98 protein-coding genes (2 of these 98 cut by a window edge) are annotated in these 114,965 nt (G+C 71.0%); 40 read left to right on the top strand and 58 right to left on the bottom strand.

Going from position 1 to position 114,965, the window contains the following annotated elements; genetic code table 11:
- Together WFJ01_RS12865 and WFJ01_RS12860 are read right to left on the bottom strand one after the other, a co-directional pair.
- Positions 1-191, bottom strand: the 5' portion of a protein-coding gene (locus tag WFJ01_RS12865) for a fluoride efflux transporter FluC (RefSeq protein ID WP_251447510.1). Its footprint begins 175 nt before the window's first position; only the first 191 of its 366 coding nucleotides appear in the window; it begins with the start codon at positions 189-191; the stop codon falls past the left edge of the window.
- A complete protein-coding gene (locus WFJ01_RS12860) occupies positions 188-595 on the bottom strand; it encodes a fluoride efflux transporter FluC (protein ID WP_292887829.1) in 408 nt (135 codons plus the stop codon). Before WFJ01_RS12860 ends, WFJ01_RS12865 begins: the two co-directional genes overlap by 4 nt.
- A 151-nt stretch (positions 596-746) precedes the next feature.
- On the opposite strand from WFJ01_RS12860, the gene WFJ01_RS12855 reads away from it, so the two are divergent.
- The gene (locus WFJ01_RS12855) at positions 747-1,427 is read left to right on the top strand and encodes a Pr6Pr family membrane protein (protein ID WP_292887832.1); all 681 of its coding nucleotides are present in this window, start codon (positions 747-749) and stop codon (positions 1,425-1,427) included.
- A gap of 2 nt (positions 1,428-1,429) precedes the next feature.
- Here the strand turns inward: WFJ01_RS12855 and WFJ01_RS12850 are convergent, their stop codons facing one another.
- Positions 1,430-2,824 carry a flavin monoamine oxidase family protein gene (locus tag WFJ01_RS12850; RefSeq protein WP_336629244.1) on the bottom strand — a complete coding sequence of 465 codons (1,395 nt, stop codon included), beginning with the start codon at positions 2,822-2,824 and terminating at the stop codon, positions 1,430-1,432.
- 180 nt (positions 2,825-3,004) lie between these two features.
- The gene (locus tag WFJ01_RS12845) at positions 3,005-3,859 is read right to left on the bottom strand and encodes a MerR family transcriptional regulator (protein WP_336629243.1); all 855 of its coding nucleotides are present in this window, start codon (positions 3,857-3,859) and stop codon (positions 3,005-3,007) included.
- Between the two features lie 104 nt (positions 3,860-3,963).
- Between WFJ01_RS12845 and WFJ01_RS12840 the strand changes: the two genes are divergently transcribed.
- The 3 genes from WFJ01_RS12840 (at position 3,964) to WFJ01_RS12830 (ending at position 8,142) form a co-directional block, all read left to right on the top strand.
- Entirely contained in the window at positions 3,964-6,423 is a 2,460-nt protein-coding gene (locus tag WFJ01_RS12840; protein ID WP_336629242.1) for a glycogen/starch/alpha-glucan phosphorylase, read from the top strand.
- Positions 6,424-6,643: 220 nt separating this feature from the next.
- On the top strand, positions 6,644-7,495 hold the full coding sequence (locus WFJ01_RS12835) for a DUF4097 family beta strand repeat-containing protein (RefSeq protein ID WP_251447526.1): 852 nt from the start codon (positions 6,644-6,646) through the stop codon (positions 7,493-7,495).
- Positions 7,492-8,142, top strand: coding sequence for a PadR family transcriptional regulator (locus WFJ01_RS12830; RefSeq protein WP_336629241.1), 651 nt, complete (start codon positions 7,492-7,494; stop codon positions 8,140-8,142). The genes WFJ01_RS12835 and WFJ01_RS12830 overlap by 4 nt, the downstream gene beginning before the upstream one ends.
- A 208-nt stretch (positions 8,143-8,350) precedes the next feature.
- Here the strand turns inward: WFJ01_RS12830 and WFJ01_RS12825 are convergent, their stop codons facing one another.
- Positions 8,351-8,893 carry a universal stress protein gene (locus WFJ01_RS12825; protein ID WP_251447532.1) on the bottom strand — a complete coding sequence of 181 codons (543 nt, stop codon included), beginning with the start codon at positions 8,891-8,893 and terminating at the stop codon, positions 8,351-8,353.
- 161 nt (positions 8,894-9,054) lie between these two features.
- On the opposite strand from WFJ01_RS12825, the gene WFJ01_RS12820 reads away from it, so the two are divergent.
- Both WFJ01_RS12820 and WFJ01_RS12815 read left to right on the top strand, forming a co-directional pair.
- Complete coding sequence (locus WFJ01_RS12820; protein ID WP_251447535.1) at positions 9,055-9,240, top strand: DUF3073 domain-containing protein; 186 nt, start codon at positions 9,055-9,057, stop codon at positions 9,238-9,240.
- A 141-nt stretch (positions 9,241-9,381) separates the two neighbouring features.
- On the top strand, positions 9,382-10,206 hold the full coding sequence (locus WFJ01_RS12815; RefSeq protein ID WP_336629240.1) for an MOSC domain-containing protein: 825 nt from the start codon (positions 9,382-9,384) through the stop codon (positions 10,204-10,206).
- Between the two features lie 216 nt (positions 10,207-10,422).
- Here the strand turns inward: WFJ01_RS12815 and WFJ01_RS12810 are convergent, their stop codons facing one another.
- From WFJ01_RS12810 to purM, 3 genes are read right to left on the bottom strand one after another with little or no spacing between them, the layout of a single operon-like run.
- Complete coding sequence (locus WFJ01_RS12810; RefSeq protein ID WP_336629239.1) at positions 10,423-11,754, bottom strand: MFS transporter; 1,332 nt, start codon at positions 11,752-11,754, stop codon at positions 10,423-10,425.
- Positions 11,751-13,208 (bottom strand): amidophosphoribosyltransferase, encoded by a 1,458-nt coding sequence (gene purF, locus WFJ01_RS12805; RefSeq protein WP_251447544.1) that lies wholly within the window; start codon positions 13,206-13,208, stop codon positions 11,751-11,753. Before purF ends, WFJ01_RS12810 begins: the two co-directional genes overlap by 4 nt.
- Before the next feature lie 5 nt (positions 13,209-13,213).
- Complete coding sequence (gene purM, locus WFJ01_RS12800; protein WP_336629238.1) at positions 13,214-14,329, bottom strand: phosphoribosylformylglycinamidine cyclo-ligase; 1,116 nt, start codon at positions 14,327-14,329, stop codon at positions 13,214-13,216.
- Between the two features lie 201 nt (positions 14,330-14,530).
- On the opposite strand from purM, the gene WFJ01_RS12795 reads away from it, so the two are divergent.
- The 3 genes from WFJ01_RS12795 to WFJ01_RS12785 all read left to right on the top strand — a co-directional run bounded on the left by WFJ01_RS12795 (position 14,531) and on the right by WFJ01_RS12785 (position 18,235).
- Positions 14,531-16,261, top strand: a complete 1,731-nt coding sequence (locus WFJ01_RS12795) for a biotin carboxylase (RefSeq protein WP_292887863.1) — start codon at positions 14,531-14,533, stop codon at positions 16,259-16,261.
- A gap of 8 nt (positions 16,262-16,269) precedes the next feature.
- The gene (locus WFJ01_RS12790) at positions 16,270-17,520 is read left to right on the top strand and encodes a serine hydrolase domain-containing protein (RefSeq protein ID WP_336629237.1); all 1,251 of its coding nucleotides are present in this window, start codon (positions 16,270-16,272) and stop codon (positions 17,518-17,520) included.
- Positions 17,521-17,635: 115 nt separating this feature from the next.
- Positions 17,636-18,235, top strand: a complete 600-nt coding sequence (locus WFJ01_RS12785) for a zinc-binding alcohol dehydrogenase (RefSeq protein ID WP_292887867.1) — start codon at positions 17,636-17,638, stop codon at positions 18,233-18,235.
- A gap of 49 nt (positions 18,236-18,284) precedes the next feature.
- Here the strand turns inward: WFJ01_RS12785 and WFJ01_RS12780 are convergent, their stop codons facing one another.
- A complete protein-coding gene (locus WFJ01_RS12780; RefSeq protein ID WP_292887870.1) occupies positions 18,285-18,602 on the bottom strand; it encodes a potassium transporter Trk in 318 nt (105 codons plus the stop codon).
- A gap of 44 nt (positions 18,603-18,646) precedes the next feature.
- Positions 18,647-19,015 (bottom strand): sterol carrier family protein, encoded by a 369-nt coding sequence (locus WFJ01_RS12775; RefSeq protein ID WP_251447559.1) that lies wholly within the window; start codon positions 19,013-19,015, stop codon positions 18,647-18,649.
- Positions 19,016-19,084: 69 nt separating this feature from the next.
- Between WFJ01_RS12775 and WFJ01_RS12770 the strand changes: the two genes are divergently transcribed.
- Together WFJ01_RS12770 and purD are read left to right on the top strand one after the other, a co-directional pair.
- Positions 19,085-19,789: an NUDIX hydrolase gene (locus tag WFJ01_RS12770; protein ID WP_251447562.1), complete on the top strand. Its 705-nt coding sequence runs from the start codon at positions 19,085-19,087 to the stop codon at positions 19,787-19,789.
- A gap of 215 nt (positions 19,790-20,004) precedes the next feature.
- Positions 20,005-21,282: a phosphoribosylamine--glycine ligase gene (gene purD / locus WFJ01_RS12765; RefSeq protein WP_336629236.1), complete on the top strand. Its 1,278-nt coding sequence runs from the start codon at positions 20,005-20,007 to the stop codon at positions 21,280-21,282.
- A gap of 158 nt (positions 21,283-21,440) precedes the next feature.
- Here the strand turns inward: purD and WFJ01_RS12760 are convergent, their stop codons facing one another.
- From WFJ01_RS12760 to WFJ01_RS12750, 3 genes are all read right to left on the bottom strand, one after another.
- On the bottom strand, positions 21,441-22,928 hold the full coding sequence (locus tag WFJ01_RS12760; protein ID WP_292887882.1) for a DHA2 family efflux MFS transporter permease subunit: 1,488 nt from the start codon (positions 22,926-22,928) through the stop codon (positions 21,441-21,443).
- Positions 22,921-23,535, bottom strand: a complete 615-nt coding sequence (locus WFJ01_RS12755; protein ID WP_336629235.1) for a PadR family transcriptional regulator — start codon at positions 23,533-23,535, stop codon at positions 22,921-22,923. The genes WFJ01_RS12760 and WFJ01_RS12755 overlap by 8 nt, the downstream gene beginning before the upstream one ends.
- An 81-nt stretch (positions 23,536-23,616) precedes the next feature.
- Positions 23,617-24,198: a GNAT family N-acetyltransferase gene (locus tag WFJ01_RS12750; RefSeq protein ID WP_336629234.1), complete on the bottom strand. Its 582-nt coding sequence runs from the start codon at positions 24,196-24,198 to the stop codon at positions 23,617-23,619.
- A gap of 54 nt (positions 24,199-24,252) precedes the next feature.
- On the opposite strand from WFJ01_RS12750, the gene WFJ01_RS12745 reads away from it, so the two are divergent.
- Together WFJ01_RS12745 and WFJ01_RS12740 are read left to right on the top strand one after the other, a co-directional pair.
- Positions 24,253-25,128: a phosphoribosylaminoimidazolesuccinocarboxamide synthase gene (locus tag WFJ01_RS12745; RefSeq protein ID WP_336629233.1), complete on the top strand. Its 876-nt coding sequence runs from the start codon at positions 24,253-24,255 to the stop codon at positions 25,126-25,128.
- 142 nt (positions 25,129-25,270) lie between these two features.
- Positions 25,271-26,617 carry a uracil-xanthine permease family protein gene (locus WFJ01_RS12740; protein WP_251447581.1) on the top strand — a complete coding sequence of 449 codons (1,347 nt, stop codon included), beginning with the start codon at positions 25,271-25,273 and terminating at the stop codon, positions 26,615-26,617.
- Here the strand turns inward: WFJ01_RS12740 and WFJ01_RS12735 are convergent, their stop codons facing one another.
- Entirely contained in the window at positions 26,618-27,307 is a 690-nt protein-coding gene (locus WFJ01_RS12735) for a TetR/AcrR family transcriptional regulator (RefSeq protein WP_336629232.1), read from the bottom strand. It lies immediately after the preceding gene.
- A gap of 103 nt (positions 27,308-27,410) precedes the next feature.
- Between WFJ01_RS12735 and WFJ01_RS12730 the strand changes: the two genes are divergently transcribed.
- Together WFJ01_RS12730 and WFJ01_RS12725 are read left to right on the top strand one after the other, a co-directional pair.
- Positions 27,411-28,286 carry a DUF1266 domain-containing protein gene (locus WFJ01_RS12730; RefSeq protein ID WP_336629231.1) on the top strand — a complete coding sequence of 292 codons (876 nt, stop codon included), beginning with the start codon at positions 27,411-27,413 and terminating at the stop codon, positions 28,284-28,286.
- Positions 28,283-29,359, top strand: coding sequence for a hypothetical protein (locus WFJ01_RS12725; protein WP_251447589.1), 1,077 nt, complete (start codon positions 28,283-28,285; stop codon positions 29,357-29,359). The genes WFJ01_RS12730 and WFJ01_RS12725 overlap by 4 nt, the downstream gene beginning before the upstream one ends.
- A 261-nt stretch (positions 29,360-29,620) precedes the next feature.
- Here the strand turns inward: WFJ01_RS12725 and WFJ01_RS12720 are convergent, their stop codons facing one another.
- From WFJ01_RS12720 to WFJ01_RS12705, 4 genes are all read right to left on the bottom strand, one after another.
- Positions 29,621-30,247: a response regulator gene (locus WFJ01_RS12720; RefSeq protein ID WP_292887905.1), complete on the bottom strand. Its 627-nt coding sequence runs from the start codon at positions 30,245-30,247 to the stop codon at positions 29,621-29,623.
- On the bottom strand, positions 30,244-31,512 hold the full coding sequence (locus WFJ01_RS12715) for a sensor histidine kinase (protein ID WP_336629230.1): 1,269 nt from the start codon (positions 31,510-31,512) through the stop codon (positions 30,244-30,246). Before WFJ01_RS12715 ends, WFJ01_RS12720 begins: the two co-directional genes overlap by 4 nt.
- A 202-nt stretch (positions 31,513-31,714) precedes the next feature.
- Positions 31,715-32,809, bottom strand: coding sequence for a LacI family DNA-binding transcriptional regulator (locus tag WFJ01_RS12710; protein ID WP_336629229.1), 1,095 nt, complete (start codon positions 32,807-32,809; stop codon positions 31,715-31,717).
- A 3-nt stretch (positions 32,810-32,812) separates the two neighbouring features.
- The gene (locus WFJ01_RS12705; protein ID WP_336629228.1) at positions 32,813-34,279 is read right to left on the bottom strand and encodes a GH1 family beta-glucosidase; all 1,467 of its coding nucleotides are present in this window, start codon (positions 34,277-34,279) and stop codon (positions 32,813-32,815) included.
- A gap of 317 nt (positions 34,280-34,596) precedes the next feature.
- Here WFJ01_RS12705 and WFJ01_RS12700 point away from each other — a divergent pair, with 317 nt between their 5' ends.
- The 3 genes from WFJ01_RS12700 to WFJ01_RS12690 all read left to right on the top strand — a co-directional run bounded on the left by WFJ01_RS12700 (position 34,597) and on the right by WFJ01_RS12690 (position 37,655).
- Positions 34,597-35,463 carry an amidohydrolase family protein gene (locus WFJ01_RS12700; protein ID WP_336629227.1) on the top strand — a complete coding sequence of 289 codons (867 nt, stop codon included), beginning with the start codon at positions 34,597-34,599 and terminating at the stop codon, positions 35,461-35,463.
- 147 nt (positions 35,464-35,610) lie between these two features.
- Positions 35,611-36,561: a hypothetical protein gene (locus tag WFJ01_RS12695; RefSeq protein WP_336629226.1), complete on the top strand. Its 951-nt coding sequence runs from the start codon at positions 35,611-35,613 to the stop codon at positions 36,559-36,561.
- A complete protein-coding gene (locus WFJ01_RS12690; protein WP_336629225.1) occupies positions 36,558-37,655 on the top strand; it encodes a phosphotriesterase family protein in 1,098 nt (365 codons plus the stop codon). Before WFJ01_RS12695 ends, WFJ01_RS12690 begins: the two co-directional genes overlap by 4 nt.
- A gap of 99 nt (positions 37,656-37,754) precedes the next feature.
- On the opposite strand, the gene WFJ01_RS12685 is transcribed toward WFJ01_RS12690, so the two are convergent.
- From WFJ01_RS12685 to WFJ01_RS12675, 3 genes are read right to left on the bottom strand one after another with little or no spacing between them, the layout of a single operon-like run.
- Positions 37,755-38,438, bottom strand: coding sequence for a hypothetical protein (locus WFJ01_RS12685; protein WP_336629224.1), 684 nt, complete (start codon positions 38,436-38,438; stop codon positions 37,755-37,757).
- 22 nt (positions 38,439-38,460) lie between these two features.
- Entirely contained in the window at positions 38,461-39,915 is a 1,455-nt protein-coding gene (locus tag WFJ01_RS12680; RefSeq protein WP_336629223.1) for an aldehyde dehydrogenase family protein, read from the bottom strand.
- The gene (locus WFJ01_RS12675; RefSeq protein WP_336629222.1) at positions 39,912-41,078 is read right to left on the bottom strand and encodes a PrpF domain-containing protein; all 1,167 of its coding nucleotides are present in this window, start codon (positions 41,076-41,078) and stop codon (positions 39,912-39,914) included. Before WFJ01_RS12675 ends, WFJ01_RS12680 begins: the two co-directional genes overlap by 4 nt.
- A gap of 180 nt (positions 41,079-41,258) precedes the next feature.
- Between WFJ01_RS12675 and WFJ01_RS12670 the strand changes: the two genes are divergently transcribed.
- The gene (locus tag WFJ01_RS12670; protein WP_336629221.1) at positions 41,259-42,011 is read left to right on the top strand and encodes an N-acyl homoserine lactonase family protein; all 753 of its coding nucleotides are present in this window, start codon (positions 41,259-41,261) and stop codon (positions 42,009-42,011) included.
- A 75-nt stretch (positions 42,012-42,086) separates the two neighbouring features.
- On the opposite strand, the gene WFJ01_RS12665 is transcribed toward WFJ01_RS12670, so the two are convergent.
- The 12 genes from WFJ01_RS12665 to WFJ01_RS12610 form a co-directional block, all read right to left on the bottom strand.
- Positions 42,087-43,010: a phosphotriesterase family protein gene (locus WFJ01_RS12665; protein WP_251447621.1), complete on the bottom strand. Its 924-nt coding sequence runs from the start codon at positions 43,008-43,010 to the stop codon at positions 42,087-42,089.
- Between the two features lie 95 nt (positions 43,011-43,105).
- Entirely contained in the window at positions 43,106-44,362 is a 1,257-nt protein-coding gene (locus tag WFJ01_RS12660; RefSeq protein ID WP_336629220.1) for an aspartate aminotransferase family protein, read from the bottom strand.
- A 45-nt stretch (positions 44,363-44,407) separates the two neighbouring features.
- On the bottom strand, positions 44,408-45,820 hold the full coding sequence (locus tag WFJ01_RS12655; protein ID WP_336629219.1) for a 3-oxoacid CoA-transferase: 1,413 nt from the start codon (positions 45,818-45,820) through the stop codon (positions 44,408-44,410).
- Positions 45,821-45,835: 15 nt separating this feature from the next.
- On the bottom strand, positions 45,836-46,264 hold the full coding sequence (locus WFJ01_RS12650) for a Zn-ribbon domain-containing OB-fold protein (protein WP_336629218.1): 429 nt from the start codon (positions 46,262-46,264) through the stop codon (positions 45,836-45,838).
- Positions 46,261-47,436 (bottom strand): thiolase domain-containing protein, encoded by a 1,176-nt coding sequence (locus WFJ01_RS12645; protein ID WP_295034175.1) that lies wholly within the window; start codon positions 47,434-47,436, stop codon positions 46,261-46,263. Before WFJ01_RS12645 ends, WFJ01_RS12650 begins: the two co-directional genes overlap by 4 nt.
- 37 nt (positions 47,437-47,473) lie before the next feature.
- Entirely contained in the window at positions 47,474-48,169 is a 696-nt protein-coding gene (locus WFJ01_RS12640; RefSeq protein ID WP_336629217.1) for a hypothetical protein, read from the bottom strand.
- 20 nt (positions 48,170-48,189) lie between these two features.
- Positions 48,190-49,740, bottom strand: a complete 1,551-nt coding sequence (locus WFJ01_RS12635) for an ABC transporter substrate-binding protein (RefSeq protein ID WP_336629216.1) — start codon at positions 49,738-49,740, stop codon at positions 48,190-48,192.
- Between the two features lie 49 nt (positions 49,741-49,789).
- On the bottom strand, positions 49,790-50,581 hold the full coding sequence (locus WFJ01_RS12630) for an alpha/beta hydrolase (protein ID WP_336629215.1): 792 nt from the start codon (positions 50,579-50,581) through the stop codon (positions 49,790-49,792).
- 10 nt (positions 50,582-50,591) lie between these two features.
- Positions 50,592-52,172: an ABC transporter substrate-binding protein gene (locus WFJ01_RS12625; RefSeq protein ID WP_336629214.1), complete on the bottom strand. Its 1,581-nt coding sequence runs from the start codon at positions 52,170-52,172 to the stop codon at positions 50,592-50,594.
- A 45-nt stretch (positions 52,173-52,217) separates the two neighbouring features.
- On the bottom strand, positions 52,218-53,054 hold the full coding sequence (locus tag WFJ01_RS12620) for an ABC transporter ATP-binding protein (protein WP_336629213.1): 837 nt from the start codon (positions 53,052-53,054) through the stop codon (positions 52,218-52,220).
- The gene (locus WFJ01_RS12615) at positions 53,047-55,095 is read right to left on the bottom strand and encodes a dipeptide/oligopeptide/nickel ABC transporter permease/ATP-binding protein (protein WP_336629212.1); all 2,049 of its coding nucleotides are present in this window, start codon (positions 55,093-55,095) and stop codon (positions 53,047-53,049) included. The genes WFJ01_RS12620 and WFJ01_RS12615 overlap by 8 nt, the downstream gene beginning before the upstream one ends.
- Positions 55,092-56,048 (bottom strand): ABC transporter permease, encoded by a 957-nt coding sequence (locus tag WFJ01_RS12610; RefSeq protein WP_251447653.1) that lies wholly within the window; start codon positions 56,046-56,048, stop codon positions 55,092-55,094. Before WFJ01_RS12610 ends, WFJ01_RS12615 begins: the two co-directional genes overlap by 4 nt.
- 481 nt (positions 56,049-56,529) lie before the next feature.
- Between WFJ01_RS12610 and WFJ01_RS12605 the strand changes: the two genes are divergently transcribed.
- The 6 genes from WFJ01_RS12605 to WFJ01_RS12580 all read left to right on the top strand — a co-directional run bounded on the left by WFJ01_RS12605 (position 56,530) and on the right by WFJ01_RS12580 (position 60,684).
- Positions 56,530-57,171 (top strand): GntR family transcriptional regulator, encoded by a 642-nt coding sequence (locus tag WFJ01_RS12605; protein WP_251447656.1) that lies wholly within the window; start codon positions 56,530-56,532, stop codon positions 57,169-57,171.
- 131 nt (positions 57,172-57,302) lie between these two features.
- Positions 57,303-58,331 carry an alpha/beta fold hydrolase gene (locus tag WFJ01_RS12600; RefSeq protein ID WP_336629211.1) on the top strand — a complete coding sequence of 343 codons (1,029 nt, stop codon included), beginning with the start codon at positions 57,303-57,305 and terminating at the stop codon, positions 58,329-58,331.
- A 45-nt stretch (positions 58,332-58,376) separates the two neighbouring features.
- Positions 58,377-58,898, top strand: a complete 522-nt coding sequence (locus tag WFJ01_RS12595) for an adenine phosphoribosyltransferase (RefSeq protein ID WP_251447662.1) — start codon at positions 58,377-58,379, stop codon at positions 58,896-58,898.
- A 95-nt stretch (positions 58,899-58,993) separates the two neighbouring features.
- On the top strand, positions 58,994-59,257 hold the full coding sequence (purS, locus tag WFJ01_RS12590) for a phosphoribosylformylglycinamidine synthase subunit PurS (protein WP_251447665.1): 264 nt from the start codon (positions 58,994-58,996) through the stop codon (positions 59,255-59,257).
- Positions 59,254-59,961: a phosphoribosylformylglycinamidine synthase subunit PurQ gene (gene purQ / locus WFJ01_RS12585; RefSeq protein WP_336629210.1), complete on the top strand. Its 708-nt coding sequence runs from the start codon at positions 59,254-59,256 to the stop codon at positions 59,959-59,961. The genes purS and purQ overlap by 4 nt, the downstream gene beginning before the upstream one ends.
- A 135-nt stretch (positions 59,962-60,096) precedes the next feature.
- Positions 60,097-60,684 carry a dihydrofolate reductase family protein gene (locus WFJ01_RS12580; RefSeq protein ID WP_251447671.1) on the top strand — a complete coding sequence of 196 codons (588 nt, stop codon included), beginning with the start codon at positions 60,097-60,099 and terminating at the stop codon, positions 60,682-60,684.
- Between the two features lie 5 nt (positions 60,685-60,689).
- Here WFJ01_RS12580 and WFJ01_RS12575 read toward each other — a convergent pair whose 3' ends face one another.
- The 7 genes from WFJ01_RS12575 to WFJ01_RS12545 all read right to left on the bottom strand — a co-directional run bounded on the left by WFJ01_RS12575 (position 60,690) and on the right by WFJ01_RS12545 (position 70,196).
- On the bottom strand, positions 60,690-61,118 hold the full coding sequence (locus tag WFJ01_RS12575; RefSeq protein ID WP_251447674.1) for a DUF1761 domain-containing protein: 429 nt from the start codon (positions 61,116-61,118) through the stop codon (positions 60,690-60,692).
- A gap of 309 nt (positions 61,119-61,427) precedes the next feature.
- Positions 61,428-62,957, bottom strand: a complete 1,530-nt coding sequence (locus WFJ01_RS12570) for an SDR family NAD(P)-dependent oxidoreductase (RefSeq protein ID WP_336629209.1) — start codon at positions 62,955-62,957, stop codon at positions 61,428-61,430.
- Between the two features lie 182 nt (positions 62,958-63,139).
- Positions 63,140-63,898, bottom strand: a complete 759-nt coding sequence (locus tag WFJ01_RS12565) for an SDR family NAD(P)-dependent oxidoreductase (protein ID WP_251447681.1) — start codon at positions 63,896-63,898, stop codon at positions 63,140-63,142.
- Between the two features lie 23 nt (positions 63,899-63,921).
- On the bottom strand, positions 63,922-65,058 hold the full coding sequence (locus WFJ01_RS12560) for an ATP-NAD kinase family protein (RefSeq protein ID WP_336629208.1): 1,137 nt from the start codon (positions 65,056-65,058) through the stop codon (positions 63,922-63,924).
- Between the two features lie 4 nt (positions 65,059-65,062).
- Complete coding sequence (gene gcvPB, locus WFJ01_RS12555; RefSeq protein ID WP_336629207.1) at positions 65,063-66,703, bottom strand: aminomethyl-transferring glycine dehydrogenase subunit GcvPB; 1,641 nt, start codon at positions 66,701-66,703, stop codon at positions 65,063-65,065.
- Positions 66,700-68,076: an aminomethyl-transferring glycine dehydrogenase subunit GcvPA gene (gene gcvPA, locus WFJ01_RS12550; RefSeq protein ID WP_336629206.1), complete on the bottom strand. Its 1,377-nt coding sequence runs from the start codon at positions 68,074-68,076 to the stop codon at positions 66,700-66,702. The genes gcvPB and gcvPA overlap by 4 nt, the downstream gene beginning before the upstream one ends.
- Complete coding sequence (locus WFJ01_RS12545) at positions 68,073-70,196, bottom strand: beta-galactosidase (protein WP_336629205.1); 2,124 nt, start codon at positions 70,194-70,196, stop codon at positions 68,073-68,075. The genes gcvPA and WFJ01_RS12545 overlap by 4 nt, the downstream gene beginning before the upstream one ends.
- A gap of 124 nt (positions 70,197-70,320) precedes the next feature.
- Between WFJ01_RS12545 and WFJ01_RS12540 the strand changes: the two genes are divergently transcribed.
- Positions 70,321-70,977: a GntR family transcriptional regulator gene (locus WFJ01_RS12540; RefSeq protein ID WP_251447694.1), complete on the top strand. Its 657-nt coding sequence runs from the start codon at positions 70,321-70,323 to the stop codon at positions 70,975-70,977.
- A gap of 178 nt (positions 70,978-71,155) precedes the next feature.
- Here the strand turns inward: WFJ01_RS12540 and WFJ01_RS12535 are convergent, their stop codons facing one another.
- The 7 genes from WFJ01_RS12535 to WFJ01_RS12505 all read right to left on the bottom strand — a co-directional run bounded on the left by WFJ01_RS12535 (position 71,156) and on the right by WFJ01_RS12505 (position 79,781).
- Complete coding sequence (locus tag WFJ01_RS12535) at positions 71,156-72,052, bottom strand: carbohydrate ABC transporter permease (RefSeq protein ID WP_336629204.1); 897 nt, start codon at positions 72,050-72,052, stop codon at positions 71,156-71,158.
- Entirely contained in the window at positions 72,049-72,990 is a 942-nt protein-coding gene (locus WFJ01_RS12530) for a carbohydrate ABC transporter permease (protein ID WP_292887945.1), read from the bottom strand. The genes WFJ01_RS12535 and WFJ01_RS12530 overlap by 4 nt, the downstream gene beginning before the upstream one ends.
- A 1-nt stretch (position 72,991) precedes the next feature.
- Positions 72,992-74,308, bottom strand: a complete 1,317-nt coding sequence (locus tag WFJ01_RS12525; RefSeq protein ID WP_336629203.1) for an ABC transporter substrate-binding protein — start codon at positions 74,306-74,308, stop codon at positions 72,992-72,994.
- A 428-nt stretch (positions 74,309-74,736) separates the two neighbouring features.
- Positions 74,737-76,545: an amylo-alpha-1,6-glucosidase gene (locus tag WFJ01_RS12520; RefSeq protein ID WP_336629202.1), complete on the bottom strand. Its 1,809-nt coding sequence runs from the start codon at positions 76,543-76,545 to the stop codon at positions 74,737-74,739.
- Positions 76,546-76,591: 46 nt separating this feature from the next.
- Entirely contained in the window at positions 76,592-77,533 is a 942-nt protein-coding gene (locus WFJ01_RS12515) for a carbohydrate ABC transporter permease (protein ID WP_251447717.1), read from the bottom strand.
- A complete protein-coding gene (locus WFJ01_RS12510; protein ID WP_292887956.1) occupies positions 77,530-78,480 on the bottom strand; it encodes a carbohydrate ABC transporter permease in 951 nt (316 codons plus the stop codon). The genes WFJ01_RS12515 and WFJ01_RS12510 overlap by 4 nt, the downstream gene beginning before the upstream one ends.
- 2 nt (positions 78,481-78,482) lie before the next feature.
- Positions 78,483-79,781: an ABC transporter substrate-binding protein gene (locus tag WFJ01_RS12505; RefSeq protein WP_336629201.1), complete on the bottom strand. Its 1,299-nt coding sequence runs from the start codon at positions 79,779-79,781 to the stop codon at positions 78,483-78,485.
- 212 nt (positions 79,782-79,993) lie between these two features.
- Between WFJ01_RS12505 and WFJ01_RS12500 the strand changes: the two genes are divergently transcribed.
- Positions 79,994-80,923, top strand: a complete 930-nt coding sequence (locus WFJ01_RS12500) for an NAD(P)-dependent oxidoreductase (RefSeq protein ID WP_295034614.1) — start codon at positions 79,994-79,996, stop codon at positions 80,921-80,923.
- A gap of 220 nt (positions 80,924-81,143) precedes the next feature.
- Positions 81,144-82,805, top strand: coding sequence for a glycoside hydrolase family 13 protein (locus WFJ01_RS12495; protein ID WP_336629200.1), 1,662 nt, complete (start codon positions 81,144-81,146; stop codon positions 82,803-82,805).
- 170 nt (positions 82,806-82,975) lie between these two features.
- On the opposite strand, the gene WFJ01_RS12490 is transcribed toward WFJ01_RS12495, so the two are convergent.
- The 7 genes from WFJ01_RS12490 to WFJ01_RS12460 all read right to left on the bottom strand — a co-directional run bounded on the left by WFJ01_RS12490 (position 82,976) and on the right by WFJ01_RS12460 (position 92,165).
- On the bottom strand, positions 82,976-84,238 hold the full coding sequence (locus WFJ01_RS12490; protein WP_336629199.1) for an MFS transporter: 1,263 nt from the start codon (positions 84,236-84,238) through the stop codon (positions 82,976-82,978).
- 76 nt (positions 84,239-84,314) lie between these two features.
- Positions 84,315-86,567 carry a glycoside hydrolase family 3 N-terminal domain-containing protein gene (locus WFJ01_RS12485; protein WP_336629198.1) on the bottom strand — a complete coding sequence of 751 codons (2,253 nt, stop codon included), beginning with the start codon at positions 86,565-86,567 and terminating at the stop codon, positions 84,315-84,317.
- Positions 86,564-87,631: an ABC transporter permease gene (locus WFJ01_RS12480; RefSeq protein WP_442928047.1), complete on the bottom strand. Its 1,068-nt coding sequence runs from the start codon at positions 87,629-87,631 to the stop codon at positions 86,564-86,566. Before WFJ01_RS12480 ends, WFJ01_RS12485 begins: the two co-directional genes overlap by 4 nt.
- A 2-nt stretch (positions 87,632-87,633) precedes the next feature.
- Positions 87,634-88,737 (bottom strand): ABC transporter permease, encoded by a 1,104-nt coding sequence (locus WFJ01_RS12475; RefSeq protein ID WP_336629197.1) that lies wholly within the window; start codon positions 88,735-88,737, stop codon positions 87,634-87,636.
- Entirely contained in the window at positions 88,734-89,546 is an 813-nt protein-coding gene (locus WFJ01_RS12470; protein ID WP_292887984.1) for an ABC transporter ATP-binding protein, read from the bottom strand. The genes WFJ01_RS12475 and WFJ01_RS12470 overlap by 4 nt, the downstream gene beginning before the upstream one ends.
- A complete protein-coding gene (locus tag WFJ01_RS12465) occupies positions 89,543-90,367 on the bottom strand; it encodes an ABC transporter ATP-binding protein (protein WP_336629196.1) in 825 nt (274 codons plus the stop codon). The genes WFJ01_RS12470 and WFJ01_RS12465 overlap by 4 nt, the downstream gene beginning before the upstream one ends.
- A 127-nt stretch (positions 90,368-90,494) precedes the next feature.
- Positions 90,495-92,165 (bottom strand): ABC transporter substrate-binding protein, encoded by a 1,671-nt coding sequence (locus WFJ01_RS12460; RefSeq protein ID WP_336629195.1) that lies wholly within the window; start codon positions 92,163-92,165, stop codon positions 90,495-90,497.
- Between the two features lie 150 nt (positions 92,166-92,315).
- Between WFJ01_RS12460 and WFJ01_RS12455 the strand changes: the two genes are divergently transcribed.
- Positions 92,316-92,981, top strand: a complete 666-nt coding sequence (locus tag WFJ01_RS12455; protein ID WP_336629194.1) for a TetR/AcrR family transcriptional regulator — start codon at positions 92,316-92,318, stop codon at positions 92,979-92,981.
- A gap of 10 nt (positions 92,982-92,991) precedes the next feature.
- Positions 92,992-94,206, top strand: a complete 1,215-nt coding sequence (locus WFJ01_RS12450) for an amidohydrolase (RefSeq protein WP_336629193.1) — start codon at positions 92,992-92,994, stop codon at positions 94,204-94,206.
- A gap of 189 nt (positions 94,207-94,395) precedes the next feature.
- Here WFJ01_RS12450 and WFJ01_RS12445 read toward each other — a convergent pair whose 3' ends face one another.
- Positions 94,396-94,710: a metal-sensitive transcriptional regulator gene (locus WFJ01_RS12445; protein WP_295033617.1), complete on the bottom strand. Its 315-nt coding sequence runs from the start codon at positions 94,708-94,710 to the stop codon at positions 94,396-94,398.
- Positions 94,711-94,790: 80 nt separating this feature from the next.
- On the opposite strand from WFJ01_RS12445, the gene WFJ01_RS12440 reads away from it, so the two are divergent.
- Together WFJ01_RS12440 and WFJ01_RS12435 are read left to right on the top strand one after the other, a co-directional pair.
- On the top strand, positions 94,791-94,976 hold the full coding sequence (locus WFJ01_RS12440) for a hypothetical protein (protein ID WP_292887999.1): 186 nt from the start codon (positions 94,791-94,793) through the stop codon (positions 94,974-94,976).
- Entirely contained in the window at positions 94,973-96,670 is a 1,698-nt protein-coding gene (locus WFJ01_RS12435) for an FAD-dependent oxidoreductase (protein WP_336629192.1), read from the top strand. The genes WFJ01_RS12440 and WFJ01_RS12435 overlap by 4 nt, the downstream gene beginning before the upstream one ends.
- Before the next feature lie 39 nt (positions 96,671-96,709).
- On the opposite strand, the gene lgt is transcribed toward WFJ01_RS12435, so the two are convergent.
- Positions 96,710-97,687: a prolipoprotein diacylglyceryl transferase gene (gene lgt / locus WFJ01_RS12430; protein WP_292888005.1), complete on the bottom strand. Its 978-nt coding sequence runs from the start codon at positions 97,685-97,687 to the stop codon at positions 96,710-96,712.
- Between the two features lie 89 nt (positions 97,688-97,776).
- Positions 97,777-98,469, bottom strand: coding sequence for a GTP pyrophosphokinase (locus WFJ01_RS12425; protein ID WP_292888008.1), 693 nt, complete (start codon positions 98,467-98,469; stop codon positions 97,777-97,779).
- Positions 98,470-98,809: 340 nt separating this feature from the next.
- On the opposite strand from WFJ01_RS12425, the gene WFJ01_RS12420 reads away from it, so the two are divergent.
- Complete coding sequence (locus WFJ01_RS12420; protein ID WP_292888256.1) at positions 98,810-100,789, top strand: APC family permease; 1,980 nt, start codon at positions 98,810-98,812, stop codon at positions 100,787-100,789.
- 98 nt (positions 100,790-100,887) lie between these two features.
- Positions 100,888-105,603, top strand: a complete 4,716-nt coding sequence (locus WFJ01_RS12415) for an NAD-glutamate dehydrogenase (RefSeq protein ID WP_336629191.1) — start codon at positions 100,888-100,890, stop codon at positions 105,601-105,603.
- 98 nt (positions 105,604-105,701) lie between these two features.
- Here the strand turns inward: WFJ01_RS12415 and WFJ01_RS12410 are convergent, their stop codons facing one another.
- Positions 105,702-106,694, bottom strand: a complete 993-nt coding sequence (locus WFJ01_RS12410) for an EamA family transporter (RefSeq protein ID WP_336629190.1) — start codon at positions 106,692-106,694, stop codon at positions 105,702-105,704.
- Between the two features lie 298 nt (positions 106,695-106,992).
- Here WFJ01_RS12410 and WFJ01_RS12405 point away from each other — a divergent pair, with 298 nt between their 5' ends.
- The 6 genes from WFJ01_RS12405 to WFJ01_RS12380 form a co-directional block, all read left to right on the top strand.
- Entirely contained in the window at positions 106,993-107,082 is a 90-nt protein-coding gene (locus WFJ01_RS12405; protein ID WP_251448240.1) for a potassium-transporting ATPase subunit F, read from the top strand.
- Positions 107,082-108,767 (top strand): potassium-transporting ATPase subunit KdpA, encoded by a 1,686-nt coding sequence (kdpA, locus tag WFJ01_RS12400; protein WP_336629189.1) that lies wholly within the window; start codon positions 107,082-107,084, stop codon positions 108,765-108,767. The genes WFJ01_RS12405 and kdpA overlap by 1 nt, the downstream gene beginning before the upstream one ends.
- On the top strand, positions 108,764-110,974 hold the full coding sequence (gene kdpB, locus WFJ01_RS12395) for a potassium-transporting ATPase subunit KdpB (protein WP_336629188.1): 2,211 nt from the start codon (positions 108,764-108,766) through the stop codon (positions 110,972-110,974). The genes kdpA and kdpB overlap by 4 nt, the downstream gene beginning before the upstream one ends.
- Positions 110,975-111,119: 145 nt before the next feature.
- A complete protein-coding gene (gene kdpC, locus WFJ01_RS12390) occupies positions 111,120-111,761 on the top strand; it encodes a potassium-transporting ATPase subunit KdpC (RefSeq protein WP_336629187.1) in 642 nt (213 codons plus the stop codon).
- Between the two features lie 63 nt (positions 111,762-111,824).
- A complete protein-coding gene (locus WFJ01_RS12385) occupies positions 111,825-114,710 on the top strand; it encodes an ATP-binding protein (protein ID WP_336629186.1) in 2,886 nt (961 codons plus the stop codon).
- Positions 114,707-114,965 carry the 5' portion of a response regulator gene (locus tag WFJ01_RS12380; RefSeq protein ID WP_292888028.1) on the top strand. The gene runs 422 nt beyond the window's last position, so 259 of the gene's 681 nt are visible here — the first part of the coding sequence; its start codon is at positions 114,707-114,709; its stop codon lies beyond the right edge, outside the window. The genes WFJ01_RS12385 and WFJ01_RS12380 overlap by 4 nt, the downstream gene beginning before the upstream one ends.

Genomic DNA, 114,965 nt, shown 5'->3' with positions numbered 1-114,965 from the left:
ACGATGAACGCGGCGCCCGGGAACCCGCCGGTGATCACGCCGAGCGCGAAGGAGCCGGTGAGGTTGATCACGAGCACGCCCCACGGATACCGGGTGCCGGCGAGCCGCGCGACCCCGAGGTCGACGAGATAGCGGAGCGCCGCACCCAGGCCCCCGGCGAGCGCGGCGAACAGGAAGACGAGGGGACTCATCCGTGCGCCTGCGTGTGCGTGGAACGGGGACGGGCGAGGTCGAGCCCCAGCGCCGCCGCGGCGACGCCGAGCACGACGCTGCCGACGGCGTAGGCCGCCGCCAGCGCGGGCTGCGCGTGCCACAGGGTGACGCTGCCCACGGCGAAGGCGCTGTAGGTGGTGAATCCGCCCAGCACGCCGGTTCCGAGGAAGACGCGCACGGCGCTGGAGGAGGGCAGCCGCGCGGCGAGCACGCCGATGAGGAAGGCGCCGACCACGTTGGCGATGAGCGTGGCCCACGGCACCGCGGCCAGCCCGTGGCCGCTCGGAGCGGGCAGGGCGAGCCCGAGCCCCAGGCGCGCGGCGGTGCCGATCACGCCCCCTGCGGCGACGAGCGCGAGGCGGAGCGGGACGGGCGAGTTCACGCCCGCCAGCCTAGACCTCGCGCCTCGGCGCGCCCTTCGAGCGGCGCACGATGGCCCCGCTCCCACGTCGATTCCGTAGACTCGGCCGCGTGGCGGCGGCCCTTCCCGACGGATCCGCTCCCCCGATGCGGCCGAGGAGGACGATGCACGCGTGACTGTGAGGACGGCCTTCGGCTGGTCGCGTCTGCTGACCGCGGCCATGTGCGGACTCGCCCTCGTGGACCGCCTGCTCTGGGGCCTGGGCTCGCAGACCATCGCCGGCCAGAACTTCCTCGCCTATCTCACGATCGAGTCGAACATCGTGTTCGCCGTGCTCGCCCTGATCGCGGGGATCGTCGCGCTGCGCACGACCGAGGATCCCGCCTGGCTCACCACCGCCCGCGCGGTCGTTCTCAGCTGGACCATCACGGCGGGCATCGCGTTCGCGCTCATCGTCTGGCAGGCGGGCCTGCACGGCATCCCGATCTGGGTCCCGTGGTCGGACGTCGTGCTGCACTTCGTGCTGCCGGCCTGGACCGTCGTCGCCTGGGTCTTCGGCCCCGGACGACGGGCCGCCTCGTGGCGGATCGTGCCGTATGTGCTGCTCTACCCCGTCGTCTGGGGAGTGTTCACGATCTGGCGGGGCGGCCTGGTCGGCTGGTATCCGTACTACTTCCTCGACCCGCGGCAGGTGTCAGGACTGCCGGAGATGATCGTCACCTGCGTGATCGCGCTGGCGATCTTCGCTGCGGTCGCGTGCGGTCTCGTCGCGCTGAGCCGGCTGCCCACCATGGCGCGGACGGATCTGGCGAGACCTGACCGGACACATGTCGAACGGTCGGATCCGGCCTGAGATCAGGGCGTCGGCGTCGCCGCCATGAAGACCCGCAGGGACTCGCGGACCACGGCCTCCGCTTCGCCGTCCCCGAGCTTCGCGAAGGCCTCGGCCTCGGGCCCGCCGACGAGACCCACGAGCACGGGCCTGCCGGTCACCGGCTGGAGGTTCAACCAGGTGCGCAGGGGGGCGTCGCCGCCCACCACGTGCCACAGGTCGGCGTCGACGTTCCAGAACGCCTCGTCGAACTGCACCCACACCGTCTCCACGTATCCCGAGGCGAGCGCTGCGATCGCACCCCGGTGCGCGAACGGCAGCGGCGGGGCGAACTCGATCGCCCGGTGCTGCAGCACGCCGAGGGGCACCGTCACGATCACCCGATCGAACGACAGCGACTCCCCGGTGCCCAGGCGCAGGCTCACCCCCGAGTCGTCGTAGGCGATGCGCGTCACCGGCGACGCGAGCGTGACCTTGATGCCGTCCAGAGGCGTGTTCACGAGCACGCCGACGTCACCGTCGGCGCCCTTGAGCGCGTCGGGGGCGAAGGCCGGCGGGAACCAGCTCGATGCCTTCTCCGCGTCGACGCCCGTGGTCGCCTGCAGCCAGGCGAGTGCCGCGGCGAGCGCCGGATCGGCGGGATCGGCGGGATCGGCGCCGGCGGCCTTGAGCGCGGCGTCGACCGGCATGTCGGCCGGCGCGTTCGCCGCCTGCTCGATCGCGCGCCGCAGCGGCCCCGGGTCGATCGCGGGCGCCGCACCGTCCTTCGACCAGCCCGTGGGGGTGTCGAACGTCAGCTGATGGACGCCCTGCGCCGCCAGTTCGCCGCCCAGGCTCCCCGCATCGTCGCCCGCGGAGAGCCACGCGCCCAGCTGCACCGGGATCGGCCACTTCCTGTCGGCGACCGAGTGGATCCGCCCGCCCGTGCGCTCGCGCGCCTCGAACACGGTCACCACGCGCCCCGCGTCCGTGAGAGCGCGCGCGGCGGCGGCGCCGGCGGCACCGGCTCCGACCACCGCGACGCGCTCGCCGCTCGCCGAGGCGGCGATGAGCAGTGCGGCGGCCCGCCGGCCCGCGTCGATCGCCCCCGGAACCGTTCCGGGATGATCCGGGTCCGTCGTCTCGCCGGCCAGGAGCACCCGGTCGCCGACCGGCTCCGCGAGATCCTTGCGCAGCTGAGGCGTCGCCCCGGCCGGCAGATAGCTCATCGCGCCGCGGGAGTACGCGTCCGTCGACCAGGTGCTGCGCATCCAGGCGGTCGGCTCCGGGGCGGCGCCGGGCGGCACGCTCGGCGTCGGCGAGGGCGGAGCGCTCGTGGGCGACGTCGTGGGCTGCGGTTCGGGGGTGCAGGCCGCGAGGACCACTGCGACGGCACCGGCTCCGGCGCCGACGAGCAGGGTTCGCCGCGAGATGCCCATCGTGGTGCCAGCCTATCCCGGGCGTCGAAGCGCCGTGCGGATCCGGGCCGGAGGGATCCCGCCCCGGCGGAGCAGGATCCGCCCCGATGAGGGGAGACGTCGCCTCGACGGGCATCGAGGCGACGTCTCCTTCTTTCGCCGGCGGGAACGTGCGCACCGCGACGCTCCCCTCCTGCGGGGCTACAGGTTTCCCTCGGCGTAGACGCGCAGGGCGTCGCGGACGAACTCCGCGCCCGCCGTGCCCTGCTCCGTTCCGGCGCGGTCGGCGTCGGTGGCGTAGTTCGCGCCGAAGCGCGGATCCGCCACGTACATCTCGCCCAGGCCGATCACGTACGCCTTGCGGTCTCCCCCGGCGCCGTACGCAGGGGTGCCGGGGACGCCGGTGAGCCATTCGACGTGACGGCGCGCCACGTCCTGGGCCTCGGGCGATGCCGGGTCGGCGCCCGCCTCGGCGAGCGCGATCCAGTCGGCGCCGAGGTCGGCGACGCGCTGCTTCCACGCCGCCTTCTCGTCGGCGCTCAGCCCGCGCCACCAGCGGTCGCCGTCGGCGTAGGTCTTCTTGCCCCAGCGGGACTCGACCTCTTCCTGGTACCGGGTGTGATCGAAGCCGTCGAACATGTTCTCTGGCATGAGTTCCTCTCCTTCTCTCAGTGTGGTGATGGTGTGCTCGACCGACGCGATCTGCCGCGCCAGCCTGGCCTGCTCCGTGCGCAGCTGCACGAGGAGCGTGTCGAGCGCGGCGGCCTCGGCCTCGGCTCCCCGGGATCCCCGGGATGCGCCGGAGGCCTCCCGCCGCGTCGACGGGATCGGATCCGCGCCGACGACGCCGGCGATGGCGGGCAGGCCCAGCCCGAGCTCCCGCAGCAGCAGGATGCGCTGCAGGCGCACGAGCGCGCCCTCGTCGTAGTGTCGGTAGCCGTTCGACGCGATCCGCGTCGGGGGCAGCAGGCCGATGTCGTCGTAGTGCCGCAGGGTGCGGCTCGTGGTGCCGGTCAGCCGTGCGATCTCCTGGATCGACCAGTCCCGGTGCGCCATGGGATCCTCCTTCCGTCGTCCTCTGATCAGCGTAGAAGTTGACGTTGCGTCAATGTCAAGAAGAGGTCGGATGACGGCCGGAGCCCCTGCGGTACGGTCGTCCCGTGACCACCTCCGCCACCGCGCCCGTCCCCGCACTCGAGCTGCCCGCGACCGTCGAGGGCTTCCGCGCGCAGTTCCTGCGCAACCTGAGCTTCTCCGGCGGTGTGACGCTGGACGAGGCCAGCGTCAACGACCGCTACCTCGCGCTCGCCCGGACGGTGCGCGACTTCCTCATGGTGCACTGGCTGCACGACCAGCACCGCCAGGCCGAGGAGCAGCCGAAGACGGTCTGCTACCTCTCCGCGGAGTACCTGCTCGGCGACCAGCTCGACAACGACCTCCTCGCCGGCGGTCTGACGGAGGCGGCGGAGGGGGCGATGGCCGCCTGCGGCATCGACCTCGACGAGCTGCGCCGGCACGAGATCGAGCCCGGGCTCGGCAACGGCGGCCTGGGCCGCCTGGCCGCCTGCTTCATCGACTCGCTCGCGACGCTCGGCGTGCCCAGCATCGGCTACGGGATCCGCTACGAGTACGGGATCTTCCGGCAGACCTTCGAGGACGGCCAGCAGGTCGAGCAGCCGGACGCCTGGCTCACGCTCGGCGCTCCGTGGGAGCAGCCGCGCCCCGAGGCCGCGCAGACCGTCTCGTTCGGCGGACGCACCGAGACCGATGCGGCGGGCGCGAGCCGGTGGATCCCGGGCTGGAACGTCAGCGCCGTGCCCTACGACTACCTCGTCCCGGGATTCGGGAACGACCGTGTGAACACCCTACGGCTGTGGCGCGCCAAGGCGACCGACGCCTTCGATCTGCGCATCTTCAACTCGGGCGACTACGAGCAGGCGGTGCGCGCGCAGACCTTCGCGGAGAACATCTCCAAGGTGCTCTATCCCGAGGACTCCACCCCGCAGGGGAAGGAGCTGCGTCTGCAGCAGCAGTACTTCTTCGTGGCCGCCTCGATCCGGGACTTCCTCGCGCGGCTGCCCGAGGGGTTCGACCTCGCGCGGCTGCCCGAGCGGGTGATCTTCCAGCTCAACGACACGCATCCGGTGATCGCCGTCCCCGAGCTGATGCGGGTGCTGGTCGACGAGCGCGGTCTGGAGTGGGACGCCGCGTGGGCGGTCGCGCAGCAGTGCTTCGCGTACACCTGCCACACCCTGCTGCCCGAGGCGCTCGAGGTGTGGCCGGTGGAGCTGCTGGGCCGCCTGCTGCCGCGGCATCTGGAGATCGTCTACCGCATCAACGAGGAGTTCCTCGACGCCGTGCGCGCCCGCTTCGGCGACGACGAGATGCGGATCCGCGACATGTCGATCATCGCCGAGTTCCCGGTGCGCGCCGTGCGGATGGCCTATCTCGCGACCGTCGCGGGTGCGAAGGTCAACGGCGTCGCCGAGCTGCACTCGCAGCTGCTGCGCGACAAGGTGCTCCCCGCCTTCGCCGAGTTCTTCCCGCAGAAGTTCACCAACGTCACCAACGGCGTCACCCCGCGCCGTTTCCTGCGGCTCGCGAATCCCGGGCTGTCGGGGCTCATCACCGAGGCGATCGGAGATGGCTGGATCACGGACCTGGAGCGCCTGCGCGCACTCGAGCCGCTCGCCGAGGACGCCGGCTTCCGCGCCTCGTTCGCCGCCGTGAAGGCCGCGAACAAGGCGCGGCTGAACGACGTGCTGCAGGAGCGGGACGGCATGCGGGTCGGCGACGGGCACCTCGTCGACGTGATGGTCAAGCGCCTGCACGAGTACAAGCGGCAGCTGCTCAAGGTGCTGCACGTGGTGAGCGAGTACGAGGGCGTCGTCTCGGGGCGCGTCCCGCTCGACGCCCTGCAGCCGCGCACCGTGCTGTTCGGCGCAAAGGCCGCGCCGGGCTACGCGATGGCCAAGCGGATCATCCACCTCATCAACGCGGTCGGATCCGTGGTCAACGCGGATCCCCGCCTGGAGGGGCGACTCCAGGTGCTGTTCCCGCCGAACTACAACGTCACCCTCGCCGAGAGCGTCATCCCCGCCGCGGATCTCAGCGAGCAGATCTCGCTCGCCGGCAAGGAGGCCTCCGGCACCGGCAACATGAAGTTCGCACTGAACGGAGCCCTCACGATCGGCACCGACGACGGGGCGAACGTCGAGATCCGCGAGCTGGTCGGCGACGAGAACTTCTTCCTGTTCGGGATGACCGAGCCCGAGGCGGAGCAGCTCGGCCGCGACGGCTACCACCCTGCGGAGTTCTACCAGGCCGACGCGGGCCTCCGACGGGCGATCGACCTCATCGCCTCGGGCGCGTTCTCCGGCGGCGACCGCTCGGTGTTCGAGCCGATCGTGTCGAACCTGCTCTACGACGACCGGTTCATGGTGCTCGCCGACTACGCCTCGTACATGGCGGCGCAGGAGCGCGTGGACGCCGCCTACGCCGACCCCGACGGCTGGACGCGCTCCGCGATCCTCAACGTCGCCCGGTGCGGGTTCTTCTCCTCCGACCGCTCCATCCGCGACTACATCGAGCGGATCTGGCACACCCCGCCGACGGCCTGACCCGCGCCCACCCCACCCCGGCGGGAAACAGCACGGTTCCCGCCCGGGATCCGGGCGGGAGCCGGGCGAGACCGGGCAGGAGCCGGACCAGCCCCGGGCAGGAGCCGACGGAGGGAGATCCGGGAAAGCTCTTGACGATTTCGAGATATATCGTGTTATGCTCTGAAACACGATATATCTCGATGCTGGATCGGGATCCCTCTTCCACAGGAGAACAGACATGACCGAGAAGTGGCTCATCGCCCCCGGGCAGGAGCGCGTGATCGACATCGAGCGCGCGTCGAAGCTCAAGATCGGACTCGTCGGCGGACAGGTCGACGTCATCGCCCACGACGAGCCGGGCATCCGGATCGAGGTGCACAACGTCACCATCAAGGATCTGCGGATCGAGTCGGACGGCACCCAGATCGAGATCGACCACCCGCAGATCGGGTGGGACAACTTCCTCGAGGTGTTCCGCAACTTCGGCGCGGGCGGCCCCAAGGCCGAGATCAGCGTCGCGGTCCCGCGGGACATCGCGCTCAACCTCGGCGTGGTGAGCGCCGGCGCGCTCGTCTCGGGTCTCACCGAGGACGCCCGCCTGAACACCGTCTCCGGCGACCTCATCGTCGACACGCACACCGGCGACCTGAACGTGAACACCGTCTCGGGAGACGTGCAGGTGCACGGCCTCACCGGCACCGCCGTGGCCAACACGGTCTCGGGCGGCGTCGCGGTGACCGGCGAGGTGCGCAAGGCCACGATCGACAGCGTGTCGGGCGCGATGCTCATCGATGCGACCGGCCCGGTCAACACCGTGTCGCTGAACAGCGTCTCCGGCGACGCCACCGTGCGCCTGGACGAGAACCTCGCCGCGAACTACGTGGCCCGCGCACTGAGCGGCCGCATCACGATCGACGGCGTGCCCCGCGGCGGCTCCGGACCCTCGAACTTCACCGGATCCCGGGGCGAGCTGTCCGGCACCTTCGCCGACGTGCGGGTGAACACCGTCTCGGGCGACATCACGGTGCTGCGCCGCGACGCGGCCGAGGGTCCGGTGTCGTTCACCGCCGACGGGGAGGACCTGCTGTGAGCCCCGCGGTCTTCTCGCACGGCGACCTGCGGCTGTACCTGCTGGCGCTGCTCGCCGAATCGCCGCAGCACGGCTACGGCATCATCCAGGCCCTCACCGACCGCACGGGCGGCACCTACACGCCCAGCGCCGGCACGATCTACCCGCGGCTCGCCAAGCTCGAGGAGGAGGGCCTCGTCACCAAGACGGCCGACGGCCGCACCACGATCTACGCGATCACCGACGCGGGGCGAGCCGAGCTCACCGCCCGCGAGGGCGATCTGCAGGGGATCGAGGCGGGTCTCAACGACTCGGTGCGCCTGATCGCGAACGAGGTGCGCCAGAGCGTGCAGGAGGCCATGAAGAGCCTCCGCGCCGACCTCGCCGCCGCGGCCCGCGAGGAGCGCTCCGGTGCCGCCGCCTCGTCGTACCGCGAGGCCTCCGCCCGCGCCGACGAGCGGATCGCCAGCCGCGAGGAGCTGCGCCGCGCCGACGCCTCGATCAACGAGTTCCGTGCGCGTGTGCGGGCCGACCTGCGCACGCACGTCGCGAAGGGCGGCCTGCTGCCGACCTCCGTGGTGACGCAGCTCGACCGCGCGCTCGACGAGGCCGCGCACGCGGTCACCGCGGCGCTCGCCGCCGCAGGTCCGGCACGCCCGCGGGACTGACGCCCACCGGGCCGACGCCCACCGGGACTGACGCCCCCCGGGCTGAGGCCCTCGGGACTGACGCCCACCGACCGCGAGACCGAACCTGCGTCACGAGACCGAGCAAACCATCGTCGGTCTCGTGACGCAGGTTCGGTCTCGCGGTCAACAGGCCCCCACGCCACAGCCACAGCCACAGCCGCGGGGCGGGGACAGGGGCGGGGCGGATCTACTCCGCCCAGGGGTCCTTCTTGTCGTCGGCGATCGGCTCTTCGAGCGGCACGACGAGGATCGGCCGGGACTGACGGTGCGAGAGCCGCGCGGCGACGGATCCGGTGAAGAACTCCCGGATCGACTCGCCGAGGCCGCGGCTGCGGGTGCCGACCACGATCAGCTGGGCGTCGAGCTCGCCGGACAGGTGCTTGATCGCGAGCGCCGGGTCGCCGACCAGCTGGCGCGCGGTCCAGGTGAGACCGGACCCCGCGAGCGCGTCCTCGACCTCGGCGCGCAGCTCGGCGAACTCCTCGGCGCCGGTGTCGATGTTCAGGTCGATCGGCGCCGAATGCACCATGCCGTCCGGATCCTCGAAGGTCACGAACCGGGTGACGTCGACGTGCACGACGACGAGCGGCGCGGACAGCAGTCCGGCGAACCGCATCGCCTCGGCGAGCACCCGGCGCGGCTGGCCGGGGCGCAGGGCGACGATCACCGCCTTCTGCAGCTGCGCGTTCTGCAGTTCGCGATCGTCGGGGGTGGGGGCGCTGTCGGTCATCTCGTCGTTCCCTTCCGGCCGGTCTGCGGCGAGCCCCGTCACGGCGAGGTGAGGTGGCCCTCGTGCTATCCTGGATGCTACTCTTACCGGCCGCGAGCCGGTGCCGGAAATAGACAGCGAGCCCCGTTCCGCCCGCTGCTTACAGTAAGGGGGTCTCGCGCATGGGCCGTGGCCGTCAGAAGGCAAAGCACACCAAGATTGCCCGCGAACTCAAGTCGTACAGTCCGTCGGTGAACTACTCCGCGCTGGAGCGCGAGCTGGGGCACCCGGAGACGGAAGACCAGTACGTCGACAAGTGGGCGGATCAGTACGCCGACGAAGACGAGGACGAGCTCGAAAAGGCCTGAGCTCCGTCACCCGCAACCCCGCCCGAGTCCGCTCGCGGCGGGGTTCGTCGTCGGTGAGCGAGCCGCATGGCTCCCGAACGACTCCGACCGGCCCTGAACGGCCTGTCCCGGTCCACCGCGCCGCCCTGCGAGGATGGATCCATGCCTCATGTCGTCGCGCTCTACCGCCACCCGGTCAAGGGCTTCACGCCCGAGAAGGTGACCTCCGTCACCGTTCAGGCGGACGGACGGATCGCCGGCGACCGTGTGCTCGCCTTCCGCTTCGCCGACGCGGCGACCCCCGACGAGCGCGACGGGCTGGACTACTGGCCGAAGTCGAAGGGGCTGGCCCTGGAGACGTTCCCCGGACTCGCCGCCCTGCGGCTGGAGTACGACGACGAAGCCCGGCGCGTGCGCATCGAGCACGACGGCGAGACGCTCGTGGAGGCCGGTCTGGATGACGCGGGCCGGGTGGCGCTGACCGATGCCCTGACCGCGTTCGTCCTCGACTCCCCCGATGCCAAGCGCCTGCAGCGCCCGGGCCGGCTGCCGCTGGTGCTCGTCGGCGACGGCGAGACCTCCCGGTTCCAGGACAGCAGACGCGGTTACGTGTCGCTGCACAGCACCGCCAGCATCGACGCGCTCAGCGCGGCGCTCGAGCACGAGGTCGAGGACCGGCGCTTCCGCTCGAACGTGGTGATCGGCGGCGTGGACGCCTGGGACGAGCTGTCCTGGCAGGGCGAGGTGACGATCGGAGCAGTGCGTTTCGCGGCCGCCGTGCCGATCGTCCGCTGCTTGGCGACGCATGCCAACCCCGACACCGGCGAGCGCGACGCGAGCGTGCTGAAGACGCTCACCGGATCCTTCGGGCAGGACGAGCCGACGCTGGGGCGGATGCTCCTCCTACCCGGGGTGAGCGGCGCGGTGTCCGACGCCTCGGGGTCGGGCGGCACGATCCGCGTCGGCGACGAGGTCGTCGTCGGCTGAGCCGCGCGGGCCGATCGCCGCGCAGCACGACGTTCTGCAGGGTCCCCGTGCTGTTCTGCAGGAGCGTCGCCGCAATGCTCCTCGTCGTTCCGCGAGGCAGGTACCGTCTTGGCTGTCCGGCCCTGCAGAACGGCTCGGCCTCCCTGCAGAACGGCTGCGCGGCGCCGGCCGCTCCTCGGGCGCGGGGTCGGCGGCAGGCGCCGGCGGGCCGGTCTGCTACCAGCGCCGGCCGTTCCGGCGCTCCCACGCGGCCTCGACGGTGACATGCCGCCCGGCGTAGACGCCGGCGGGGATCGAGGCGACGAGCAGCGCGGTGAGCACGATGAGCGGCACCTGCCAGCCGCCGGTCGTGGTGTGCAGCACGCCGAGCAGGAACGGGAACACCGCCGCGAGCACGTAGCCGGTGCTCTGCACGAAGCCGCTGAGGGCCACCGCCGTCTCCGGCTCGCGCGCGCGGATGCTGATCAGCACGAGCGCGAGCGGGAAGAGCAAGCCCGCGAGGCCGTACAGCAGCACCCACAGCCACACGACCGACGGCGCGGGCACGAGCAGCAGGCCCAGGAGGCCGACGACGGCGCCGAGCGCGCCGATCACGTACAGCGCGGTCGTCGCACGGAACCGCACGATCAGCACGGGCACGATGAGCGACGCCGGCAGACCCGTGAACGCGAACAGCGACAGCAGCAGTCCCGCCTGCTGGGGCGTCGTGCCGGCGTGCTCGACGAGGATCGTCGGCAGCCAGGCGAACGCGGTGTACGCCATGCTCGCCGAGGTGCCGAAGACGCCCGCGAGCGTCCAGGCCAGCGGGATCCGCGCCAGCCGCGAGAAGACCCGGGAGCTCGACGGGGCCGTGACGATCGGCCCGGTCGACAGAGCGGTCGCGTCCTCGAACGAGATGCGGTCAGGATCCGGTGCCGTGCCGGAAGGATCGGCCGGGGCGGCGGGCGTCGCAGCGGCCTCGGAGCGCGTGCGCAGCAGCATCACGATCCACGGGATGGTGCCGGCGAGCGCGAACACCGCCCACATCGCCAGGGACACCCGCCAGCCGGCGGCGTCCGCGGCGGGCACGGCGACGAGCGGCGGCAGGAACGTGGAGAACGCCATCACCGTCGTGTACAGCGTCATCATGAGCCCGAGCCGGTCGGGGAAGTACTTCTTCACGAGCGGCGGCATCAGGATGTTGGCCATGCCGACGCCCGCGAACACGAGCGCGGTCGCGATGAGCAGGGTCGACGAGTCGACCGCGAGCCCGCGCGCGACGAGTCCGACCGTGACGGCGCCGAGCGCGATGACGGCGACCCGCTCGAGGCCCAGCCGGCGTTCGATGAGCGGCGTGAGCAGGCCGAACAGGGCGAAGCACACCGGCGGCGCGGTGCCGATCAGGCCGACCACCGCCGAGGGCATCGGGAAGTCCCGCGCGACGTGGTCCACGACCGGCGACAGCGACGCCACCGCCGACCGCAGCGAGAACGCGACGAGCACGATGCCGAGCACCGCCAGCGTGCGTCCGCGCCAGAGCGGCCGGACCTCCGGACCGCGCGACGTCACGAGGTCTGCGACCCCTCGAGCCAGCCCAGGTACTCCTCGGTGACCGTTCCGGTCACGTACCGGCCGTCGAAGGGGCTCATGTCGAGATCGGTCAGGGCCGATCCCTCCGTGATCGCCGCCTTGAGATCCTCGACCTCCTGGTACACGAGGCGATCGGCGCCGAGAACCTCGGCGATCTCGGGGATCGTGCGGCCGTGCGCGATGAGCTCGTGCTTGGACGGCATGTTGATGCCGTACACGTGCGGGTGCCGGATCGGCGGGGCGGCGGAGGCGAAGATCACCGAGGCGGCGCCCGCGTCGCGGGCCATCTGGATGATCTGCTTCGACGTCGTGCCGCGCACGATCGAGTCGTCGATGAGCAGCACGTTCTTGCCCTTGAACTCGGTCGACATCGCGTTGAGCTTCTGGCGCACGCTCTTCTTGCGCACCGCCTGGCCCGGCATGATGAACGTCCGGCCCACGTAGCGGTTCTTGTAGAAGCCCTCGCGGTACTCCTTGCCGAGCTTGCGGGCCACCTCCATCGCCGCGGGGCGGGAGGAGTCGGGGATCGGCATGACCACGTCGATCTCGTCGAGCGGCACGTGCTTCGCGATCGTGTCGGCGAGGCGGTCGCCCATCCGCAGCCGCGACTCGTACACCGAGACGCCGTTCATGACCGAGTCGGGACGGGCGAGGTAGACGTACTCGAAGGCGCACGGCGCGAGAGCCGGATCCGAGGCGCACTGCTTCGAGAACAGGGTGCCGTCGTTGGTGATGAACACGGCCTCGCCGGGCTCGATCTCGCGGACCACCTCGTAGTCGCCGTTCTCGAGGACGAGCGACTCGCTCGCGACGACCCACTCGTCCTTGCCCTCGCGCTCCCGCTTGCCGAGGATGAGCGGGCGGATCCCGAACGGATCCCGGAACGCGAGCAGGCCGTAACCGGCGATGATCGCGATGACGGCGTAGGCGCCCTCGATGCGCTCGTGCGTGCGCGCGACGGCCTCGAAGATGCGCTCGGAGTCGAGATCGACGGTCGAGGTGGTGGTCTGCAGCTCGTGCGCGAGCACGTTCAGCAGCAGCTCGGTGTCGCTCGAGGAGTTCAGGTGGCGCCGGTCGCGCTGCGCCATGTCGGCCGTCAGCTCACGCGTGTTCGTGAGGTTGCCGTTGTGGATGAGGATGATGCCGTAGGGCGCGTTCACGTAGAACGGCTGCGCCTCCTCCTCGCTCGACGCGGTGCCCTTCGTGGCGTAGCGCACGTGGCCGAGGCCGACGTTGCCGAGCAGCGACCGCATGTCGCGGGTGCGGAACGCCTCGCGCACCATGCCCTGCGCCTTCGCCATGTGCATGACCCCGTTGGGCTCCGCGGTGGCGATGCCGGTCGCGTCCTGCCCGCGGTGCTGCAGCAGCAGGAGCGCGTCGTAGATGTCCTGGTTGACCGGGGCGTGCCCGACCATTCCGACGATGCCGCACATGGGGGTCAGTTCGCTCCGTTCGCGTAGGCGCCGACCAGGCGCACGGCACCGCCGTCGACGCCCTTGGCGCCCTGCTCGAAATCGCCGGCCGGCCGGGCGGCGACGGCGTCGAGCCGCACCGTTCCGACCTGCCAGGTGTCGATGCCGCCCTCTGTGAGCGCCGCGGCGATCGCCGCGGCGGACGACGCGTCGACGACCGCGAGGAAGCCGATGCCGAGGTTCCAGGTGCCCTCGCTCGACTCGAGGCTCGTGCCCGCGAGGTCGCTCAGCACGCGGAACACCGCGGCGGGCGACCAGGTGGAGCGGTCGACCTCGGCCCAGGACCCCTGGGGCAGCACGCGGGCCAGGTTGGCCGCGATGCCGCCGCCGGTGACGTGGCTGAGGGAGTGGACGGCGCCCTCGAAGCGATCCGCGATCCCGAGCAGCGGGGTCGTGTAGAGGCGGGTGGGGGTGAGCAGCGCCTCGCCCCAGGTCGCGCCGAGCTCGTCCGAGCGGTCGCCGTAGCCGATCCCGGCCTTGGCGAGGATGTGCCGCACGAGCGAGTATCCGTTGGAGTGCAGGCCGCTGGAGGCGAGGGCGAGCACGACGTCGCCGTCCTGCACGCGCTCGGATCCGAGGATCCGATCCGCCTCGACGATGCCGGTCGCCGCGCCCGCGACGTCGTAGTCGTCGACGCCCAGCAGGCCGGGGTGCTCGGCCGTCTCCCCGCCGACGAGGGCGGTGCCGGTGAGCTCGCAGGCCTCGGCGATGCCGCGCACGATGTCGGCGATGCGCTCGGGGACCACCTTGCCGCAGGCGATGTAGTCGGTCATGAACAGGGGCTTCGCGCCCACCACGACGATGTCGTCGACGACCATGCCGACCAGGTCGTGCCCGATCGTGTCGTGCTTGTCGATCGCCTGCGCGATCGCGACCTTCGTGCCGACGCCGTCGGTGCTCGAGGCGAGCAGCGGCCGTCGGTAGCCGAGCAGGGCCGTGGCGTCGAAGAGCCCGGCGAATCCGCCGACCCCGCCGAGCACCTCGGGTCCGTGCGTGGCACGGACGGCGGACTTCATGAGTTCGACGGCGCGATCGCCGGCTGCCGTATCGACGCCGGCCTCAGCATAGGTGCGGGAGGACACCCGTCAATCCTACCGGCGAGCGGCTGTGCGCGGCCCCCGTGCGACCCGCCACCGGGCCGGAGGCGATCCGCGTCGCGACTCGGAGGCCGGCGGTGCTGGTGGATCCGGTCCGGACCTGGTAATACTTGACTCCCCCCGATCCCAAGAGAACTCTGCAAGCGCGGCGACGATGCCGCGCCTACGCGAACGGAGAGGACCATCGTGGCACGCACTCAGAAGGACCCGGGGGCGGCGCAGCCCCCCGTCGAGGACACTGCAGAGGCCGTGACGCCGGCACCGCGTCGGCGAGGGGCGAGCGCAGCCGCGGCGAAGGAGGCCACCCCGGCGAAGAAGGCGTCTCCGGCCCGCTCCCGCGGGCGCAAGCCCGTGCCGCGGTCGGCCACGACGGCGGGCCCGACGACCAGTCCGCTCCCGGTGGCCGTGCCGGCCCTCGACCCCGAGATCGCCGCCGGCGAGGCTCCCGCCCGCCGTCACGGCCTGCGGAACATGTCCGAGATCCGGCACTACTTCCGCACCAACCGCACGCCGATCTTCTTCGTCGGCGCCTCGGCGTTCAACCTGCTGGGCCTGGACCGCTGGGTGCGGGGCTTCTCCTACATCACCTACTACGACAGCTGGCAGGGTGCGCATCCGCGCGTGTTCAGCCCGATCCACAAGCCGTACATCGAGTGGGAGAGCGGCGAGCAGATCAACAACTGGCTACTGCGCCACCACGAGGTACGTGCGCACATCGCCCGACTCACGCCGGCGGGCGAGAAGCCGCGCATCGCGCTGGTGTTCTTCGACGAGGAGACCGAGGCGATCTGCGAGGAGCTCGGCTACGAGCTCATCCTGCCCAAGGCCTCCCTCCGCGAGCGGCTCGACTCGAAGATGGTGACCACGCGGATCGCCGACGCCGTGGGTGTTCCCAGCGTGCCCAACATCATCACGACCGTGAGCTCGTTCGAGGACCTGCGGGAGCAGGCCGAGAAGGCGGGGCTCGGATCCGATCTCGTGGTGCAGACCGCCTACGGCGACTCCGGCAAGACCACCTACTTCATCACCGATCCGGCCTCCTTCGACAAGAACGCGAAGGAGATCATCGGATCCGAGCTCAAGGTCATGAAGCGGATCAACAACCGCCCGATCGCCGTGGAGGCCGTGCTCACGCGGCACGGCACCGTCGTCGGCCCGTTCATGACCGAGATCACCGGGCACAAGGAGCTCACGCCGTACCGCGGCGGCTGGGCCGGCAACGAGATGTTCCCGGGAGTGCTCGACGAGCCCACCCGGCACGCCGCGACGAGCCTGGTGCGCAAGCTCGGCGATGCGCTGAGCGCCGAGGGCTACCGCGGATTCTTCGAGGTCGACGTACTGCTGGACACCGACACCGGCGACGTGTACCTGGGCGAGCTGAACCCGCGCATCTCCGGCGCCTCCGCGATCACCAACGTGACCGCGGGCGCGTACGCCGACATCCCGCTGTTCGTGTTCCACCTGCTGGAGTACTCCGGCGTTGAGTTCGACCTCGACGTCGACGAGATCAACGACCGCTGGGAGGAGCTCGCCGCGGCCGACCAGTGGAGCCACATGATCATCAAGCACACCGACGCGACGGTGGAGCACATCGACGTGGCACCGCCCACCGGACGGTACGTGCTGGACGCCTACGGCCGGCTCGCGTTCTCCCAGGGCGACCTGGACTGGCACCTGCTCGGAAACGAGGCGGAGTCGTTCTTCCTGCGGATCTACGGCCCGGGCGACTACCGTTGGAAGGGCGCGGATCTGGGAATCCTGGTCACCAAGGGCCGGCTGCAGACGCCCTCGGGGCGCCTGTCCATCCGCGCGAAGCATCTCATCGAGTCCATCCGGGCGATGTACGCGGCCACGCCGCTGCCGCCCGCGGCGGAGATCGACGAGCACGAGCAGATCGGAACCGATTCGACCTCATGAGTGGCGACGTGACACCCCCGCCGACCGAGAACTGGACGGGCCCGGCCCCGGTGACGGGTGCCGTACCCGTCACCGTCCCGGACGGCGCCCGCCCGGTCGACGGGTTCATCCCTCCCCTCGAGGCATGGCAGCAGGAGCCGAACCTGCGCTGGTCGATGCAGCACATGGCGGACTTCCTGCCCGTGCACGAGATCTCGTCCCCCGGACGCACGCTCCCGCTGCCGTCGGTGCCCGCCGACCTCGGTCACATCGACGTGCCGCATCCGTGGGAGCCGCGGTCGGCGCCGTTCGAGGACGTGATGGCCTCGACCTACACGGACGGCTGGATCGTCGCGCGCGACGGCGCCGTGATGGGCGAGCAGTACGTCGGCACGATGTCGCCGGGCGTCCTGCACCTGCTGATGTCGGTGAGCAAGTCCCTGACGACCGCGGTCGCCGGAACGCTCGTGGGCGCCGGCGAGCTGGATCCGGGCGCGCAGGTCACCGCGTACGTCCCGGCGCTGGCGGGGTCGGGCTACGACGGCGCACGCGTGCGCGACCTGCTGGACATGCGCACGGGCGTGCGGTTCTCCGAGGCCTACCTCGACGAGAACGCCGAGGTGCGCCTGCTCGAGGAGGCGATCGGGTGGGCGCCGCGGCGGCATCCGGACACGCCGCACACCCTCCGCGACTTCCTCGCCACGCTCGGCGCGGACGGTCCGCACGGCGGCCGGTTCGACTACAAGTCCTGCGAGACGGACGCCCTGGCGTTCGTGCTCGAGGGCGCGACCGGAGTGCACGCGGCCGACCTCATGTCGGAGCGTCTCTGGAGCCCGATGGGCGCCGAGTTCGGAGCCAACGTGGGGGTGGACGCGGTCGGCGCGGGGATGTTCGACGGCGGCGTCTCGGCGTCGCTGCGCGACCTGCTGCGCTTCGGCACCCTGTTCCTGCGCGACGGCGCGGCGATGGACGGACGCCAGGTGCTGCCGTCCGCGTGGATCGCCGAGACCGTGGCCGGGGCGCCCGACTCCCGCGCGGCGTTCGCGAACGCCGCCGAGCCGACCCTCATGCCCGGGGGCATGTACCGCAACGGCCTCTGGTTCCCCTACCCGGGATCGGACGTGTTCCTGGCGCTCGGCATCCACGGGCAGATGGTCTACGTCAACCGCGCGGCGAACGTGGTGGCCGCCAAGCTCTCCAGCTGGCCGACCCCGCAGGACGGCGAGCGCCTGCTGTGGACGATCAGGGCCTTCGACGCCGTCGCGCGCACGATCGGCTGATCCGCCCCGCCTTCTCCCGTGCGAGGGGCGGTGTTCGTCGGATCCGCGACGCGCATCGCCCCTCGAAACCCGAATCGACCGCTCCACAGCCCCCGGGAATCCGTACCATGGGGCCATGACGGAGAAGCCGCAGTGGCTGGTCCGCGAGGAGGCCGGCATACCGGTGCTGGTCGCGCTCGCCCTGCGCCAGCGCCTGGGGATCCGCGAGCCCCAGGACCTGCCGACGCTGCGCGACCACCCGCTGCGGACCTTCGACGACGGCGAGGCCGACGACGCACTGGAACGGCAGTGGCGCAGCTACTGGGAGATGACCGTCGAGCCCGTCACGCACCCCTCCGACACGCCCCTCGAACTCGTCGACGGCTTCGAGACCGTGGTCGCGCTGCCCACCCGCGGCGCGGAGCGGCTGCGCACCGCCATCACGCCGTTCGCCGCCGACGTCCTCCGCTACGCCAGAGACGCGCAGCACCGGTACGCCCGGTCCGTCTCGGGCACCGGCGACCCCTACCGGGCGTACGCGGCGGCGCTCGCCGAGTTCGAGCGCGACACGGGCCGCCGCGCGCACTCGTTCGAGCTCAACGTGCACGTGCTGCCGCTCGCACAGCGCGGGATCTGGCGGATCGGCGCGTTCAGCATCGCGGTGACGGACACCCTCCGTCACGACCCGGTGGACTTCGACACCGCGATCCGTCCGGTCATCGCCGAGGTCGCCTGACCGGATCCGGGCGCCTGGTCCGTCGAGGGAGGTCGAGGGCGCCGCGCGGCTACTCGGCGATCGTCTGGTGGTCCACCCGCACCACGCGCTCGCTGCGGCGGGCGCCCCGCTCGAGCAGCAGCGCGATGACGCCGAAGACCGCGATGCCGACCGGGACCGTCCACAGCAGCAGGAATCCGAACACCTGGCCGAACGGATAGGCGACCTGCGTGGCCGCCGAGGCCTCGAAGTTGCCGAACACGGTCAGCAGGAACGCCGCGATCACGCCGGCCCCCACGCCGATGCCGAGGAAGACGCCCCAGCGCGGCGAACGACGGACACGCGCGATCTCGATCTCGGGCGTGCGGTCCGGCTGCGACGTGCTCATGGGTCCATTGTCCCACGCGCACCTGTGCGCGGTTCCGGAGCGGGTCAGTACCGCAGCGGCAGCAGCGCGGTGAGGTCGGCGCGCGTGCCCGAAGCCTGGATCCGGCCCCCCTCGACCGCGTCGTCCCAGGTCTCGGATCCGGTCGCGACGGCGATCCACGTCGCCGGATCCAGCTCCACGACGTTCGGCGGGGTGCCGCGGGTGTGCCGCGGGCCCTGCACGACCTGCACCGCGCCGAACGGCGGCACCCGCACCTCGACGCTGTTGCCGGGCGCCTTCTCGTCGAGCAGCTGCAGCAGGTAGCGCACCGCGGTCGCGTAGTCCGAGCGCGCGGGGCGCTCCCCCGCGGCAAGGGCGGTGCGGGCGGCGTCGAGCGCCGCGCGGCCCGCTGTCGTGTCGATCCTCGTCGCCATGGATCCAGCCTAGGCATCGCCAGGGACGGATCCGCCCACGACCCTGACCGCGGGCTTAGGCTCGATGCGATGGCCCTCACCCCGGACTCCGCCGCGCCCCGCGCCGGTGCCGACGCGCGCGCGGACCTGCTCTCCGCCTCGAGGTCGCCGCTCGCGCTCGATCACCGCCGTCTGGGCGGCGTCGACGCGGATGCGCACCCCGCGTCGGTGCTGATCCTGTTCGGCCGCCTCGACGACGAGGACGCCGACTCCGCGGCGACCACGGTCCCCGCCGATCTCGACGTGCTGCTGCAGCGCCGGGCGGCGACCCTCTCCTCGCATCCGGGCCAGGTCTCGTTCCCGGGCGGACGACGCGAGCCCGACGACGCCGACGCCGCGGCGACCGCCCTGCGCGAGGCGCAGGAGGAGACCGGGCTCGACCCGGTCGGCGTCGAGGTGCTCGCCACGCTGCCCGCCCTGCCGCTCGCGGTCAGCAACTTCCTCGTCACGCCGGTGCTCGGCTGGTGGCGCTCGCCGTCCCGCGTCGCGGCCGTCGACCATGCCGAGACGGTGGAGGTCTTCCGCGTGCCCGTCGCGACGCTGCTGGATCCGGCCACCCGGTACACCTCGACGCTGACCCGCGGCGGGATGACCTTCCGCGGGCCGGCGTTCGACGTCGACGGGACGATCGTGTGGGGGTTCACGGCGATGGTTCTCGATGCGGTCTTCGACGCCGCCGGATGGACGCTGCCCTGGGACCGCTCCGACGAAAGGCCGATCCGCCTCGAGGTGTGACGCGCACGGCGGAGGTCACGGGAGCATCCCGGCCGTTGTGCAGGGAGGGTCGGCCGTTCTGCAGGGGGACCCCGCCTGATTCGCCGGGATCTGCCCGGAAAACCGGACCAGTCCCTGCTCTCACCCTGCACAACGCGAGGCCGCCCTGCAGAACGGCCGAGCCTCGACGGAGACGACTCGCGAAACGCGCCGGGCACGCTCGGTAGGCTGGGCGGGTGAAGATCCTCGTCCTCGGTTCCGGTGCTCGTGAGCACGCGATCATCCTCGCCCTGCGCGCCGAGCAGGAGCGGCACGAGATCCTCTGCGCCCCCGGCAACGCCGGGATCGCACGGCACGCGACCCTGGTCGAGGTGGATCCGATGAACGGATCCGCGGTGCGCGCGTTCGCCGACGAGCACGGCGTCGACCTCGTGGTGATCGGGCCCGAGGCGCCGCTCGTCGCGGGCGTCGCCGATGTGGTGCGCGGCCACGGCATCCCCGTGTTCGGGCCCGGTCGGGCCGCCGCCCAGCTCGAGGGGTCGAAGGCGTTCGCGAAGCGGATCATGGAGGCGGCCTCCGTGCCGACCGGCCGCGCCGTGCGCGCGAGCTCCGCGGCCGAGGTGGAGGCGGCGTTCGACGCCCTCGGCGCCCCGTACGTGGTGAAGGCCGACGGCCTCGCCGCGGGCAAGGGCGTCATCGTCACGGACGACCGCGCGGCCGCACTCGCCCACGCCGAGCACTACCTGCCGCACGGCCCCGTGCTCATCGAGGAGTTCCTCACCGGCCCGGAGGTCTCGCTGTTCTTCCTCAGCGACGGCGACACCGTGCGCGCGCTGAGCCCGGCGCAGGACTTCAAGCGCGCCTTCGACGGCGACGAGGGGCCCAACACCGGCGGCATGGGCGCCTACTCTCCGCTGCCGTGGCTCGCCGAGCAGTTCGGCAGCGAGGCCGCGTTCGTCGACGAGGTCACGCGCACCGTGGCGCTGCCCGTCGTGAAGCAGCTCGACGCCGAGGGCACGCCGTTCATCGGCCTGCTCTACGCGGGTCTCATCCTCACCCCGGCCGGCGTGCGGGTGATCGAGTTCAACGCGCGCTTCGGCGATCCCGAGACCCAGGTGGTGCTGCCACGGCTGCGCACCCCGCTGTCCCGGCTCCTGCTCGCCGCGGCCACCGGGACCCTCGAGGACCAGCCGCAGCCCGTGTTCACCGACGACGTCGCGATCACCGTGGTGCTCGCCAGCGAGGGCTACCCCGAGGCACCGCAGACGGGACGGCCGATCGGGGGCCTGGCGGAGGCCGCCGCGGTCGAGGGCGTCGGCATCGTGCACGCCGCGACCGCCGCTCCCGACGCGCCGGACGGCGACCTCATCGCCACGGGCGGGCGCGTGCTGAACGTCGTCGCGACCGGATCCGACTTCGCCGATGCGCGAGCCCGCGCCTACGAGGCGATCGGACGGATCCGCCTCGACGGCGCGCACCACCGCACCGACATCGCCGCCCGCGTCGCGGAGTAATCCGGCACGTTCGCCAACGCCGCTCCGTGGAGCCCCTCCGCACGTCGACGCCCCCTCGCAGCCTCCACGCCCCCTCGTATTGACGTACGTACGAGGGGGCGTCGGCACTCAGAGGGGGCGTCGACGAGACAGCCGGGCGACGGGAGCGCCGCCGGCGCTCAGCGCGTGCGGAGGTGCTCCGGGCGCTTCATGAACAGGATCGCGACCACGCCCGCGGCGAGCACGATCGTGGGCAGGATCATCGTCTGCGACATCGCCGCGGAGAAGCCCTTGACCACGAACTCGGGCAGCTTGCCCGTGCCGAAGTCGCCTCCGTGGTCGGCGGCGCCCGGCAGGTTCTCGACGAGGCGGCTCTGCATGTAGGCCGCGATGGCGGCGGAGCCCAGCACCGACCCGATCGTGCGGGTGGTGTTGTAGATGCCGGCTCCGGCGCCCGCCTGGCGCGGCGCGAGGTTGCGCGTGGCCGTGGTGGCCAGCGGCCCCCACATGCCGGCCTGACCGATGCCCATGAGCGCCGAGGGCAGCAGGAACATGCCGATCGGGGTGTCGGGGTTCATCAGCAGCGCGTACCAGACGAGGGCGAGCACGGTCAGCCCGAGCCCGGGCACGAGCAGCACCCGCGGGTCGACGCGGTCGAGGATCCGCCCGGCGAGCGGCGCGAGCACGCCCGAGAGCACGGCCATCGGGATGAGCAGCAGGGCCGCCTGGGTCGGGGTGAGGCCCCGGGCGAGCTGATAGAAGAACATCATCGGCAGCGACATCGAGGTGACCGTGAAGCCCACCGCGGCGATGCCGAGGTTCGCCACGGAGAAGTTGCGGTCGCGGAACAGCTCGAGCGGCACGAGCGGCTCGCTGCGCGTCTTGGCCTGCTGCCACAGGAACACGGCCATCACGACGACGCCGGCGCCGATCATCGTCCAGATCCAGCCAGCCCAGTCGTAGTGTTCGCCCTCCTGGAGCGCGAACACGATGAGGAAGAGGCCGATCGCGCTGAGGAAGACGCCGACGATGTCGAAGCGGTGCTCGTGCGTCTGCAGGCGCGGGACGAGGATCCACGCGAGCACGAAGCCGATCACGCCGACCGGGAGGTTGATGAAGAAGATCCACTCCCAGCCGAAGGCGTCCACGAGCAGTCCGCCGGCCAGCGGGCCGACCAGCGTCGCGACTCCGGCGGTCGCGCCCCACAGCCCCATGGCGGCGCCGCGGCGCTCGGCGGGGAACGTGCGGGTGATGACGGCCATGGTCTGCGGCGTCATCAGGGCGGCGCCGAGACCCTGCACGGCACGGAACGCGACCAGCGCGGCGAGCGAGCCGGACAGGCCGCAGCCAAGCGAGGCGAGCGTGAAGATCGTGAGACCGATGAGGTAGATGTTCTTCGGGCCGAACCGGTCGCCGAGGCGCCCCGTGATGAGCAGCGGAACCGCATAGGCGAGCAGGTAGGCGCTGGTCACCCACACGACGTTGTCGAGGTTGTTCGTCGACGGGTCGAGCGCGGCCTTGATGGCCGGGTTCGCGACCGACACGATCGTGGTGTCGACGAGGATCATGAAGAAGCCGATGACGAGCGCCCAGAGGGCGGGCCACGGGCTCTTCGGCTTGTGGCCGGCGGCGTACGCGCCGGTCGACGTGCTGACGGATTCAGCCATCGTGGTGAGCCTTTCGCTTGGCAAGAAGGTGGTCCGGATCCGGCCCCCACGCGAAGTCGGGGGCGGCGATCCGGGGGATGAGGGCATCGAGCCATTCGATCTCCGCCTGCAGCATGAGGCGGTGGCGGATCGGCTCGAGGAGGTACTGCTCCGGCACGTCACGGGTCGCGGCGCCGTCCAGCCCGGCGCCGATCGCCTCGAGCTCCTGCCGGAGGAGCGCGAGCCGCTGGGTGAGCAGGTCGACGGCCTCGGCCCGCTCGAGGTTGTGCGCCTCGGCCAGGGCCACCCGGAACGACGTCCGCCGCCGGCTGCCCCCGAGCTCGCGACGCACCCACTCGCGCACGGACTCCGTGCCCGCCGGGGTGACGGCGTAGGTCGTGCGCTCGGGGCGGTTGCCGTCGCGGTCGACGCCGACCTCCTCGAGCAGTCCCTGCCCGTGCAGGCGGGAGACCGTGTGATAGAGCGTGCCGTTGGAGATCGGGATGATCCGGTCGTCGCGACGGGCGCGGAGCAGCCGCGCCATCTCGTACGGGTGCATGTCGCCCTCGCTCAGCAGCGCGAGCACCATCACCCCGAGGGGCGTGAGCACCGGATCCTTCACGATCATTCCATCCCAACTAGTCCATGTGGACTATCCGTGTAGGACTATACGCCCGAACGATCGCCGACGCCAGTCCCGAGGCTCGGGTCACCGCAGCGCCGTGGCGAGCTGGACGGCAGACAGCGGGCGATCCGCATAGACGAGCCGCATCACGGCGGGATCGGGGTTGCCCGCGTCCGGGGCACGGTGCACGAGAGACAGGCCGGCCTTCTCCGCGACCGCCGCGGACGGACGGTTGTGCTCGACGAGGAAGGCGATCACCGGCACCTCGGGCATGACCTCGGCCGCCGCCGCCCTCGCCGCGCGGGCGAGCTCGGTCGCATAGCCGTGCCCGTGGTGGTCGGCCGAGAGCCGGTAGCCGAGGTTCCAGACGCGCGCCGCGGGGTCGTCGGGGTCGGAGGCGAGCAGCGTGCAGCCGCCGTTGCCGATCATCTGTCCCGTCTCCCGCAGCCGTACCGTCCAGCTGCCGAGCCCCGCGCGCTCCCAGCTGCGCCACCAGCGCTCCATCATCGTCCCGATCTGCTCGGGCGCGGTGGGGCGCAGGCTCGGGAAGTGCGTCCAGACCCGGGGATCCGCATTGACCGCGAACACGTCCGCGAGGTCGTCGGGGACCGGCCGGCGCAGCAGGAGGCGGTCGGTCGTGATCTCGAGGGGGAAGTCGGTGCCCACCGGGGCAACCTACGCGGGGCCACGGACATCGACGGGCACCGCGATAATGGACGCGTGAGCACACCCCTCGATCTCCCCGGCTGGCGTCACCTCTACTCCGGCAAGGTCCGCGACCTGTACGCCCCGGAGGATCCGGCGGACGAGCGGCTGCTCGTCGTCGCCAGCGACCGGGTGAGCGCCTTCGACTTCGCGCTCGAGCCGCCGATCCCGGAGAAGGGCGCCCTGCTCACCGCGCTCAGCCGCTGGTGGTTCGACCGGCTGGCCGAGGGGGCGGATCCGATTCCGAACCACCTGGTCGACGGCGACGTCCCGCCCGAGGTCGCCGACCGGGCGATGCTCGCGAGGAAGCTCGACATGCTCCCGATCGAGTGCGTCGTGCGCGGCTACCTGACCGGATCCGGCTGGGCGGAGTATCAGGCGGACGGCACGGTGTGCGGCATCCCGCTGCCGGCCGGCCTGCACAACGGCGACCGCCTGCCCGAGCCGCTGTTCACCCCGGCCTACAAGGCGCCGATGGGCGAGCACGACGAGAACATCACCTTCGCCCGCACCGAGGAGCTCGTCGGGCCCGAGCGCGCCGCGCAGCTGCGCGACGTCTCGCTCGCCGTGTACCGCCGCGCCGCGTCGATCGCCGAGGAGCGCTGGCTCATCCTCGCCGACACGAAGTTCGAGTTCGGCGTCGACGAGGACGGCACCCTCCGCCTGGCGGACGAGGTGCTGACGAGCGACTCGTCGCGGTACTGGGACGCCGAGGCCTGGCGGACCGGATCCACCCCCGCCGAGCGGATGGCGAGCTTCGACAAGCAGATCGTGCGCGACTGGCTCTCCGCGCACTGGGACAAGCAGGGCACGCCGCCGGTGCTGCCCGAGGACGTCGTCGCCCGGACGGCCGCCCGCTACGCCGAGCTCCTGGCGCGCCTGACGGCCTGACCCCGCACATTCGAGTCGTCCCCCTGAGCACGGGCCATAGGTCGTGCTCAGGGGGACGACTCGGAGGTGGTGGCCCACACCTCCCAGGGAACGTTCAGGATAGGGTTTCCCCAGCCCCCTCCCCCGATCCCGAGGAGTCCGCATGGCCCTGTGGAAGATCCACGGCGACGGGCGCACGGTCGAACCCGGCGCCGTCGTCCGCCCCGATGAGCGCCTGAACTGGCCCGCGACGATCGCGATCGGCGTGCAGCACGTCGTGGCGATGTTCGGCGCGACGTTCCTGGTGCCGATCCTCACCGGGTTCCCCGTGCCGACCACGCTGCTGTTCAGCGGCATCGGCACGATCCTGTTCCTGCTCATCACCCGCAACAAGCTGCCCAGCTACCTCGGATCCTCGTTCGCGTTCATCGCTCCGGTGACGGCGGCGACCGCCGCGCACGCGACCGGCGCCGACAAGGGCATCGGCGCCGCGCTCGCCGGCATCGTCGCGGTCGGCGTGCTGCTCGCGATCATCGGCGTCGTCGTGCACGTCGCCGGCGTGAAGTGGGTGGACCGCTTCCTGCCGCCCGTGCTCGCCGGCACGATCGTCGCGCTGATCGGGTTCAACCTCGCCGGTGCCGCCTACGGCAACTTCGCCCAGGCGCCGATCACGGCGACCTTCACCCTCGCGATCACCATCGTGTTCGCCGTGCTCTTCCGCGGCTTCCTGGGGCGGATCTCGATCTTCCTCGGAGTGATCGCGGGGTACGTCTTCGCGGCGTTCCGCGGCGAGCTCGACTTCTCCGCCGTCGACAAGGCCGCCTGGGTGGGCCTGCCGACCTTCCACCTGCCCGACTTCGGCACCCCGACCGTGTGGAGCGGCATCGCGATGTTCCTGCCCGTCGTGCTCGTGCTCATCGCCGAGAACGTCGGACACGTGCGGGGCGTGGCGACCATGGTCGAGGATCCGGAGATCAACGCGCAGACCGGGAAGGCGCTCATCGCCGACGGCGTCTCGACAACCCTCGCCGGATTCTTCGGCGGATCCGGCACGACGACCTACGGCGAGAACATCGGCGTCATGGCCTCGACCCGCGTGTACTCGACCGCGGCGTACTGGGTGGCCGGCATCGCCGCCATCCTGCTGAGCCTGTCGCCGAAGTTCGGCGCCATCATCAACTCGGTGCCGCCGGGCGTCCTCGGCGGGATCACCACCGGCCTCTACGGCCTCATCGGCGTGATCGGCATCAAGATCTGGGTCGACAACCGCGTCGACTTCTCGCGGCCGGTGAACCAGTACACGGCGGCCGTCGCGCTCATCATCGCCGTCGGCGGCTTCTCGATCTCGATCAAGGACTCGGGCTTCATGCTCGGCGGCATCGTGATCGCCACGGTCGCCGCGATCGTCATCTACCACGGCGGCAACGCGATCGCCCGGCTGCGCCGGAGCGGGGCGGACGATCCGCGTCCGCTCGAAGGGGTCGGCCCGATGGGCGGCGACCCGGCCTGATCAGTCCGAGGCCCGCGTCCGCGGCTCGGATTCCGAGCCGGGCGCGGGCTTCGTCGCACCCGGCAGCGGCGCCGCGGGCTCGGGCAGCCCGTAGCTGCGGTGCACCCAGCGGCGCGCAGCCTCGAGCGGGTAGGAGTCGCCGTAGACGATGCACTGCCCGACGATCCCGTCGAGCAGGCTGCGCAGCATGATCTCCTCCATCGCCGGGTCCGCCGCGCCCCGCTCCCGGAAGATCGCCCGCACCGCGTCCTCGGCCGCGGCCACGCCCTCGACGTGGCGCCGCTCGGCGGCGGCGAACAGTGCGCGGGTGGTCGGCTGCTGCTGCAGGGCGACGACCACGCGCTGCAGCGGGAGGGCCACCGCCGTCATCCCGAGCGCCGTGTCGATGATCGCCGCGAGCCGCACCTCGGCAGGAAGGTCGTCCGGCGCCGGGGCCACGGGTTCCAGGCCCTCGCCGCGCGCGATCCCGAGCAGCATCGCGAACCAGCGGTCGATGACCGCTGCGATGAGCTGCTCCTTGCCGCCGAAGTAGTAGTTCACCAGCCCCTGCGCGACGCCGGCGCGACGCGTGATGTCGGCGATGGTCGCCCCCTCGACCCCGTGCTCCGCGAACACGTCGATCGCCGCCTGGAGCAGGGCCTCGTGCGAGCGCTCCCGGGCGATGCGGTTCTGCTCGGGGGAGCGTGCCATGCGCGGGCGCCTTCCGGATCCGTTTCCGGGTGTCGGATCCATTCGCTAGATTAATAACTGAATGCTCATTCAACCTACGAGAATCCCGCACGGAAGGCCTCCCATGCACCCCAGCGCCCGCGTGGACCTGAACGACCTCGGAAGCGTCGTCGGCTGGCTCATCGCGCAGTGGTGGGTCTGGGTGATCGTCGGCGTCGTCGTGCTGTTCTTCCTCGTGATCTGGATCATGCCGGCCGCGAAGGTGAAGCCGTCCGAGAAGTTCTCGACGGATGACCGCGAGGCCGACGAGATCGCCCTCGGCTTCCTGCAGATCGTGAACATGCCGTCGGGCCCCTGGAACGATCCGACCGCGCCCGCGCTCAGCGCGAACGACAAGAAGCACCTCGTCGAGATGTGGGGCGTGCCCACGCGGGAGAGCTGGCTCGCCGCCATCGACCGCCTCGTGACCGTGCGCCGCCGCCGCGACGTCTGGGTGACCTGCCTGTCCCTCCGCGCCGAGCTCGCGCAGCGCCTCGGGCACGTCCCGAAGGCGAAGGAGTGGATCGCGGCGATCGTCGAGGCCGGCGGAGACAAGCGCGACGCCCGCGGCTTCGTCACCGCGATCGAGAGCGTCGAGGCCCAGGTGCGCAAGCTCGTCGGGAAGGACATCGTGACGCCCGACCTGTACGTGCGCACCCTCGACGGCTACGCCCTGGGTCAGGCGGTGGGCCTGACGACCTGGGGCGTCGCGCTCGGCCACGCCGACGTGCCGGAGGCCAGGGCGATCATCCGCCGCATCAACGAGGAGGGCCGCCCCGCGTTCTCCTCCTGGGCGGACTTCGGCCTCAGCTACATCGTCGGCCGCGTCATGCACTGGAGCGACGGCAGCATCGGCGAGAAGACCTTCGACAAGTACGGCGACGGGTGGAGCGAGTTCAAGGCCGCCGCGACGGCGAAGCGCAACGGCCCCTGGGCGTCGCTGCCCTGGCGCATCGGGTGAGCGCGGCGACACCGAGCGCACCCCGGCCGGACGCGGAACCCCTGCGGATCGAGCTCGCGCCGCTGCGATCGACACCGGGCATCGGCACTCTGCTCGGCTATGAACGGGCGGCCGGGATCCCCCTGCACCGCCGGTTCTTCACGGTGCTCGCGGGGGTGCTCCTGCTCACGGCGGCGATCGTCGTCGCGCTCTGGTGGCTGGGCCGGATCGGGATGCTCGAGCGGGTGCCGCTGCTCGCCGGATTCGGGGTGTTCTACGGACTGCTCGGGGCGGCGGGCTTCCTCTGGTACGCCGTGGCGCTCTCGCGTCGCGCGAAGCTCGCGCTCTTCGCGTGGACCAACGGCTGGGCGTACGCCGATCTGCTGCAGGACACCCGACGGCCCGGCGCGGCGTTCACGCGCATGCGGCGGTCGATGGAGCGCGGCGTGGTCGCCTCGGACGACCCGCGGATCCCGTTCGAGCTCGGGATCGTCCATTCCGTCGGCAGCCGGGACGAGGGGGCGACCCTGCAGCGTCCGTTCGGCTTCGTGGAACTGCCGCTGCCGGTCAAGGTGCCGCACATCGTGCTGCGGAACCGCCGCCGCAGCATCGTGCCGACCCTCGGCCTGCGCGGCGCCAGGATGGACCTCGAGGGGCACTTCGCCACGACGTTCCAGCTGCTCGTGCCCGAGGGATACCAGCGCGACGCGCTGTACATCTTCACGCCCGACCTCATGGCGCGTGTGCTCGACCTCGGTGCGGCGGGCGAGCTCGAGCTCGTCGAGGACCGCGCCTACCTGTACCTTCCCGCGCGCACCCGGTTCGACGCACCGGACGTCATGCGCGGGATCATCGAGCTCGCGGAGGAGCTACACCGTCGCCTCGCGGCGCGGACCGCAGCCTACCGCGACGAGACCGCCGTCCCGATCGCGCACGGGGAGGGCGTGACGATCGGGCTCGGCGGACAGCGCCTCGGCGGGCAGGGCGTGTCCCTGCTCGCCGTCGCCGCCACGTCGGCGGCGGTGATCCTCTCGGCGGGGATCACCGCGTTCGCGCTGTTCGGGGGGAACCTCCTGCGATCCTTCGGAGGGTGATCGCAGGACGCCGGAGCACTGGGGATCCGGCGCCGACGCCCCGCCCTCCGGTCCCCCGGCCGGGGGCGGGGCGCGCTCCGCATACGGGGCGACGGGCGCCGGGCGCGGGGCGCGTGACGCCGGGGGTGTGACGATCAGCACACCCTGCGACGATCAGCACACGGATCCACGTCAACACGTGTGCGGATCGTGACGGAGTGTGCAGATCGTGACAGGCGTCCCGTCCGGACGGATCCGACCCGGCCGCGGATCCCGCGCGCGTCAGCGTCGGATGATGCGCTGCTCGATCGCCGCCGCCACGGCGCCGGCCCTGGTGTCGACGCCGAGCTTGCCGTAGATGTGCGACAGGTGCGACTTCACCGTCGCCTCCGAGACGAAGAGCGCCTTCGCGAGCTCGCGGTTGCCGAGCCCGTCCGCGAGCAGCTCGAGCACCTCCACCTCGCGCTCCGTCATCCGCGGCTCCGGAGACGAGGCACGGCGCATGAGCACCGCGGCGACCGAGGGCGCGAGCGCGGGCTCTCCCCGGTGCACCGCGTGGATCCCGGCGAACAGCTGGTCCGGCGGGGTGTCCTTGAGGAGGTAACCGGCGGCCCCGGCGTCGAGCGCGCGCAGGATGTCGGACTCGCTGTCGTAGGTGGTGAGCACGAGCACGGCCGGCGGATCCGGCAGCGCGCGGATGCGGCTCGTCGCGGCGATGCCGCCCTCGCCGTCGCCGAGGCTGAGGTCCATCAGCACGACGTCCGGCCGCTCGGCCCCGACCGCCTGCACCGCCTCGTCGGCGCTGGATGCCTCGCCCACCACGACGAGGTCATCGGCCGATTCGACCAGCGCCCGCACGCCCGCGCGCACCACCGGGTGGTCGTCGACGAGCACGATCCTCAGGGTCATCGGTCCTCCTCCTGCGGATCCGCGCCCCGCGGGAAAACCAGCGACACCGTCGTCCCCTCTCCCGGGGTGCTCTCCACCTGAAGCTCGCCGCCGAGCTGCGCGATGCGGTCCGCCATGCCGCGGATCCCCTGTCCCCGCCCGGCCGCGCGGCGCTGCGCGGCCAGGGCGGCCATGGCGGCGGGGCGGGCGTCGAAGCCGACGCCGTCGTCGCGCACGTCGAGGCGCAGCTCATCGGGCTGCACGGTCAGGCTCACCACCGCCCGGGACGCGCGAGCGTGCTCGGCGACGTTCGCGAGCGCGCCCCGTACGGTGCGGATGATCGCCGATGCGACCGGCAGCGGAACCTCCGCCATGCCCGCCCCGTCGACCGCGCCGTGGCTGACGAGCTGCACGTGCACGCCGTCGCCCGCAGCCTCCGCGACGACGCGGGCGAGGGCCGCGGGGAGCGAGCCGGCGGCGCCCTCGAGCTCGCCCGGAGCGAGATCGCGCACCACCCGGCGCACCTCGTCCAGCGCCGAGCGCGCGGCGCCGGCGGCCGAGCGCACCTGCTCGCGCGCCGCGTCCGGTCGGCGATCCCAGCCCTGCTCGGCCGCCTGCAGCAGCAGATTGATGCTGGACAGATCCTGCCCCACGGAGTCGTGGATCTCGCGCGAGAGCCGGGCCCGCTCGGCGAGCGCCCCCGCACGGTGCTGCGCGGCGGAGAGATCGGCCTGGGTCGCCGTCAGCTCGTCGAGCAGCTGCTGGCGGGCGCGGGCCTCGCGGTCCAGCGCCCGATAGGCGACGATCGTCGCGAATGCGATCCCGATCGGCCCGGCCACGAGCGTCGGGTCGAGCTGCACCGCCAGCCGCAGTTCGGCCGCGATCACGACGGCGGTCATCGCCGCGACCAGCGTCGTCGCCGGCCAGAACGGGAGGATCTGCAGCACGGCGAAGGCGAGGGGCACCGCGCACCAGGCGAACGACGGGGCGACGAGGGTGAGCACGGCCCAGAGCGTGCTCGCCGCGAGCGTCCACACCGCGGGCCACGCACCCCGGCGCGGCACCACGCCCTGCAGCACCGCCATGACGGCGAGCACCGCGGCACCGGCCATGATCGCGATCGCGTTCTCGCCCTCCCCGTGCCGGAGGAGATACCGGATCGCGCTCACCACGATCAACGCGATCAGCACGAGCTGCAGCGCCCGTCCGAAGCGCACGGGAGCGAGGATTCCGCGCACGCCGTCGCGGACGACGACCTCGTCGCGCGGCTCTCCTCGGGGATCCATGGCCACAGCCTACGGACGCGGAATCCGGATCCACATCATCCGATCGGCCAGGATCCGGCCCGAAGTACACATCGCAGGCAGGCGCCGCCCCCGGCCGGTACTCGGACCGATCCGCCGAACTCAGGCTGGACCGCGCGTGACGGCCTCCACACCCCACGGCTGCGGCTCCGGGGCCGGATCCAGCCTGAATACGGTCCTCGCGTCAGGCGGACCCGCGCACCACCAGCTCGGTGCCGAGGATGGTGCGCCGGGGCGGGGCGGCTCCGGTCAGCCGGTCGATGAGCACGCCGGCGAGCGCCTCCCCCTGCGCATGCATCGGCTGGCGGATGGTCGTGAGCGGCGGATCCGTCGACAGCGCCACGGCCGAGTCGTCGAAGCCCACGACCGCGACGTCCTCCGGGATGCGCAGACCCGCCCCGCGCAGGGTGCGCAGCACGCCGCGCGCCATGAGGTCGCTGGCCGCGAACACCGCGTCGGGAAGGCCTCCGCCCGGCTCGCCGGCACGGGAGAGGAGCTCCTCCGCAGCCTGGACGCCGCTCGCCTCGGAGTAGTCGCCGGCGAGCTCGGCGAACGGCGCGAGCCCGACCTCGGCCAGTCCCTCGCGGAACCCCTCGAGACGGTCGACGGCGCCGGCCATCGACAGCGGTCCGGTCACGGTCGCGATCCGGCTCCGTCCCGTGGCGATCAGGTGCGCGACGGCCTGGCGTCCGCCCGCGACGTTGTCGACGTCGACGAAGAAGTCGGCGTCGCCGCCGGTCGAGCGCCGTCCGCCGAAGACGACCGGAACCGCCTCGACGATGCGGTCGACGAACGCGTCGCTGGTGTGGTGCGAGAGGATGATCGCACCGTCGACGCCGCCGTTGCGCACGAACCCCGTCATCCGCCCGCCCGGGTCGTCGCTCGCGATGAGCAGGTTCAGGATGTAGTCCGAGCGCGCGATGCGGTCGCCGATGCCCGCCACGACCGCGCCGAAGTACGGATCTCCGAAGAAGCGGCGGGTGTCCTCCGGCACCACCAGCGCGATCGCATGGGTCTGCCGCAGGGCCAGCGAGCGCGCCGCGCGATTCGGCACGTACCCCAGCCGGGCGATCGCGTCCTGCACGGCGGCGAGCGCCTCGGGGCTCACCGCGGACGATCCGTTCACGACGCGCGACACGGTCGAGCGGGAGACGCCGGCCGCGTCCGCGACCTCTTCGATCGTGGCGCGGCCCGGCCGATCCGGATCCGGCACCCGGGTCCCCGGTCGGGGATCGTCACCGGCGGATCCGGCCCGCCGTGCGCCCGGCCGATCGACCATCGCTCAGACCGCCCGGGCGGCGATGATCCGCGCGTACTCGCGTCCGGAGTCCTTCACGATCCGCTCCTGGGTGTCGTAGTCCACCCGCACGATGCCGAAGCGCTTGCCGTAGCCGAAGGACCACTCGTAGTTGTCCAGCAGGGACCAGGCGAAGTAGCCGCGCACGTCCACGCCCTCGTCGATCGCGTCGAAGGTCGCCGCGACGTGCTCGCGCAGGAACATCGCCCGCTCCGCGTCGTGCACGGCGCCGCCCGTCACCGCTCCCGTCGCGGGGTCGAGCCGGCCGCCCTCCAGGACGTCGTCGTAGGCGGCGCCGTTCTCGGTCACGTAGAGCGGCAGCCCGGGCGCGTACTCGGTGCCGATCCGCCGCAGCAGCCGGGTGAGCCCTTCCGGCTGCACCTCCCAGTCCATGCCGGTGCGGGGCAGTCCCCGCTCGACCCAGTGCACGTCGTCGGCGGCGGGGAACGGCGAGCGGGTGCGCCGCGCGCCATCGCCGGCGCCGTCGTGCGGGGTGCCCTCGGCGCCGGGCTGCGGCGTGCCGGAGAGCAGCTCGCCGTGGTAGTAGTTGATGCCCAGGCAGTCCAGGGGCGTGGCGATCGTGTCGAGATCGCCCTCCTGGATCGCCGCGGCCCAGCGCCGCACGGCCACCGGATCCACGTCCCGGATGTCCGAGACCACGTCGGCGGGGTAGGCGCCGCGGAGGACCGGATCCAGGAACCAGCGGTTGAACTGGCCGTCGATGCGCCGGGCCGCGTCGACGTCGGCGGGGTCGCGCGGGTCGGCCGGGTCGGCGACCGTGAGGTTGAGCGTGACGCCGAGGTCGAGCTCCGGGTCCCGCGCCCGCAGCTCCTGGATCGTGCGGCCGTGCGCGAGCAGCAGGTGGTGTGCCGCGAGCATGCCGTCCTCGATGCTGGTCCGCCCCGGGGCGTGCACGCCCGCCGTGTAGGAGAGGAACGACGAGCACCACGGCTCGTTCAGCGTGGTCCAGTGCTGCACGCGGTCGCCGAGCGCGTCGTGCACGCTGAGCGCGTAGTCGACGAACCGGTCGACCGTGTCGCGGGCGGTCCAGCCGCCCTTCTCCTCGAGCGCCTGCGGCAGGTCCCAGTGGTAGAGCGTGAGCCAGGGCACGATGCCGCCCGCGAGCAGCTCGTCGACGAGGCGGTCGTAGAAGGCGAGCCCCGCCGGATTCACCGCGCCCCCGTCGGGCCGCACCCGCGCCCACGAGGTAGAGAAGCGATAGGCCTGCAGGCCCAGCTCGCCCATGAGCCGCACGTCATCGGCGTAGCGGTGGTAGTGGTCGCACGCGATATCGCCGGTGTCGCCGTTCTGCACGGCTCCGGGAACCCGGGCGAACGCGTCCCAGATCGATGCGGTCCGGCCCTCCTCGAAGGCGGCGCCCTCGATCTGGTACGCCGCGGTCGCGGCTCCGAAGAGGAAGCCGTCCGGGAATCGACGGGGGGACGCGTTCATCGCTCTCCTTCGCTCGGCGCGCCGTTCGGGCGGCACGATGGTGGGGCAGAGGTGCGTGGGAGCGCTCCCACGCGATCCGCGCCAGACTATGGGAGCGCTCCCACGCCTGTCAACACCTTCCCCGGGCGGGCGGGGAGGGCGGTCGGAGAGGCCGGGCGTGGCGGTCGACGTCTTCCTCGCCCGCGGTTCCCACCGTCCGAACTCTTGACACCACCTCGATCCAATTGTGTACACTCGTACACAATTGGATGGTGCGGCACTCTGCCGGAGAGGCGACGACCCCCGCGCCGTCGCTCAGACGATCGCGAAGGAGCGCCATGTTCATCCTCGACACCCAGGTCCACATGTACCTCCCGAATTCGCCGGAGCACCCCTGGCCCGATTACGGCGATCCGGCGCCGGACGGCTCGCATGGATCGACCCCGACCGAGATCCTGCCCGCCATGGATGAGATCGGCGTGAGCGCGACGGCGATCGTTCCGGCGATCTGGGCCGGCGACGACAACCGCCCCGCGCTGCGGTGGGCCGCCGAGCATCCGGACCGCCTGGGCGTGATGGGCCGATTCGACCTGTGGGATCCGGATCGGACGCGCATCGAGCGCTGGTTCGATGACCCCGGCATGCGGGGCATCCGCATGAGCTATCCGAGCTTCCGCGGACGCGACTGGCTCGACGTCGATCGCTTCGCCTGGTTCTGGGCCGAGGCCGAGCGACTCGGGATCCCTCTCATGCTGCTGATCTTCGGACAGGAGGTGCGCAAGGTCGCCGCGATCGCGGAACGCCATCCCGGCCTGCCCCTCATCATCGACCACATGGGGCTGCTCATCGGGCAGCGCACGGGATTCGACGCCTGGGCGCACATCGACGATCTCTTCCCGCTCACGGCGTACCCGAACGTCTTCCTGAAGTTCTCCTCGATCCCCGACTACACCGATGAGGAGTACCCGTATCCCTCGCTCACCCCGATGCTGGAGCGCATCGTGGACGGGTACGGACCGGAACGTCTCATGTGGGGATCCGACACCACCCGGGTGGTCCGCGCGAGCTACCGGGAGATCCTCGACCACACACGGTACGAACTGGGCTTCCTCGGCGCGAGCGAGAAGGAGTGGATCCTCGGCCGCACGGCGGCGACCGTGCTGAGGTGGCCGCGGCCCGAGGCGGGCTGGGACTGGGAGCGCTGAGCGATGCCCCGCATGACGGCGGGCACCGCGACGACCGTTCTCGGCCCTCGGCCCCCCGCCGAACTCGGCCCGGTGCTGCCCGGCGAGCACGTCTTCGGCAGTTTCTCACCCCCCTGGGACCACGCGCGGGCGTGGACGGTGGCGAAGATGAGACGCCCCCTCACCGCCGCGGAGCGAACGCGCTATGAGGCCGCGCTCAGCCTGCCGCTGCTGACGACGCTCACGACCGGCTCCCCGAACCGCGCCGACGAGACCCTCGATGACGAGGCGCTCGCCGTGGACGAGGTGCTCGACGCATCCGCTCTCGGCATCCGCACGATCGTCGACGCGACCACCGCCGATCGCGGGCGCTCCCCCGCCGCCCTGCGCCGCCTCGCGCTCCGCACCGACGTGAACGTGGTGATGGGCGCCGGCTGGTTCCACCCGGCATGGGCCGCGGGGCTCGACGGACGCGGAGTCGACGACGTGGCCGACGAGATCGTGCGAGAGCTCGAGCTCGGCGTCGCCGGTGTGCGCGCCGGCCTGATCGGCGAACTGGCACCGCTCGACCCGCGCGTCCCGGACGAGGCGCTGCTGCTCACCGCCGCGGGGCGGGCCGCCCGACGCAGCGGTGCGCCCGTGATGATCCGGCTCCCTGCGGATCCCGAGGCCCGATCCGCCGTGATGGCGGCGTTCGCCGACGAAGGAGTGCCTCCGGACCGGATCGCCTTCTCGCACTCCGATGCACTCGCGGCCCGGCCGGATGAACTGCTGTCGGTGCTGGAGGCGGGGTGCCGCGTGCTGTTCGGCCGCCTGGGTCGCATCATCACCGCGGACAGCGAGGCCGACGATCAGGAGGTCGCAGCGGCGATCGTGCGCCTGGCGGACCAGGGGCATCTCGAACGGCTGCTGGTGTCTTCCGGCGTCGCTCGCGCGCATCATCTGCGCACCTACGGGGGCAGCGGCTATGCGGCCGTGCCGCGTCAGTTCCTCTGGATCCTCGAGCACTTCGGCGGGGGAGAGCTCCTTCCCGCCCTGACGACGACGAACCCGCAGGACTGGCTCACCATCGCCTCCGCCGCCCTGCCCACGAGCACCATGACGGAGCCCCGCCCATGACCTCATCCCCTTTCGTGTACGACCCGCTGACCGGGCTCGACGTCCCCGACCTGCGCGGGATGGCGCTCACCGTGGACGGGCCCGTCGACCCGGCGACGCTCGGCGTCACCCTGATGCACGAGCACCTCTTCCTCGACCTGCGGAGGCCGGCGTGGGGGCGGCGCCCCGGCGAGGACGCGCCGGAGGCGGCGGAGCCGTTGAGCCTGAAGAACCTCGCACGGACGCGGCAGGGTGGACCGCTGGCGGCGAACGACCTCATCGGCGACGTCGCAGAGATGCTTCCCGAGGTGCTGGCCTTCCGCGATGCGGGCGGCGGCACCATCGTCGACGTGACGAGCCGTCCGATCGGCCGGGACCCGCGATCACTCCGGCGCATCGCACGGGCCTCCGGAGTCCAGGTCGTGATGGGCGCCGGCTGGTACTCGCCGCGTTTCCATCCCCCGGAGATGGATCGCCGAACGGTCGACGACCTGACAGCCGAGACGGTGCACGACATCGTCGTCGGCGCAGACGGCACGGGAATCCGTTCCGGCGTCATCGGCGAGATCGGTGCCGAGAACCTTCCCCTCACCGACAACGAGTGGAAGATCACCCGCTCGGCGGCACGCGCGGGGCGCATCACCGGGGCTCCGCTCACCTTCCACTGCGGCGGCCACGGCGACGAGCGCCTGCGGGTGCTCGACGCGATCGCCGAAGAGGGTCTCGGCGCGGACCGCGTGGTCTTCGGCCACGTGAACGATCTCGCCGTCGAGCAGGCAGCTGCGCTGCCGCTGCTGCGCCGCGGCGCAACGATCGAGTTCGATTTCCTCGGCACCACCGGCAGCCGTCGGCTGCACCGGCTGCCGATCGGCGATCATCGTGTGGCACGCGGCGTGGCCGAGCTGGTCTACGCCGGCTTCGCCGGTCAGCTCCTGCTCGCCCACGACGTCTGTCAGCGCATCCAGCTGCAGCAGTACGGCGGGCAGGGCTTCACCTACATCTCGGACCACTTCCTTCCTGCGCTCCGCCGCCACGGCGTGCCCGAGGACGCGATCACGCAGATCATGGTCGGCAACCCCGCGCGCCTGCTCGCGTTCGATGCGCCCCGGCCCTGACGTCCCCTCGCCACGCCTGAACCCGGAAGCCGCGCGAGCCGCACCCGCACGGGCGGCTCGCGCGGCCGGTCTCCACGCCCCTCGGGATCGGTGCCGAGGTCAGATCACGTCGTAGCGGAGGCGCCAGGCCGTGTCGCGGTGCTCCCACGCGTACGGCCCGCTGGAGTAGTTCGGCACGCCCTCCGCACTGCGCGGCGAGATGCGCGCGGTCGGGCCGCTCTCGTACACCGCGAGATAGCGCGGACCGGATCCGCCGACGACAGCTCGACGTTCGTAGCGTCCCGCGCGCTGCCAATCCCAGTCATGCAGGACCTCCGGGAGGTGCGTGCCGTTGTAGAAGGCGTTGAACTCCTCGACCTGCTCCGCCGTGGCGTCCGCTGCGGGCGTCATCCCCACCAGCACCAGTTGCGCCCCCTCCGGCTCCGGCGTTCCCACGGTCAGGAAGCGCTCGAACAGCAGCCGCCAGCGCGGAGCGAAACCGACGCCGTCGGGCCAGGGCCGCGCCTCGCGCGCCGCGGTGAACACGTCCGCGTCGAGCTCGAGAGGTACGCGGAAGGCCGCGACGTACCGGGCGCCGATGTCGCCACGGGCGTCCTGCTGCGCGAGGCGCAGCCCCGTCATGGTCGCCGGATCCAGCCCTTCGACCTCCGCGGCGGTGACGAGCGCACGTCGCGCCTCGTCCGCGGGGTCCACATCCTCCGAGGGCACACCGGAGACGGGGTCGACGCCGACCCAGTAGAGCCGGGCGGAGGGGAAGTCGTCGGAATCGTGCGTCATCGTCATCGTCATCGCTCCTGAGGTCGGATCAGCCCAGCAGGCCGCCGGTCGAGGCCAGCCGGATGCCCACGAAACGCAGCTCCGACATCTCCTCCATCGCGTACTCGACTCCCTCGCGTCCGATGCCGCTGAGCTTGCGGCCGCCGAACGGATAGTTGTCCTGCCGGTACCGCGAGGAGTCGTTGATCCACAGCGCACCCACGTCGATCTCACTCGCGGCGCGGAACGCCGTCTGCAGATCGTTGGTGAACAGGCCCGCCTGCAGGCCGAACCGGCTGTCGTTGACGAGGGCGAACGCCTCCTCGATGGTGTCGAAGGCGGCGAGCGTGGCGATCGGCCCGAAGGCCTCCTCGCAGCTCAGCGCCGCCTCGGCCGGGACGTCTCGCAGCACCGTCGGACGGATGGTCCGCTCGTGACACTCCCCGCCGGTGAGCACGGTCGCACCCAGAGACTTCGCCTGATCGATCCACTCGAGCAGCTGCTCGAGATGCGAGGCCGAAGCGAGCGGGCCGATCTCGGTCTCGGGATCCCGGGGATCACCGATCACCATCGCCTGGGCCGCACGGACGAGCTCGGCCGAGAACTCCTCGATGATCGAGGAGTGCACGATGAGCCGCTGCGCCGAGATGCATGCCTGCCCCGAGGAGAGGAACGCACTCGTCGCAAGGGTGCGTGCGGTGGCCACCGGATCCGCGTCCGCGCAGACGACGTTGGCCGCGCTGGAGCCGAGCTCGAGCGTGAGCTTCTTCAGCCCGGCGGTCGCAGCGATCGCGCGGCCGGTGGCGACGCCCCCGGTGACGGTGACCATCCGCACCCGGTCGTCCGTGACGAGCGGCCGCGCGGCGTCGTCGACGGAGCCGATGACCACGTTCAGGGCGCCCGCGGGGAGGCCCGCATCGCGCACGATCTCTGCGAGCATCAGCGCCGAGACCGGCGTCTGATCGGCGGGCTTCATGACCACCGCGTTACCCATCGCCAGTGCCGGCGCGACCTTGTTCGCCGCCAGATTGATCGGCGAGTTCGACGGGACGATCGCGGCGATCACACCGACCGGCACGCGCATCGTGTACCCGAAACGGCCTTCACCCCCGGGCACCGAGTCCATCGGAAGCACCGCTCCGATCGGCATCGTCGCGACGAGATCCGCGGCCATGGAGAACAGCTGGGCGGCTCGTCCGATCTCGCGTCGCGCGTCGCGGACGGGCTTGCCGCCCTCCTCGACGACCGTGTCGACGAGCTCGTCGTGGCGCGCCCGGATGCCGTCGGCGATGCGGCGCAGAGCGGCGGAGCGCTCGTGGGCGGGCAGATGCCGCAGCACCTCGCCGTGGGCGCGCGCGGCGCTGCGGATCGCCGCCTCCACGTCGGCGGGCGAGGCCGAGGCGATCCTCGCGACGACGTGGTCGTCGTAAGGGCTGCGCACGACCAGCGTCGCACCGGAGCCGAGTCGCTCCGCGTTGTCGATCCAGATGCCCCGCTCGCTCATGCCCGGCTCCTCACGTCCATCCCATCCTCGCTGACGATGTCGACCCAGTCCCGTCCCACGAACAATGTGGCGTCGGCGAGCCGGCGTGCCGAACGCACGCTGTCGACGGCCTGCGCCGATCCGTCCGTGCCCCGCTCGACCCCGAGCCGGACGGATCCCGCGAACGTGCCGATCGAGAACTCGCACGCCGGCGCCTGCGCGGACGCGCGCAGCAGCGAGTGCACGGCGCTGCCCTCGATCCCCGCCGCGGCGGCCACGGCGACCGCGCTGGTGATGCCGATCGCCGGGTGGAGCTCGGTCATCGAGACCATGCGGGCCTCGATGTCCGCCCCGGACTCGCTCGCGGCGGGCCCGACGATGCCGACTTTGGGCACCGCCTGTCCCCCGCCGGGCAGACCCATCCGCGCGGCGGCGGCCTGCCGGAATCGCATGAGCCACGGCAGCAGCTCGGCCACCGCGGGCCGTGATGACAGACCGCCCTCGAAGCCGATCTCATCGACCGAGACCAGAGCGGTGGGGGATCCGGCGTCGATCATGGTGCTCAGCACCCGTTTCCCGTCGACGATGAGCACGTCCACGGGACTGCCGGTGGGCAGGGTCCGGCCGTACTCGGACCATGTCGGCGGACTCCAGCGCAGCACGACCCGCACGCCGGGGTACACGGTGCCCGGCACGATCTCGTCGCCGTCATGCGGCGGGACCTGTGCGTCGGGGGTCTGGACGACGGCCTCCAGCACGAGTCCGGAGTGGCGGTTGATGAGAGTGAGCGTGGTGGCCGGCGCGGTGAGCGGCACGAGCCCCTCCTGCACGGCGTAGAGCGCGACGGCCGAGGCGCAGTTGCCGCAGTTGCTGTCCCACTCGACCCGCTGCGTGGCGACGCTGACCTGAGCGAGCTCGTATTCCACGACCCCGTCGAAGGCACCCGCCGCGTCGACGATCATCGCCTTGCTCGTCGTGGACGTGCCGCCGCCGACTCCGTCGATCTGACGCTGGTCCGGTGACCCGAACAGCCGCAGGAGCAGAGCATCGCGCGCCGCGAGGTCGATGGGGAGGTGATCGTCGCGCAGAATCCAGCACTTGCTCGTGCCTCCGCGCATCCACACGGCGGGGATGCGGGCGTCGCGCCTCAGTTCCTCGTCGAGCGCGAGCGTTTCATGTTCCATGTTGCGTTCCTTTGCACACGGTGCGGTACTTGCGTGTACGATTGTACACAATGAAATCCATTCGCTGTCAACCTCGTGCCGAGGCCCGGTTCTCCGGCCTTCGCCGGGGCTGGATCCGCGACGGATCCGGCTTCGGCGCGCATCGGCGACACAGCGACGAATCCCGAGAGGATGGGAGCCATGAGCCTCGAGATCCATCCGGTGTGCGTGGGGCGTATCAACGGCCTGCACATGCCCTCCGTCACCTACCTGCGCGGGTGGGGTGAGCGCTTCGACACCGTGTTCATCATGTTCGCGATCACCGGCGGGGCATCGCCGATCATCGTCGACACCGGACCGCCCGATGCCGACACCGTCAAACGACTGCACGGCCACGATCTGATCCGTGCCGTCGACGAGCATCCGGCCGCCGCCCTCGAGAAGCTCGGCATCGATCCCGCGGAGGTGCGCACGGTCATCAACACCCATCTGCACTGGGACCACTCGTCGAACAACGACCTGTTCCCGAACGCGGAGGTGATCGTGCAGCGCAGCGAGGTCGACTACGCGATCGATCCCGTCGAGTGGCACAACGTGATGTTCGAGCACCTTCCCGGCGTGCAGTCCCCGTGGCGCCGCGCCGAGGACCGGATCCGCACGGTCGAGGGCGACACCGAGATCGCCGAGGGCGTCTCCGTCATCGCGCTCCCGGGACACACCCCCGGCTCGCAGGGCGTGCTGGTGCAGGGCGCCGACCGCCGCTACCTGCTCGCCGGCGACACCGTGAACGCCTACGTCAACTGGGAGGGCGATGCGACCGCCTCCCACATCCCGTCCGGCCTCTACACGAGCATCACCGACTACGCCGCGAGCTTCGCGACGATCGACTCCCTCGACTGCGAGGTGATCCCGAGCCATGATCGCGCCGTGCTCGATCACGGACCGTTCCTCTGATCCGCAGCCCCGCGCAAAGGCTGAGGGCCGGAATGCTCTGCATTCCGGCCCTCAGCCGTTGCGTACCCGTCCCGTCTATGCGCCGACGAGCAGCCTGCGCGGGTTGTCGACGACGATCCGCTCGACGATCTCCGCGTCGACACCGGCCGCGATGAGCTCGCCGCGCATCTCGCGCAGCACATAGGAGTACCCGGGGCCGCCGCGGCGCTCCCGATCGGTGATCCAGCAGACGTCGTGCGAGAGCAGGAGCTTGTCGGCGAGCCCGCGGCGCACCATCTCGACGGTGTTGCGCACGCGCTCCTCCTGCTGGGGGATGTCGAGCGGGCCGTTGCGGTCGTACATCACGAAGGCGCCGCGCCGGGCCAGGACCTCGTGGTAGTCGACGTCGTCGAGTCCGTCGCAGTGGCTCACGGCGACGCGGCGCAGATCGACGCCCTCCTCCTCGAGCACATCGAGCTGCCACAGCCCGACCTTCGAGCGCGTGCCGTGCAGGATGATTCCGAGACCGGTCCTGCGGTGCGCACGGGCGCTCGCCCGCAGAGCCCGCTCCTCGACGGCGGAGAGCCACTCGCGATCGGCGCCGATCTCTCCGATGACACCGGGGCGGATGCCGTCGGTGCCGTTCTCGATGTCGTCGACGAGCCGCTCCGTGAGGACGGCCACGCTGAGCTTGTTGAAGTCCTCCTCGTAGAAGGGCTCGCGATACCAGCCGGATCCCATCACGATGTGCACGTCCGACTCGACGGAAGCCTGCAGCAGCTTGTGCGGGTCGCGCCCGAGGCCGCCGCTCGTGCAGTCGACGATCGTGGCGCCGCCCGCCGCCTTGTAGGAGCGCAGGTCGTTGACGGCCTCGTAGAGGTCCATCATGAACGACGCCTTCTGCCGGTTCACCCGGTACATGTCCGAGACGATGTGCTCATGCGGCATCGTCGGCCCGAGGGCGCGCGCGGACACGGGGCCCCGCACCGTCTGCACGGTCTGTCCGGCCTGTGAGGTCATCGTCTGCTCGCTCTCCCGGGGCGCATCCCCGCTCCGCTGCGTCGTCGCGGGATCCCGCCGATCCCGGCGACTGCTCCGATCATGCCCGGCACGGCTCAACCCGCGACGGCGGCGTGCAGCGCCTCGCCGAAGATCTGCACCGCACGATCGACATCCTCCGCCTCGACCACGAGCGGCGGGACGATGCGCATCGTGTCGCGGTCGATGCCGCAGGTGAGGATGAGCAGCCCTCGCGCATACGCCTCCTTCTGCACCCGCGCCGCGAGCGCCGTTCCGACCGATCCGTCGGCATGGCGCAGTTCGACTCCCACCATGAGGCCCAGTCCGCGCACCTCGTGCACCTCCGCCACGCCCTCCGAGACGGCGCGCAGCCCGTCGATCAGCCGTTGGCCCTGCACCGCGGCGTTGTCGACGAGCTCCTCCTGCTCGTACACGTCGAGCGTGGCGAGGGCTGCAGCAGCGGTGACGACGTGGCCGGAGAACGTGCCTCCCATGGATCCCGCCCAGGCCTTGTCCATGAGCTCCTTCGACGCGGCGAGCGCCGAGATCGGCAGGCCGGACGCCATCCCCTTCCCCATCACGATCATGTCGGGGCGCGCATCGAAGTGCTCGAACGCCCAGAAGCGTCCCGTGCGTCCCCAGCCGGCCTGGATCTCGTCGAAGATCAGCAGGATCCCATGGGCGTCCGCACGCTCTCGCAGCCCGTCGAAGAACCGCTTCGTGCCCGGAACGTAGCCGCCCTCGCCCTGAATCGCTTCCACGAGGAAGGCAGCGGTATCCTGCGGGATCGAGATCGTGGCGAGGATGCGGTCGAGCTGCTCGAGCGCGTGATCGGTCGCGTCGCCCTGGACCGACCGCAGACGCGCCGGCGCCGGGTAGGGTGCGAACACCACGCCGGCCATGAGCGGACTGATGCCTGCACGCACTTTCGCCGTCGACGACGTGAGCGAGGCCGCTCCCATCGTGCGCCCGTGGAACCCGCCCTCGAAGGCGATGATGTTGGGGCGTCCGGTCGCCTGTCGCGCCAGGCGCACCGCCGTCTCGACCGCCTCGGCACCGATGTTGCCGAACCACATCCGGTCGATGCCCTCGGGCAGATACGGTCCGAAGCGCTCCAGGAAATCGAGCGTCGGACGGTTCAGCCCGAGGCTCGAGGCGGGGAGCAGGATCTTCGCCACCTGGTCCTGGATGGCCTGCACCACGTGGGGATGGCTGTGCCCGGTGCTCGTCACCGCGATTCCTGCGGCGAAGTCCAACAGCTCGGTGCCGTCCTCGAGGTGCAACCGCACCCCGGAACCTCGATCGATCACACCGCCGGTGAACTGGGCCAGATTCTCTGCGAGTCGCAGCATGTCTTCTCTCTTCTCGGGTCTTGCGTTCTTCTGCGTCCGGTCGCGTCAATCGCGTGCGAATGCGCCCTCGCGGGCCGTGAACTCGGGGGAGGCGACGAGCGGGAAGTCGGTGAGCTCGGCGATCTCGTTGAAGCTGAAGCCGTCTGCGATGCGCTCCACGACGAACCGCTCGCCGTTCCAGCGGAAGACCGCCAGGTCCGTCACCACGATGTCCACGCACGCAGGTCCGGTGAGGGGGTAGTCGCACTCGGCGACGAGTTTGTGCGCGCCGTTCTTCGCGGTGTGCGTCATCATCACCATGACGGTTCCACCGCCGGCGACGAGATCCATCGCGCCCCCGATGCCGCCGCCGACCATCGCCGGCTGGCTCCAGTTCGCCAGGTTCGCGTGCGCGTCGACCTGGAATCCCCCCAGAACGACCGCGTCCACGTGGCCGCCGCGCACCATCTCGAACGCGGTGACGCTCTCGAAATAGGATCCGCCGGGACGCAGACGCACGTATTCCCCGCCGGCGTTGTAGAGCGCGGGGTCGTAGTCCTCCTCCGCGGCGGCCTCTCCGTAGCCGAGGACGCCGTTCTCGCCGTGCAGGGTGACATCCCGCCCGGCGATGTGGTTCGACACGAGCGTGGGCATGCCGACCCCGAGGTTGACGTAGCTGCCCTCTGGGATGAGGCCGGCGGTGATCTTCGCCATCTCGCCGCGGGTCCAGCCTCTCTTGCCGTTGTACTCCTGCGCCGCGTCGCTCCCTGCACCGGGTCGGGCCGCCCAGAACCGCGGCTTGACGTCGGCCGTCTGCAGCACGACCCGGTCGACGAAGATGCCGGGCAGGTCGATCGACTCCGGCGGCAGCGCACCCTCGACGATCTCATCGACCTCGGCGATCGCGATCTGCGCGCCTTTCGCGAAACTCGGCATGAAGTTGCGTCCGACGCCGGCGAAGTCCAGGTTGCCGAAGCGGTCGGCCCGGCGCGCCCGGATCAGGGCGTAGTCGACCGGAAGCGCCTTCTCCAGTACATAGTCGACGCCGTCGATCGTGCGCACCTCCTTGCCCTCGGCGACCACCGTGCCGACGCCGGTGCGGGTGAAGACGGCGCCGATGCCTGCGCCTGCCGCACGCAGCCGCTCGACAAGGGTGCCCTGCGGCACGAGCTCGACCTCGATGTCACCGGCGGCGATCTGCTGCTCGGCGGGCGAGCGGTCGCCGCTGGCCCGAGCCGAGAACGAGACGATCAAGCGCTTGACCTGATGGTTCTCGATGAGGGTCATCGACCGGTAGGGTCCCTCTCCCAGAGAGTTCGCGACGATGCACAGCTCCTTCGCCCCCTGGGCGCGCAGCGCGACGGTGAGGCTGGAAGGGAAGCTCTGCGTGAGCCCGAAGCCCGCGACCGCGATGGTCGCGCCATCCGGAACATCTGCGACCGCGGCCTCGGGGGAAGGGAAGATCTTGTCGTTCGGCATGATGGTGCTCTCTCTTCAGCGCGTGCGCGCGGGACGGAATCGCGGGACGACGTGCCCGTCTCCGGCGTGGAAGACCACTTCGACCGGATCGTCGATGCGGATGTCGTCGACCTCGCAGTCGACGATGTTCGTCATGATGGTCGGCCCCTCCTCGAGGGTCACGTAGGCGACGAGGTACGGTGCCGCCTCGCGCCAGGGGCCGTAAGCGCGGCGGATCACGGTGAAGCTGTAGACCGTGCCGCGGCCGGAGCCCGTCTCCCACACAGTGCGATCGCTGTGGCAGAACGGGCAGATCGGGCGCGGGTACCAGTGCGCCTCGCCGCACTCCTCGCAGCGCTTGATGAGGAACCGGCCCTCCGCGGCGGCCGTCCAGAACTCGGCGGTGTCCGGGTTCGGGGCCGGTGCCGGCACAGGCAACGTGGCGTCCGTGATGATCTCGCTCATGCGTCTTCCCTTCCGAGGATCATGGTGGCGCTGCGCATCCGGGTGCCGAGGAAGCCGCCGTTGCCGTGCACGAGGGCGAGCCCGGCATCGTGCAGCTGCACGCCTTCGTTCGCCTCGCCGCGCAGCTGGCGCACCGCCTCGATGAGCTTCGTCACGCCTCCGCGCCCACCGGGGTGGTTGTTGGCGAGCCCGCCGCCATCGGTGTTGACCGGAAGCCGGCCGAACGGCGCGACGAGCGCGCCATCCATCACGAAGCGCCCGCCCTGACCGCGCTCGCAGAAACCGAGGTCCTCGAGCATCTGGATCACGGTGAAGGTGAAGCTGTCGTAGATCGACGCGTAGTCGATGTCCTGCGGAGTGAGCCCGGCCTGCTCGAAGGCGCGCGCGCCGGACCAGATCGCCGACGAATAGGTGAGATCGACCTTCCCGCCGTTGACGATCTTGCCCGCCTCGCCGTGACCGAGCACGCGCACCGCGCGGCGCCCGAGGCCGAGGTCGCGGGCGATCTCCGCCGTCGTGACCACGATCGCTCCGCCGCCGTCCGTGACGACGCAGCAGTCGTCGCGGTGCAGCGGGTCCGCCAGCATCGGCGAGTTCAGGACGTCGTCGACGGTGACCCGCTTCTTCAGGAAGGCGTTCGGGTTGAAGGAGGCGTGGATGGAGGCGGCGACCTTGACCTCGGCGAGCTGGGCGCTGGTCGTGCCGAACTCGTGCATGTGCCGTTTGGCAGCGAGGGCGTAATTGCCCACCGGGCCGTTCCACCCCGCCATTCTGTCCTCGAAGCCGTCCTCGGGGACGGTGAGGCCTCCGCCGCCGGACTGCTCGCCGGTGCGGGACTTCCCGGCGAGGGTGACGAGCGCCACGCGGCAATCGCCCGCGGCGATCGCGGCCAGCGCGTGCGCGACGTGATAGATCGGCGCGGATCCGCCCGTCTCGGTCGAGTCCATGTAGCGCAGGTTGCGCAGCCCCATGTAGTCGGCCATGGAGATCCAGCCGTTCCCCGGCGCGTCGTTCCCGCAGAAATAGCCGTCCACATCGTCGAGCGTGAGCCCGGCATCGGCGAGGGCGCCCAGCGCCACCTCCGTGTGGATCTGCGCCAGCGACTTGTCCGGCAGCTCTCGGCCCGGGTGCTCGTATGCACCCACGATGCGGATCGAATCCCACCGTCCCATTCGTGTTCCTCTCCTTCTTCGCTTGTCGTCGTTCTCGTCAGGGGCGCGTGGCGACCGGATCGGCCGGCACATCCGTCCCCGCCAGGACCTCGTAGACGATCGCGTGGCGCCCCAGCTCCGCCCCCGCGAGGTCCGTGGCGGCGGCGATGCTGTCCGCCTCGAGCAGATCCATCACCCGGGGCGACGACGTGCCCTCTGCGTTCAGGTCGTGGATCAGCTGGTACCGACCCGCCCGCGGGATCCCTCCGCCACAGCGAAGAGCCTCCAGGGACGGCGGATCCTCGTCCGTCCCCCATGCGATCAGCACGAGCGCCGCCGATCGGCGCTTGCCGCTCCCGGCCGCCGGCGCGTCCCCGGCTGCCGCCACCCGGCGATACAGGCCCCGCCCCCGTCCGCGCAGGGCATGCGGGAACAGCGGAGGCAGTGCGCTGAAGAGCGGCGCCGGTCCGGATGCGTTGCGCGCGGCGTAGGCCTGGATCCCCGCTTCACCGTGGACTCCGTAGAGCGCCGTCCACCGTGCGGCCGCGTACCCGGTGCCCGTGGCGGGCGAGACACGCCCGCCACGGACCGCGGTGACGAACCCGGGGTTCTCCCGCAGGACCTCGCCGATGTGCACGTCGCTGTAGAACGCGTCGAGCCTCTCGAACTCGTCCGAGCCTTCCTCCACAGAGGCATCGGTCCACAGCGCGTAGAGATGATCTCCGCCGATCGTGGCCGCCGAGGTCCTGGTCATGATCCGTCAGCTCCTCGTCGTCACTTCCGATGCCAGAGCATGATGGAGGTCAGCGACGGCGGATTGATCACGATGCCCGCCATGTCCTGCTTCGCGAACCAGAGGTTCTTCGGCATGACCCCCGTGATCAGCAGGGCGTTCTCCACGACGTATCGGTTGACGTCCTGCCATGCCTTGGCGTTCTCCGGGGTGTCCGCCGTCTCGTGCTGGGCCACGTCGATCAGGCGGTACAACTCCGTGTAGTCGGAGTTGGCCAGCCAGGAGCTGTTCGGATCCAGGATCGCGGTCACCGTCGGGCCGACGGGGGCGAGGATCGCCGAGAACGCGTTGACCGGCCATACCTGCGCCTCGAGCTTGGTGCCCCACATGCTCGGGTCGAGCACGAGCGGCTGCATCGTGACGCCGATCTTGGCCCACTCCGCCTGCAGCACCTGAGCGATCTCCTTGTTGCCCTCGACCGGGCCGACGAGCATCTCGCCCACGTCGAAGCCGTCCGGGTAGCCCGCTTCGGCCAGCAGCTGCTTCGCCTTTGCCGGGTCGTAGGGGTACCGCTCGACGAGATCGGGAGCGTAGCCCTCCGAGCCCTCGATGAACAGTTGCTGGTTGTAGACCACGTTGTCGCCGAAGATGCCTGCACCGGCCTTGTGCCAATCGACCGCATACATGAGCGCTTGGCGCACCCGCAGGTCCTTGAGCGCGGGCACGATCTCGCCCTTCAGATCCCCGAAGACGATCGGACGGGCGGATCCCGGACCCTCCACCACCTGCAGGCCGGCGTCCTTGGCCGACTTGACCTGACGCAGGGACCCGGCCGCCACGTCGATCTGTCCGGTGCGCAGGGCAGCGAGACGGGTCTGCTCCTGGGGCATGACCTTGAGCACGATCTTGTCCCAGCGCACCTCCGCCTTGTCGTAGTAGTTGGGGTTGGGCGTGTAGACGTAGGTCGAGTTGGTGACCGTGCTCTTCGTGTCGAGGATGTAAGGGCCGGCACCGGCGGTCTCGAGCTTGAGCTTGTCCGGGTCCTTGAGCGCGGCGGGGTTGGTGATCCAGCCCAGCGAGGTGAAAGCAGTCGTGAACGCCCAGGGCAGGCTCGGGCGCGGCTTGTCCGCTTGCAGGTGCACCACGACCTCGTGCTCCGTCGGCGTCTCGAACGTCGCCCCACCCAGCCAGTACTGCGAGTACGCCGTCTGCAGCGCGTACTGCCAGTACGCGATCACGCCCGCGGCGGTCACCGGCGACCCGTCGCTGAACTTCGCATCGTCGCGCAGCTCCAGCTTCAGCGTGGTGTTGGTGTCGTCCAGCCACTCCCACTTCGTGGCGAGACTCGGGGCGAGCTTGCCCTTCGCATCGATCTCGATGAGCGGCTGATAGGCCGGGGCGAGGAAGTTGTTGGTCAGGCCGGCACGGGACAGGCTTCCGGCGTCGAAGCTCGCCGGCGCTCGGGTGAGGCCGACGGTGAGCGTTCCGCCCTTGCCGCCGCCCGCGGAGGAGTCGGCTTTGCCGCCGCCTCCGCCGCCGCAGCCGGTCAGAGCCAGTGCACCGGCCAGCACGGTCGCGACAAGCGCAGCCACCGCTTTTGTTCTCGTGAATCGCATGTGTTTCTCCTGAAGTCCGCTTTCATCACTGAAGGGAACCGAGCGACTCGACACCGAGCCGCTCGAAACGGGGCGAGGGATTCGCGCCGAGATGGCGGGCGAAGAAGCGCAGGGCGCTCTCCGTCTCATGAGCGGGCACGTCGAGGTGGCCGCCCGCATTCGCGTGCAGTGCCTTCTCGTCCGAACCCAGGTCGTCGTACAGGGTGAGAGCCGCATCGCGTGGCACGAGCTCGTCGTCCCACTGCAGCCGGAACTCGACGGGTATCCGCACCCGCGTCGCGCTCTCGTCCACCGAGTCGCGACGCAGCAGCCCCAGCACGGCGGCGGTCACGCGGTCGTCGGCAGCGAGGAAGGGGATCCCGATGAGGCTTCCGAGCGCGACGCCGAGAAATCCCACCGGCCCCGCCGCATCCACCTCGTCGAGCTGCTGCAGCGCGTCGAGCGTCGCATGCCATTCCGCGACTCCCTGAGGCGCGATCTCGGCGTGGAACAGATCTGCGGCCGTCCCCATGTCGCCGACCGCGGCGCGCACGGCCATGTCGTCGATGAGCTCCCAGTGCCGTGAGGTGCGATGCCGCCCGCCGTGACACGGCGCGTCGATCGCCACCACCGTGTACCCGGCACGTGCGTAGGCGTGTCCGAGTGCGATGACGTCCGGCTTGGTCCGGTTCTGCCGCTCCGCATGGCCGATCAGCAGCAGCGGGGCGGCGCCGATCGCGTCGTCCGCGGTCCACAGCGCGCCGGTGGCCTCGCCGACGACGATCTGTCGTTCCCGGATTCCGCCGGTGACGGATTCGGAGAGGGTCTGCATGGTCATGTGCTGTCCGTCACTTCCGGTACCAGAGCATGATCGAGCTCATCGAGGGGGCGTTCATCACGATCCCGCCGATGTCCTTCTTCGCGAAGATCGACGTCGTCGGCATGACGCCGGCGAGATAGAGCACGTTCTCCGCGGCGTAGCGGGCGACGTCCTGCCATGCCTTGCGGCTCGCCTCCGTGTCCGCGGGTGTCCGCTGGGCGGTGTCGATGAGTGCGTAGAGGCCGCTGTAGTCGGACTGCGACAGCCAGGTGCTGTTCGAGTCGAGCAGCGCAGAGATCGTCGGTCCCACCGGCGCCGAGATCGACGAGTACACGTTCAACGGCCAGGCGTGCGCGTTGATCTGCGTGCTCCAGGCTGCCGGGTCGAGCACCAGCGGCTGCACCGTGACGCCGATCTTCGCCCATTGCGCCTGCAAGACCTGGGCCAGGTCGGCGTTGCCCGGGACCGGCCCGACGATCATCTGGCCCGCATCGAACCCGTCCGGATAGCCCGCCTCGGCGAGCAGCCGCTCCGCCTTCTTCGGATCGTACGGGTGCAGGTCCACCAGATCGGGCAGATAGCCCTCGGACCCCTCGGCGAAGATCTGCTGGTTGTAGATCACGTCGTCGCCGAAGATCCCCGCACCGATCGACTTCCAGTCCACCGCATACGCGAGCGCCTGCCGCACCCGCAGATCGGCGAGCGCCGGAACGGTCTTCCCTTCCAGATCGCCGAAGATGATCGGTTTGCCGCCCCCGGCTCCGAGGACGACCTGCAGCCCGGCATCGCGAGCCGCCTTGACCTGACGCTGCGCTCCGGCGGCCACGTCCACCTGTCCGGTGCGCAAGGCAGCGAGACGGGTCTGCTCCTGAGGCATGACCTTGAGCACGATCTTGTCCCACTTGACGAGGGCCTTGTCGTAGAAGTACGGGTTGGGCGTGTAGACGTAGGTCGAGTTGGTGACCGTGCTCTTCGTGTCCAGGACGTAAGGCCCCGCACCGGCGGCCTCGAGCTTGAGCTTGTCCGGGTCCTTGAGCGCGGCGGGGTTGGTGATCCAGCCCAGCGACGAGAACGAGGTCGTGAACGCCCAGGGCAGATTCGGGCGCGGCTTGTCCGCTTGCAGATGCACCACGACCTCGTGCTCCGTCGGCGTCTCGAACGTCGCCCCACCCAGCCAGTACTGCGAGTACGCCGTCTGCAGCGCGTACTGCCAATAGGCGATCACGCCCGCGGCGGTCACCGGCGACCCGTCGCTGAACTTCGCATCGTCGCGCAGCTCCAGCTTCAGCACCGTGTTGGTGTCGTCCAGCCACTCCCACTTCGTGGCGAGACTCGGGGCGAGCCTGCCCTTCTCATCGATCTCGATGAGCGGCTGATAGACCGGGGCGAGGAAGTCGTTCGACAGGCCGGAACGGGCGATGCTTCCGGCATCGAAGCTCGCCGGCGCCCGGGTCAGGGCGACGGTGAGCGTTCCGCCTCTCCCGCTCTTGCTCGATCCGGTCGCCGTCCCGGACGAACCGGAACTGCAGCCTGCGGCAGTGATCACGAGGGCGCCGGCGAGCAGCGCCGCTCCCAGGGCTCGCACGAGCCGGAGTCGCGGGAAACGCATAAGTACCTCTCAGGGGGGATGGATCGGCCGTGGGAACGGGCGCCCTCACACGGCGTTCGCGGCGCGCTGACGGAGGCTCTCGGCCCGATCGGGAATGGCGGCGATGAGTTTTCGGGTGTACTCGTGCTGAGGATCGGCGAACACCTTTTCGGTGCTCCCCTGCTCCACGATTCGTCCCCGGTAGAGGACGTAGACGCGATCGCACATGAGCCGCACGACGTTCATGTCGTGCGAGATGAACAGGTAGGCGAGCTCCCGCTCCCGCTGCTTCGCGGTGAGGAGGTTCAGCACCTGTCCGCATACCGAGGCGTCCAGAGAGCTGACCGGCTCGTCGCACACGATGAGCGCGGGGTCGGAGATGAGGCTGCGGGCGATCGCGACGCGTTGCAGCTGGCCGCCGGAGAGTTCGCGCGGGTATCGGCGCGCATACGACGGATCCAGGCCCACACCGGCGAGCGCCGCGCTCACGAGTCCGTCGCGCCCCGGCTTCGCGCCTCCGCCGGCCGCCGTCAACGGCTCGAGGAGGCTCCAGGCGATCGGCTTGAACGGATTGAACGCCCGATACGGGTTCTGCAGCACGACCTGCACGGGCCCAGGCTCGTGCGACCGGCGTCCGCGCAGGGCGACGTCCTCGCCGAGCACCTGCACGGACCCCTCCGCCGGCGGCTGGAGACCCAGCACCGCGTTGCCGATCGTGGATTTGCCCGACCCGGACTCGCCGACCAGACCGACCGTCTCGCCCGGAGCGATGTCCAGTGTGATCCCCTGCACCGCCCGGAACGTGCGCCCGAAGCCCTGACGGTAGTCGATCGCCAGATCCTCGATACGGAGGACGTTCCGCCGGGTGGGGGAAGCCGTCCCCTCGACGGTGTTCTCAGCCACGATCGGCCTCCTCTGCGTTCGGGTCGTCGCCGATGACGGACACGGGCCGTGCGATCGTCCGCACCGCGCCGACGAGGGCTGCGGCTTCGGAGGCGACCTCGCGCACGGTGATGCAGCGTGCGATGACGGCGCCGTCCCGGCGTACGGCTCGTGCGCCGGGTTCGGCGCAGGCCGCCGTGGCCAGCCCGCAGCGCGCACGGAAGCGGCAGCCGTCGGGCCACGTTCCCGGATGTGGCACGGTGCCCTCGATGAGCGGGAACGGCTCACCGCGCTCGACCCCGTGCAGACCGCAGTCGAGCAGGCGGCGCGTATACGGATGACGGGGACGGGTGACGACGTCCAGGGTCGGGCCGTGCTCGACCACGTCGCCCGCATACAGCACGAGCAGCTTGTCGCAGAGCGCCGGCACGATGTTCAGGTCGTGCGTGATGAGGATGAGGCTCAACCCCTTCTCGCGCTTGATCTGCTCGAGCAGCTGCAGGATGCCGTGCTGCACGGTCACATCGAGGGAGGTTGTCGGCTCGTCGGCGATGAGCACGTCGGGGTCGCCGGCCAGTGCCAGCGCGATGCACACCCTCTGCGCCATCCCGCCCGAGAGCTCATGGGGGTAGCGCGACATCACGCGCTCCGGCTCATGCAGCTGCACGGAGCGCAGCAGCTCGATCGCTCGCTCGCGCGCGGCCGACTTGGACAGATCGCTGTGACGACGGATCGTCTCGATCATCTGGTTGGACACTCTGTAGCAGGGATCCAGGCCCACCATCGGGTCCTGCGAGACGTAGCCGATCCGGCGGCCCCGCAGCTGCTGCATGCGGGACTTGCTCGCCGTCGTCAGGTCCTCGCCGTCGAAGACGACCTCTCCGCGATCCACGGTGATGTTGGCGGGCAGCAGCCCGAGCAGGGCCAGGGTGGTCACCGATTTCCCGCAACCGGACTCTCCGACGATGCCGATCGACTCGCCGGGCTGCAACTCGAAGCCGAGATCGGTGACGAGCGGCGCCGCAGGCTCCGTTCCGCTCGCGGCGCGGCTCAGCCCGAGGCCGCGAACACGCAGCAGCGCGGTCGGGGACGGAGCGACCACGATCGACTCCTCGGCGTCGACCGATCCGACGCTCACCTCGAGCGATTCGCCTCGCCTCGAACGCCGGCGCGGTGTCGTCGCCGCGGCCACGATGTCCCGCGCAGCGTCTCCGATCGTGATGAAGCAGACGACGAGCGATCCGATCGCGACCGCCGGCGGCACCATCATCCACGCGGCCTCCGAGATGACCATCTGGGCGTCCTGCAGCATCCCGCCCCAGCTGGCCTGCGGCGGCAGGACACCGAAGTTCAGGAAGGCGAGGCCGCTCTGGATGATCAGCGCGAAGGCCGCCATGAGGCTCAGATTGACCACCACCGGCGGAAGTGCCGTCGGCAGGATGTGGCGCAGCATGATCAGGCCCTTGCGCACGCGCGACACCTCGGCGAAGCGCACGTAGAGCTCCTGCGACGCCTGCAGGCTCATCGCCCGCGCGATCCGGAACAGCGACGGCGAGAAGAGCAGACCGAGCGTGATCATGGCCGCAGTACGCGCGGAGGGGTCGATGGCGAACAGCAGCAACAGGATGATGAGGCTCGGCAGCGCGAGGATGATGTCTGCCAGCCGCGAACTGACCGCATCGAAGGCGCCTTTGAGGTACCCCGCCGCGATCCCCGTGGGGAGTCCGACGAGCACCGCGACGAGGGTCACCTGCACGATGCCGACGAAGGCGTCGGTGCCGCCGTAGAGCAGCCGGCTGAGGATGTCGCGCCCGAGCGGATCCGTGCCGAGCCAGTGCGCGGCGGAGGGGCCGGCGAGCACGTTGCCCAGGTCCTGATCGTTGTACCCGTAGGGGGCGATCACCGGAGCGAGCAGGCACAGGATCGCCAGCAGCAGGACCCAGCAGGCGGCGACGATTCCGGCGGGATGCTCGCCGATGCGCTCGAGGAGCGCAGGGCGGCGATAGGGCACCTTGAGCGCGGCGGTGGTGGGGCGCGGCGGCGCAGGGCGTGCGGTGGTCATCGACCGCCTCCTCGGAGTCGGGGATCCAGAAGCGCGTAGGAGGCGTCCGTGACGAAGTTGATGATGACGACGCCGAGGGTGAAGTACAGGGCGCAGCCGAGCGTGACCGGCAGGTCGTGCTGAGTGACGCCCTCGAACAGCGCCAGCCCGACACCCGGCAACGCGAAGATCTGCTCGACGAGCACGGTCCCCCCGATCAGGGTGATCGCATTGAGTCCGATCGCCGTCACCACGGGGATGAGCGAGTTCCGCAGCGCGTGCTTGAACAACACGCTCCCGGGGTGCAGGCCGCGCCCCTGCAGACTCCGGATGAAGGGCGCGGACAGGGTCGACTTCATCTGGTCGCGCGTGAGCTTGGCGATGCTCGTGATCATCGCTGTCGCGATCGCCGCAACCGGCAGCACGAGGGACCGCAGCCACTGCCCCGGATCCTCCGAGGGCTGCACGTATCCCGACGCAGGGAACCAGCCGAGGTTCACTGCGAAGACGTTGATGAGCAGCAGGCCGAGGACGAAACTCGGCACGGCGATGCCTGCCACCGAGAGTGCGTTTGACCATGCCTCCCCGGATCCCTTGCGCACACCGCTGGCGACGCCCAGACCGAGCCCGACGACGATCGCGACTGCGAGGGCGAGGGCGGCGAGGCCGAGGGTCACGGGCACCCGCTGCTCCAGGACCACGCTCACCTTCTGCCCCGTCAGGTAGGAGGTGCCCAGGGATCCGTGAAGCAGGTCTCGGAACCACTCGAAGTAGCGCACCGGCAAGGGGCGGTTCAGGCCGTACTGCTCTTCGACACGCTGGATCTCCGCCGGTGTCGCGGCCTCTCCGAGGATCTGCTGGGCGACGTTCCCGGGGGTGAGCACCTGCAGCACGAAAGCGATGCTCGGCACCACGATGATCAGCACGATCGACATCAGGATGCGGTTGCCGAAGAAGATCACGAGCCTAGGCATGGACGTCGGCCCCCGTCTGCGCGATCGACGCGAATCCTCGCGCCGGCCGCCGATGGCCGTGGTGTGAAAGCCGCATCGCTCCCTCATTCGTTCCGTGATTCGGAAGACGCCGACCGGGCGGGACGTTGTGCCCCTCTGAGGGTCTCCGGGTCATGGATCCGGGTACCTGGCGCCGTTTGTCGTACCGCGACCGTGGCGTCAGAAGGCGTCTCGGCGTCGGTATGGGGCCACTGTACGTTATGAATGCAATAGCACGCAACTGTATCCAATGGGATATTTACCCTGCCGCTCTCCCTAGGCAACCCCACGACAAGGCACTTCCCGTTGATCGGAGCGCGGAACCACCGCCACCACACTCCGCCGTGGACAGCCGTGCTCGCTTGTATGCAATAGGACCGGCGCGATATCGTTCTCTGACGCCCGACGGGGGTCCGGTAACGGAAAGGGCGCGCATCGCGCGCGCCGGAGTGGGAGGAATACCGTGACGGTGTCCGCGTACGACGGGATCCGGGAGCTGATCCTCACCAACGCCCTGCCCGCGAACGAGCCGCTCGTAGAGACCGCCCTCGCCGAGCAGTTCGGAGTGAGCCGCACGCCGATCCGCGACGCCCTGCGTCGACTCGAGCAGGACGGCCTCGTCGAGCGCTTCGGCCGGGGTGTCCGGGTGCGCGAACTGAGCCCCGAGGAGATCCTCGAGATCTACGAAGTGCGCGAGACCCTGGAGGCGGCAGCCGCCCGTGCGGCGGCCAACCGGCGCACCGAACTGGACCTGTCCCGCCTCGCAGCGATCCACGAAGAGATGCTCGCCCTGGGCGAGAACCTCGACGAGCGAGTCGCCCTGAACAACCGCTTCCACGAGACACTGTGGCAGGCCAGCCACAACAGCACGCTCCAGGAGTCGATCGGGCGACTCATCATGCGGCTTCGCCGGCATCCGCACACCACCCTCGAGTACCCCGGGCGGTGGGAACGAGTGCTCACCGAGCACCAGGAGATGCTCGACGCGATCCGCGACCGGGAGGCGGATCGCGCCGCCGAGATCGCCACGGTGCACATGAGTGCCGCTCGGGACGTGCGGCTGCGCATCTACGCGACCAATCCTGACGGCCTCCGCGGACAATGACCCGCTGACATCGCCCCGTCGCGGACCGAGGAGCACCGTGCCCTCGGTCCGCCTTCTTGCTTTTCATTGTATACATCTGTAGCCTGTCGCGTACGTCAGTACTCGAATCAATGACGACACGAGGAGCGCTCATGACGACGACCAGACCCATCCCCCACGACGACCCGATCACCCCCCGCTCCGGCATGCCGCGCCGGAGCGCGCTGCGCACCCTCGCGGGCGGCGCCGGCGCCCTCGCCCTGGGAGCCGCCGGCGCGATGATCTCCGCCCCCTCGGCCCGTGCCGTCGGAGGGAGGGTCGCCGCTGCGCCGGACGGCGGCCGCGGCCATGGACGCATCACGCGCTACGACGCTCAGACGACATGGAGGCCGATGCCGGAGGACGCCGCCGCGCAGCGCGATGTGCAGATCCGTCCCGGTGTGCGGCTGCGGGTGTGGGACACCGGAGGGCGCGGACCCGTGATCGTGCTGCTGCACCCGTACAGCGGCAGTGGCGAGGTGTTCGGCTATCAGCACGCCGCCTTCGCCCGGGCCGGCTATCGATCGATCTCCTTCTCCCGACGAGGATTCTTCGGCTCGGACGCCGGCCCCTCCGACGACACCGGCACGGTCGCCGGAGACCTGCAGCTGCTGGCCGACGCGCTCGACCTGAGGCGCTTCCACCTCGTCGGCACCGCCGCCGGCGGCTTCGGCGTCTTCGACTACGCCCTGTCCCATCCGGAGCGCCTGCGCAGCGCCGCCGTCGCATCGACCCTCGCCGGCATCTCCGAGCCGGACTGGACCGCGGTCACCACCGCCCTCCTGCCTGCGCAATGGAACTCGCTGCCCGGGGCCTTCCAGGAGCTCGGCCCTTCGTATCGCGCCGCGAACCCGGACGGCGTCGCGCAGTGGCAGCACTATGAAGAGCGCTCCAAGCCAGCAAACGTGGTGCAGGCAGCGGGCCGGACCATCACCTGGGCGGCGGTCGAGAGCATCACGACGCCTCTCCTCGTCCTGAGCGGAGACGCCGATCTGTACATGCCGCCATCGCGCATGCGGACGATCCTCGAGCACGTCCGCGACGGCGAGGGCGCGCTGATCAGCGAAGCAGGGCATGATCCCTTCTTCGAGCAGCCCGATGCGTTCAACACGGCGATCCTTAGTTTCATCCGCCGACGCTGAGGGTCACCGGAAGGCCATCCCAGCTGTGCCGCGTACCCTGGTCCGGTGACCTCCTCGCCCGCGCTCGCCCGCGCCGAATCGCTCATCCGGTCCATCCCGGACTACCCCGAACCCGGCATCCTGTTCCGCGACATCACGCCGCTGCTCGCGGACCGCGAGGCGCTGCACGCGACAACGGACGCCCTCGTGGCCCCGTTCCTCGGGTCCTTCGACGTCGTGGCCGGGATCGAGGCGCGCGGGTTCATCCTCGCCGGAGCGGCCGCGATCGCCGCCGGCACCGGGTTCGTGCCGATCCGCAAGGCCGGTAAGCTGCCGCTGCCCGCGGCCTCCGTCGACTACGCGCTCGAGTACGGCACCGCCACGATCGAGATGCACGACGACCTGGCCGCCGGATCCCGGATCCTGCTCATCGACGACGTGCTCGCGACCGGCGGCACCCTCGCGGCCGGCCGGCGCATCGTCGAGGAGCTCGGCTACACGGTCGCGGGGATCTCGGTGCTCTTCGAGATCGACGGGCTCGGCGGCCGCGACGTGGTGGGCGACGTGCACACCGTGTTCCGCAGCTGAACGCACCCCGGACCCCCCGCCGACGCCCGGCAGGACGGCCCGCGCCCGGGCGGTAGACTGGTGTCGCCCCCGCCCGCGACTTCCTGGAGCCACGCATGCCCACCATCGTCGTCGACGTCATGCCCAAGTCCGAACTGCTCGACCCGCAGGGCAAGGCCGTCTCCGGGGCGTTCGCCCGCACGGGCGTGACCGCGTTCAGCGACGTCCGCATCGGCAAGCGCTTCGAGCTCACCGTCGACGGCGAGGTCACCGACGCCGTGCTCGCCGAGGCCCGCCGCGTCGCCGAAGAGGTGCTCTCCAACTCGGTGATCGAGGACGTCGTCGCCGTCTCCGTGAGCGGCGCCGAGGCCGCCGAATGACCGTTCGGATCGGGGTCGTCACCTTCCCCGGTTCCCTCGACGACCGCGACGCCCAGCGCGCGGTGCGCATCGCCGGCGCCGAGCCGGTCGCGCTCTGGCACGGCGCGCACGACCTCGACGGGGTCGACGCCGTGATCCTGCCGGGCGGCTTCAGCTACGGCGACTACCTGCGCTCGGGCGCGATCGCCGCACTCTCGCCGATCATGACCGAGGTCAAGGACGCTGCCGCGAAGGGCATGCCCATCCTCGGGATCTGCAACGGCTTCCAGATGCTCGTCGAGGCGCACCTGCTGCCCGGCGGCCTGATCCGCAACGATCACCAGCACTTCGTGCGCCGCGACCAGAAGCTCACGGTCACCAACGCCGACACCGCCTGGACCCGCGACTTCTCCGCCGGCCAGGAGATCATCATCCCGCTGAAGAACGCCGAGGGCGGGTACGTCGCCTCCGAGGAGACGCTCGACCGCATCGAGGGCGAGGGCCTCGTCGCCTTCCGCTACACGGGTGTGAACCCGAACGGATCCCTCCGCGACATCGCCGGCCTCACCAATCCCGCCGGCAACGTGGTGGGCCTCATGCCGCACCCCGAGCACGCCACCGAGCCCGGCTTCGGCCCCGACACGGCCGCCGCCATGCGCAGCGGCGTCGACGGCCTGCCGTTCTTCACGAGCGCGATCGCCGCGGTCGCGCGCGCCGCCGCCTGAGTCACCCCGCTTTCGAGTCGTCCCCCTCAGCACGACCCCCGGGTCGTGCTGAGGGGGACGACTCCGTTCCGGGGCGTTGCACCGCGCGACACCCCGGTCTAGCGTCGGAACCGTCCCCGACGATGGGAGGACCGCATGGGCCGGTTCGTGTACTGGATGAACGTGTCGCTGGATCTGCGGATCGAGGCCGCTCCCGGCGAGGACGGTGGCGGCGACTGGATGCGGATCGGCGAGCCGCTGCACCGCGAGTTCAATCGACGTGCCGCCGAACTGGCGCTCCTGGTGCAGGGCCGGCGCGTGTTCGAGATCATGGAGGACTACTGGCCCGCGGCCCGCGATGACCGGTCCCTGCCGGCGTTCATGCAGGAGTACGGCGCGATCTGGACCGACAAGCCGAAGATCCTCGTCTCGCGCACCCGCCACGAGGCCCCGTACAACACCCGGGTGATCGGCGACGATGCGGTCGCCCGGCTGGCCGACGTGCGCGCCGAGACGGACGGGGACATCGGCGTCGGCGGAGCGACGCTCGCCACCGCCCTGCTCGACGCCGGGCTGCTCGACGAGCTGCTGCTGTTCACGCACCCGGCGATCCTGGGATCCGGCCGGCCGCTGTTCGACGATCCGCGTCCGGGCGAGACCCGGGATCCGGTGATCGTCGACCTGCTCGAGCAGGCCTCCTACGACGAGGGCGTCACCCTGCACCGCTACGCCGTGCGGCGCTGAACGGGTCAGCCGAGCGCGGGCGGCCAGACCCCGATGAGCACGGCCATCACCACGACCGTGACGAGTTCGTGCGCGATGTTCAGCACGGTCAGCGAGCTGGGACGCCCCTCGAAGGCGTCGTGCGTGATGAACCGCGCGGCCGTGAACCCCATCCACAGCGTGATCGAGGTGACCAGCGCCGAGACGAAGAAGGATCCGCCGTAGAAGTGCCAGGCGATCGCCGTCGCCCCCGCGAGCACCCACGCGGTGACGAAGCTCACGACCACCGTCGCGATGATGGCCAGGACGGGGTTGCCCTTGGGGTTGTCGAGGTCGATCCCTGCGAGGCGGGCCCAGCGCGTGCCGAACACACCGCGGGCGTACCAGACGGATCCGACGAGCATGCTCGACGCGGTCGCGAGCAGGACGGCCCAGTAGTTGATCTCGGGAATCATCGCGACGCTCCTTCGGGACGGGATCCGGACGGTGGATCCGGTGCGCTCAGGGTATCGCCGCGCACGTCCCTTCCGGGGACGACGGGCGCCGGTCCTCGGTATCCAGAAGGCCCCGGCCGTTGTGCAGGACCGCCCCGCCGTTGTGCAGGACCCGCGGGCTGAATCCTGGCGATTCCCGGCCCCGAACGCGGTTTCCGGAGGCTGCGGCCCTGCAGAACGCGCACCCTCCCTGCAGAACGGCCGACTGCGCGGCGCGACGTCAGGGCTGAGCGGTCACCAGAGGCTGAGCGGTCACCAGGGGCGGAGCGGTCACCAGGGGCTGGGCTCGTAGTCCTTCAGGAACACGCCGTGCACGTCCTCCCCGGCCTCGCCGCGCACGATCGGGTCGTACACGCGGGCGGCGCCGTCGACGAGGTCGAGCGGGGCGTGGAAGCCCTCCTCGGCGAGGCGCACCTTCGTGTAGTGCGGACGCTCGTCGGTGATCCAGCCGGTGTCGACGGCGGTCATCAGGATGCCGTCGGTCTCCAGCATCTCCCCGGCGCTCGTGCGGGTGAGCATGTTCAGCGCGGCCTTCGCCATGTTCGTGTGCGGATGGCCCGGACCCTTGTACCGCCGCGAGAACTGACCCTCCATCGCCGAGACGTTGACGATGTGCTTGCGGCGCGCGGGCGACGCGGCCATCGCCGGACGCAGCCGGCTGATGAGCAGGAAGGGCGCGGTGGTGTTGCAGAGCTGCACCTCGAGCATCTCGAGCGGATCCACCTGGTCCACGCTCTGCACCCAGCTGTTCACCCGGTTCACGTCGGGCACGAGACCGCCCGCGTCGATCGCGCTGCCGTCGGCGTGCTTCGCGAGCGACGAGGATCCGGGCGCCATCGCGAGTCGCGCCAGGTCGTCGGCGGTGAGCGCCTGGCCGCTCTGCTCGGCGATCGTGCCGCCGAGAGAGGCGATCGACAGCAGCGGATGCGCGTCGACGGACGCCTGCAGCGCCTCGGGGTGCGGATCCGCGGTGTGCCCAAAGGTCTCCATCTCGGGCAGCGGGCCGTTCGGAAGCGGCTGCAGCTCGGCGTCGACGAGCAGCGAGTACGCACCCGGCGAGCGCCGCACGGTCTGCGCCGCGTTGTTGATGAGGATGTCGAGCGGCCCCTGGGCCGCGACCGAGTCGGCGAGCGCGATCACCTGGGCGGGATCGCGCAGGTCGATGCCGACCACGCGCAGGCGGTGCAGCCAGTCGGCGGAGTCGGGGAGCGCCGCGAACCGGCGCACGGCGTCGCGCGGGAACCGCGTCGTGATCGTCGTGTGCGCGCCATCGCGCAGCAGCCGCAGCGCGATGTGCATGCCGATCTTCGCGCGCCCTCCGGTGAGCAGGGCCCGCTTGCCGGTCAGATCCGCCCGCGCGTTGCGCTTGCCGTGGCTGAACCGCGCGCAGTCGGGGCAGAGCTGGTGGTAGAAGGCGTCGACGGTCGTGTACGGCTGCTTGCAGATGTAGCAGTTGCGGGGCTTCAGCAGCTCGCCGGCGGTGGGCGCGTCCACCACGCTCGACGCGAGGTCGAGGCCGCGGGTCTCGTCGTCGATGCGGTCGGGGGCGCCCGTCGCGGTCGCGGCGATCACGGCTTTGTCGGCCTCGGCGATCGCGTCGCGGATCTCCCGTCGGCGCACCCGCTTGGCGGCCTTGAACATCGCGGCCGTGGCCCGGCGCACCTCGATGAAGTCGGGGTGGGTCTGGTCGAGCTCGTGCAGCTCGGCGAGCACCCGGAGGGTCGTCGCGAGGTCGTTCGGGTCGATGCCGGATCCGACGGCGTCGCCGAGGTCGGAGGCGTCGGAATGCGCGTCGGTCATTGGACCGATTCTACGCGAGCACGCTGAACGGGATCCGGGACGAGCGCCGTTCCCCTCCCTCGGTCGCCTTTCCCTCCCCGCAGCAGCGACTCCCCGGGGAGGGGAAGACGGCTCGGGGAGGGAAACGCGCCCCCGGGGAACCGCGCACGAGCGGCCGCGCGGTCGGCACGCGGGGCGGCGCCTCAGGCGATGCCGCCGCCGTCGACGACGAGGGCGGATCCGGTCACGTACGACGACTCGTCGCTCGCGAGCCACACCACGGCCGCGGCGATCTCGGACGGCTGGCCCATCCGGTTCAGCGGCCGCTCCGCGGCCTCGGCGAGGAAGCCGGCCTGGTCCTGACCGAGCTGGCGGGCCTCGTCGCGCAGCATGCCGGTGTCGACGTCGCCCGGGTTGACCGAGTTCACGCGGATGCCCTGCGGGCCGTGGTCGATCGCGAGCGCACGGGTCATGTTGACCACCGCGCCCTTGGACGCGCAGTACGAGATGGCCTGACCGCCGCCCTTGAGGCCCCAGCCGGATCCGGTGTTGACGATGGATCCGCCGCCGTTCGCCGCCATGACGGGCACGACGTGCTTGCACATGAGGAAGATCGCGCGCACGTTGACGCCGAACACGCGGTCCCACTCCTCGACCGTGGTCTCGACCGCCGTGGTGCGGCGGATGATCCCGGCGTTGTTGAAGACGACGTCGACACCGCCGAAGCCGTCCACGACCGCCGCGACGACGCGTTCGATGTCGGCCTCGCTCGAGACGTCGGCGCCGATCGCGAGGGCGGTGCCGCCGGCCGCCCGGATCTCCTCGGCGACGGCCTCGGCCGCCTCGGCGTTCAGGTCGACGACGGCGACCTTGGCGCCCTCGGCGGCGAAGGCGAGGGAGGTGGCGCGGCCGATGCCGCCGGCGCCTCCGGTGACGATGGCGTTCTTGTTCTGCAGTCGCATGGTGGTTCCTTTGCGGGTGGGGGTCAGACGGGGGTGGTCTCGGGGGCGGAGACGGCGTAGAACGCGGTGGCCGCGGCGCCGGTGATGACGCGGACGTGCCCGGCGAGCGCAGCGTCGAGCTCGGCGTCACCGGTGTCGACGAGGAGCGGGCGCCCGGCGAGGTCGACGAGCTTCTGCTCCGGGGCGACGACGAGGAGCGGATCGGATCCCATCGCGCGGATCACCCGCGCCGAGAGCTGCTGGTTGCCGCGTCCCAGCAGGAAGCCCTGGCCGCCGATGACGGTGACCACGGCCTGCGCCGGCCCGGCGGCGACCTCGTCCAGCAGGCGCCGCTCGTCCGCGCCCGCGGCGATCACAGCGCCGTCGAGCACGACGTCGACGGCGAGCGGGGTCTTGGCCACGCCGAGCTCCGCCGCGATCCGTGCGGTGGTGCCGCCGGGACCGAGCAGGTACCGCACGCCGGGGCGCATCGCGGCGACCGCGGCCCGTGCGGCGGAGGCGACCGCGGCCTCCTCGGTGGCGGGCGTCGGCGCCTTGCGCGCCTGGGTGCGGCCGAGACGCTGGGGGACGCGGAGCGTGCCGTAGAGCACGGGTTCGACCCGGGCGCGGCGCAGCGCCGCCTCATCGACGTCGAGCACCTCGCGCTCGGCGGTGGGGACCGGATCCGGCCCGATCCAGTCGGCGGCGAGGGATCCGGCCGCGACCGGGCTCACCGCGAACACGGGCGAGTACATCTTGACGCCGGCGGGGATGCCGAGCACGGCGGGGCGGCCCGTGGGCGTCGTCAGCCCGCGCACGGCGTCGCGGAGGGTGCCGTCGCCGCCGGCGACGAGCACGAGCGTCGCTCCGGCGGCGGCCACGGCCGCCACCGCGGCGGCGGTGTCCTCGGGCGAAGTGGGATCCCCGACCGGCGTGAACACCACGACCGGCTCCAGCCCCGCCTCGGCGACCGCGGCGGCGCCCATCGCTCCGGCCGCGGTGAGGATGCGCACTCCGGGATGCGCGCGCGCGATGATCGCCAGCGCCTGCACCGCACGCCCGCCGGCCCGCGGGACGGAGCCGTGCTCCGCCGCGCGGGCCTGCACGGCCGCACCGTCGGAGCCGGCGAGGCCCGCGGGCCCGCCGACTCCGGCGACAGGGTTGACGACCAGTCCGATCACGCGATCAGGCTCCGACCGCGACGGGCTCGGCGAGCGCGACCTCCGCATCCGGAAGGGCACTCCGCGCGGGGCCGTCCGGCGCTTCGCCGAAGTACTTCCGGCGGTAGGCGCGCCAGGTGATCGCCCAGCGCTCAGGGTCGTCCAGGTCGTCGTGGTGGGTGTGGTGCACGGTCTGGTTGTGCGGCGCGGTGCGGACGAGCTCGGGGTTCTCCCGCGCCTCCTGCGCGACCTGGGCGAGCGCCGCGACGTACTCGTCGATCTCGGCCTTGGAGTAGCACTCGGTGGGCTCGAGCGTGAACGGTTGCGGCACGACATAGGGGTGGTGGCTCGTCCAGTAGTGGAAGCCGTAGTCGGCCATCCGGATGCCGATCTCCTCCGAGGAGATCCCGGTCTCCTCGAACAGCTCCTGCCACGAGTACCGCACCTGCTCGATGCGACGGCGCCCGGTCGCGTAGGGCGCGGACGCCCCGGGGATCTCGAGCACCTTCTTCAGCAGGTAGTTGTTGTTCAGCACCGCGATCCGGGAGGCCTCGAGCATGCCCTCGGCCCCGAGCGCCATGATCCAGGCGTACGCCCGCACGACGTGCAGGATGACGCCGTGGGCCGGCGCGACGTGACCGATGGACAGTTCGCCGGGCTCGCGCACCACGAAGCGTCCGTCGACCCGCTCGACACGGGGTCCGGGCAGGAACGGCGCGAGCGCCGCGCTCACCGCGTTGGCCGCGGCCCCCGGACCGCCACTGCCGTGCGGGGCGGAGAACGTCTTGTGCAGGTTGAACTGGCACACGTCGAACCCGGCATCGCGGGCGCGGGTGATCCCGAGGATCCCCGCGGCGTTGGCCTGATCGTAGGAGGCGAGGGCGCCGACCGCGTGCGCGGCGTCGACCCACTCCTTGATCGCGGGATTGTAGATCCCGGTGTCCTCCGGGTTGGTCACCATGATCGCCGCGGTGCGCTCGGAGAGCGCCGCCTGGAGCGCTGCGAGATCGGGGTAGCCGTCGGCATCCGGGTAGATCGTGATGACCTTGTACCCGGCGACCTTGGCCGCGGCGGCGTTCGAGGGGTGGCTGAAGATCGTCGTGATGACCTCGTCGCGCTGCTCCGCCTCTCCGCGCGACGCATGGTAGGCGCGGATCATCGCGATGTTCGTCCAGATGCCCGCGGATCCGCCCGGGGAGGCGAGCGAGACGGCGTCCATGCCCGAGATCTCGGCCATGAGCCGCTCCAGGCGCCAGATCGCCTCGAGCGCGCCCTGCGTGTCGGCCGGGTCCTGCGCGGGGTGCAGCGCGCGCAGCTGCGGCACCTCGATGAGCTGGTCGTTGATCTTCGGGGAGTACTTGATCGTGCAGGTGCCCTGCCCGATGTCGACGTTGAGGTCGGATCCGAGGTTCTCCTGCGAGAGGCGCAGGTAGTGCTTGAGCACGCGCATCTGCGCGATCTCGGGCAGCGCCGGCGGGGTCGTCCGGCGCATGCCCTCGGGGAGGGCGGCCACGACGTCGCCGACGGCCTCGCGCACGACGGGCTCGACGGGCGTCACGAGCACGCCGCGTTCTCCGGGGGTGGAGAGCTCGAAGACGATCGGCTCGTCCCAGCTGGCCTGCTGGAAGCGGCGGGGGCTCGGCTTGGGGGCGACGGGGAGGCTCACTGGTCCTTCTCCTCGGTGTCGATGGCCGCGGCGAGCGCAGCGGCGAGGCGGTCGATGTCGGCGGCGGAGGTGGCCTCGGTCACGCAGACGAGCAGCGTCCGCTCGTCCACGACGACGCCGGGCTCGATGCCCTCGGCGCGCAGCGCGGCGACGACGTCGGCGGCGCGGGCGCCGTCGAAGCGGATCGTGAACTCGCGCAGGTGCAGGGCGTCGTCGCCGAGGCGGACGCCGTCGATCGCGGCGAGCCGCTGCCGGGCGTAGGCGGTGCGGGCGAGCAGCAGCTCGCCGAGGTCGGCCATGCCCTGCGGTCCCATGAGCGCGAGGTGCACGCCGGCGGCGATCCCCCACAGCGCGGCGGCGGTGCCGACCCATTCCTTGCCCTCTTCGCGGTGCGCGAAGGAGGTGCGGTCGTAGGCGACGTCGCCGAAGCCGTACTCGCCGGGCACGTCGGTGGACTCCAGGCCGAAGAGGCGCGAGGGCATCTCCATCACGAACCGCGGCTCGTCGTGCACCGCGATGAACCCGGCGTGCGCGCCGCCGAACCACTGGTGCAGGCCGAGTGACTGGATGTCGCCCGTGACGATGTCCGCGCCCTGCAGCGCGGGCGGGGTCAGCACCCCGTAGCCGATCGGGTCGGTGCCGACCACGACGACGGCCCCGGCGGCGTGCGCGGCGTCGGCGATCTCGCGCAGCTGCGTCTCGACGGCGCCGGTGAAGCTCGGCGTCTCGACCCAGACGGCCGCGACGTCGTCGGAGAGCCGGTCGCGCAGGGCCGCGACGTCCGCGATGCCGCCCGCGCCGGGGATCCGCTCGATCTCCAGCCCGGCGCGCGTGTAGTCGCGCACCTTCGAGTCCTTCTCCGGCAGCACGTCGCTCACGGCGAGCACCCTGATGCGGCCGGTGAGGCGGCCGGCCATCGCGAGGCCGGTGGCCGTAGCCTGGTAGCCGTCATAGGTGGGCACGTTCACGACGTCCATCGCGAGCAGCTCGGCCATGAGGGACTGGTACTCGAAGAGCGCCTGGAAGCGTCCGTGGTCCTCGTAGGGCTCGCCCGCATAGGCGGTGAGGAACTCGCTGCGACGGATCACCTCGTCCACGACCGCGGGCACGTAGTGGTTGTACGTCCCGGCGCCGAGGAAGCTCAGACGCTCCTCGGTGGTGCGGTTCTGCGCCAGGATCCCGCGCACGTGGCGGGCCAGGTCCTGCTCGGCGGGCAGCGGCGCTGGCACGTCCAGCGGACGGCGCAGGCGCAGGTCCTCCGGCACGTCGGCGTAGAAGTCCTCGATCGAGGCGGCGCCGACGGCGGCGAGCATCTCGGCGTGGATCTCGGGCGCCGTGTTCGGGATGTAGGGGTGCACGAACGTCTGCGTCATGCCAGCTCCTTCGACGGGGTGGCCTGGGTGGGCCGGGGGGTGTGGGTCAGGGTGAGGAAAGGGATCTGCGTCGCGCGCGGCGTGGCGACGACCGCGACTCCGTACGCGTCCAGCGTCACGGCGTCGCCCGTCTCGGATCCGCTGAGCAGGTCGAGGCCGGCGGCCGGCAGCTGGAACGTGACCGGGTCGGCCGCGTGGTTGAGCAGGAAGGTGTAGTCGGTGGTGTCGTCCGAGCGCGTGACGGCCTCGGCCTGCACGGACACCTCATCGCGGGCGGGGAGGCCGGCCGTGCGCAGCACGTCGCGGAACACCGCGACGAGACCCTCGGGAGACAGCATGGCGCTGACGTACCAGGCGGATCCGGATCCGTCCGCACGGCGGGTGATCGCCGGAAGCCCGGCGAGCTCGCCCGAGGCGTACGCCCCGCGGATCTCGACGTCCGCGTCGGCCTCGATCCACTCGCTCCAGCTGGGCACCTCGAGCACGTCCGCGCCGTAGGCCAGGGATTCCGTGCGGCCGTCGGCGATCGGCCACTGCTCGTCGACCTCGATGCCGAGCAGGCCCCGCAGCGGGCCGGGGGCGCCGCCGTCGTGCACCTTCTCGGTCGCGTCGACGACCCCGGAGAAGGGCCCGACGACGAGGGTCCCGCCGCGCTCCACGAAGGCGTGCAGAGCATCGGCCTGCCCCTGCTCCAACACGTAGAGGTTGGGTGCCACGACCACGTCGTAGCCGTCGAAGGGCGTCCCCGCGTCGGCACCCCCCGCGCGCACGGCGTCGACCGGGTGCCCCAGCGTGGAGAGGGCGCGGTGCCAGGCGCGAGCCTGCGGCGCCCACTGCAGCCGCTGCGACGGCAGCGACTCGACCGCGCTGGATCCCCACCAGGAGTCCCAGTCCACGATGAGCGCCACGCGGGAGCGCACCCGGCTGCCGCGCACCGGCTCGAGCCTGCGGAGCTCGTTGCCGAGCGCCTTCGTCTCCCGGAAGCTGCGCGAGCGCTCGCCCCGGTGGCCGAGCATCGACGAGTGGAACTTCTCCTGGCCGTACTTGGCCTGGCGCCACTGGAAGAACATCACGGCGTCGGATCCGTGCGCGACGGCCTGCAGGCTCTCCACGCGGATCTTCCCCGGCGCCTTCGGCACGTTGATGTCCCGCCAGCTGGTGGCGCTGGCCGACGACTCCAGCAGCAGCCACGGACGGCCGCCCTTGAGGGAGCGCATGAGTCCGTAGTTGAGCGCCGCGCCGACGTGGGACGTCGGATCCATCGGATCCGGATAGGCGTCGTCGGTGACGACGTCCTCCCGCTCGGCGAAGCGCCAGTAGTCGAGGTCGCGGAACATGCTCATGAAGTTCGTCGTGACCGCGATGTCGGGGGTGACCTCGCGGAGCACGTCGATCTCGACCTGGAAGAGCTCGAGCATCGCGTCGGAGGAGAAGCGCTCGAAGTCGAGCAGCTTGGTGGGGTTGACCGGGCCGGGCGCCTTCTTCGGCGTCTCGATGTGCTCCCAGGATGTGTAGCGCTGGCCCCAGACGTTCACGCCCCAGGCCTCGTTCAGTCCGTCGAGATCGCCGTAGCGGTCCTGCAGCCAGCGGCGGAAGTGCCGGGCCGACTCGGGGCACCAGCAGCGCGAGACGTGGTCGCCGTACTCGTTCGAGATGTGCCACATCGCGAGTCCCGGGTGCTCGCCGTAGCGCTCGGCGATCGCGCGGGTCATCCGGGCGACGTTCTCGCGCCAGATCGGCGACGAGGGGCAGTAGGTCTGCCGGGATCCGAACTCCAGCCGGTGCCCGTCCGCGTCCCAGGGGGCCATCTCGGGGTGGGCCCGCAGCAGCCAGGACGGCGGGGTGGCGGTGGCCGTGGCGAGGTCGATCCGGATCCCGGCCTCGTGCAGCAGATCCAGGATCCGGTCCAGCCAGGCCCAGTCGTACACGCCGGGCTCGGGCTCGAGCTGGGGCCAGCTGAAGATCGGCAGGCTCACCATGTTCACGCCCGCCTCGAGCATGAGCCGGATGTCCTCGCGCCAGACGTCCTCCGACCACTGATCGGGGTTGTAGTCGCCGCCGTACGCCAGGGCGTCGATGCGGACCTCGCGGATCCGCTCGCCGTCGGGATGCTGCGCCACGGAGGCTCCTCTCTGAGTCTGTACAGAAGATCTGTTCAATGTATTCTGTATACAACAAGCGTAGCTGGAAGCGGGGATACGGTCAAGCCGTAGGCTGACCGCACCGGCCGAAGGGGAAGAACGAATGGCGATCGAACGCAAGAACCTGCGTTCCCAGGTGCGCGAGGAGCTGCTCACCCGCATGCGCGCCGGAAAGGTGCAGCCCGGCGAGGGGATCAACGAGGTGCAGCTGGCCGCCGAGCTCGGCGTCAGCCGCACTCCGCTGCGGGAGGCCCTGATCGCCCTGGAGTCGGAGGGTCAGATCACGAGCGAGAACGGCAAGGGCTTCCGCTTCGTGCCGCTCAGCGCCGGCGAGTTCGAGGACCTCGCCCCGGTGATGGCGACCCTGGAGAGCCTCGCCCTCGAGCTCAGCCCGGTCGACCAGCTGAAAGCCGTGGGGGCGCGCCTCGTCGAGCTCGCCGACGCGTTCACCGACGAGCACGTCGAGCACTCCCTGGTCATGACCAAGGACGACGAGTGGCACGCGCTCATGCTGTCGGTGTGCCCGAACCGGCGCCTGCTCGACGTGATCGAGAGCGTGCGGGGATCCTTCCACCGCTACGAGGCCCTCCTCGTCGCCGACGACGTGAAGATCGACCGCGTCGCCGCCGAGCACGCCGCGATCGCGCACGCCCTCGCCGACGGCGACGTCCCCGCCGCGGTCGCCGCGCTCAAGGTCAACTGGACGCACGGCATGCAGCGCATCCTCGACAACTCGTCGAGCGCCTACTTCTCGGCCTGACGTCCGTACGGTCGCGGGTCGCACGGTCGCACCATCCGTCCGCTCCGCCCGCTCCGTCCAGTCCGTCCGCTCCGCCCAGTCCGTCCGCGAGACCGAACCTGCGTCGCGAGACCGCGGATGAGTTCCACGGTCTCGTGACGCAGGTTCGGTCTCGCGGGGACGAGAACGGTCCGACGGGTCAGCCCTTGACGGCGCCGCCGAGCAGGCCGGCCACGAACTGCTTCTGGAACACCAGGAACAGCACGAACAGCGGCAGGGTCGCGAGCAGGGATCCGAGCATCAGCCCGGAGTAGTCCACGCGGCTGAGTCCGATCATCGTGTTCAGCGCGACGGGCACCGTGTACTTGTCCTCGGAGTTGAGCATGAGCAGCGGCCAGATGAACGAGTTCCACTGGCTGATGAAGGTGTAGATCACGAGGGCGGCGATCTGCGGGCGGGCCACCGGCAGCACGATGCGGTAGAACGTGCGCAGCTCCGAGGCGCCGTCGATCCGCGCCGCCTCGATGAGCGTCGTCGGGAAGTCGAGGAAGCCCTGACGCATCAGGAAGATGCCGAACGCGTTCGCGAGGAACGGGATGAGGAGCGCCTGATAGGTGTCGATCCATCCGGCGCTCGCCATCATCTGGAACAGCGGGACCAGCAGCACCTGCATCGGGATCATCATCGTGACCAGGATCACTCCGAGCAGCACCCCGCGCCCGCGGAACCGGTAGGTCGCGAGGCCGTAGCCGCACATGATGCTGATCAGCGAGCTGAACACCGTGTAGACCACGGCCACGAGGACGCTGTTGAGCATCACCTGGCCGAAGCCCACGCTCTCCTGCAGCCGGCCCAGGTTCTGCCAGAACTCTCCGCCGGGGAGGATCGGCAGCGGGGTGACGAAGAGGTCGCTGGTCTTGTGCGTCGAGGCGATCACCATCCACAGGAACGGGATGAGCGCGAGCACGCTCGCCACGACCATGATCGCGTAGACCGGGGCGCGGAGCACGACCCGCCGCAGCAGCGGCTCCCCGCCGGACGAGGACGGCTGGCCGGCGCGGCGACGCCGGCCGGTGGTGATCAGCTGCGTCGTCATGGCTTCTCCCTCATGATGCGGAACTGGATGAGCGCGATGATCCCGGTGAGGATCACGAGCATCCAGGCGATGGCGCTCGCGTAGCCGAAGTCGAACTGCTGGAAGCCGACCTTGTACAGGTACAGCACCGGGGTGAGCGTGGCGTTGTTGGGTCCGCCGCCGGTGAGGATGAAGTTCTCGTCGAAGAGCTGCAGCGCGCCGATCGTCGACGTGACGCTCGTGAAGATGAGCACCGGGCGCAGCTGGGGCACGACGATGTGCCGGAAGGTCTGCCAGCGTCCCGCGCCGTCGATGCGGGCCGCCTCGTAGAGCTCGGGCGGGATCGACTGGAGGCCGGCGAGGATGATGACCATGTTGTAGCCGGTCCAGCGCCAGGTGATCGAGGCGATCACGGCGACCCGCGCCCACCATTCGTTGTTGAGCCAGTCGATGGGCCCGGCGCCGAACAGCGCGAGGAACTGGTTCAGCATGCCGCCGTCGGTCGTCATGATCACGCGGAACACGACCGAGTACGCGACGAGCGTGGTGATCGACGGCAGGAACGTGAGCAGCCGGAACCCCGCGCGGAACCGCAGCCACGCCTGGTTGAGCAGATAGGCGAGCCCCACGGCGAGCGCGATCATGATCGGCACCTGCACGACCAGGATCAGCAGCGCGTTGCCGAGGCTCTTCAGCACCAGCGGATCCCGCAGCATCCGCGCGTACTGGTCGAAGCCGACGAACGTGCTCACCCCGCCCGAGGTGCGGAACAGGCTCTGCAGCAGCGACACCGCGAGCGGGTAGGCGAAGAACAGCGCGAGCAGCGCCGCCGCGGGAAGGGCGAACCACATCCCGGGGCGGTGCCTGCGCGCGGCGAGGCGGCGGCCCGAGCGCGGGGAGCCGCGACGGTCGTCGTCGCGGCTCCCCTCGTCGGAGCGCCGCACGGTGGCGACGGTCATGTCAGCCCGCGATCTTGCGGCCGGTCGAGTTCGCGATCTGCGCGGCCGCGTCGTCCAGCGCCTTCTTCGGATCCTCGCCGTTCAGCACAGCGGCGCCGACCGCGTTCGCCACGGCGTCGCTCGCGACCGACTGGTCGGAGGTGAAGGAGATCGAGGGGATCTTCGGCGTCAGCTCGGCGAAGGCCTGGAAGACCTTCTGGCCGCCGAAGTAGTCGCTGGACTGCTCGAAGAAGTCGCTCTTCAGCGCGGGCAGGTAGGCCGGGAAGAGCCCCTCCTTCTGCATCATGCTCGACTGGTTGTCGGTGTTCGCCAGCACAAAGGCCAGGAAGTCGGCCGCGAGCTGAGGGTTCTTGGCCTGCGCGGGGATCGCGAGACCGGATCCGCCGTTGTTCGAGGTCGGGGCGCTGGTGTCGTCGAAGACGGGCAGGTCGCGCACGGCGTACTTGCCGCTGAGCTCGGGCGCCTCGCCCTCGAGCGTGCCGATCCACCACACCGCCTCGGGGGTCACCGCGGAGTCGCCGTCCTTGGCGCTGGTGACACTCGCGTCCCAGCCCTTCGCATTGGTGATCAGCCCCTTCTTCTGCATCGTCTGCAGCAGGGTGAGGGTGCGCACCGCGGCGGGCGAGTTCACGGTGATGTCGCCCTTGTCGTCGAAGAATCCCTGGCCCTGCTGCTGCAGGTACATCGAGAGCGATCCGCCGGCGGAGAGATCGGCGGTGAGCAGGGTGTGCCCCGTGGCCGCCTTGATCTTCTCGCCCGCGGCGACGAGGTCGTCCCAGGTCTTGACGGAGGCCGGATCTACGCCGGCGGCCTGGAAGTAGTCGGTGCGGTAGAACAGGCCGACGGTGCCCGAGTCCCAGGGCGCCATGCGCAGCTTGCCGTCCTTGTCGGTGCCGGTCGACCACTTGAACGGATCGAAGCCGGCCTTCTTGTCGCCGAGCACGGGAGACAGGTCGGAGAACCCCTGGGGGAACTGCGTGATGTAGCTCTGGTTGTGGTCGGTCTCGAGCGTGATCAGATCCGGCAGCCCCGTCCCGGCCTGCAGCCCGACCGAGATCTTGTCGTAGGCGTTGTCGTAGCCGATGTCGACGACCTTGATCGTCGTGCCCTTGTGGGACTTCTCGTAGTCGGCGCCGAGCCGCTTGAGCGCCGTCGCGGCGACGTCCCACGACCAGATGGTGATCGTGCCGGTCGCCTCGGCTCCGGGCTTCAGGGTCTCGTTCTTCGAGGGCGCTCCGCCGCCGAAGGCGCATCCGGAGAGGGCGATGGCCGCCGTCGCCCCGATCGCCAGCGCGAACATGCCGCGTCGCTTCATCATGACCTCCTCGTCAGAATTGTGTATTGCATACAGTACACGGATGGTGACGCAAACACTACGACGGATCCGCCGAGCGACGGTCCTCCCGATGGTGGGGGTGCCTCGTGCTCCGCGCCTTCTTCCCTGGGGGCCTTTCCCTCCCCCACAAGCGCGACTGCGGGGAGGGAAGACCGCGGCGGGAGGGAAGCGCGGATCAGGGACCGCGAATCAGGGAGCGCGGCCCGGATGCGCGGCCCCGGACGCGGGCTGCCGCCTCAGCGGACACCCGAAGACCGGGCACCCGAAGACCGGGCACCGGAAGTGCAGCCTCGCTGCAAGAGCGGTCCCCGAGAGTGCAGCCCGGCGGGCGCGCCGGGGCGCGGGGCCCCGGGCGGAGCTTCGCCCGGCGCCCGAGGCTCAGCCCGCCGGAAACCCGGCCCGGGGGCGCGTCAGCGGCTCAGCGCCACCGCGAGGTCGAGGAACAGCGCGGCGGACCAGCCGAACGCGGTCGTCGCGCGCTCGGCCTTGAGACCGGTGCGCGGGTTGAAGTACTCGTGCGGGCCGCCGCCGTGGATCACCAGGCGCACGGTCTGCTCGCGCAGCGCCCTGGCACGCTCGGGCTCGCCCGCCGTCTCGAGCCCCTCCGTGATGAGCGCACTCGTGTTCACCCAGATCGGCCCGCGCCACATCCGCTCCGCGGAGAAGTCCGGATCCGCGGCGGAGACCGTGGGCAGCCCCCACGCGAGGCCGTAGCGCGCGGGGTCGCCGATCGCGGCGACGAGCGCGGAGCGCACCTCGGCCGGAAGCCCCTCGACGCGCAGCGGCAGTAGCCCGAGGACGGTGTCGCTCGCGATGCGCTCCCCCGCGCCGCGGGCGATGAACCGCTCCTCGACGGGATCCCAGAGCCGCTCCACGAGCAGCTGCGCGGTGCGATCGGCGCGGGAGAGATGCGGCGCCGGGTCATGGCCGGGCAGATACCGGGCGGCGAGCGCCGCGATCTCGCGGTCCTGCTGCACGAGGTAGGCGGCGAGATCCGGCGCCGTGGTCGGGATCGGCCCGTCGAACACCGGGCTGTCGTCGAGACCCGATGAGTACGGATGCCCGTACTCGGGCAGCCCGTCGCCGTCCAGGTCCGACCCGTTCTCCGCGGGGCCGGCGAACCACCAGTCCTGCGAGCGGATCACGCGCTCCAGCTGGGCGGCGGCCCAATCCGGTGCGTCCTCGACCTCGAGCACCTTGCGCAGCGCCCAGGCGGCGAGCGGCGGCTTGGTCAGCGGCACCGGCGCCGTGGGATCCGCGATCCGGGATCCGGCGCGGCGGAGGTTCGCCCGGTCCGATTCGGGCAGGTCGTCGCTCGTCGCGAGGATCCCCTCCTCGTGCACCACGTCGGGAAGCTGTCCGTTCGCACGGGGGAAGCGGAACGCGAGCTCGAGCTGCTCGCGCGCGAGCGCCGGATCCCCGTGGCGCAGGCCGACCGCGATGAAGTACGCGTCCCACTGCCAGAGCCCGACGTAGCCGATCTTCGACGGCACGACCGCCCTGGCCCCGGCGAGCGCCGGCAGCTCGACGATGTTCGCGCCGAGCACCCACCAGCAGAACGCCGCCATGTCCTGCAGGTCGGCGCGCACCCGCGGGCAGCGGTCGAACCAGTCCGCCCACTCGGCCGCACGGGCCTCCTCCGCCGCCGCGTGGGCGCCGGCGGGCTGCGCCGCGACCGTGACGCTCCTGTCGTCGGCCACGTCCAGCCGCAGGCCGGATCCGATCCGGTGCTCCTCGACCGTTCCGTCCGGCCGCGTGATCCGCACCGAGGCCGCGGGATCACCGCCCACGCTCAGGGCCCGCAGCCCGTCGAAGGTCAGGGACACCCCGCTCAGGTGATTTCTGTCGCTTTCCGTCCCGTTTTCCGACACTTTCTGCGACGGGAGCGGAGGTTCCACCCGCGAAACGGGCGAACCAGGCGAGGCGGGCAACGGGGCCATCGGGTCCATCGCGGCCACCGCGCCGAACGAGATCCGGTGCGGCTGCACGTCGGCGACCGGGAGCACCCGACCGTGCGCGTCGTGCGCGACGAGGGCGTCGAGCACCCGGCACTCCTCGAGGCTGCGCTCGTACTCCGAGGTGTGCACGCGCACGCCGTCGCCGGCCCGGAAGACGAGCAGCCGGGAGCGCGGGATCGTGAACGGCGCGGTCTCCAGGTCGAGGTGGCGCCCGGCCGCCCGCGCGAGGGCCTCCGCGGTCATCCCATCGACGGAACGCACGCCGCCCTCGTGCGCCTCGGCTTCGCACTCCCCGGTTTGCTGCACCTCAGCGCCCTCCCAGTCCCGATGCGGCCATGCTGTTCAGGATCCGGCGCTGCCCGATCACGAACACGACGAGCATCGGCACCGTCGAGATCGCCGAAGCCGCCATCACGAGCCCGTAGTTCACGGATCCGAACTGGCCCTGGAACGACTGCAGCAGCAGCGGCACGGTGAACAGGTCGGGGGTGTTCAGCAGCACGAGCGGGAAGAGGAACGAGTTCCACACGTCGATGGCGACGATGATGCTCAGCGCCGCGAGCCCCGGCTTCAGGTTCGGCAGGATGACGGTGAAGAACGTGCGGATCCGCCCAGCCCCGTCGACCAGCGCCGCCTCCTCGAGCTCCTTCGGCAGCGCCAGCACGAACTGACGCATGAGGAACACGGCGAAGGGGTTCGCGATCATGCCGGGGATGATCAGCGCCAGGTGCGAGTCCACCCAGCCCAGCTGCGTCATCAGCAGGTAGAACGGGATGAGCGTGACCTGCTTCGGGATCATCTGCGTCGCGAGGAACACGATGAACAGCACCTTGGATCCGCGGAACCGGATCCGCGCGAACGCGTAGCCCGCCATCGACGCGGTGATCAGCGTGCCGATCACGACGAGCACCGCGATGTAGGCGCTGTTCAGGTAGGCCTGCGCGAACGGCACGGCCTCCCACGCCTGCGCGTAGTTGTCGAACGTCCACGGGTTCGGGATCACCGACAGCGGATCCTTCAGCAGCTGCGGCAGGGTCTTGAACGAGGTCAGCAGCATCCACAGGAACGGGAAGACCATCCCGATCCCGGCGACGATCAGCACGACGTGCAGGATCGTGGCGGAGGCACGGCGCGCGCCCTTGCCGGCCGGCTTCGGCCGGATCCGTCGCCCCGGTGCGACGAGCGCGATCGTGGAGTCGGTGGCGGGTGCGCGGCCTCCGGTGGTCAGATGCGGGGCGTCGACGCTCATGCGGGGTCATCCTCGTAGTGGACGAACTTCTTCTGGGCGGCGAACTGGATCGCCGTGATGACCAGGGTCAGCAGCAGCAGGATGATGCTCGCCGCGCTGGAGAGGCCGAAGTTGAACTGCTTCATGCCGAGGTCGTAGATGTGGTAGACGATCGTGCGGGTCGCATTGTCCGGACCGGCGTTCTTGACCAGCACGTAGACCGTGTCGAAGGTCTGCAGCGACGAGATGAACGCGACCACCGACGAGAAGAAGACGATCGGCGAGAGCAGCGGGAGCCGGATGCTCGTGAAAAGCCGCCATGCGCCCGCGCCGTCGATCCGCGCGGCCTCGATGACCGAGGGCGAGATGTTCTGCAGCCCGGCGAGGAAGATGATCACGTTGAGGCCCAGCGACGACCAGATCGTCACGATGCACACGGCGATGAGCGCCAGGCGCGGATCCTGCAGCCAGTCCGGCGGCGTGACCCCGAAGACCTTCGAGATCGTGGTCGAGAGCACCCCGTCGGCGCGGAACATCTGCTGCCAGATCATCGCCACGGCGACCGTCGAGGTCATGACCGGGGCGAAGAACAGCACGAGGTACAGGGTGCGGGTCTTCAGCTTCTCCAGCGCGACCGCGATGACGACCGCGAGGGCCAGGCCGATCGGGACCGTGATGATCGCGATCAGCAGGGTGTTCACGATCGCGCGGCCGAAGAGCGGATCCGACAGCTCCGCGGCGAAGTTGTCGAGGCCGACCCAGCTCAGGTCGGTCAGGCCGTCCCACTTCGCGAAGGCGAGCACGAGGCTGGCGAGGAAGGGCAGGAGCACGAAGATGCCCATCCCCACCAGCTGTGGTCCGACGAAGGCGTAGCCCCAGCGACGGTCGCGCCGCCGCCAGCCGGCCTCACGCCGCCACTCGGGCGCCGTCGTCGACGACGCCCGAGTGGTCACGGCTTGCGTGCTCATCGTCACTTGCCGTTCTGGACCAGCTTGCCGACCGCGTCGAGGGTCGCCTGTGCGTCCTGCTTGCCGTTGTACAGGGCGAGGAACTGGTCGCCGATGCCGGAGCGGATGCCGGGCAGCTTCGCCTCGGTCGCGTAGTTGACGAAGCCGATGTCGCGCATGTCGAGGAACGTCTGGGCGTGAGCCGGGTAGCCGTCGAGCACGACCTTGTCGGCGCCCTTGATGGACGGGACCGCGTTGCCGCCGCCCTGCAGCCGGAAGGTCTGGCCCTCGGCCGAGAGGAACTCGGTCCAGAACGTGAACGCCGCGTCCTTGACCTTGGTGTTCTTGTTGATCGCGAGGAAGGAGGTCGCGACGCCCGTCGGGGCCGCCTTCCCGTCGGGCGTGGGCCAGGGGGCGATGTCGTAGGAGTCCTTGACCCCGGCGGCCTCGACCGTGCCGATCGTGTAGCGGCCCTGCACGAAGAATCCGGCCTTGTGCGAGACGAAGACGCTGTCCGCGCCCGCCCCCTCGGGCAGGGTGTCGGCGACGACGAAGGTCTTGTCCTGGAACAGCGAGCCGAACTGGTCGAGCGCCTTGACCGCGTCGGGGTTCTTGTTCGCGACGAACTTCCCGCTCTTGTCGTAGGGCGCGTCCACGCCCTGCGAGCTCAGCCAGCTCCACTGGGTGGCCCAGTAGTTCCAGAACATGGTGCCGGTGAGGCCCGCATCCTTGAGCTTCTTGTTCATGTCGAGGTAGGCGGCGGTCGTCCACTTCCCCTCGGCGGCGAGCGTGGCCGGGTCGTCGGTGATGCCGGCGGCCTTGAGGGCCTCCTTGTCGTACCAGAACACGTCGGGGTTGGAGTCGTTCGGGGCCGCGTAGATCTCGCCGTCCTTCTCCGCCGCGCCGAACAGGCCCGGCGAGAAGTCGTCCAGCTTGCTCTGGCTCTTCGGGCCGTCCATGAGCGCCTTGACGGGCATGAGACGGTTCGAGCCGACGAACTGGCCGATCATGTCGTCGCCCACGTAGAACACGTCGGGGGCGGTGTTGCTGGTGAGCTGTGCGAGAAGCTTGGAGTGGTAGTCGTCGTATCCTGCGACGGGCTGCAGCTTGACGGTGATGTCCGGGTGCTTCTTCATGAACTCCTTGTCGAAGTCCTGATAGCGCTTGAGCTCGTCGGCGCTGCCCCAGGTCGACCAGACGAGGGTGGTCTTGCCACCGGCGGAGGCGCCGCCTCCGCCGCTGCAGGCGGCGAGGCCGAGCATCAGGGCGCCGGCGGAGACCGCAGCGAGCGTGCGGAGCAGGCGAGGGTTCGAGCGGGGCATGGCGCCACCTCTTTCGTCGTTGAAGGGCCGTTCGGGTGCGGGACGCACTCAGTATTATGTATACAGTTGACGAGGATGTCAACCGCCGGCGGCGATGCCGAGCGCCGGATCCCGTCCTCGCCGAGCGCCGGATCCGGTCCTCGCCGAGTGCCGGATCCAGTCCTCGCCGAGTGGCCTGCTCCGGCATCGCGCGCACCACCTACGCTCGTAGGGTGAGCTTCCTCGTCACCGTCCCCACCGCCGAACTCGCCGCCGACGTCATCGCCCGCGGCCCGCTGCCCGACGGAGTGGAGGTGCGCGTGTGGGACATGGCGACGCCCCCGCCCGCACAGCGCATCGACATCGTCGTGCCGTCCTACCTCGGCCGTCAGCACCTCACCGCACTGGCGGACCTGGAGGTCGGCCTCGTGCAGGGTCAGATGATCGGCTATGAGGCCGTGATCGACCGCATTCCCGCCGGCATCCCGTTCGCGAACGCCGCGAGCGTGCACGAGCCGGCCACGGCGGAGCTCGCCCTGGCACTGACCCTCGCCGCACAGCGGGAGCTGCCGCGGTTCGTGCGCGCGCAGGACGCGGGCGTGTGGGACCGCGCCTTCACGTCGAGCCTCGCCGACCGCCGGGTGCTGCTCGTCGGGATCGGCGGCGTCGGCACGGCGGTCGCCCGCCGGCTCGCCGGCTTCGAGGTCGCCGTCACGGCGGTCGGCCAGACCGCCCGCACGGAGGTCGTCGAGGGCCTCGGCGAGATCGCCGTGCACGCGCTGGCCGACCTGCCCACGCTCCTCCCCGAGGCCGAGATCGTCATCCTGTCGCTGCCCGGAGGACCCGCGACCCACCGGCTGTTCGACGCGGCGATGCTGGCGCGCATGGCCGACGGCGCACTGCTGGTGAACGTAGGTCGCGGCACCCTCGTCGACACCGATGCGCTGGTCGCCGAGAACGGCCGGATCCGCGCCGCGCTCGACGTCATGGATCCGGAGCCGCTGCCGGAGGGGCACCCGCTCTGGACCACTCCGGGAGTGCTGTTCACGCCGCACGTCGGCGGCGCCTCGACCGCGATGAACCCGCGCATCGCCGCCCTCGTGCGCACCCAGATCGACCGCATGCTCGCGGGCGAGGAGCCGGCGAACCTCATCCCCCGCTGAGCCCGGATGCCTACTGGCGGTGTTCTCGCGCGCACAATTCAGGCCAGACGCCGGTCCCACCCCTGCGGATCTGCGGATTCTGCGGGGTCGGGAACCCGCCCCACGGCATCCAGCCTGAATTGTGCACGGACCCGCGACCTCACCGCAGCACCCCGCCGCCGATCGAACCGATTCGATCCCCGCGTTTCCGGGATCCCCCGCGTCCCGGTAGCCTGATCGCATGGCCGAGATCGAGCAGCAGTCCGCCCCGGGTTCCGAGTGGTGGCGCACCGCCGTCATCTACCAGATCTACCCGCGCTCCTTCGCGGATGCGGACGGCGACGGCATCGGCGACCTGCCCGGGATCACGTCACGGCTGGACGCGCTGCAGGACCTCGGCGTCGACGCCATCTGGCTGAGCCCGTTCATGCCGAGCCCGCAGAAGGACGCGGGCTACGACGTCTCCGACTACCGCGGCGTGGATCCGCTGTTCGGCACGCTCGACGACTTCGACGCGATGCTGGCCGCGGCGCACGCCCGCGGCATCCGCGTGATCGTCGACCTGGTGCCCAACCACTCGTCCGACCAGCACCCGTGGTTCCAGGCCGCACTGAAGGCCGCCCCGGGCAGCCCGGAGCGCGCCCGCTACATCTTCCGCGACGGCAAGGGCGCGCACGGCGAGCTGCCTCCGAACAACTGGCAGAGCGTGTTCGGCGGCGGCATGTGGACCCGCGTGACCGAGGCCGACGGCACGCCGGGGCAGTGGTACCTGCACATCTTCGACACCAGCCAGCCCGACTTCGACTGGACCAACGACGAGGTGCGCGAGGAGTTCCGCGGCGTGCTGCGCTTCTGGCTCGACCGCGGCGTCGACGGCTTCCGGGTCGACGTCGCCCACGGCATGATCAAGAAGGCGGGGCTGCCGGACTACACGCCCGCCGTCGACGCCGACTCGATGGGCGGGGATCAGGACGACGTGCCCTACTGGGGCCAGCCCGGCGTGCACGAGATCTACCGCGACTGGCACGACGTGCTCGCCGCCTACGACGGCGACCGCGCGCTCTGCGCCGAGGCGTGGCTGCCGACGCTCGATCAGATCGCGCTCTGGGTGCGCCCCGACGAGATGAACCAGGCGTTCAACTTCAACTACCTGATGACCGCGTGGAACGCCGGAGACCTGCGCGCCGTGATCCGCGACTCCCTCGACGCGTTCGGAGCCGTCGGCGCCCCCAGCACCTGGGTGCTGTCGAACCACGACGTCGTGCGCCACGCCTCGCGTCTGGCGCTCGCCTGGGACAACCCTCAGGGCGACGGCATCGGCCCGCGGGACGAGCCCAAGCCCGACCGGGCCCTCGGCCTCGCACGCGCCCGCGCCGCGACCACCGTGATGCTGTCCCTTCCCGGATCCGCCTACCTGTACCAGGGCGAGGAGCTGGGTCTTCCCGAGGCCATGGAGATCCCCGACGAGTTCCGCCAGGATCCCACCTGGTTCCGCACGGAGGGCGAGCGCTACGGTCGCGACGGCTGCCGGGTGCCGCTGCCGTGGAGCGGCACGGCCCCGTCGTACGGCTTCAACGACACCGGCGCCTCGTGGCTGCCGCAGCCCGCGGAGTGGGCCGAGTACGCCCGCGCCCGGGAGGACGGATCCGACACGTCGACCCTCGCCCTCTACCGGGAGCTGCTGCGGCTGCGGAAGGGGCGCGGACTCGGATCCGGGTCGCTCGTCTGGGAGGATCTCGGATCCGATGCCGTCGCGTTCCGCCGCGGCGAGCTGCACATCGCGGCGAACCTCGGCTCCGCACCGCTCGCACTCCCCTCGGGCGCCACGGTGCTCGTGCACAGCGCCCCGGACGCGGGCACGGTGCTGCCCCCCGACTCCGCGGCCTGGTACACCCTCGGCTGAGGTCGCTGACGACCGCCGGGCCGCCGAGCACGGCCCTCCCTCGGTGTCGTCGAGCGAGAACTCCGAAGGCGACCGAAACCCCTCGGGGTCGTTGAGCGAGGCCGCCGAAGGCGACCGAGACGAAACGCGGCGCTCTCGCGAGAGACCGCCGCGTCTCGTCTCGCTGCTCGCTACGCCCGGTTCTCGCTCAACGACTCCGGGAGGGGCACGGAGGCACCGAGCTCGCCCGCGTCCGCGCCGCCCCGGGCCCGGCGCCGATGCGCCACTGCGGTGGTGAGCTGCACGCCGAGGGTGATGGCGAGCACGACCCCCGACAGCGGCAGCAGCTGGTCCGGCAGGGCGCCGGCGGCGAGGGCGAGGCCGCCGAGGGCGCTGCCCAGCGCGCTGCCGAGCATCATCGCGCTGTTGTTCAGGGCGAGCACGAGCGCGGCGACCGCGGGCGGCACCATCGTCGCCAGCCGCGTCTGGGCCGCGACGCCGGAACCGCCGTTGAAGAACGCGCACGCCAGGAACCAGACGAGTCCCGCGACGGCTCCCGCGATGCCCGGAAGCATCAGCCCCGCCCAGCCCAGCAGGGCGGCGGCGAGCACCGTGGCGACGATGACGGTGAGCACCGCGACCGGGCCGCGGCGGTCGGTCACGCGACCCGAGACGATGTTGCCGACGAGACTGACGATGCCGTAGCCGAAGAGCGCGCCGATCATCGGGTACCCCTCGCCGATGCGCGGTCCCAGGATGAGCGTCGCGTAGGTGAAGCAGAGGTAGCTCGCGCACATGAGCCCCATCGGGACCACGAGAACCGCGAGGATCGCGGGCCGGGTGAGCGGGCTCAGCGCCGCGCGCAGCGACAGCGGCGGCAGGTGCAGACGCGGCACCCGCGCGATGATGCCGACGAGCGCGGCCGTGCCGACGCCGACCACGAGGAACAGCGGGATCCGCCAGTCGGTCTGCCCGATCACGAGCCCGACGGGCACGCCGAGCGCGGTCGCGAAGAGGAAGCCGCCCATGACGAGCGAGAGGGCCCTGCCCCGGTAGTGCGCGGGGGTGCGCGCGATGACGTACGAGCCGATCACGGCGTTCAGCAGCGCACCGCCCACGGCCGAGATCACCCGGCCCGCCATCGCCCAGAAGTAGGTGGGGGCCAGCCCGACCAGCAGGTTGCCGAGCACGAACACGGTGAGCGCGAGCACGATCGTCACCTTGCGCTCCCACCGTCCGGTGAGCGCGCCCAGCACCGGGCCGGCGATCGCACCGGTCGCGGCGAACACGCTCATGAGCTGTCCGGCGGCCGCCGCGTCCACGTGCAGATCCGTGGCGATCTGGGGCAGCAGACCTGCCAGCACGTAGCCGTCGATGCCCATCGAGAAGGTCGCGACGGCGAGCCAAATCAGCGCTCCGGGCCGGAAGCCGGTGTCCTCATCAGTCGTTCGCACCAGGTCATCCAAGCAGAGCGGATCCGTCGGGCGGAAACTTTTGCAAGGATTCCGGACGAATTGTCGGATCCGACGGTCAGGCCCCCACCTCGAAGGCCGCGGTGAGGAGCACCTCGTCGCGCGACGACGGACCCACCAGCAGCTCGAAGGCACCGGGTTCGACCCGGCGGACGCCCGCGGCGTCCACGATCGTGCAGTCGGCGACCGGCAGCTCGATCACGACCCGGCGCGACTCCCCCGGGGCGAGGTCGACCTGGCGGTACGCCTTGAGCTCCTTGTCGGTCCAGCTCGTGCTCGTGACGACGTCACGCACGTACGCCTGCACGGTCTCGCGCACCGGGCGGGTGCCGGTGTTGGCCACCGTCACCTCGGCGACGATCGTGTCGTCCGCACCGAGCGACGACGACACCAGCGCGAGCGCGGAGTACTCCACGGTCGTGTACGAGAGGCCCTCGCCGAAGGTCCATGCCGGCGCCTGCGTGAGATCGGCGTAGCGCGTGCCGTGCTGTCCGCGGATCTGGTTGTAGTAGGTCGGCTGCTGGCCGACGTGCCGCGCGAACGAGATCGGCAGCCGCCCCTGCGGCTCGATCGCGCCGGTGAGGAGCTCGGCGATCGCGCGCCCGCCCTGCATGCCGGGGTTCGCCGCCCAGATCACGGCGGCGGCCCTCGACGCGGATGCCGGGAGTACGAGCGGCTTCGACGCCAGCAGCACCACGACCACGGGTGTCCCGGTGGCGATCACGGCGTCGAGGAGGGCGTTCTGGGCTCCGATGAGTTCGAGGGTCGCGGTGGAGCGGCCCTCTCCGACGAGCTCGATCCGGTCGCCGACGACCGCCACGACGACGTCGGCCGCCTCCGCGGCCCGCACCGCCTCGGCGAGGAGACGCGGATCCGGCTCCGCGGGCACGACCACCTGCGGGCGGGGCTGGCCGTCGGGGAAGGTGGCGCCGAGCGGATCGTCCTCGAGGGTGAGGATGTCGGCGCCGTGCGCGTGCCGTACGGCCAGTCCGTCGACCGCGCGCAGACCGTCCAGCACCGTGGTGATCATCTCTCGGGGCTGGCCGTCCAGCCAGCCGGCCTGTCCGGATCCGCCGGCCCAGTCGCCGAGCTGCGTCTGCGCGTCGTCGGCGAGCGGACCCACGACGGCGACGCGGATCGGATCCGCGGCCGTGAGCGGCGCTGTCCCGCCGAGCGGCAGCACCCCGTCGTTCTCCAGTAGCACGAGCGAGCGCCGCGCCATCTCGAGGTTGAGGTCGGAGTGCGCTCCACTGCCCACCACGGCGTCGAGCCCGGGCGAGGGGAGTCGGGGGTTCTCGAAGAGGCCGAGGTCGAACTTGAGGGTGAGGATGCGGGTCACGGCGGTATCGAACGCGTCCGGGGACAGCATCCCCCGCTGCACGGCCTCCAATGCCCCTTCGTAGAAGTGCGGGGTCGTCATCACCATGTCGTTGCCCGCGGTGACCGCCGCGGCCGCGGCGTGGGCGTAGTCGGGTTGCACCTTCTGCTCCCACACCATCCGGCCCACGTTGTCCCAGTCCGTGATCAACGTGCCCGTATACCCCCACTCCCCACGCAGCACGTCCGACAGCAGCCAGTCGTTCACCGTGATCGGCACCCCGTCCGTGCTCTGATACCCGAGCATGAACGTGCGACACCCCTCCCGCGCGACCCGCTCGAACGGCGGCAGGAACCACGACCGGAGCTTGCGCCGCGAGATATCCGCCTCCGACGCGTCCCGCCCGCCCTGCGTCTCCGAATACCCCGCGAAATGCTTCGCCGTCGCCAGGACCGCCGTCGGATCCCCCAAACCCTCCCCCTGATACCCGCGGACCATCGCGCTCGCGAGCTCCCCGATCAGGAACGGGTCCTCCCCGAACGTCTCACTGACCCGCCCCCACCGCAGATCCCGGGCGATGCACAACACCGGCGAGAACGTCCAATGCACCCCCGTCGCCGACACCTCCTCCGCCGTCGCCCGCGCCACCCGCTCCACCAGCACCGGATCCCACGACGCGGCCATCCCCAACTGGGTCGGATAGATCGTCGCCCCGGGCCAGAACGAATGCCCGTGAATGCAGTCCTCCCCGACCAGCAACGGGATCCGCCACCGCGTCAGCGCCGTCAACCGGTTCGCCTCCACGATCCGCTCCGGCGACGTATGCAACACCGACCCCACATGACGACGCAGCACATGATCAGCCAGATCATCCCGCGCATCCAACTGCAGCATCTGACCCACCTTCTCCTCCACCGACAACCGACCCAGAAGATCCGCCACTCGCTCGGCCGTGCTGAGGGCGGGATCGCGGAAGGGCAGGGCGTCGCTCATGCAGTGGTGCTCTCTGTGTGGGATCCGGTCGTCGCCGGGGAGGAGTCGGTGCGCACCGCGGTCACCGCGGCGTTCTGGTCGATGCCCCGCTTGCGCAGGGCGCGGGCGCGCTCCCCGGCGGAGCGGAGGCGGGGGTTGACGTACTCGTCGATGCCGAAGTTGATCAGGGCGAGGGCGACGCCCAGCAGGGCGATGCAGAGACCGGCCGGCACGTACCACCACCAGTAGTCCGGGAAGGCGCTGTTCTGCTGCGCCCAGAACAGGATGGTGCCCCAGTTCAGGTTCGACACCGGGATCACCCCGATGAAGGCCAGCGTGGTGAGCCCGAGCACGGCGGCCGTCATGGTGCCGACGAAGCTCGACGCGATGATCGCCATGAGGTTCGGCAGCATCTCGACCAGGATGATCCGGTGCAGCGGCTCGCCGTTGGCGCGCGCCGCCTGCACGAAGTCGCGGTTGCGCAACGACATCGTCTGCGCCCGCAGCACTCTCGCACCCCAGGCCCAGCCGGTCAGGCCGAGCACCGCGGCGATGACCCACAGCGGCGGATCCTGGAACTGCGAGGCGATGATGATCATCAGGGGCAGCCCCGGCAGCACGAGGAACACGTTGGACAGCGCCGACAGCGACTCGCTCTTCCAGCCGCGCAGGTAGCCGGCGGTCACGCCGACCACGATCGCCACCACGGTCGCCATGATCGTGGCGAGGAAGCCGACCACGAGCACGCCGCGCGTGCCGTAGACGAGCTGGCTGAACACGTCCTCGCCGATGTGCGTCGTGCCGAGCAGGTGCTTCCAGGACGGCGGCTGCAGCGTCGCGTCGAGGTGCTGCGCGGTGGGGCTGTAGGGCGCGATCCACGGGGCGAAGACGGCCAGGAGCACGAAGACGCCGAGGATGATCAGCCCGGCCGCCGACTTGCGGTTGCCGAACATCGCGAGCGACGCTCTGAGCTGCGAGCGGAAGGTGCGGGCCGGGGCCGGCCGCGACCCGGCTGTGAGCAGGGCGGCGGTCTCCGGTGCGCCGGCGGCGGGCTGCGCGATCTCGTGCGGAGCGGGAATCGTCATGGTCAGGCCTCCGTCTGCCGGGTGCGCGGGTCGAGGATGGCGTAGGCGATGTCGGCGATGATGTTCGCGACGAGCACCGCCATCACCAGCACGAGGAAGATGCCCTGCATGAGCGCGTAGTCCTTCGCATTGGTGGCGCTGAGCAGCAGCAGGCCGATGCCGGGGTAGGAGAACACCATCTCCATCACGATCGTGCCGCCCACGATGAAGCCGAGCGAGAGCGCGAAGCTCTGGATCTGCGGCAGCACCGCGTTGCGCGCGGCGTACCGCCACAGCACGCGGCGGTTCGGCATGCCCTTGGCCTGGGCGACGGTGATGTAGTCCTCGTCGAGCACGGTCAGCATCATGTTGCGCATGCCCAGCACCCAGCCGCCGAGGGAGGCGATGACGATGGTGATCACCGGCAACGCGGCGTGCGAGACGACCTGTCCGATGAAGTCGGCGTTCCAGCCCGGATCCACGCCCACCTCGTAGGCGTGACCGGCGGGGAACCAGCCCAGCACCGACGCGAACACGGCGATGAAGATGAGCCCGAGCCAGAAGTAGGGGATCGTGCCGAGGAAGGTGGTCACCGGCACCAGCACGTCCAGCCGTCCGCCGCGGCGCCACCCGATGACGGCGCCGAGGCTCGTGCCGATGAGGAAGGAGACGATCGTCGCGAAGCCGACCAGTCCCAGGGTCCACGGCAGCGCCGCGGCGATCGCGTCGCCCACCGGGGCCATGCCCGTGGAGATCGACACGCCCAGGTCTCCGCGCAGCAGCATGCCCCAGTAGTCGAGGTACTGGTGCCACAGCGGCACCGAGTGGTCCAGCCCGAACATGAGGCGCAGCGCCTTCTCGGCGTCCGGGGTGAGCTGACCCTGGCTGCGGGCCATGTAGGCGTCGACGGCATCGCCCTTCATCAGACGCGGGATGAAGAAGTTGATGGTGATCGCGGCCCACGCGGTGAACAGGTAGAAGGCCGCTCGCCCGCCGATGAAGCGCCACGGCACCCGGATGCCGCCGCGCTCGGCGCGCGTCGCCGTGGTGCCGACGAGCGTGGGATCCCCCGGCGCCGCCTCGGCGGGAGCGGCCCCGGTCGCGGGTGCGGACGTGTCGGCGCTCATCGCGCACCTCCGGTGGTCTGGGCGGCCCGGCGGCGGAAGAACTCCTCCGGGTCGGGCGAGGCGGCGCGCAGCTCGCGCGTGTACGGGTCCTGGGGATGCAGGATGACGTCGTCCGCGGGCCCGCTCTCCACGACCCGGCCCTGGTTGAGCACCAGGATCTCGTCGCTGAAGTGGCGGGCGGTCGCCAGGTCGTGGGTGATGTAGAGCACCCCGAGGCCCTCCTCGCGCTGCAGGTCGGCGAGCAGGTTGAGCACGCCGAGGCGGATCGAGACGTCGAGCATCGAGACCGGCTCGTCCGCGACGAGCAGCGCAGGGCGCGAGGCGAGGGCGCGCGCGATCGCGACGCGCTGGCGCTGTCCGCCCGACAGCTCATGCGGGCGCCGCTCCATGACGGCGTCGGGATCCAGCCGCACCCGCTCGAGCAGGCGGCGCACCTCGGCGTCGACCTCGTCGCGCGGCACCACGTGGTCCAGCCGCAGCGGCCGTTCGACGTGGTGACGGATCGAGTGGTACGGGTTCAGGGACGCGAACGGATCCTGGAACACCATGCGCAGCTGCTGGCGGTAGCGCCGCAGCCCCTTGCCACGGCGCGGGATCGGGGCGCCGTCGAGCAGCACCTCGCCGCGCGTGGGGGTCTCCAGCTGCGTGAGGATCTTGGCGATCGTGGACTTGCCGCTGCCGGACTGGCCGACCAGGCCGATGGTCTGGTGCGAGCTGAGCGTGAAGCTCACCTCGTCCAGGGCCTTGAGCTGACCGGATCCGCGGAGGTTGTAGATCTTCGTGACGTCGCGGAACTCGAGCGTGGTCATCGCACCACCACCCCCCGCTCGCCGGTCAGGCGCGGGAAGGAGCGCAGCAGATCCCGCGTGTACTCGTGCTGCGGATCCGTCCACAGCCGCTCGGCGTCGGCGAGCTCGACGATCTCGCCCTCGCGCATGACGGCGATGCGATCGCTGATCTCCAGCAGCAGCGGCAGGTCGTGGGTGATGAACACGACGGAGAACCCGAACTCGTGGCGCAGCTGCGAGATCTGCTTGAGGATCTCGCGCTGCACGAGCACGTCGAGGGCCGTGGTCGGCTCGTCCATCACCATGAGCTGCGGTCGCAGCGCGAGCGCCATCGCGATCATCACGCGCTGGCGCATGCCTCCGGACAGCTCGTGCGGGTAGGAGCGCCGGCGCTCCCCGCCCACCTTCACGATCTCGAGCAGCTGCACGACCTCGTCGCGACGCTGCGCCCGGCTCATCCCCGGGCGGTGCACGCGGAACACGTCGTCGAGCTGAGCGCCGATCGTGGCGACCGGGTTGAGCGCGTTCATCGCGCCCTGGAACACCATCGACACCTTGTCCCAGCGGAACCGGCGCATCTGCTCGGCGTCGAGCGCGTGCAGGTCGATGTCCGAGCCGTCGGCGTCGTGGAAGACGACGCTGCCTCCGGTGATCACGGCCGGCGGCTTGAGCAGCCGCTGCACACCGTAGGCGAGGGTCGTCTTGCCGCTGCCGCTCTCGCCGGCGAGGCCGACGATCTCACCGCGGCGGATGTCGATCGTGACGTTCTTCACCGCCCGCACGGGCGGATCCACGTCGTACACGACCGAGAAGTCGCGCACCGAGAGAAGGGGGTCTGTCATGAGGGCATGCTCCTGTAGCGGTCGTTGAGCGAGGCCGCGCGCAGCGCGACCGAGACGAAACGCGGTGCTCTGCGATGAACGCGTCTCGTCTCGCTGCGCTCGCTCAACGACCGAGGGGGATGGGCGGTTATTTGCCGACCGGCTTCAGGTTCATGATGACCTGCACGGCCGAGGGCTGCGTCGGGTCGGCGGTCGCGTACTGGTCCTTCTCGCTCGGCCACCCCGTGTACGTGCGGGTGTTGAACTCGCCCAGCTGCGGGTGCGTCCCGATCGGGATGGCCGGGACGTCCTCGACGAAGATCTTCTGGATCTTGTTGAGCGCGTCCGTGCGCGTCGCGTCGTCGGAGGCCTGCGCATACTGCTTCAGCAGCGCCGTCGCCTCGGGGTTGTTGTAGCGGCCGAAGTTGTCGGAGACCTTTCCGTCCGCGGCCTGCTCCAGGTACGCGCCGTTCATGACGTCGTCGTAGATGTGCCAGGGGTTCGATCCGGATCCCGACCAGTGCAGCGCGGCGTCGAAGTTGCCGGTCGCCATGTTGGTGAACCAGGTGTCGGCGTCGGGGGTGGCCACCTTCGCGTCGGCGCCGAGCGTGTTCTTGATCTGCGTGGCGACGAGCTGGATGCCGGTGACGTAGTCGTTCCAGCCCTGCGGGTCCTGCAGCGTGAACGAGACCGGGTTGCCCGACGGGTCGATCAGCGCGCCGTCCTTCCACGTGTAGCCGGCGTCGGTCAGCACCTTCTTGGCGCCGTCGACGTCGATCGAGAACGTCTTGTCCTTGTACTCCGGCGCGATGTACTGGTCGCCCGTCGGCTGCGGGATGCCCGTGACGCTGGTGAGCTCGGGGCCGGCGTTGCTGCGCGCCTTCTCGGCGTGCGCCTTGCGGTCGACGACCATGTTGACGGCCTTGCGGAAGGCGACGTCGTTGAACGGCGCCTTCGTCGTGTTGACGAGCACCATGTCGGGGCTGAGCACGTTGGCGCCCCAGAACACGTTGTGCTTCGGATCCTTGTCGACGTAGTTCTTCTGGTAGTCCGTGATGAAGATCTGGGCCCAGTCGGCCTCCTTGCTCTGCAGCGCGCGGAGCAGGCCGGTGTTGTCGTTGTACTCGAGGTACTTGAGCTGGCCGACCGGGACCTTTCCGCCCCAGTAGTCGGTGCGGGCGTTCAGCACGACGCCCTGCGAGGAGAAGCTCTTGATCGTGTAGGGGCCGGTTCCGACGGCCTCCTTGACCGGATCCTTGGTCGGGTCCGCGATGCTCTTCCACTGGTGCTCGGGCACGATGCTCACCTGCAGCACGTCGCCCTGCTTCACGAACTTGGACTCGGTGAAGGAGAGGACCACGTTCGCGCCGTCCTTCTTGACGTCGGCGAGCTTGAGTCCGGCGAGATCGAGCGCGGGGGTGCTCTTGATGAGGTTGTAGGTGAAGACGATGTCGTCGGCGGTGAAGGGCTTGCCGTCGCTCCACTTCACGTCGGCGCGCGGGGTGACCGTGAGCTGCGTGTAGTCGGAGTTCCACTCCACCTTCGAGGCGAGCCACGGCGTGGTCTCGTTCTTGCCGACCGGGTTGACCATCGCCAGCGGTTCGTAGATCATCCGGTCGTAGCCGAGCGACATGCCCGATCCCGTGGAGATGAACGGGTTGTTCGTCTGCGTCGAAAGGATCGCGGCGCCGTCCGGCTTCGCCACCGTGAGCGAACCGCCGGATGCGCCCGTGCTGGAACCCGACGAGCAGCCGGTCAGCGCCACCGCGCCGATCGCCGCGAACGCGGTCACCGCGATCAAGGTCTTCCTGAGCCTCATTGCTTCTCCTTCTCGTGGGCCGACGTCGTCGTGCGCCCATGTGATGCGGGGTCCCGCTTCTCTGGGGGAATTTACTTACTAGCGGGAAAGTAAGCAAAAGTGAGGTTACCCACCAGTAAGCTGGATGACAAGAAGGGGAAGGGACACGAAATGGTCACGTCCACCTCGAACCGCGTGAAATCGCGGCCGGAGACCGAGCGCAAGCGGACCGAGATCCTGAAGGCCGCGATCGAGATCTTCGGCGCGAAGGGATCCGCGAACGGCACCCTGGCCGATATCGCGGAGCAGGTCGGGATGACGCACGCGGGGGTGCTGCATCATTTCGGCTCCAAGCAGAAGCTGCTGCTCGAGGTGCTCGCCTATCGTGACGAGAGCGACGTCGAAGGCCTCGCCGAGAAGCACATCCCCGACGGCCCCGCCCTGTTCCTGCACCTCGTCAAGACCGCGTTCTCGAACGAGCTGAGGCCCGGCATCGTGCAGGTGTACACCGTGCTCTCCAATGAATCGGTGACCGACGGCCATCCCGCACGCGGGTTCTTCGAGCACCGGTACACCAAGCTCCGCGGCGAGGTGGGCGCCGCGTTCGTCGAGCTGTGCGCCCAGGAGGGCGTGACCGACACGGCGGTGATCGCCACGGCGTCGGCGGCGATCCTCGCGGTCATGGACGGCCTGCAGCTGCAGTGGCTGCTCGACCCTGCGGCCGTCGACCTGGCCGAGGCCAGCGCCTTCGCGATCGAGGCGATCGTGAACGGCGTGCTGCACCCCGGCCCCGCACTCGAGACGTACGTCGCCGAGACCGCCGGCGGATCCGCGTAGGCTCGGCCCTATGACGATCGACCTCGAAGCGCTCTTCATCGACCTGCACCGAAACCCCGAGCTCTCGTTCCAGGAGGTGCGCACCGCCGGCATCGCCGCCGGGCATCTGCGCGACCTCGGCCTCGAGGTCACCGAGGGCGTCGGCCGCACGGGCGTCGTCGGCGTGCTCGCCAACGGCGCGGGACCGGTCGTCTGGGCGCGCGCCGACATGGACGCGCTGCCCGTGGTCGAGGAGTCGGGCCTGCCCTACGCCAGCACCGCCACCGGGATCGACGCCGAGGGGCACGAGGTGGGCGTCATGCACGCGTGCGGCCACGACATGCACGTGACCGCGATGATCGGCGCGGTGGAGGAGCTCGTCCGGACCAAGGGCGAGTGGTCGGGCACCCTCGTCGTCGTGATCCAGCCTGCGGAGGAGTTCGGCGCCGGCGCCCGCGCGATGCTCGACGACGGCGCGCTGGACCGCTTCCCCCGGCCCGACGTCGTCATCGGCCAGCACGTCACGCCGTTCCCCGCCGGCATGATCGGCGTGCGGCCCGGCCCCCAGATGTCGGCCTCCGACGGACTGCACGTCGTGCTGCACGGCCGCGGCGGGCACGGATCCCGCCCGCACTCCACGATCGACCCCGTGGTCATGGCGGCCGCCACGGTGATGCGCCTGCAGACGGTGGTCTCGCGGGAGGTGGATCCGCACGACCTCGCCGTGGTCACGGTGGGCGCGATCCACGCCGGCACCAAGAACAACATCATCCCGGCCGAGGCCACCCTCGACCTCAGCCTGCGCTACCCGGACGACGCCCTGCGCACCAAAGTGCTGGCGAAGGTGGAGCGCGTGATCAAGGCCGAGGCGATGGCGAGCGGCGCGACCGAGGAGCCGACCATCGAGACGCTGCACACGCTGCCCGCGACGATCAACGACGACGAGGCGACCGAGCGCGCGACGGCGGCCTTCCGCGCCGCGTTCGGCGATGAGAACGTGATCGATCCCGGCCTGTTCACGGGCAGCGAGGACGTCTCGTGGTTCGCCCGCGACGCCGGCGTGCCGCTCGTGTTCTGGTTCTGGGGCGGCATCGCCCCCGCGCGCTACGCCGCCGCGGTGGCGCAGGGGACGGTCGACAGCGAGATCGCCACGAACCACTCCCCGTTCTTCGCGGTCGAGATCCACCCCACGATCGAGGTGGGCGTGCAGGCCCTGACCGTCGCGGCGCGCGAGTTCCTCGGCTGACGTCGCGCACCGGATCCGCCTCCCGGCCCCCCGGGACCCGGCCCGGATCCGCCTCCCGGACCTGTCACGATCGGCACAGGTCGTGACGATCAGCACACGGATCCACGTCGATACGCGTGCTGATCGTCACGGGCTGTGCTGATCGTGACGGGGCAGGCACGCCCGGAGTCGCGTTAGAGCGCCCGTCGCTCAGGCGAGGGTGAGGAAGAGCTTCTCCAGCTCCTCCGGACTCGGCCCGCCGTCGGCGTCCGGCTCGGTCAGGCACTCGCGCAGCGCCGTCGAGATCACCAGGAATCCGGCCCGGTCCAGCGCCTTCGTGACCGCGGCGAGCTGCTGGACGACGGCGCGGCAGTCCTCACCGGCCTCGACGGCGCCGATCACCGCGGCGAGCTGGCCGTGCGCGCGGCGCAGACGGTTGGAGATCTTGCGCACCGCGTCGGCGTCGTGCCCTGCCGGGTGCGTCGCGTCCACGGAGGGGTCCTGGGCGGTTCCGGTGGTGATCATGGATCCAAGCATACCCCCGGGAGTATGTTAGATTGATACTCCCCGGGGTATCCGAGACGTCCGGGCGAGGAGGAGAAGAGATGTGCCGTGCAGTGACGTGCAAGACGTGCGGGAAGACGACCTGGGCCGGGTGCGGCCAGCACGTGTCCGAGGTGAAGCGCTCCGTGCCGGCCGCGCAGTGGTGCGGCGGCCGGCACTCGCAGGCGGAGATCGATGCGGCCGCGTCGACTCGGGGCGGACTACTGTCGCGGATCTTCGGGCGATGAGCGAGACCGTGACGGATCCGGCCCGGCGGATCGTGATCGTCGGCGGCGTGGCCGCCGGGATGAGCGCCGCGGCGCGCGCCCGCCGCCTGGACGAGAACGCGGAGATCATCGTGCTCGAACGGGGCGCGCACGTCTCGTTCGCGAACTGCGGACTCCCCTACTACGTCGGCGGCGAGATCGAGGACGAGGCCGACCTGCTCGTCCAGACGCCCGCCACGCTGCGCGCCGCGCTCGCTCTCGATGTGCGCGTGCACCACGAGGTCACCGCCATCGACTCCGGCCGGCGGTCCGTGACGGTGCGAGGCCCCCAGGGCGAGGAGCAGCTGACGTACGACGCGCTCGTGCTGGCGCCGGGTGCCGTCGCCGTGCGCCCGCCGCTGCCCGGGCTCGACTCACCGCGCGTGAGCACCCTCCGCACCGTCGAGGACGCGGTGGACCTGCGCGCGCGGATCGACGGACACGCCTCGACCGCACGGCGGGCGGTGGTGCTGGGGGCCGGGTTCATCGGCCTGGAAGCCGCTGAGGCGCTCCGTCAGCAGGGCCTCGACGTCGATCTCGTCGAGCTTGCACCCCACGTGCTGCCGCCGCTGGAGGCCGAGATCGCCGCCCCCGTCGCGGCGGAGCTGCGCCGGCTCGGGATCACCGTGCACGCCGGGGTCGCCGCGCAGGCGGTCGAGCAGCACGAGGAGCACGACACCGTCGTCCTCGCGGACGGCCGGCTCCTCGACGCGGACCTCATCCTGCTCTCCGTCGGAGTGCGCCCGGACACCGCGGTCTTCGAATCGGCCGGCGTCGCGTGCGAGCGCGGGGCGATCCTCGTCGACGAGCACGGACGCACCAACCTCCCGGGCGTCTACGCCGCCGGCGATGCGGTGCTCTCCGTCGACGCCGTCACCGGCCTGCGCCGGCCGGTCGCCCTGGCCGGTCCGGCGAACCGCGCCGGACGCGGGATCGCGGACCACATCCTCCGCCCCGCGTCGGCGCGCCCCCTTCCGGCCCCCGTGGGCACGGCGATCGTGCGGGTCGGCGAACTCACCGCCGCGCTCACCGGGGCCAACCGGGCCGCGCTGCGCGCCGCCGGCATCGAGGCGCACACCCTCCACCTGCACCCCACCCAGCACGCCGGGTACTTCCCCGGGGCGACGCAGATGGCGCTCGTCGTCCATGTCCGCCACGGCGACGGCCTCCTGCTCGGCGCCCAGGCCGTCGGCCTTGAGGGCGTGGACAAGAGGATCGACGTGCTCGCCACGGCGATCCGGGCAGGACTCACCGCGGCCGACCTCGTCGACCTGGACCTCGCCTACTCCCCCGTCTACGGCAGTGCGAAGGATCCGGTGAACCTCGTCGGCATGGTCGGGGGGAACGTCCTGGACGGGACGCTCCGACTCTGGTACGCCGAGGACTGGGAGCGGCTGCGCGGGGAGACGCTCATCCTCGATGTGCGCAGCGCCGCGGAGTACGCCGCCGGGCACCTGCCGGGGGCTCTGCACATCCCGCACACGGAGCTGCGCGACCGCCTCGACGAGGTGCGCGCGGCCGCCGCGGGACGTCCCGTCCGGGCCCTGTGCGGATCCGGCGTGCGCTCGCACATCGCCCACCGGCTGCTCGTGCAGGCGGGCTTCGACTCCGCCTCCCTGTCCGGCGGCATGCTCACGGCGCGCGCGGTGCTCGGGGACGACGTCCTCGTGTCCTGACGCCGCAGGGCGTGAGACGGCGGCGCGGGCGCGGCGGGGCTACCGCTGCGCCCGGCTGCCGACCGGGGCCTCCGCGTCCGGCCCGTCGCCGCCGACCGCGGCGCCGCCGACCGCGTCACTGCCGACCCCGAGGGCGCGACCGGGATCTCCCGATCCCCCGGAGGCGAGCGCGACCCGCGACGCTCCCGTGAAGGCGGACGGCTCGCCACCGGGATGCCGTCGTGTCTGCACCACCAGCAGCACGAGACCGAGCGCGACGGCCGCCAGCGAGGCCCACACGTTCGCGGGGATGCCGAGGAAGCCGATGCTGGACGGGTCGATGCGGATCGACTCGAGGTAGCTGCGGCCCGCGCCGTACCAGATCAGGTACAGGGCGAGCACCTTGCCCCATTGGAGCGCGAACCGGCGCTCCAGCCAGAGGATCACGGCGAAACCGAGCAGATTCCAGACGATCTCGTAGAGGAACAGGGGCTGGAAGAGCGTCCCCGGAGGCATCCCCGGTGGGAACTTCGGGTTGGTCGCCTCGATCTGCAGGCCCCAGGGGAGCGTCGTCGGCAGGCCGAAGAGCTCGTGGTTGAAGTAGTTGCCCAGCCGGCCCAGGGACTGCGCGACGAGCAGCGCCGGAGCGAGCGCATCCGCGACGCTCCAGAACCGCACCCGCGCGCGGCGGCAGGCGACGACGATGCCGATGGCGCCGCCGATCAGGGAGCCGTAGAGGGCGTTGCCGCCGTCCCAGATCGCGAACACGTCCCACAGGTTGTCCCCCGGGGCGAAGTAGTCGCCCACGTGCGTGAAGACGTGATAGAACCGGGCGCACACGATGCCCAGCGGCACCGACCAGAGCGCGATGTCGATCGCGAACCCGGGGTCGATCCCGCGCCTCTTCAGGCGATGGCCGAGGATGAGCGTCGCGGCCACGATCCCGGCGATGATGCACAGCGCGTACGCGTGGACGGTCAGCGGACCGAGTTGGAACTGCGCCCATTGCTCTGGGGGGCTGGGGATGCTCGCTCTCACGGTCGCCTCTCGCTCGGGGTCACGGCCTCCGACACCCTAGGCAGGCCAGTGCGGAACCGGCTGTGAACGAACGCCGCCGCATCTCCAGCTCAGACGTCGAGCGGGAGATGCGGAAGCGCGGCGAGCGGGGCGTGCGCCTCGTGGTGCAGCCGCTCCATGCGCGCGTCGAGCTCGCTCGCGGCATCGGCTGCCGCAGTGAGGTCGTCGACGAGGTGCGCGGGCACCTGGCCCTGGAACTTGTAGTGGATCTTGTGCTCCAGGCTCGCCCAGAAGTCCATCGCGATCGTGCGGAACTGCACCTCGACCGGCACCTGGAGCGGCCCGGAGGAGAGGAAGACGGGAACCTCGAGGATCGCGTGCAGGCTGCGGTAGCCGTTGGCCTTCGGAGTGGCGATGTAGTCCTTCACGATGCGCACCGTGATGTCGTCCTGGGCCGTGAGCAGGTCGAACAGCCGGTACACGTCGGCCACGAAGCTGCAGGTCACCCGCACTCCGGCGATGTCGGTGATGCTCTCCCGGATCGACGCGAAATCCGGATCCACTCCGCGGCGCGCGACCTTCTCGACGATGCTGTCCGGCGACTTCACCCGGCTCTTGACGTGCTCGATGGGGTTGTAGGAGTGGTGGTGGGTGAACTCGTCCCGCAGGATCGAGATCTTCGTCTCGATCTCGCGCATCCCGAACTCGTACTCGTGCAGGAAGCGCTGGAACTCGTCCCGCAGCTCCCGGGCTTCGGAGAGGGTCTGGTTCAGCGCGTCGTCATCGAGGGGAACCGTGCTCATGCCTGCGACGCTACGCAACCGGTGTTCGGATCTCCTGTGTGTTCGTTCTCAGCGGATCCAAGACCGCGCACGGCGATCCGGTCGGATCGGAGAGCGCTCTCCGCGCCCGCGCGAATACCCGCTTCGGACACGCCCGGGACCGGATCCGGGCAAAGAGTGATCGAACAGTGATGCAACAACCCGCGCGCGAAATTGCATCCGCGCCGTTCCAGGCGTAATTTTGCCGCTCGTGGCAAATGACAGCCGTGAGAGCGCCGACGCCCCGCAGGTAGCCAAACGCATCCTGCTCGGCGAGCCGCTCAGCACAGAGAAGGCGAACGAACAGCTCCTCCCGAAGCGGATGGCGCTGCCGATCTTCGCATCCGACGCCCTCTCCTCCGTGGCCTACGGGCCGCAGGAGATGCTGATGACCCTGGGACTGGGCGGGCTCGCGTTCCTCGCGTTCGCCCCCTGGGTGGCCGCGGCGGTCGTCCTGCTGCTCATCGTCATCGTGCTGAGCTACCGCAAGCTCATCCAGGCGTACCCGTCGGGCGGCGGCGACTACGAGGTCGCGTCGAAGAACCTCGGCGAGATCCCGGGCGTGGTCGTGGCCGCGGCCCTCCTCGTCGACTACATCCTGACCGTCTCGGTGTCGATCGCCTCCGGCGTCGACAACATCATCTCCGCCGTGCCCCAGCTCGACCCGTGGCGCGTCGAGCTCGCGGTCGGATTCGTGATCCTCATCGTCGTCGTCAACCTGCGCGGCGTGCGCGAGGCGTCGACGTTCTTCGCCGTGCCGACCTACATCTTCATCGGATCCGTCGCGGTCATGATCGTCACCGGTCTGGTGCGCACCTTCCTCGGCGACGCACCGGTCGCCGAGAGCGCGCAGTACTCGTTCCAGCACACCGATCAGCTGGTGGGCGCCGCGATGATCCTGCTCGTGCTGCGCGCGTTCTCGAGCGGCTGCTCCGCCCTGACCGGCGTCGAAGCCGTCTCGAACGGCGTGCAGGCGTTCCGGATCCCCAAGATCGGCAACGCGCAGACCACGCTGGCGATGATGGGCGGGATCGCCATCCTGCTGTTCACGGGCCTCACCGCGCTCGGCCTCATCACCCAGGTGCACTACGCGGAGAATCCCTGCCGGGATCTCGTCGGCTACGCCTGCGGACAGCCGCAGCAGAGCCTGATGGCGCAGGTCGCCTCGGCCACCTTCGGCGCCGGCTCCCTGCCGTTCTTCATCATCCAGGCGGCGACCGCGTGCGTGCTGCTGCTCGCCGCCAACACCGCGTTCAACGGCTTCCCGCTGCTCGGCGCCGTCCTCGCCCGCGACGGCTACGCGCCCAAGGCGCTGAACACCCGCGGCGACCGCCTCGTGTTCTCGAACGGCATGATCGTGCTCGGCATCGCCGCGATCGGCGTGCTGGTGCTGTTCCAGGCGAACCTGACGAACCTGATCCAGCTCTACATCATCGGCGTGTTCGTGTCGTTCTCGCTGGGCCAGGTCGGCATGGTGCGGCACTGGCGACGCCTGCTGCGCGCCGCCCACGGCCAGAACGCCGAGGTCGCCGCACAGGCGCGACGCAGCGCCTACACCGGCCTCGTCATCAACTCGCTCGGCGCCTCCCTGACCATCGCGGTGCTCCTCATCGTGACCGTCACGAAGTTCACGCACGGCGCGTGGATGGTGTTCATCGCGATCCCGGTCCTCGCCCTGCTCATGATGGGCGTGAAGCGGTACTACCGCGACGTGGAGCACGAGATCGCGATCGACGACACGACCCACTTCGGGTCGGAGGGCGACGTCGCGATCGTGCTGGTGAACCGGCTGCAGAAGCCCGTCGTCAAGGCGATCGACTACGCCATCGCCGCCCGGCACGAGAAGACCGTCGCCCTGCACGTGGCCGCCAATCCCGAGGACGGCGTGCAGCTGCAGAGGGACTGGCAGCAGCATCGGATCCCGATCCCGCTCGTCATCGTCGAGTCGCCGTTCCGCGCCTACGCGCAGCCGGTGGAGGCGTACATCAAGAAGTACCGCGCCAAGCACGGGCCCGCAGTGGTCACCGTGTACCTGCCGCAGTACATCGTCGGGCACTGGTGGGAGTCCATCCTGCACAACCGTCGCGCGCGTCGGATGGCGAACCAGCTGATGCTCATCCACGGGGTGACGATCACCCTCGTGCCGTGGCTGCTGGACTCGTCCGAACTCATCTACGGCCGCCGCTCGCGGCCCGTGCCGGGACAGCAGCGCGCCGGCCGCCCGCTCGCCCTCTACGGCGAGGCGAACGCCAAGCCGGCCCGTCGCGTGCAGCGCCCCGCCGGACCTCCCGAGCAGGGCTGACGCCGACCGCCGGAGCCGTTTGACAGCGGGGGCCGCCCGGCGGGACACTCGGGCTGACCACGGGCAACGTCCGCCCGTGCGGCGCTGGAAGGACGACGATGCCCGAGACGACTGCACTGATCGACCGGCTCCGCAGCAGGCTCCCCCGGGACGGCTTCGACGACAGGGATCCGCGCGACGTCACCGGTGCCCTCGCGGCCATGGTCGAGCTCGCCGAAGGGCGGCGTCCCGGCGAGACCCGTGCCGCCGTCTTCACGCCGACCATCGCCGAGAACGGCTGGACCTCGCGCCGGACGATCGTGCAGATCTGCACCGACGACGTCCCGTTCCTCGTCGACTCCGTCGCCGCGGCCATCGCCGAGGCCGGACCCACCGTGCACCTGCTCCTGCACCCGGTCGTGACCGTCCGCCGCGACGACCAGGGCCGGCTGCTCGAGGTGGGCGGCCTCGGCGGCCGCTCCGAATCCTGGATGCACCTCGAGACCGACCGGATCCCCACCGTCGAGCAGCGCGACGCCCTGCGCGAGCGGATCCTCTCCGTCGTGGCCGACGTGCACGCCGCCGTGGCGGACTGGAGCCTGCTGCGCCGGACCTGCCTCGACATCGTCACCCGGCTGCGCACCTCCCCGCCCCCGACCGCGGCGCCGGCGGAGATCTCCCGCGGCACCGAGTTCCTGAGCTGGCTCGCCGACGACCACTTCACCTTCCTCGGCTATCGGGCCTACGCGCTCGAGTCGATCGACGGGGAGGACGTGCTGCGTCCGATCGACGACACGGGACTCGGCATCCTCCGCGACGCGCCGAGCCGCGTCGTGCATCTGCGCCCGGAAGCACGGGAGACCGCGCGGGAGCCGCGGATCCTGACGATCACCAAGGCGAACTCGCGCTCGACCGTGCATCGCCCGGTGTACCTCGACTACATCGGCGTGCGCTCCTTCGACGACGCGGGCAACGTGACCGGGGAGCACCGCTTCCTCGGCCTGTTCACCTCCATCACCTACGCCTCCTCGGTCACGACCCTGCCGATCGCGTCGGCCAAGGTGTCCGCGGTGCTGGCGGCCTCGGGCCACGCCCCGGGCTCGCACTCGGCCAAGGAGCTCGAGCAGATCCTCGAGGACTATCCGCGCGACGAGCTCTTCCAGGACTCGCCGGAGCATCTGCTCGACGTCGCGACCCGGATCAGCCGACTGCGGGAGCGGCGGGGCTCCGCGATCTTCGTGCGCAGCGACGAGTTCGGCCGGTTCGTGTCCGCGCTCGTCCTGCTCCCGCGCGACCGGTACAACACCCCGGTGCGGCTGCGGATCGAGGCCCTCCTGAAGGACGCCTACGGCGTCGACGCCCTCGAGTACACCGCGAAGGTCGGCGAGTCCCCGCTCGCCCAGCTGCACGTCGTGATGCGGATGCCGAAGGACCACGACATCCCGGCGGTCGACACCGCCGAGCTCACCGCGCGCCTCGAGGCCGCCCTGCGCACCTGGGACTCCGAGTTCGTCGACGCCCTGCACGGCGCGTACGACGAGGAGACCGCGGGGATGCTGCACGCCCGCTACAGCGAGGCCTTCCCCGAGTCCTACAAGGAGTTCGCGAGCCCGGCGGAGGCGGTCGGCGACGTGAGCCGGCTGGAGCGGCTCGACGAGTCCGGCGGCGTCGCCGTGCACCTGTACGCCGAGGGCGACGACCCGACGCGCCGCTTCCTGACCGTCGTGAGCGTCGACCCCCGTCCGCTCGCGGAGGTGCTGCCCATGCTCACCGCGCTCGGCGTCGAGGTCGTCGACGACCGCCCGCACACGGTCACGCTGCCCGACGGCGCCACCCGGCACATCTCCGACTTCGGCCTGCGCCTGCCGGATGCGGCGCTGTGGGCCGACGAGAACCGCGCCGCGCAGTTCGAGGCGGCGTTCCTCGCCATCTGGACGGGCGCCGCGGAGAACGACAACCTCAACGCCCTCGTGCTGCACGCCGGGCTGGACTGGCGGGACATCGTGATCCTGCGTGCGATCGGCGGCTACCTGCAGCAGATCGGATCCGCCTTCTCCACCGGGTACATCGACCAGGCCCTGATCACGAACCCGGAGATCGCGGTGTCGCTGGTGCGCCTGTTCGCGGCGAGCTTCGATCCGGATCGGGCCGACGCCGACGCGCAGGCGGAGATCCGCGACGGCGTGCTCCGCGACCTCGACGGCGTCGCGAGCCTCGATCACGATCGGATCCTGCGCGCGTTCCTCGGCGTGATCGACGCGACGCTGCGCACGAACTTCTACCAGCACGACGCCGACGGCCGGCCGAAGCCCTGGGTGTCGATGAAGCTCGACAGCAAGGCCGTGCCCGACCTCCCCGCACCGCGGCCGATGGTGGAGATCTGGGTGTACTCCCCCGAGGTCGAGGGCGTGCATCTGCGCTTCGGCGCCGTCGCCCGCGGCGGCCTGCGCTGGAGCGACCGGCGCGAGGACTTCCGCACCGAGGTGCTGGGGCTGGTCAAGGCGCAGATGGTCAAGAACGCCGTGATCGTGCCGACCGGATCCAAGGGCGGCTTCGTCGGCAAGCGGCTGCCCGACCCCGCCGTCGACCGCGGCGCCTGGCTGGACGCCGGCAAGGACGCCTACCGCACGTTCATCCGCGGGCTGCTCGACCTCACCGACAACCGCACCGCCGCAGGCATCGTGCCGCCCGATCGCGTCGTGCGCCGGGACGGGGACGACCCCTACCTCGTCGTCGCCGCGGACAAGGGCACCGCCACCTTCTCGGACATCGCGAACGGCATCTCGCAGGAGTACGGCTTCTGGCTCGACGACGCCTTCGCGTCCGGGGGATCCGTCGGGTACGACCACAAGGCGATGGGGATCACCGCGCGCGGCGCCTGGGAGTCGGTGAAGCGGCACTTCCGGGAGCTCGGCATCGACACGCAGACCGAGGACTTCACGGTCGTCGGCGTCGGCGACATGTCCGGGGACGTGTTCGGCAACGGCATGCTGCTGTCCGAGCACATCCGGCTGGTCGCGGCGTTCGACCATCGGCACGTGTTCGTGGATCCGGATCCGGATCCCGCGGCCTCCTTCGCGGAGCGCCTGCGCCTGTTCCGGCTCCCCGGGTCCTCCTGGGGCGACTACGACCCCGCTCTCCTCTCGGCCGGCGGCGGGGTGTTCCCGCTCAGCGCGAAGTCGATCCCGGTGTCGCCGCAGCTGCGCGCCGCGCTCGGACTCGACGACGCGGTGGGGGCGCTCACGCCGAACGAGCTGAAGCGCGCCGTGCTGCTGGCGCCCGTCGACCTGCTCTGGAACGGCGGGATCGGCACCTACGTCAAGGCGTCGTCCGAGTCGCACGCCGAGATCGGCGACCGTGCGAACGACGCGATCCGCGTCGATGGACGCAGCCTCCGCGTGCGCGTCGTCGGCGAGGGCGGCAACCTCGGCGTCAGCCAGCTGGGGCGGATCGAGGCGGCGCGGTCGGGCGTGCAGATCAACACGGACGCGATCGACAACTCCGCCGGCGTCGGCACCTCCGACCGCGAGGTGAACATCAAGATCCTGCTCACCGCGCTCGTGCGCGAGGGAACGCTCGGCATCGAGGACCGCAATGCGCTGCTCGCCTCGATGACCGACGAGGTGGCCGTGCAGGTGCTGCGCGACAACTACGAGCAGAACGTCCTGCTCGGCAACTCCCGCGCCAACGCCGCCATCATGCTGCCCGTGCACGAGCGGCTCATGGAGACCCTGGAGGCACGCGACGAACTGGACCGGGAGATCGAGTTCCTCCCCGACCGGCTCACCGTGCAGGAGCGCGTCGAGGCCGGCGAGGGGCTCACCCGCCCCGAGTTCGCCGTGCTCGTCGCCTACGCGAAGCTCGCGCTGAAGACCGACCTCGCCGCCACCGACCTCGCCGACGATCCCTGGTTCTCCGGAACCCTCGCGGAGTACTTCCCGAGCGCGCTGCGCGAGCGCTTCGGCGAGCGCCTGGGCGAGCACCCGCTGCGCCGCGAGATCATCGTGAACACGGTCGTGAACTCGATGGTCAACCGCGGCGGGATCACGTTCGCCGACCGGGCGGCGGCCGAGACGGGCGCCACCGCGGAGCAGATCGCGCGCGCCTACGTCGCCGCACGGGAGATCTTCGACCTGCGCGGCTTCGTGGTCGCGGTCGAGGCCACCGACAACGTCGTGGACACCGCGACCCAGACCCGCCTGTACCTGGACTTCCGGCGCCTCCTCGACCGCGCCGCGCGGTGGTTCGTGCAGCACCGCTCCGAGGGCGTGGACATCGGGGCGGAGATCGCCCGGTTCGCCGAGCCGGTCCGTCTGCTCTCGGAGCGGCTGGCGGACTTCTTCCACGGCGACGAGGCCGACCAGTTCGCCGCGCGGCAGTCGGCCCTCGCCGCCGCCGGCGTCCCCGCGGCGCTCGCGCGGCGCGGCGCGAGCCTGCTGGAGGCGCTCCGGCTGCTCGACGTGATCGAACTCGCCCAGGCCAGGGGCGGGGATCTCGAGGACCTCGCGCGCACCTACTTCCGGCTCTCCGGCGAGATCGGGTTCGACGATCTGCTGAGCAGCGTCTCGGGGCTCGCACAGGACGACAGCTGGCAGTCGATGGCCCGTGCGTCCCTGCGCGACGACCTGTACGCGGTGCTGGTGGATCTCACCGCCTCCGTGCAGACGCACGCGGGCGGCCTCGCGCTCGATCAGCGGTACGCGCACTGGCTCGCCGGCGGCGGGAGCACGGCGCAGCGGGCCGCCGGCGCGCTGGCCGCCGCCTCCGCGGTGCCGCATCCGGGCATCGCCGTGCTGTCGGTCGCGCTGCGGCAGCTGCGCTCACTGGTGCGCTGACCCGGGCTGCACCCGGCACGGACCGCCGTGCCGAGAGGTCCCGCGGAGCGGCGGGCGCTGCGCTCGGCGGACTCCGTCGCCCCGACTGAGGCTTCGCCTCAGGGCGCGGGCAGGGCGAACAGCACCGCGGCGGCGAGGGCGAGGACGAGGCCCGCCCACTGCACCGGAGCGATCCGCTCCCGCAGCACCACGGCGGCGAGCAGGATCGTGCCGGCCGGATACATCGACGTCAGTGCGGCGACGATCCCGAGATCGCCGCTGCGCAGCGCGATGATCGTCAGCGCGTTCGCGATCGCGTCCACGACGCCGCCCACCGTCGCCCACAGGGCGCCGATCGCGACGAGCCGCATCGCCCCCGCATGCGGATCCCCCGCCCCGAGCCCGCGGGGGGCATGGTCCGGGCGGGCGTGCTCGAGGTCGGCGCGTCCCGACGGCGTCGCGCCGAGCTGCGGACCGGACGCGACGAGCGCCGAGGTCGCCCGCCGCCCGCGCCGGCGCGCCGCGATCATGACCCCGACCACGAAGAGCGAGCACAGCAGGGCGTTGACGCCGCGGTTCACGATGAGCGGCGCCACGCCGGCGTCCGCGTGCGTGCCGCTCATCACGATCATGAAGACGCCGATGCCGAGGCCGGATCCGATCGCCATCAGCACGCCTCGGAGGGTCGGCCGCACGACCTTCTGACCCGGGATGAAGCCGACCAGCACGGTCGCCGTCAGCGCCAGGACGAGCCCGGCCAGGGTCATCCCCGTGAGCTGCTCGCCGTTGACGAGCAGTCCCCAGAGCACGGGTCCGATCGCGGCGACGACCGCGCCGAGCGGGGACAGGATGCTCATCGGCCCGATCGCGAGGCATCCGTACAGCAGTGCGACCGCGGCCACGCTGCTCACCCCGGACAGCGCCCCCCAGAGCACGTCGTCGGGGTGCCACACCGGCCGGGCGACGAGCGCGACCACCACCATGGCGAGAAGGCCGCTGAGCGCGGAGACCGCGGTCACGGCGAGCGAGCGCAGGGTCTTGGCCGCGAAGCCGCCGATGAAGTCGGCGGATCCGAAGATGAATGCGGCGACGAGCGCGAGGACTGCGGGCACGAACCCTCCATGCCGAAGGACGGCGCCGCGTTCGGCGCGGGGGTGACCGGGCCGAGAAGACGCTCAGGGGCGACGTCAGGCTAGCACCGCCGGTGCGCGGGCCGGTCGCGGCGCCGAGCGCGGCGTTCCGTGCGGAAGGCGCATGGATCCCGCAGCGGGTCGTGAGGATGTCGTGAGGAACCCGATCCGGGGCCCTGGGAACCGGTTCGATCGGATCCGTGCTCGACATCATCTACGTCGCGGGAACGCTCGCGCTTTTCGCCCTGGTCGCGCTGATCGCCCGAGGGGTGGAGAAGCTGTGATCGTCATCGAGATCGCGGCCGCCGCCCTTGCGGTCATCGCCATCGGCTACCTCGTGGTCGCCCTCGTCGCCCCGGAGAAGTTCTGATGGGCGCCGCGGACGTCTGGCTCGGCGTGCTGCAGGCCACCACCCTCATCGCCGTCCTCGTGCTCCTGTACCGCCCGCTCGGCGACTACATGGCGCGCGTCTACACCGGGGCCAGGGACCTGCGCGCGGAGCGCGGCATCTACCGGCTCATCGGCGTGGATCCCACCTCCGAGCAGACCTGGCGGGCCTATGCCCGCAGCGTGCTCGCGTTCTCGGTGGTCGGCCTGCTGCTGCTCTACCTGCTGCAGCGCATCCAGCAGGTCCTCCCGCTCTCGCTCGGGCTGCCCGCCGTGCCGGAACCGCTGGCGTTCAACACCGCCGCCTCGTTCGTCGCCAACACCAACTGGCAGTCGTACTCGCCCGAGCAGACCATGGGCCACCTGGTGCAGCTCGCCGGCCTCGCCGTGCAGAACTTCACCTCGGCCGCGGTCGGGATCGCCGTGGCGATCGCCCTCGTGCGCGGCTTCGCCCGCCGCGGCAGCGCCACGATCGGCAACTTCTGGGTGGACCTCATCCGCGGCCTCGTCCGGCTGCTGCTGCCCCTCGCCGTGCTCTCGGCGCTCGCGCTCATCCTGGGCGGCGTCGCGCAGAACCTCTCCGGCTTCACCGACGTGCACACCGTCGCGGGCACCGCGCAGTCGATCCCCGGCGGGCCCGTCGCCTCGCAGGAGGCCATCAAGCTCCTCGGCACCAACGGCGGCGGCTTCTACAACGCCAACTCCGCGCACCCGTTCGAGAACCCGGCGCCGTGGACGAACCTGCTCGAGATCCTGCTGATCCTCGCCATCCCGTTCGCCCTGCCGCGCACGTTCGGCCGCATCGTCGGCGACCACCGCCAGGGCTACACGATCGCCGCCGTCATGGGCACGATCTTCCTCGTCTCGCTGTTCGCGCTCAGCGCGCTCGAGCTCGGCGGCGGCGGCACCGCCACCCAGGCGGCGGGGGCCGCGATGGAGGGCAAGGAGCAGCGCTTCGGGATCCTCGGATCCACCCTGTTCGGCACCGCGTCCACCCTCACCTCCACCGGCGCCGTGAACGCCATGCACGACTCCTTCACACCGCTCGGCGGCATGATGCCGATGATCAACATGATGCTCGGCGAGGTCGCCCCCGGCGGCGTCGGATCCGGCCTGTACGGCATGCTCATCCTCGCCGTGATCGCCGTGTTCGTCGGCGGGCTGCTCGTCGGCCGCACCCCGGAATACCTGGGCAAGCGCCTCGGCCCGCGCGAGATCAAGCTCGCGAGCCTCTACATCCTGGTCACCCCGACCCTCGTGCTGGCCGGCACCGCGCTGAGCTTCGCGATCCCGCCCATCCGCGCCGATGTGGAGAAGACCTCGATCCTCAACCCGGGCCCCCACGGGCTCAGCGAGGTGCTCTACGCCTTCACCTCGGCGGCGAACAACAACGGATCCGCCTTCGCGGGCCTCACCGCGAACACGCCCTGGCTGAACACCGCGCTCGGCGTCGCGATGCTGCTCGGACGGTTCATCCCGATCGTGTTCGTCCTGGCCCTCGCCGGATCCCTGGCCCAGCAGCAGCACGTGCCGGAGACGGCGGGGACGCTGCCCACCCATCGCCCGCAGTTCGTCGGGCTCCTCATCGCGGTCTCCGTCGTGGTCACCGCCCTCACCTACTTCCCCGTGCTCACGCTCGGGCCGCTCGCAGAAGGACTCGTCCGATGACCGTCATCACCCCCTCGGCCCCCGAGCCTGCCGAAAGGCTCACCCACCCGGCGCCGGAATCCCGCCACGACGGCGGATCCGGATCCCCGAAGCGCCCGCAGCGCGCCTTCGGGTGGAGCCAGCTCGTGCAGGCGATGCCCGGCGCGCTGCGCCGGCTGAACCCCGCCCGCCTGCTGCGCAATCCGGTGATCCTGCTCGTCTGGGCGGGCGCCGCGGTCACCACGGTGCTCGCGGTCGCCGAGCCGTTCCTGGGCGCCGGGGCCGCGGCCTCCGGCGGCACGCCCGTCCCGAACGGGTTCACCTGGTCGATCGCCGTCTGGCTGTGGCTCACGGTGCTGTTCGCGAACCTCGCGGAATCGGTCGCCGAGGGGCGCGGCAAGGCGCAGGCGGCGACGCTGCGCAAGACCCGCACGAGCACGACGGCGCGCCGGGTGACCGGCTACGACGCGGTCGCGGATCCCGCCGCGGAGCACGCCGCCACCGAGGAGGTCGCCTCGTCCGACCTGCGCCGGGGCGACGTCGTGATCGTGGTCGCGGGAGATCCGATCCCCGGCGACGGCGACATCATCGCCGGCATCGCGACCGTCGACGAGTCGGCGATCACCGGCGAGAGCGCCCCCGTGGTGCGCGAGTCGGGCGGCGACCGCAGCGCCGTCACCGGCGGCACCCGCGTGCTGTCCGACCGCATCGTGGTGCGGATCACCTCGCAGCCGGGCGAGACGTTCGTCGACCGCATGATCGCCCTCGTCGAGGGCGCCGACCGCCAGCGCACGCCCAATGAGATCGCCCTGAACATCCTGCTCGCGAGCCTGTCGATCGTGTTCCTCGTGGTCGTGCTCGCGCTCAACCCGATCGCCTCCTACTCGGCGTCCCCCGTGAGCATCCCGGTGCTCATCGCCCTGCTCGTCTGCCTCATCCCGACCACGATCGGCGCCCTGCTCTCCGCCATCGGCATCGCCGGCATGGACCGGCTCGTGCAGCGCAACGTGCTCGCGATGTCGGGTCGCGCCGTCGAGGCCGCCGGCGACGTCACGACGCTGCTGCTCGACAAGACCGGCACCATCACCTACGGCAACCGCCGCGCCACCGACGTGCGACCGGTGGCCGGGGTCTCCGCGGAGGAGCTGCTGGAGGCGGCAGCGCTGTCGTCGCTCGCCGACCCGACGCCCGAGGGCGCATCGATCGTCGACCTCGCCGCCGCCCGCGGCATCGTGGTCGCCGCTCCCGAGGGCGCCGAGGTCGTGCCGTTCACCGCGCAGACCCGCATGAGCGGAGTCGATCTCATCGACGGCATGCAGATCCGCAAGGGCGCGGGATCCGCGATCCGCGCCTGGATCGAGTCGGAGGGCTCCGGCGACGCCGCCGCGGCGGCCGAGGCCGCGGCGTTCGCCGACGAGATCGCCGCCTCCGGCGGCACCCCGCTCGTCGTGGCCGTGGTCACTTCGGGGTCGTCGAGCGAGGACGGCGCCCGCATCCTCGGCGTCGTGCATCTCAAGGACGTCGTCAAGGAGGGGCTCGCGGAGCGCTTCGGCGAGCTGCGCAGCATGGGGATCCGCACCGTGATGATCACGGGCGACAACCCGCTCACGGCGAAGGCCATCGCCGCCGAGGCCGGCGTCGACGACTACCTCGCCGAGGCCACCCCGGAGGACAAGCTCGCCCTCATCCGGCGCGAGCAGGAGGGCGGTCGTCTCGTCGCGATGACCGGCGACGGCACCAACGACGCCCCCGCGCTCGCACAGGCCGACGTCGGCGTCGCGATGAACACGGGCACCTCGGCCGCCAAGGAGGCGGGGAACATGGTCGACCTCGACTCGGATCCGACCAAGCTCATCGACATCGTGCGGATCGGCAAGCAGCTGCTCATCACCCGCGGGGCGCTCACCACGTTCTCGCTCGCGAACGACATCGCGAAGTACTTCGCGATCATCCCGGCGATGTTCATGGGCGCCTTCCCGGGGCTCGCCGCGCTCAACATCATGCAACTGCACTCCCCCGCCTCCGCCGTCACGAGCGCGATCGTGTTCAACGCGATCGTCATCGTCTTCCTGATCCCGCTCGCCCTGCGCGGCGTGACCTACAAGCCGGCGAGCGCGTCGCAGATCCTCCAGCGCAACCTGCTGATCTACGGCATCGGCGGCGTCATCCTGCCGTTCGTCGGCATCAAGCTCATCGACCTCGTCGTCGCCCTCATCCCCGGCTTCTGACGTGCACACCACGGGGTCGTTGAGCGAGCACCGCCGCAGGCGGCGCGAGACGAAACGCGGTCCGCGACAGACCACCGCGTTTCGTCTCGGTCGCTCCGCGGCCTCGCTCAACGACCCCACATAGACCCTCCCGAAAGGCCCTCCCATGTCGAACCTCCGCGGCACCGTCCGCCTCACCGGCGTCGCCATCCGCGCGATGCTCGTGCTCACCCTCCTGCTCGGCGTCGGCTACACCCTCGCGATCACCGGCGTCGGCCAGCTCGCGCTGCCCTGGCAGTCCAACGGCTCGCTCGTCGACGCGAAGGGGAACCCCACCGGCGGCTGGACCGGCGGCGCGGCCCCCGTCGGCAGCGCGCTCATCGGGCAGTCCTTCGCCGATGCAAACGGCGAAGCGCTGCCGCAGTACTTCCAGCCGCGCCCGTCGGCCGCGGGCAAGGACGGCTACGACCCCACCGCGTCGGGCGGCAGCAACCTCGGACCGAACAACCCCGACCTGGTGAAGGCGATCGCCGAACGCCGCGCGGCGATCGCCGCCCGCGAGCACGTCGCCGAGTCCGCGATCCCCGCCGACGCCGTGACCGCCTCGGCGTCGGGCCTGGATCCGCAGATCAGCCCGGCCTACGCCCTGCTGCAGGTGAACCGGATCGCGGACGCGCGCGGCCTCGACGCGTCCGTCGTGCGCGCCCTGGTGGAGTCTAGGATTCAGACGCGCGACGTCGGCTTCCTCGGCGAGCCGCGGGTGAACGTCCTGCAGCTGAACCAGGCGCTGGACTCCCTGGGCCGGTGAGGCGCCGGGCAGGCGAGCATGTCGGCGCGGGCGAGCACGTCGGTGAGTGAAGGGATGTCGGCGATGGTGGAGGCGCGGCGAGAGGGCGGATCCCACGCCCGCGGTCGCCTGCGCGTGCTGCTCGGCGCCGCACCCGGGGTGGGCAAGACCTACGAGATGCTCGGCGAGGGGCGCCGCCTGCACGAGCTCGGGCGCGACGTCGTAATCGGGATCGTGGAGACCCACGGCCGCGCCGCGACGCATGCGCAGACCCTCGGCATCGAGCAGGTGCCGCGCCGCGCGGTGTCCCACCGGGGCGTGCAGCTCGACGAGCTCGATCTCGACGCCGTGCTGAGCCGGCGTCCCGAGCTCGCGCTCATCGACGAGCTCGCGCACACGAACGCCCCCGGATCCCTCAACGCCAAGCGCTGGCAGGACGTGCAGGAACTGCTGGACGCGGGCATCGACGTCATCACCACGGTGAACGTGCAGCACATCGAGTCGCTCAACGCGGTGGTCGAGAAGATCACGGGCGTAGCGCAGCAGGAGACCGTGCCCGATGAGGTGATCCGCGGCGCCGACGAGGTCGAGGTCGTCGACCTCGCCCCGCAGACGCTGCGCGACCGGCTCTCGGCCGGCCAGGTGTACCCGGCGGAGCGGATCGACGCCGCGCTGTCGAACTACTTCCGCCTCGGCAACCTCACGGCGCTGCGCGAGCTGGCGCTGCTCTGGCTCGCCGACGAGGTCGACAGCGCGCTGCGCAGCTACCGCAGCCAGCACGGGATCGACAGCGCCTGGCAGACCAGGGAGCGCGTGGTGGTCGCCCTCACCGGCGGCCCCGAGGGGGAGACGCTGCTGCGCCGCGGCGCGAGGATCGCGGCGCGCTCGGCCGGCGGGGAGCTGCTGGCCGTGCACGTCACCACGCAGGACGGCCTGCGCGGCGACCGCCCCGGAGCGCTGACCACGCAGCGCGGGCTCGTCGAGTCGCTCGGCGGCAGCTACCACCAGCTCGTCGGCGACGACGTCGCGGGCACGCTCGTCGAGTTCGCGCAGTCGGTCGACGCGAGCCAGCTCGTCATCGGCGTCAGCCGGCGCAGCCGTCTCTCCGCCGCTCTGACCGGGCCCGGGATCGGCGCCGAGATCATCCGCCGCTCCGGCGACATCGACGTGCACATCGTCACGCACTCCGCGGCGGGGCGGCGCGGACCGCTCCCGACGATCAGCGGCGGAGCCCTGGGGTGGCGGCGCCAGCTCATCGGATTCGCGGTGGCGCTCATCGGCGGACCGCTGCTGTCCTGGCTCCTCTTCTCGCTCAAGGCACCCGGATCCATCACCTCCGACGTGCTCAGCTACCAGCTGCTCGTCGTGGTGGTCGCCCTCATCGGCGGCCTGCGGCCCGCGCTGTTCGCCGCCGTCCTGAGCGGGTTCACCCTCGACTTCCTCTTCGTGGATCCGCTGTTCACCGTCACGATCGCGGATCCGCTGCACGCGCTGGCGCTCGTGCTGTACGTCGTGATCGCCGTGCTCGTGAGCATCGTCGTCGACCAGGCGGCGCGCCGCGCGAGGGCGGCCCAGCGCGCGTCCGGCGAGGCCGAGCTGCTCGCCGCGGTGGCCGGCAACGTGCTGCGCGGCGACAGCGCCCCCACGGCGCTCGTCGCCCGGGCGCGCGAGGCGTTCGGGCTGAGCGGGATCCGGCTGCTCTCCCCCGACGGCGCGGTGATCGCCGCCGACGGAGAACCGCTCGGAGGCGCCGGCGACGCCGCATACCCCACACCCCGCTCACCCCGCTCACCCCGCTCACCTCGCCGAACCGACCGCGAGACCGAACCTCCGTCCCGAGACCGACGATACGATCGGCGGTCTCGGGCCACGGGTTCGGTCTCGCGATCACGGCGCGGCGCCCTGCGGTCGCCGGGCGCTCCGGCGGGGGGCGACGTGGCCGCGGTCGAGACCGTGCCGGTCGGCGTCGGGGCCGATGGGCGCCCGCGCGCGCTGCTCGAGCTGCACGGCGGCGACCTGGACGCCGCCGGCCGCCGCCTGCTCGACGCGATCGTGGCGCAGCTCGCCGCCGCCATCGAGCACACCGACCTGCGCGAGACCGCGAAGGAGGCGGCCGTGCTCGCCGAGACGGACCAGGTGCGCAGCGCCCTGCTCTCGGCGCTCAGCCACGACCTGCGCCGACCGCTCGCCGCCGCCGTGGCCGCCGTGGGCGGTCTGCGCAGTGCGCACCGCCTCTCGGCCGAGGATCGCGCCGAGCTCGTGGAGACGGCGGACGAGAGCCTCGCCACACTGTCGCGCCTGGTGACGGACCTGCTCGACGTCAGCCGCGTGCAGGCCGGGGTGCTGGCCGTGTCGCTGGAGCAGGTCGACGCCGGAGGCGGAGTGGTCTCGGCTCTCGACGAGCTCTCGCTGGGCCCGGACGAGGTCGAGCTCGCCCTCGACGCCGCCCTGCCGCCGCTGCGTGCGGATCCGGTGCTGCTGCAGCGGGTGCTCGTGAACCTGCTCACCAACGCCGTGCGGCACTCCCCGGCGGGGGAGCGCGTGATCGTCTCGACGAGCCGCCTCGGCGAGCGCGCCGAGATCCGGGTCGCGGACCGCGGCGCGGGGATCCCCGAGGACCAGCGCGAGAGCGCGTTCCTGCCGTTCCAGCGACACGGCGACACCGACAACACCACGGGACTCGGGCTGGGGCTCGCCCTGTCCCGGGGATTCGCCGAGGGCATGGGCGGTACGCTGACCGCCGAGGACACCCCGGGCGGAGGACTGACGATGGTCGTGTCGCTGCCCCTGGCCGGCACGGCCCGGGATCCGGATCCGGGATCGGATCCGGCGTTCCCGGCCCCCGGGGCGGAGTTCCTGCCCGCATCCCTCCCGCTCCCGTCGCAGAAAGTGTCGGAAAGCGGCCCGGGAAGCGACACTTTTCGCGACGGGAGCGTTCTGAATGAGTCCACCGAGGAGGAGCCGCGATGAAACTGCTCGTCGCCGACGACGACCCCCAGCTCGTGCGTGCGCTGCGGATCACGCTGGCCGCGCACGGCTACGACGTGATCGCCGCCGGTGACGGCGCCACCGCGATCGCGATGGCCGCGCAGGCGCACCCCGACATCGTGCTGCTCGATCTCGGCATGCCGAAGCTCGACGGGATCGCCGTGATCGAGGCCCTGCGCGGCTGGAGCGACGTGCCGATCCTCGTCGTGTCGGGGCGCACCGGATCCGCCGACAAGG

The organism is Microbacterium sp. MMO-35, from assembly GCF_037147555.1.
GTDB lineage: Bacteria > Actinomycetota > Actinomycetes > Actinomycetales > Microbacteriaceae > Microbacterium.
This window is presented reverse-complemented; position numbering and strand designations above follow the sequence as displayed.

What these genes read in the sequence shown, in the direction of transcription:
- WFJ01_RS12645 (WP_295034175.1), bottom strand. Translation starts at nt 47,436, where the DNA reads ATGGGACGGTGGGATTCGATCCGCATCGTGGGTGCATACGAGCACCCG.
- WFJ01_RS12775 (WP_251447559.1), bottom strand. Translation starts at nt 19,015, where the DNA reads ATGGCGACGAGGATCGACACGACAGCGGGCCGCGCGGCGCTCGACGCC.
- WFJ01_RS12675 (WP_336629222.1), bottom strand. Translation starts at nt 41,078, where the DNA reads ATGGAACATGAAACGCTCGCGCTCGACGAGGAACTGAGGCGCGACGCC.
- WFJ01_RS12515 (WP_251447717.1), bottom strand. Translation starts at nt 77,533, where the DNA reads ATGAGCGTCGACGCCCCGCATCTGACCACCGGAGGCCGCGCACCCGCC.
- WFJ01_RS12650 (WP_336629218.1), bottom strand. Translation starts at nt 46,264, where the DNA reads ATGAGCGAGATCATCACGGACGCCACGTTGCCTGTGCCGGCACCGGCC.
- WFJ01_RS12695 (WP_336629226.1), top strand. Translation starts at nt 35,611, where the DNA reads ATGAGACGCCCCCTCACCGCCGCGGAGCGAACGCGCTATGAGGCCGCG.
- gcvPA (WP_336629206.1), bottom strand. Translation starts at nt 68,076, where the DNA reads ATGACGCAGACGTTCGTGCACCCCTACATCCCGAACACGGCGCCCGAG.
- WFJ01_RS12565 (WP_251447681.1), bottom strand. Translation starts at nt 63,898, where the DNA reads ATGCGACTGCAGAACAAGAACGCCATCGTCACCGGAGGCGCCGGCGGC.
- WFJ01_RS12655 (WP_336629219.1), bottom strand. Translation starts at nt 45,820, where the DNA reads ATGCCGAACGACAAGATCTTCCCTTCCCCCGAGGCCGCGGTCGCAGAT.
- WFJ01_RS12735 (WP_336629232.1), bottom strand. Translation starts at nt 27,307, where the DNA reads ATGGCACGCTCCCCCGAGCAGAACCGCATCGCCCGGGAGCGCTCGCAC.
- WFJ01_RS12575 (WP_251447674.1), bottom strand. Translation starts at nt 61,118, where the DNA reads ATGATTCCCGAGATCAACTACTGGGCCGTCCTGCTCGCGACCGCGTCG.
- WFJ01_RS12630 (WP_336629215.1), bottom strand. Translation starts at nt 50,581, where the DNA reads ATGACCATGCAGACCCTCTCCGAATCCGTCACCGGCGGAATCCGGGAA.
- WFJ01_RS12845 (WP_336629243.1), bottom strand. Translation starts at nt 3,859, where the DNA reads ATGGCGCACCGGGACTGGTCGATCCAGGAGATCGCACGGCTGACCGGC.
- kdpC (WP_336629187.1), top strand. Translation starts at nt 111,120, where the DNA reads ATGTCGAACCTCCGCGGCACCGTCCGCCTCACCGGCGTCGCCATCCGC.
- WFJ01_RS12770 (WP_251447562.1), top strand. Translation starts at nt 19,085, where the DNA reads ATGGCCCTCACCCCGGACTCCGCCGCGCCCCGCGCCGGTGCCGACGCG.
- WFJ01_RS12640 (WP_336629217.1), bottom strand. Translation starts at nt 48,169, where the DNA reads ATGACCAGGACCTCGGCGGCCACGATCGGCGGAGATCATCTCTACGCG.
- WFJ01_RS12450 (WP_336629193.1), top strand. Translation starts at nt 92,992, where the DNA reads ATGACGATCGACCTCGAAGCGCTCTTCATCGACCTGCACCGAAACCCC.
- WFJ01_RS12820 (WP_251447535.1), top strand. Translation starts at nt 9,055, where the DNA reads ATGGGCCGTGGCCGTCAGAAGGCAAAGCACACCAAGATTGCCCGCGAA.
- WFJ01_RS12475 (WP_336629197.1), bottom strand. Translation starts at nt 88,737, where the DNA reads ATGAGCGCCGACACGTCCGCACCCGCGACCGGGGCCGCTCCCGCCGAG.
- WFJ01_RS12485 (WP_336629198.1), bottom strand. Translation starts at nt 86,567, where the DNA reads ATGAGCGACGCCCTGCCCTTCCGCGATCCCGCCCTCAGCACGGCCGAG.
- WFJ01_RS12685 (WP_336629224.1), bottom strand. Translation starts at nt 38,438, where the DNA reads ATGACGATGACGCACGATTCCGACGACTTCCCCTCCGCCCGGCTCTAC.
- WFJ01_RS12700 (WP_336629227.1), top strand. Translation starts at nt 34,597, where the DNA reads ATGTTCATCCTCGACACCCAGGTCCACATGTACCTCCCGAATTCGCCG.
- WFJ01_RS12415 (WP_336629191.1), top strand. Translation starts at nt 100,888, where the DNA reads ATGCCCGAGACGACTGCACTGATCGACCGGCTCCGCAGCAGGCTCCCC.
- WFJ01_RS12740 (WP_251447581.1), top strand. Translation starts at nt 25,271, where the DNA reads ATGGCCCTGTGGAAGATCCACGGCGACGGGCGCACGGTCGAACCCGGC.
- WFJ01_RS12600 (WP_336629211.1), top strand. Translation starts at nt 57,303, where the DNA reads ATGACGACGACCAGACCCATCCCCCACGACGACCCGATCACCCCCCGC.
- WFJ01_RS12425 (WP_292888008.1), bottom strand. Translation starts at nt 98,469, where the DNA reads ATGAGCACGGTTCCCCTCGATGACGACGCGCTGAACCAGACCCTCTCC.
- WFJ01_RS12570 (WP_336629209.1), bottom strand. Translation starts at nt 62,957, where the DNA reads ATGACCGACGCGCATTCCGACGCCTCCGACCTCGGCGACGCCGTCGGA.
- WFJ01_RS12690 (WP_336629225.1), top strand. Translation starts at nt 36,558, where the DNA reads ATGACCTCATCCCCTTTCGTGTACGACCCGCTGACCGGGCTCGACGTC.
- WFJ01_RS12580 (WP_251447671.1), top strand. Translation starts at nt 60,097, where the DNA reads ATGGGCCGGTTCGTGTACTGGATGAACGTGTCGCTGGATCTGCGGATC.
- WFJ01_RS12440 (WP_292887999.1), top strand. Translation starts at nt 94,791, where the DNA reads ATGTGCCGTGCAGTGACGTGCAAGACGTGCGGGAAGACGACCTGGGCC.
- WFJ01_RS12535 (WP_336629204.1), bottom strand. Translation starts at nt 72,052, where the DNA reads ATGACGACGCAGCTGATCACCACCGGCCGGCGTCGCCGCGCCGGCCAG.
- WFJ01_RS12525 (WP_336629203.1), bottom strand. Translation starts at nt 74,308, where the DNA reads ATGATGAAGCGACGCGGCATGTTCGCGCTGGCGATCGGGGCGACGGCG.
- WFJ01_RS12760 (WP_292887882.1), bottom strand. Translation starts at nt 22,928, where the DNA reads ATGGCTGAATCCGTCAGCACGTCGACCGGCGCGTACGCCGCCGGCCAC.
- WFJ01_RS12420 (WP_292888256.1), top strand. Translation starts at nt 98,810, where the DNA reads ATGGCGCTGCCGATCTTCGCATCCGACGCCCTCTCCTCCGTGGCCTAC.
- WFJ01_RS12720 (WP_292887905.1), bottom strand. Translation starts at nt 30,247, where the DNA reads ATGACCCTGAGGATCGTGCTCGTCGACGACCACCCGGTGGTGCGCGCG.
- kdpB (WP_336629188.1), top strand. Translation starts at nt 108,764, where the DNA reads ATGACCGTCATCACCCCCTCGGCCCCCGAGCCTGCCGAAAGGCTCACC.
- WFJ01_RS12710 (WP_336629229.1), bottom strand. Translation starts at nt 32,809, where the DNA reads ATGGTCGATCGGCCGGGCGCACGGCGGGCCGGATCCGCCGGTGACGAT.
- WFJ01_RS12785 (WP_292887867.1), top strand. Translation starts at nt 17,636, where the DNA reads ATGACGGAGAAGCCGCAGTGGCTGGTCCGCGAGGAGGCCGGCATACCG.
- WFJ01_RS12615 (WP_336629212.1), bottom strand. Translation starts at nt 55,095, where the DNA reads ATGACCACCGCACGCCCTGCGCCGCCGCGCCCCACCACCGCCGCGCTC.
- WFJ01_RS12460 (WP_336629195.1), bottom strand. Translation starts at nt 92,165, where the DNA reads ATGAGGCTCAGGAAGACCTTGATCGCGGTGACCGCGTTCGCGGCGATC.
- WFJ01_RS12480 (WP_442928047.1), bottom strand. Translation starts at nt 87,631, where the DNA reads ATGACGATTCCCGCTCCGCACGAGATCGCGCAGCCCGCCGCCGGCGCA.
- WFJ01_RS12465 (WP_336629196.1), bottom strand. Translation starts at nt 90,367, where the DNA reads ATGACAGACCCCCTTCTCTCGGTGCGCGACTTCTCGGTCGTGTACGAC.
- purS (WP_251447665.1), top strand. Translation starts at nt 58,994, where the DNA reads ATGCCCACCATCGTCGTCGACGTCATGCCCAAGTCCGAACTGCTCGAC.
- WFJ01_RS12435 (WP_336629192.1), top strand. Translation starts at nt 94,973, where the DNA reads ATGAGCGAGACCGTGACGGATCCGGCCCGGCGGATCGTGATCGTCGGC.
- WFJ01_RS12835 (WP_251447526.1), top strand. Translation starts at nt 6,644, where the DNA reads ATGACCGAGAAGTGGCTCATCGCCCCCGGGCAGGAGCGCGTGATCGAC.
- WFJ01_RS12505 (WP_336629201.1), bottom strand. Translation starts at nt 79,781, where the DNA reads ATGCCCCGCTCGAACCCTCGCCTGCTCCGCACGCTCGCTGCGGTCTCC.
- WFJ01_RS12510 (WP_292887956.1), bottom strand. Translation starts at nt 78,480, where the DNA reads ATGAGCACGCAAGCCGTGACCACTCGGGCGTCGTCGACGACGGCGCCC.
- WFJ01_RS12850 (WP_336629244.1), bottom strand. Translation starts at nt 2,824, where the DNA reads ATGGGCATCTCGCGGCGAACCCTGCTCGTCGGCGCCGGAGCCGGTGCC.
- WFJ01_RS12385 (WP_336629186.1), top strand. Translation starts at nt 111,825, where the DNA reads ATGGTGGAGGCGCGGCGAGAGGGCGGATCCCACGCCCGCGGTCGCCTG.
- WFJ01_RS12815 (WP_336629240.1), top strand. Translation starts at nt 9,382, where the DNA reads ATGCCTCATGTCGTCGCGCTCTACCGCCACCCGGTCAAGGGCTTCACG.
- WFJ01_RS12660 (WP_336629220.1), bottom strand. Translation starts at nt 44,362, where the DNA reads ATGCTGCGACTCGCAGAGAATCTGGCCCAGTTCACCGGCGGTGTGATC.
- WFJ01_RS12670 (WP_336629221.1), top strand. Translation starts at nt 41,259, where the DNA reads ATGAGCCTCGAGATCCATCCGGTGTGCGTGGGGCGTATCAACGGCCTG.
- WFJ01_RS12665 (WP_251447621.1), bottom strand. Translation starts at nt 43,010, where the DNA reads ATGACCTCACAGGCCGGACAGACCGTGCAGACGGTGCGGGGCCCCGTG.
- WFJ01_RS12825 (WP_251447532.1), bottom strand. Translation starts at nt 8,893, where the DNA reads ATGACCGACAGCGCCCCCACCCCCGACGATCGCGAACTGCAGAACGCG.
- purQ (WP_336629210.1), top strand. Translation starts at nt 59,254, where the DNA reads ATGACCGTTCGGATCGGGGTCGTCACCTTCCCCGGTTCCCTCGACGAC.
- WFJ01_RS12455 (WP_336629194.1), top strand. Translation starts at nt 92,316, where the DNA reads ATGGTCACGTCCACCTCGAACCGCGTGAAATCGCGGCCGGAGACCGAG.
- WFJ01_RS12730 (WP_336629231.1), top strand. Translation starts at nt 27,411, where the DNA reads ATGCACCCCAGCGCCCGCGTGGACCTGAACGACCTCGGAAGCGTCGTC.
- WFJ01_RS12540 (WP_251447694.1), top strand. Translation starts at nt 70,321, where the DNA reads ATGGCGATCGAACGCAAGAACCTGCGTTCCCAGGTGCGCGAGGAGCTG.
- WFJ01_RS12780 (WP_292887870.1), bottom strand. Translation starts at nt 18,602, where the DNA reads ATGAGCACGTCGCAGCCGGACCGCACGCCCGAGATCGAGATCGCGCGT.
- WFJ01_RS12715 (WP_336629230.1), bottom strand. Translation starts at nt 31,512, where the DNA reads ATGGATCCCCGAGGAGAGCCGCGCGACGAGGTCGTCGTCCGCGACGGC.
- purF (WP_251447544.1), bottom strand. Translation starts at nt 13,208, where the DNA reads ATGTGCGGCATCGTCGGAATGGTCGGGCACGCCCCGGTCAACCAGGAC.
- WFJ01_RS12470 (WP_292887984.1), bottom strand. Translation starts at nt 89,546, where the DNA reads ATGACCACGCTCGAGTTCCGCGACGTCACGAAGATCTACAACCTCCGC.
- WFJ01_RS12755 (WP_336629235.1), bottom strand. Translation starts at nt 23,535, where the DNA reads ATGATCGTGAAGGATCCGGTGCTCACGCCCCTCGGGGTGATGGTGCTC.
- WFJ01_RS12445 (WP_295033617.1), bottom strand. Translation starts at nt 94,710, where the DNA reads ATGATCACCACCGGAACCGCCCAGGACCCCTCCGTGGACGCGACGCAC.
- kdpA (WP_336629189.1), top strand. Translation starts at nt 107,082, where the DNA reads ATGGGCGCCGCGGACGTCTGGCTCGGCGTGCTGCAGGCCACCACCCTC.
- WFJ01_RS12530 (WP_292887945.1), bottom strand. Translation starts at nt 72,990, where the DNA reads ATGACCGTCGCCACCGTGCGGCGCTCCGACGAGGGGAGCCGCGACGAC.
- WFJ01_RS12625 (WP_336629214.1), bottom strand. Translation starts at nt 52,172, where the DNA reads ATGCGTTTCCCGCGACTCCGGCTCGTGCGAGCCCTGGGAGCGGCGCTG.
- WFJ01_RS12705 (WP_336629228.1), bottom strand. Translation starts at nt 34,279, where the DNA reads ATGAACGCGTCCCCCCGTCGATTCCCGGACGGCTTCCTCTTCGGAGCC.
- WFJ01_RS12495 (WP_336629200.1), top strand. Translation starts at nt 81,144, where the DNA reads ATGGCCGAGATCGAGCAGCAGTCCGCCCCGGGTTCCGAGTGGTGGCGC.
- WFJ01_RS12610 (WP_251447653.1), bottom strand. Translation starts at nt 56,048, where the DNA reads ATGCCTAGGCTCGTGATCTTCTTCGGCAACCGCATCCTGATGTCGATC.
- WFJ01_RS12680 (WP_336629223.1), bottom strand. Translation starts at nt 39,915, where the DNA reads ATGAGCGAGCGGGGCATCTGGATCGACAACGCGGAGCGACTCGGCTCC.